The 115,343-nt window shown below is 31.4% G+C and carries 111 protein-coding genes (2 of these 111 running past the window's edge); 54 read left to right on the top strand and 57 right to left on the bottom strand.

Going from position 1 to position 115,343, the window contains the following annotated elements; genetic code table 11:
• The 10 genes from Q0820_RS03765 to Q0820_RS03720 form a co-directional block, all read right to left on the bottom strand.
• Positions 1-1,559, bottom strand: partial view of a hybrid sensor histidine kinase/response regulator transcription factor gene (locus Q0820_RS03765; RefSeq protein WP_298485230.1) — the 5' portion only. 2,371 nt of this gene lie to the left of the window's left edge; the window shows 1,559 of its 3,930 coding nt (coding positions 1-1,559); it begins with the start codon at positions 1,557-1,559; its stop codon lies beyond the left edge, outside the window.
• A gap of 71 nt (positions 1,560-1,630) precedes the next feature.
• A complete protein-coding gene (locus Q0820_RS03760; protein ID WP_298485229.1) occupies positions 1,631-2,788 on the bottom strand; it encodes a methionine aminotransferase in 1,158 nt (385 codons plus the stop codon).
• 29 nt (positions 2,789-2,817) lie between these two features.
• Positions 2,818-3,504, bottom strand: coding sequence for a lycopene cyclase domain-containing protein (locus tag Q0820_RS03755; RefSeq protein WP_298485228.1), 687 nt, complete (start codon positions 3,502-3,504; stop codon positions 2,818-2,820).
• Complete coding sequence (locus Q0820_RS03750) at positions 3,504-3,962, bottom strand: sterol desaturase family protein (protein WP_298485225.1); 459 nt, start codon at positions 3,960-3,962, stop codon at positions 3,504-3,506. Before Q0820_RS03750 ends, Q0820_RS03755 begins: the two co-directional genes overlap by 1 nt.
• Position 3,963: 1 nt before the next feature.
• A complete protein-coding gene (locus Q0820_RS03745; RefSeq protein ID WP_298485223.1) occupies positions 3,964-4,803 on the bottom strand; it encodes a phytoene/squalene synthase family protein in 840 nt (279 codons plus the stop codon).
• Positions 4,804-4,805: 2 nt separating this feature from the next.
• Positions 4,806-6,269: an NAD(P)/FAD-dependent oxidoreductase gene (crtI, locus tag Q0820_RS03740; protein WP_298485221.1), complete on the bottom strand. Its 1,464-nt coding sequence runs from the start codon at positions 6,267-6,269 to the stop codon at positions 4,806-4,808.
• Between the two features lie 49 nt (positions 6,270-6,318).
• The gene (locus Q0820_RS03735) at positions 6,319-7,206 is read right to left on the bottom strand and encodes a MerR family transcriptional regulator (protein ID WP_298485219.1); all 888 of its coding nucleotides are present in this window, start codon (positions 7,204-7,206) and stop codon (positions 6,319-6,321) included.
• A 112-nt stretch (positions 7,207-7,318) separates the two neighbouring features.
• Entirely contained in the window at positions 7,319-8,065 is a 747-nt protein-coding gene (locus tag Q0820_RS03730) for a succinate dehydrogenase/fumarate reductase iron-sulfur subunit (protein ID WP_298485217.1), read from the bottom strand.
• Positions 8,066-8,074: 9 nt separating this feature from the next.
• Entirely contained in the window at positions 8,075-10,090 is a 2,016-nt protein-coding gene (locus tag Q0820_RS03725) for a fumarate reductase/succinate dehydrogenase flavoprotein subunit (protein WP_298485216.1), read from the bottom strand.
• A 12-nt stretch (positions 10,091-10,102) separates the two neighbouring features.
• Positions 10,103-10,780, bottom strand: a complete 678-nt coding sequence (locus tag Q0820_RS03720; protein WP_298485214.1) for a succinate dehydrogenase cytochrome b subunit — start codon at positions 10,778-10,780, stop codon at positions 10,103-10,105.
• A gap of 252 nt (positions 10,781-11,032) precedes the next feature.
• On the opposite strand from Q0820_RS03720, the gene Q0820_RS03715 reads away from it, so the two are divergent.
• Complete coding sequence (locus Q0820_RS03715; protein ID WP_298485212.1) at positions 11,033-11,920, top strand: RimK family alpha-L-glutamate ligase; 888 nt, start codon at positions 11,033-11,035, stop codon at positions 11,918-11,920.
• Complete coding sequence (locus Q0820_RS03710) at positions 11,901-12,872, top strand: succinylglutamate desuccinylase/aspartoacylase family protein (RefSeq protein ID WP_298485210.1); 972 nt, start codon at positions 11,901-11,903, stop codon at positions 12,870-12,872. Before Q0820_RS03715 ends, Q0820_RS03710 begins: the two co-directional genes overlap by 20 nt.
• Positions 12,873-13,085: 213 nt before the next feature.
• Here Q0820_RS03710 and Q0820_RS03705 read toward each other — a convergent pair whose 3' ends face one another.
• The 3 genes from Q0820_RS03705 to Q0820_RS03695 are packed head-to-tail and all read right to left on the bottom strand — an operon-like array spanning position 13,086 to position 17,309.
• Positions 13,086-14,060 (bottom strand): ThuA domain-containing protein, encoded by a 975-nt coding sequence (locus tag Q0820_RS03705; protein WP_298485208.1) that lies wholly within the window; start codon positions 14,058-14,060, stop codon positions 13,086-13,088.
• A 40-nt stretch (positions 14,061-14,100) separates the two neighbouring features.
• Positions 14,101-14,439, bottom strand: coding sequence for a cupin domain-containing protein (locus Q0820_RS03700; protein WP_298485205.1), 339 nt, complete (start codon positions 14,437-14,439; stop codon positions 14,101-14,103).
• 20 nt (positions 14,440-14,459) lie between these two features.
• Positions 14,460-17,309, bottom strand: a complete 2,850-nt coding sequence (locus Q0820_RS03695; protein ID WP_298485203.1) for an exo-alpha-sialidase — start codon at positions 17,307-17,309, stop codon at positions 14,460-14,462.
• A gap of 173 nt (positions 17,310-17,482) precedes the next feature.
• Between Q0820_RS03695 and Q0820_RS03690 the strand changes: the two genes are divergently transcribed.
• The 3 genes from Q0820_RS03690 (at position 17,483) to Q0820_RS03680 (ending at position 19,892) form a co-directional block, all read left to right on the top strand.
• On the top strand, positions 17,483-17,806 hold the full coding sequence (locus Q0820_RS03690) for a hypothetical protein (RefSeq protein ID WP_298485201.1): 324 nt from the start codon (positions 17,483-17,485) through the stop codon (positions 17,804-17,806).
• 157 nt (positions 17,807-17,963) lie between these two features.
• Positions 17,964-19,256 (top strand): aminopeptidase P family protein, encoded by a 1,293-nt coding sequence (locus tag Q0820_RS03685; RefSeq protein WP_298485199.1) that lies wholly within the window; start codon positions 17,964-17,966, stop codon positions 19,254-19,256.
• Between the two features lie 54 nt (positions 19,257-19,310).
• Positions 19,311-19,892, top strand: a complete 582-nt coding sequence (locus tag Q0820_RS03680; protein ID WP_298485197.1) for a tRNA-(ms[2]io[6]A)-hydroxylase — start codon at positions 19,311-19,313, stop codon at positions 19,890-19,892.
• Between the two features lie 213 nt (positions 19,893-20,105).
• Here the strand turns inward: Q0820_RS03680 and brnQ are convergent, their stop codons facing one another.
• Positions 20,106-21,383, bottom strand: coding sequence for a branched-chain amino acid transport system II carrier protein (gene brnQ / locus Q0820_RS03675; protein ID WP_298485195.1), 1,278 nt, complete (start codon positions 21,381-21,383; stop codon positions 20,106-20,108).
• Between the two features lie 337 nt (positions 21,384-21,720).
• On the opposite strand from brnQ, the gene Q0820_RS03670 reads away from it, so the two are divergent.
• The gene (locus Q0820_RS03670) at positions 21,721-21,942 is read left to right on the top strand and encodes a hypothetical protein (protein WP_298485192.1); all 222 of its coding nucleotides are present in this window, start codon (positions 21,721-21,723) and stop codon (positions 21,940-21,942) included.
• A gap of 1 nt (position 21,943) precedes the next feature.
• Here the strand turns inward: Q0820_RS03670 and thiL are convergent, their stop codons facing one another.
• A complete protein-coding gene (gene thiL, locus Q0820_RS03665) occupies positions 21,944-22,993 on the bottom strand; it encodes a thiamine-phosphate kinase (protein WP_298485190.1) in 1,050 nt (349 codons plus the stop codon).
• A 168-nt stretch (positions 22,994-23,161) separates the two neighbouring features.
• On the opposite strand from thiL, the gene Q0820_RS03660 reads away from it, so the two are divergent.
• The 12 genes from Q0820_RS03660 to Q0820_RS03605 all read left to right on the top strand — a co-directional run bounded on the left by Q0820_RS03660 (position 23,162) and on the right by Q0820_RS03605 (position 32,793).
• A complete protein-coding gene (locus Q0820_RS03660; RefSeq protein ID WP_298485188.1) occupies positions 23,162-23,491 on the top strand; it encodes an iron-sulfur cluster assembly accessory protein in 330 nt (109 codons plus the stop codon).
• 84 nt (positions 23,492-23,575) lie between these two features.
• Positions 23,576-25,021, top strand: a complete 1,446-nt coding sequence (gene sufB / locus Q0820_RS03655) for a Fe-S cluster assembly protein SufB (protein WP_298485187.1) — start codon at positions 23,576-23,578, stop codon at positions 25,019-25,021.
• Between the two features lie 70 nt (positions 25,022-25,091).
• Complete coding sequence (gene sufC / locus Q0820_RS03650) at positions 25,092-25,844, top strand: Fe-S cluster assembly ATPase SufC (RefSeq protein ID WP_298485185.1); 753 nt, start codon at positions 25,092-25,094, stop codon at positions 25,842-25,844.
• Positions 25,845-25,903: 59 nt separating this feature from the next.
• Positions 25,904-27,220, top strand: coding sequence for a Fe-S cluster assembly protein SufD (gene sufD, locus Q0820_RS03645; RefSeq protein WP_298485184.1), 1,317 nt, complete (start codon positions 25,904-25,906; stop codon positions 27,218-27,220).
• Between the two features lie 9 nt (positions 27,221-27,229).
• Positions 27,230-28,441: a cysteine desulfurase gene (locus tag Q0820_RS03640; RefSeq protein WP_298485182.1), complete on the top strand. Its 1,212-nt coding sequence runs from the start codon at positions 27,230-27,232 to the stop codon at positions 28,439-28,441.
• A gap of 77 nt (positions 28,442-28,518) precedes the next feature.
• A complete protein-coding gene (locus Q0820_RS03635; protein WP_298485180.1) occupies positions 28,519-28,941 on the top strand; it encodes a SufE family protein in 423 nt (140 codons plus the stop codon).
• 6 nt (positions 28,942-28,947) lie between these two features.
• Positions 28,948-29,280: an iron-sulfur cluster assembly protein gene (locus Q0820_RS03630; protein WP_121064117.1), complete on the top strand. Its 333-nt coding sequence runs from the start codon at positions 28,948-28,950 to the stop codon at positions 29,278-29,280.
• Positions 29,281-29,554: 274 nt separating this feature from the next.
• Positions 29,555-30,058, top strand: coding sequence for a DUF2480 family protein (locus tag Q0820_RS03625; RefSeq protein ID WP_298485177.1), 504 nt, complete (start codon positions 29,555-29,557; stop codon positions 30,056-30,058).
• 70 nt (positions 30,059-30,128) lie between these two features.
• Positions 30,129-31,064 carry a DUF3078 domain-containing protein gene (locus Q0820_RS03620; protein ID WP_298485176.1) on the top strand — a complete coding sequence of 312 codons (936 nt, stop codon included), beginning with the start codon at positions 30,129-30,131 and terminating at the stop codon, positions 31,062-31,064.
• Positions 31,065-31,874: 810 nt separating this feature from the next.
• Complete coding sequence (locus Q0820_RS03615) at positions 31,875-32,033, top strand: hypothetical protein (protein WP_298485174.1); 159 nt, start codon at positions 31,875-31,877, stop codon at positions 32,031-32,033.
• Positions 31,975-32,475, top strand: a complete 501-nt coding sequence (locus tag Q0820_RS03610; protein WP_298485172.1) for a hypothetical protein — start codon at positions 31,975-31,977, stop codon at positions 32,473-32,475. The genes Q0820_RS03615 and Q0820_RS03610 overlap by 59 nt, the downstream gene beginning before the upstream one ends.
• A gap of 9 nt (positions 32,476-32,484) precedes the next feature.
• On the top strand, positions 32,485-32,793 hold the full coding sequence (locus Q0820_RS03605; protein ID WP_298485170.1) for a hypothetical protein: 309 nt from the start codon (positions 32,485-32,487) through the stop codon (positions 32,791-32,793).
• 3 nt (positions 32,794-32,796) lie between these two features.
• Here the strand turns inward: Q0820_RS03605 and Q0820_RS03600 are convergent, their stop codons facing one another.
• Entirely contained in the window at positions 32,797-33,225 is a 429-nt protein-coding gene (locus Q0820_RS03600; RefSeq protein ID WP_298485169.1) for a hypothetical protein, read from the bottom strand.
• 265 nt (positions 33,226-33,490) lie between these two features.
• On the opposite strand from Q0820_RS03600, the gene Q0820_RS03595 reads away from it, so the two are divergent.
• Positions 33,491-33,778 (top strand): hypothetical protein, encoded by a 288-nt coding sequence (locus tag Q0820_RS03595; protein ID WP_298485167.1) that lies wholly within the window; start codon positions 33,491-33,493, stop codon positions 33,776-33,778.
• Positions 33,779-34,194: 416 nt separating this feature from the next.
• Here Q0820_RS03595 and hflX read toward each other — a convergent pair whose 3' ends face one another.
• Positions 34,195-35,406, bottom strand: coding sequence for a GTPase HflX (gene hflX / locus Q0820_RS03590; RefSeq protein ID WP_298485165.1), 1,212 nt, complete (start codon positions 35,404-35,406; stop codon positions 34,195-34,197).
• Between the two features lie 93 nt (positions 35,407-35,499).
• Here hflX and Q0820_RS03585 point away from each other — a divergent pair, with 93 nt between their 5' ends.
• Together Q0820_RS03585 and Q0820_RS03580 are read left to right on the top strand one after the other, a co-directional pair.
• Positions 35,500-36,459, top strand: a complete 960-nt coding sequence (locus Q0820_RS03585) for an endonuclease (RefSeq protein ID WP_298485164.1) — start codon at positions 35,500-35,502, stop codon at positions 36,457-36,459.
• 141 nt (positions 36,460-36,600) lie between these two features.
• Positions 36,601-38,799, top strand: coding sequence for a S8 family serine peptidase (locus Q0820_RS03580; RefSeq protein ID WP_298485163.1), 2,199 nt, complete (start codon positions 36,601-36,603; stop codon positions 38,797-38,799).
• On the opposite strand, the gene Q0820_RS03575 is transcribed toward Q0820_RS03580, so the two are convergent.
• Both Q0820_RS03575 and Q0820_RS03570 read right to left on the bottom strand, forming a co-directional pair.
• Entirely contained in the window at positions 38,796-39,509 is a 714-nt protein-coding gene (locus Q0820_RS03575) for a 3'-5' exonuclease (protein WP_298485161.1), read from the bottom strand. The genes Q0820_RS03580 and Q0820_RS03575 overlap by 4 nt on opposite strands.
• A gap of 3 nt (positions 39,510-39,512) precedes the next feature.
• Positions 39,513-41,306: a DUF4153 domain-containing protein gene (locus Q0820_RS03570; RefSeq protein WP_298485159.1), complete on the bottom strand. Its 1,794-nt coding sequence runs from the start codon at positions 41,304-41,306 to the stop codon at positions 39,513-39,515.
• Positions 41,307-41,712: 406 nt separating this feature from the next.
• Between Q0820_RS03570 and Q0820_RS03565 the strand changes: the two genes are divergently transcribed.
• A complete protein-coding gene (locus Q0820_RS03565; protein WP_298485157.1) occupies positions 41,713-42,168 on the top strand; it encodes a hypothetical protein in 456 nt (151 codons plus the stop codon).
• A gap of 105 nt (positions 42,169-42,273) precedes the next feature.
• Here the strand turns inward: Q0820_RS03565 and Q0820_RS03560 are convergent, their stop codons facing one another.
• The 3 genes from Q0820_RS03560 to hemB form a co-directional block, all read right to left on the bottom strand.
• Positions 42,274-42,747, bottom strand: a complete 474-nt coding sequence (locus tag Q0820_RS03560) for a methylated-DNA--[protein]-cysteine S-methyltransferase (protein ID WP_298485156.1) — start codon at positions 42,745-42,747, stop codon at positions 42,274-42,276.
• Positions 42,748-42,749: 2 nt separating this feature from the next.
• Positions 42,750-43,871, bottom strand: coding sequence for a CNNM domain-containing protein (locus Q0820_RS03555; RefSeq protein WP_298485154.1), 1,122 nt, complete (start codon positions 43,869-43,871; stop codon positions 42,750-42,752).
• A gap of 268 nt (positions 43,872-44,139) precedes the next feature.
• Positions 44,140-45,129: a porphobilinogen synthase gene (gene hemB / locus Q0820_RS03550; protein WP_298485152.1), complete on the bottom strand. Its 990-nt coding sequence runs from the start codon at positions 45,127-45,129 to the stop codon at positions 44,140-44,142.
• A gap of 137 nt (positions 45,130-45,266) precedes the next feature.
• Here hemB and Q0820_RS03545 point away from each other — a divergent pair, with 137 nt between their 5' ends.
• On the top strand, positions 45,267-47,903 hold the full coding sequence (locus Q0820_RS03545; RefSeq protein WP_298485150.1) for a DEAD/DEAH box helicase family protein: 2,637 nt from the start codon (positions 45,267-45,269) through the stop codon (positions 47,901-47,903).
• 5 nt (positions 47,904-47,908) lie between these two features.
• Here the strand turns inward: Q0820_RS03545 and Q0820_RS03540 are convergent, their stop codons facing one another.
• A complete protein-coding gene (locus tag Q0820_RS03540) occupies positions 47,909-48,484 on the bottom strand; it encodes a hypothetical protein (RefSeq protein WP_298485148.1) in 576 nt (191 codons plus the stop codon).
• Between the two features lie 91 nt (positions 48,485-48,575).
• Between Q0820_RS03540 and dcm the strand changes: the two genes are divergently transcribed.
• Positions 48,576-49,904: a DNA (cytosine-5-)-methyltransferase gene (dcm, locus tag Q0820_RS03535; RefSeq protein WP_298485146.1), complete on the top strand. Its 1,329-nt coding sequence runs from the start codon at positions 48,576-48,578 to the stop codon at positions 49,902-49,904.
• Here the strand turns inward: dcm and Q0820_RS03530 are convergent.
• The 13 genes from Q0820_RS03530 to hemA all read right to left on the bottom strand — a co-directional run bounded on the left by Q0820_RS03530 (position 49,793) and on the right by hemA (position 60,119).
• Positions 49,793-50,527 carry a PmeII family type II restriction endonuclease gene (locus Q0820_RS03530; protein ID WP_298485145.1) on the bottom strand — a complete coding sequence of 245 codons (735 nt, stop codon included), beginning with the start codon at positions 50,525-50,527 and terminating at the stop codon, positions 49,793-49,795. The two genes, dcm and Q0820_RS03530, sit on opposite strands and share 112 nt — an antisense overlap.
• Before the next feature lie 24 nt (positions 50,528-50,551).
• A complete protein-coding gene (locus Q0820_RS03525; protein WP_298485143.1) occupies positions 50,552-50,962 on the bottom strand; it encodes a YchJ family metal-binding protein in 411 nt (136 codons plus the stop codon).
• The gene (locus Q0820_RS03520) at positions 50,962-51,120 is read right to left on the bottom strand and encodes a hypothetical protein (protein WP_298485140.1); all 159 of its coding nucleotides are present in this window, start codon (positions 51,118-51,120) and stop codon (positions 50,962-50,964) included. Before Q0820_RS03520 ends, Q0820_RS03525 begins: the two co-directional genes overlap by 1 nt.
• A gap of 9 nt (positions 51,121-51,129) precedes the next feature.
• Positions 51,130-52,032, bottom strand: a complete 903-nt coding sequence (gene hemF / locus Q0820_RS03515) for an oxygen-dependent coproporphyrinogen oxidase (protein WP_298485138.1) — start codon at positions 52,030-52,032, stop codon at positions 51,130-51,132.
• A complete protein-coding gene (locus Q0820_RS03510) occupies positions 52,029-52,664 on the bottom strand; it encodes a hypothetical protein (protein ID WP_298485137.1) in 636 nt (211 codons plus the stop codon). Before Q0820_RS03510 ends, hemF begins: the two co-directional genes overlap by 4 nt.
• Before the next feature lie 90 nt (positions 52,665-52,754).
• Positions 52,755-53,252, bottom strand: a complete 498-nt coding sequence (locus Q0820_RS03505; protein WP_298485135.1) for a DUF4411 family protein — start codon at positions 53,250-53,252, stop codon at positions 52,755-52,757.
• Positions 53,249-54,388 (bottom strand): ImmA/IrrE family metallo-endopeptidase, encoded by a 1,140-nt coding sequence (locus Q0820_RS03500; protein WP_298485134.1) that lies wholly within the window; start codon positions 54,386-54,388, stop codon positions 53,249-53,251. The genes Q0820_RS03505 and Q0820_RS03500 overlap by 4 nt, the downstream gene beginning before the upstream one ends.
• A gap of 41 nt (positions 54,389-54,429) precedes the next feature.
• Complete coding sequence (locus Q0820_RS03495; RefSeq protein WP_298485132.1) at positions 54,430-54,963, bottom strand: GNAT family protein; 534 nt, start codon at positions 54,961-54,963, stop codon at positions 54,430-54,432.
• Positions 54,964-54,968: 5 nt separating this feature from the next.
• The gene (locus tag Q0820_RS03490) at positions 54,969-55,712 is read right to left on the bottom strand and encodes an EI24 domain-containing protein (protein ID WP_298485131.1); all 744 of its coding nucleotides are present in this window, start codon (positions 55,710-55,712) and stop codon (positions 54,969-54,971) included.
• A 103-nt stretch (positions 55,713-55,815) separates the two neighbouring features.
• Positions 55,816-56,109, bottom strand: a complete 294-nt coding sequence (locus Q0820_RS03485) for a hypothetical protein (RefSeq protein WP_298485129.1) — start codon at positions 56,107-56,109, stop codon at positions 55,816-55,818.
• 57 nt (positions 56,110-56,166) lie between these two features.
• Positions 56,167-57,189, bottom strand: coding sequence for a uroporphyrinogen decarboxylase (gene hemE, locus Q0820_RS03480; protein ID WP_298485127.1), 1,023 nt, complete (start codon positions 57,187-57,189; stop codon positions 56,167-56,169).
• A 94-nt stretch (positions 57,190-57,283) separates the two neighbouring features.
• Positions 57,284-58,867: a hydroxymethylbilane synthase gene (gene hemC, locus Q0820_RS03475; RefSeq protein WP_298485124.1), complete on the bottom strand. Its 1,584-nt coding sequence runs from the start codon at positions 58,865-58,867 to the stop codon at positions 57,284-57,286.
• The gene (hemA, locus tag Q0820_RS03470; RefSeq protein WP_298485122.1) at positions 58,860-60,119 is read right to left on the bottom strand and encodes a glutamyl-tRNA reductase; all 1,260 of its coding nucleotides are present in this window, start codon (positions 60,117-60,119) and stop codon (positions 58,860-58,862) included. Before hemA ends, hemC begins: the two co-directional genes overlap by 8 nt.
• A 205-nt stretch (positions 60,120-60,324) precedes the next feature.
• Between hemA and Q0820_RS03465 the strand changes: the two genes are divergently transcribed.
• Together Q0820_RS03465 and Q0820_RS03460 are read left to right on the top strand one after the other, a co-directional pair.
• Complete coding sequence (locus Q0820_RS03465) at positions 60,325-61,212, top strand: AraC family transcriptional regulator (protein ID WP_298485120.1); 888 nt, start codon at positions 60,325-60,327, stop codon at positions 61,210-61,212.
• 119 nt (positions 61,213-61,331) lie between these two features.
• A complete protein-coding gene (locus tag Q0820_RS03460; protein WP_298485118.1) occupies positions 61,332-62,105 on the top strand; it encodes a ThuA domain-containing protein in 774 nt (257 codons plus the stop codon).
• Between the two features lie 184 nt (positions 62,106-62,289).
• Here Q0820_RS03460 and Q0820_RS03455 read toward each other — a convergent pair whose 3' ends face one another.
• Both Q0820_RS03455 and Q0820_RS03450 read right to left on the bottom strand, forming a co-directional pair.
• Complete coding sequence (locus tag Q0820_RS03455) at positions 62,290-63,129, bottom strand: N-acetylmuramoyl-L-alanine amidase-like domain-containing protein (protein ID WP_298485117.1); 840 nt, start codon at positions 63,127-63,129, stop codon at positions 62,290-62,292.
• A gap of 28 nt (positions 63,130-63,157) precedes the next feature.
• On the bottom strand, positions 63,158-66,673 hold the full coding sequence (locus Q0820_RS03450; protein ID WP_298485115.1) for a TraB/GumN family protein: 3,516 nt from the start codon (positions 66,671-66,673) through the stop codon (positions 63,158-63,160).
• 195 nt (positions 66,674-66,868) lie between these two features.
• Here Q0820_RS03450 and hemH point away from each other — a divergent pair, with 195 nt between their 5' ends.
• The 9 genes from hemH to Q0820_RS03405 all read left to right on the top strand — a co-directional run bounded on the left by hemH (position 66,869) and on the right by Q0820_RS03405 (position 76,784).
• Positions 66,869-67,900, top strand: a complete 1,032-nt coding sequence (gene hemH, locus Q0820_RS03445) for a ferrochelatase (RefSeq protein ID WP_298485113.1) — start codon at positions 66,869-66,871, stop codon at positions 67,898-67,900.
• The gene (locus Q0820_RS03440) at positions 67,900-69,285 is read left to right on the top strand and encodes an MATE family efflux transporter (protein ID WP_298485111.1); all 1,386 of its coding nucleotides are present in this window, start codon (positions 67,900-67,902) and stop codon (positions 69,283-69,285) included. Before hemH ends, Q0820_RS03440 begins: the two co-directional genes overlap by 1 nt.
• An 8-nt stretch (positions 69,286-69,293) precedes the next feature.
• On the top strand, positions 69,294-70,388 hold the full coding sequence (locus Q0820_RS03435) for a lactonase family protein (RefSeq protein WP_298485109.1): 1,095 nt from the start codon (positions 69,294-69,296) through the stop codon (positions 70,386-70,388).
• Between the two features lie 5 nt (positions 70,389-70,393).
• Positions 70,394-70,945: a CopD family protein gene (locus tag Q0820_RS03430; protein WP_298485108.1), complete on the top strand. Its 552-nt coding sequence runs from the start codon at positions 70,394-70,396 to the stop codon at positions 70,943-70,945.
• Between the two features lie 152 nt (positions 70,946-71,097).
• Positions 71,098-72,507 (top strand): ATP-binding protein, encoded by a 1,410-nt coding sequence (locus tag Q0820_RS03425; protein WP_298485443.1) that lies wholly within the window; start codon positions 71,098-71,100, stop codon positions 72,505-72,507.
• An 11-nt stretch (positions 72,508-72,518) separates the two neighbouring features.
• Complete coding sequence (locus tag Q0820_RS03420; protein WP_298485106.1) at positions 72,519-73,301, top strand: enoyl-CoA hydratase-related protein; 783 nt, start codon at positions 72,519-72,521, stop codon at positions 73,299-73,301.
• A gap of 23 nt (positions 73,302-73,324) precedes the next feature.
• A complete protein-coding gene (locus tag Q0820_RS03415) occupies positions 73,325-74,875 on the top strand; it encodes a hypothetical protein (RefSeq protein WP_298485105.1) in 1,551 nt (516 codons plus the stop codon).
• Between the two features lie 60 nt (positions 74,876-74,935).
• Entirely contained in the window at positions 74,936-76,006 is a 1,071-nt protein-coding gene (locus Q0820_RS03410; RefSeq protein WP_298485103.1) for a PA0069 family radical SAM protein, read from the top strand.
• 73 nt (positions 76,007-76,079) lie between these two features.
• The gene (locus Q0820_RS03405) at positions 76,080-76,784 is read left to right on the top strand and encodes a DsbA family oxidoreductase (protein WP_298485101.1); all 705 of its coding nucleotides are present in this window, start codon (positions 76,080-76,082) and stop codon (positions 76,782-76,784) included.
• Here the strand turns inward: Q0820_RS03405 and Q0820_RS03400 are convergent.
• The 3 genes from Q0820_RS03400 to Q0820_RS03390 form a co-directional block, all read right to left on the bottom strand.
• Positions 76,781-77,440: an HD domain-containing protein gene (locus Q0820_RS03400; RefSeq protein WP_298485099.1), complete on the bottom strand. Its 660-nt coding sequence runs from the start codon at positions 77,438-77,440 to the stop codon at positions 76,781-76,783. The genes Q0820_RS03405 and Q0820_RS03400 overlap by 4 nt on opposite strands.
• Before the next feature lie 11 nt (positions 77,441-77,451).
• A complete protein-coding gene (locus Q0820_RS03395; RefSeq protein ID WP_298485097.1) occupies positions 77,452-78,192 on the bottom strand; it encodes a 1-acyl-sn-glycerol-3-phosphate acyltransferase in 741 nt (246 codons plus the stop codon).
• Between the two features lie 66 nt (positions 78,193-78,258).
• Positions 78,259-78,669 (bottom strand): BrxA/BrxB family bacilliredoxin, encoded by a 411-nt coding sequence (locus Q0820_RS03390; protein ID WP_298485095.1) that lies wholly within the window; start codon positions 78,667-78,669, stop codon positions 78,259-78,261.
• A gap of 124 nt (positions 78,670-78,793) precedes the next feature.
• Here Q0820_RS03390 and Q0820_RS03385 point away from each other — a divergent pair, with 124 nt between their 5' ends.
• The 4 genes from Q0820_RS03385 (at position 78,794) to Q0820_RS03370 (ending at position 82,288) form a co-directional block, all read left to right on the top strand.
• Complete coding sequence (locus tag Q0820_RS03385; protein WP_298485093.1) at positions 78,794-79,531, top strand: TerB family tellurite resistance protein; 738 nt, start codon at positions 78,794-78,796, stop codon at positions 79,529-79,531.
• A gap of 9 nt (positions 79,532-79,540) precedes the next feature.
• Complete coding sequence (locus Q0820_RS03380) at positions 79,541-80,125, top strand: HupE/UreJ family protein (RefSeq protein ID WP_298485091.1); 585 nt, start codon at positions 79,541-79,543, stop codon at positions 80,123-80,125.
• A gap of 89 nt (positions 80,126-80,214) precedes the next feature.
• Positions 80,215-80,646 (top strand): dCMP deaminase family protein, encoded by a 432-nt coding sequence (locus tag Q0820_RS03375; RefSeq protein ID WP_298485089.1) that lies wholly within the window; start codon positions 80,215-80,217, stop codon positions 80,644-80,646.
• A 10-nt stretch (positions 80,647-80,656) separates the two neighbouring features.
• Complete coding sequence (locus Q0820_RS03370) at positions 80,657-82,288, top strand: S41 family peptidase (RefSeq protein WP_298485087.1); 1,632 nt, start codon at positions 80,657-80,659, stop codon at positions 82,286-82,288.
• Here Q0820_RS03370 and Q0820_RS03365 read toward each other — a convergent pair.
• Positions 82,285-82,488, bottom strand: coding sequence for a hypothetical protein (locus tag Q0820_RS03365; protein WP_121064018.1), 204 nt, complete (start codon positions 82,486-82,488; stop codon positions 82,285-82,287). The two genes, Q0820_RS03370 and Q0820_RS03365, sit on opposite strands and share 4 nt — an antisense overlap.
• An 11-nt stretch (positions 82,489-82,499) precedes the next feature.
• Entirely contained in the window at positions 82,500-83,078 is a 579-nt protein-coding gene (locus Q0820_RS03360; protein ID WP_298485084.1) for a MarC family protein, read from the bottom strand.
• A gap of 112 nt (positions 83,079-83,190) precedes the next feature.
• Between Q0820_RS03360 and Q0820_RS03355 the strand changes: the two genes are divergently transcribed.
• A complete protein-coding gene (locus Q0820_RS03355; protein ID WP_298485083.1) occupies positions 83,191-83,763 on the top strand; it encodes a DUF3109 family protein in 573 nt (190 codons plus the stop codon).
• On the opposite strand, the gene Q0820_RS03350 is transcribed toward Q0820_RS03355, so the two are convergent.
• Together Q0820_RS03350 and Q0820_RS03345 are read right to left on the bottom strand one after the other, a co-directional pair.
• Entirely contained in the window at positions 83,753-85,684 is a 1,932-nt protein-coding gene (locus tag Q0820_RS03350; protein WP_298485082.1) for a tetratricopeptide repeat protein, read from the bottom strand. The genes Q0820_RS03355 and Q0820_RS03350 overlap by 11 nt on opposite strands.
• A 20-nt stretch (positions 85,685-85,704) precedes the next feature.
• Positions 85,705-86,439 (bottom strand): LytTR family DNA-binding domain-containing protein, encoded by a 735-nt coding sequence (locus tag Q0820_RS03345; protein ID WP_298485080.1) that lies wholly within the window; start codon positions 86,437-86,439, stop codon positions 85,705-85,707.
• A 1,109-nt stretch (positions 86,440-87,548) separates the two neighbouring features.
• Between Q0820_RS03345 and Q0820_RS03340 the strand changes: the two genes are divergently transcribed.
• Entirely contained in the window at positions 87,549-88,535 is a 987-nt protein-coding gene (locus Q0820_RS03340; protein WP_298485078.1) for a ribonucleotide-diphosphate reductase subunit beta, read from the top strand.
• Between the two features lie 134 nt (positions 88,536-88,669).
• Entirely contained in the window at positions 88,670-91,162 is a 2,493-nt protein-coding gene (locus Q0820_RS03335; RefSeq protein ID WP_298485076.1) for a ribonucleoside-diphosphate reductase subunit alpha, read from the top strand.
• 546 nt (positions 91,163-91,708) lie between these two features.
• On the opposite strand, the gene Q0820_RS03330 is transcribed toward Q0820_RS03335, so the two are convergent.
• Together Q0820_RS03330 and Q0820_RS03325 are read right to left on the bottom strand one after the other, a co-directional pair.
• Positions 91,709-92,356, bottom strand: a complete 648-nt coding sequence (locus Q0820_RS03330) for a gluconate 2-dehydrogenase subunit 3 family protein (protein WP_298485074.1) — start codon at positions 92,354-92,356, stop codon at positions 91,709-91,711.
• Complete coding sequence (locus Q0820_RS03325; protein WP_298485072.1) at positions 92,356-94,071, bottom strand: GMC family oxidoreductase; 1,716 nt, start codon at positions 94,069-94,071, stop codon at positions 92,356-92,358. Before Q0820_RS03325 ends, Q0820_RS03330 begins: the two co-directional genes overlap by 1 nt.
• A 170-nt stretch (positions 94,072-94,241) precedes the next feature.
• Here Q0820_RS03325 and Q0820_RS03320 point away from each other — a divergent pair, with 170 nt between their 5' ends.
• From Q0820_RS03320 to Q0820_RS03305, 4 genes are read left to right on the top strand one after another with little or no spacing between them, the layout of a single operon-like run.
• A complete protein-coding gene (locus Q0820_RS03320) occupies positions 94,242-95,246 on the top strand; it encodes a sugar phosphate isomerase/epimerase (protein ID WP_298485071.1) in 1,005 nt (334 codons plus the stop codon).
• A gap of 12 nt (positions 95,247-95,258) precedes the next feature.
• Complete coding sequence (locus tag Q0820_RS03315) at positions 95,259-95,702, top strand: DinB family protein (RefSeq protein WP_298485069.1); 444 nt, start codon at positions 95,259-95,261, stop codon at positions 95,700-95,702.
• 45 nt (positions 95,703-95,747) lie between these two features.
• On the top strand, positions 95,748-96,980 hold the full coding sequence (locus Q0820_RS03310) for a sugar MFS transporter (protein ID WP_298485068.1): 1,233 nt from the start codon (positions 95,748-95,750) through the stop codon (positions 96,978-96,980).
• 39 nt (positions 96,981-97,019) lie between these two features.
• Positions 97,020-98,159, top strand: a complete 1,140-nt coding sequence (locus tag Q0820_RS03305) for a Gfo/Idh/MocA family oxidoreductase (RefSeq protein WP_298485067.1) — start codon at positions 97,020-97,022, stop codon at positions 98,157-98,159.
• 76 nt (positions 98,160-98,235) lie between these two features.
• On the opposite strand, the gene Q0820_RS03300 is transcribed toward Q0820_RS03305, so the two are convergent.
• Positions 98,236-98,694 carry an ASCH domain-containing protein gene (locus tag Q0820_RS03300; protein ID WP_298485065.1) on the bottom strand — a complete coding sequence of 153 codons (459 nt, stop codon included), beginning with the start codon at positions 98,692-98,694 and terminating at the stop codon, positions 98,236-98,238.
• A 57-nt stretch (positions 98,695-98,751) separates the two neighbouring features.
• On the bottom strand, positions 98,752-100,455 hold the full coding sequence (locus tag Q0820_RS03295) for a GMC family oxidoreductase (RefSeq protein WP_298485063.1): 1,704 nt from the start codon (positions 100,453-100,455) through the stop codon (positions 98,752-98,754).
• 181 nt (positions 100,456-100,636) lie between these two features.
• Between Q0820_RS03295 and Q0820_RS03290 the strand changes: the two genes are divergently transcribed.
• The 5 genes from Q0820_RS03290 (at position 100,637) to nadD (ending at position 104,690) form a co-directional block, all read left to right on the top strand.
• Positions 100,637-101,689, top strand: a complete 1,053-nt coding sequence (locus Q0820_RS03290; RefSeq protein ID WP_298485061.1) for a sugar phosphate isomerase/epimerase — start codon at positions 100,637-100,639, stop codon at positions 101,687-101,689.
• A 69-nt stretch (positions 101,690-101,758) separates the two neighbouring features.
• Positions 101,759-102,532 (top strand): DUF1080 domain-containing protein, encoded by a 774-nt coding sequence (locus Q0820_RS03285; protein ID WP_298485059.1) that lies wholly within the window; start codon positions 101,759-101,761, stop codon positions 102,530-102,532.
• 126 nt (positions 102,533-102,658) lie between these two features.
• Positions 102,659-103,516 (top strand): YicC/YloC family endoribonuclease, encoded by an 858-nt coding sequence (locus Q0820_RS03280; RefSeq protein WP_298485058.1) that lies wholly within the window; start codon positions 102,659-102,661, stop codon positions 103,514-103,516.
• Positions 103,516-104,094 (top strand): guanylate kinase, encoded by a 579-nt coding sequence (gmk, locus tag Q0820_RS03275; RefSeq protein ID WP_298485057.1) that lies wholly within the window; start codon positions 103,516-103,518, stop codon positions 104,092-104,094. Before Q0820_RS03280 ends, gmk begins: the two co-directional genes overlap by 1 nt.
• Before the next feature lie 11 nt (positions 104,095-104,105).
• On the top strand, positions 104,106-104,690 hold the full coding sequence (gene nadD / locus Q0820_RS03270; protein WP_298485056.1) for a nicotinate (nicotinamide) nucleotide adenylyltransferase: 585 nt from the start codon (positions 104,106-104,108) through the stop codon (positions 104,688-104,690).
• 87 nt (positions 104,691-104,777) lie between these two features.
• On the opposite strand, the gene yiaA is transcribed toward nadD, so the two are convergent.
• Complete coding sequence (gene yiaA, locus Q0820_RS03265; protein WP_121063975.1) at positions 104,778-105,245, bottom strand: inner membrane protein YiaA; 468 nt, start codon at positions 105,243-105,245, stop codon at positions 104,778-104,780.
• Between the two features lie 155 nt (positions 105,246-105,400).
• Here yiaA and Q0820_RS03260 point away from each other — a divergent pair, with 155 nt between their 5' ends.
• Entirely contained in the window at positions 105,401-106,867 is a 1,467-nt protein-coding gene (locus tag Q0820_RS03260; RefSeq protein ID WP_298485053.1) for a hypothetical protein, read from the top strand.
• 11 nt (positions 106,868-106,878) lie between these two features.
• On the opposite strand, the gene Q0820_RS03255 is transcribed toward Q0820_RS03260, so the two are convergent.
• Positions 106,879-109,179 carry an inorganic phosphate transporter gene (locus tag Q0820_RS03255; RefSeq protein WP_298485050.1) on the bottom strand — a complete coding sequence of 767 codons (2,301 nt, stop codon included), beginning with the start codon at positions 109,177-109,179 and terminating at the stop codon, positions 106,879-106,881.
• A gap of 242 nt (positions 109,180-109,421) precedes the next feature.
• Between Q0820_RS03255 and dgt the strand changes: the two genes are divergently transcribed.
• Positions 109,422-110,768: a dGTP triphosphohydrolase gene (dgt, locus tag Q0820_RS03250; protein ID WP_298485048.1), complete on the top strand. Its 1,347-nt coding sequence runs from the start codon at positions 109,422-109,424 to the stop codon at positions 110,766-110,768.
• On the opposite strand, the gene Q0820_RS03245 is transcribed toward dgt, so the two are convergent.
• On the bottom strand, positions 110,765-111,883 hold the full coding sequence (locus tag Q0820_RS03245) for a DUF3078 domain-containing protein (RefSeq protein WP_298485046.1): 1,119 nt from the start codon (positions 111,881-111,883) through the stop codon (positions 110,765-110,767). The genes dgt and Q0820_RS03245 overlap by 4 nt on opposite strands.
• Entirely contained in the window at positions 111,864-113,639 is a 1,776-nt protein-coding gene (locus Q0820_RS03240; RefSeq protein ID WP_298485044.1) for a 1-deoxy-D-xylulose-5-phosphate synthase, read from the bottom strand. The genes Q0820_RS03245 and Q0820_RS03240 overlap by 20 nt, the downstream gene beginning before the upstream one ends.
• Before the next feature lie 127 nt (positions 113,640-113,766).
• Here Q0820_RS03240 and Q0820_RS03235 point away from each other — a divergent pair, with 127 nt between their 5' ends.
• On the top strand, positions 113,767-114,210 hold the full coding sequence (locus tag Q0820_RS03235; RefSeq protein ID WP_298485042.1) for a nucleoside deaminase: 444 nt from the start codon (positions 113,767-113,769) through the stop codon (positions 114,208-114,210).
• Between the two features lie 17 nt (positions 114,211-114,227).
• Here Q0820_RS03235 and Q0820_RS03230 read toward each other — a convergent pair whose 3' ends face one another.
• The 4 genes from Q0820_RS03230 to Q0820_RS03215 all read right to left on the bottom strand — a co-directional run.
• Positions 114,228-114,419: a cold-shock protein gene (locus Q0820_RS03230; protein ID WP_298485041.1), complete on the bottom strand. Its 192-nt coding sequence runs from the start codon at positions 114,417-114,419 to the stop codon at positions 114,228-114,230.
• A gap of 84 nt (positions 114,420-114,503) precedes the next feature.
• Positions 114,504-114,755, bottom strand: coding sequence for a hypothetical protein (locus Q0820_RS03225; RefSeq protein ID WP_298485039.1), 252 nt, complete (start codon positions 114,753-114,755; stop codon positions 114,504-114,506).
• A 6-nt stretch (positions 114,756-114,761) separates the two neighbouring features.
• Positions 114,762-115,187: a DUF3995 domain-containing protein gene (locus Q0820_RS03220; RefSeq protein ID WP_298485037.1), complete on the bottom strand. Its 426-nt coding sequence runs from the start codon at positions 115,185-115,187 to the stop codon at positions 114,762-114,764.
• 5 nt (positions 115,188-115,192) lie between these two features.
• Positions 115,193-115,343: the end of a chloride channel protein gene (locus tag Q0820_RS03215; RefSeq protein WP_298485035.1), read on the bottom strand. It continues 1,634 nt past the right edge of the window; 151 of the gene's 1,785 nt are visible here — the last part of the coding sequence; the start codon falls outside the window, past its right edge; it ends in the stop codon at positions 115,193-115,195.

Below are 115,343 nucleotides of genomic sequence, written 5' to 3'. Positions count from 1 at the left end.
AAATTATTGTTAAGAGTGGTTTTGTCTCCAATTTTATGCCTGTAATGTGTAAATTTTTTAGTTTTAGGATTGTATTTTTTTAGCCCATCTCCTTCTGTACCAATCCAAATACAATTTTTACTATCTTCAAACAAAACATAAACTTTATGAAAGTATCCTATACCGTTAGGAAGGTTCCAGTCACATTTAAATTTTACATTTTTTTTAGTTTGTATATTATAATTAGATGCTCCTAAAACCTCACCAATCCATAATTGGTTATCCTTAGTCTGTAGAGCAGCAAATGGCCAAATATTTTCTTGTATTTGCTGTAATAAAATACCATTGGAGTTAAATTCGTAATAATATTCATTATCAGCTACCCAAATGGTGTTTTTACCTTGTGTTGCTATATAAGGTTTGCCAAAAAATGTTCTCTTTAATTTTTGATAATTTTTCGAATTTTCTTTGTCTATTATATAAATAGCATTGTCTTTAGATACCCAAAAATTAGTGTTGGTTTTGGAAATATCTCCTTTAAAATTTTCTTTAATAAAGGGAGTAAAAGGGGATGTTTTTTTTTCAATAAGAAAGAAAGCTCCAAACCTATCTAATAACCATGTAGAGTTGTTGTTTACATTATGATATATTCTTGTTAGTAAGTAATCTTTTTTAGTATTAAAGACATCTTGAAGGTTAATTTGTTGTTTTGTTTTTAAATCAAAATCTGTAATTATTATTTTATTACGGTTTAAAAACCAACAATTTTCATCATTTATTTTTTTTACTCCGTAGGCAGTTCCATTCGAAATAGATAAAAGGGAGAACTTATTCTCCGAATAAGTATAAAACTCTTTAGATGCAGTTAGTAATTTTCCATTATAATATGCTAACCTATGATGGTATTGGGTGCCTTTAAGTGGCGATTTAAATAGTTGCTTAAATTTTTGTGTTTTGGGGTTAAAAATATTAAGCCCAATCCATGTGCCAATGGCTAATTTACCATCAGCAATTTCTTCAATAGAAAGGATATTATTGTGGCTAACACTTGTAGAATCTTTAGTATTGTGCTTAAAAGATTTAAAAGAACCATCTTGTCGGTTCATAATGTTTAAGCCACCACCATCGGTGCCAATATAAAAAGTACTGTCTTTAGTTTCAAATATGGTTTTTATTTCGTTAAAACTTAAACTTTTTGGGTCTTTGTCTTTATGAATATATTGTTCAAAGCAATCGCAATTTCTATCGTATTTTAATAATCCCCCACCATAGGTGCCAACCCATAGTGTGTTTTTTTTATCTTCATAAAGACAAGAAATATGGTTATCTGTAATGCTGGTTTTGTCGTTTTCGTTTTTTATATAACTTTTAAAATTATTACCATCATACCTCCATAATCCATTAGTGGTTGCAATCCATAAAAACCCATAAGAGTCTTCTAATATATCATGAGCAGTAGTTTCTATAGGTAATTTAAAAGGCGTTATTTCATAATTATCTATAAATTTTTGATTATAAGCTTTGGTATAAAATAAAAGCAACACGTAAAATAGAATGAAAAAATATTTATGTGTTGTCATTATTAAAAAAATATAAAAGATTATTTTTTACAATTTACAAACTAATTTTTAAGCATGTTAGGATAAGCAAATTAGATGCTTTTCAAAATTTTAGTTGCTTTTTCAAGGGTTTCCTGGGTTTTAGCAAAACAAAAACGTAAGACTTTATCATCCCTGTTATTTTCATTAAAAACTGAAATAGGAATACTAGCTATTTTGTACTTTTTAATAAGGTTTTCTGCAAAAGAAATATCTTTTTCTTGCGTAATGTTAGAATAATCTAAAAGCTGAAAATAGGTGCCTTTACAGGGTAGAATTTTAAATTTAGAGCCTTGCAGCTCTTGAATAAAAAAGTCTCTTTTCTTTTGATAAAAGGAGCTAAGACTACTATAGTTATTAGGGTTTTTTAAATATTCAGCTAATGCAATTTGAGTGGGATGATTTATTGAAAAAACGTTGAACTGGTGTGTTTTTCTAAATTCGTTCATTAACTCTTTTGGACCTACACAGTATCCAATTTTCCAGCCAGTAATATGAAATGTTTTGCCAAAAGAAGAGCATATAATACTACGAGAAGCTAGTCCTTTATATTTTGCAACACTTTCATGAGATTGACCATCATAAACAAGGTGCTCATAAACTTCATCACTAAGTACTATTATATTAGTATCTAGAAGAATTTTTTCTAACATAAGCATGTCTTCTTTTGTTAGAACTGTTCCTGTTGGGTTGTGCGGGGTATTAATAATTACCATTTTAGTTTTTGTGGTAATTTTATTCTGGAATTTTCCCCAATCTATTCTGTAGGTTTTAGGAGATAAATTAACAGGTACTGGAATTCCGCCATTGGCTATTATAGACGGCTCATAAGAATCATAGGCTGGCTTTATAACAATTACTTCGTCTCCAGGGGAAACAAAGGCTGTAATAGTTGTAAAAATTGCTTGGGTTGCTCCTGCGGTAATTGTTATTTCAGATTCAGGATTGTAATATTTTTTGGAAATTGCATTTATTTTACTAGAAATAGTTTGTCTTAAATTCATATCTCCAGCCATTGGAGCATATTGGTTATAACCATTATGCATTGCTTTAGTAACCATATCTAATAATACAGAATCTGGATTAAAGTTAGGAAACCCTTGGGAAAGGTTTATAGCATTATACTTAGTTGCTAATTGCCCAATAGAGGTAAAAATTGTTGTTTTTACATTTGGTAATTTAGAGGAAATAGAAAGTTTTTGTGAAGACATTTTTAAAGATACTAGAAACTCTCTTAAAACTATTCTTTTTTGAATAAAGACTTAAATTCATCTATTAAAACAACATTTAAGAATAATAAATTAAATGCATATACGGTATCCTCAATAGGGATTGTAAAAAGCCTAATCCCTAAATTTTCATTGTTGTTATACCAAACTATAGGCTCTTCTATAAAGGAACCAGTTAGAATACCATTTACTATAAAAAAAGGAATTAAAATAATAAGAAAAGAAATGTAGAATTTTTGAAGCTGTTTTATTCTTAAAAAACCAATTATTAGTAGCGTAACTGCAATACTAAAGTTTATTGATGTATATACCTTTTCTATATTATTTAAGGCTGTTATTGATAAAATTATAATTAATAGTACGCTAATTATTTGAGATGTTTTTTTTGATAGTTTTATTTTTGGGTAATAATAAGCAAAAGCATAATGTATAAAAACCGAAGCATAAGGTATGCAAATAAAAAAAAGCCATTCTTCAAGCGGAAGTCCTAGTAATTTATATGGCAAATGATATTTAGTGTTAAAACCCCATACACCATCTAATGTAAAAATAGCGTCCCACAAAATAAATGCTAGCCCAACTATAATTATAGAACTAAAAATAGCTTTCCAATATTTTATAAAATTCATCTTCCTATGAAATGAATACGCAAATGGAATGGAAATAGATGCAAGATTTAGTATTAAATACAAATACATTATACCAATTGGTTTTTAAAATATTTATAAGGCACATATAGCATTCCAAAACATTCGCCATCTTCTTTCCCTAAATGTTTATGATGTATTTTATGTGCTTTTCTAAGACCAATTAAGTATTTATTTTTGGTTTTTTTAAACCATTTAAATCTTTGATGGATTAGAACGTCATGAATTAAAAAATAAGTTAATCCGTAGCATAAAATTCCAAACCCTATAAAAAATAAGTAATTAATATTCGGTATAACTCCATACCAAAACAATAAAATACTTGGTATAGCGAATATTACAAAGAACCAGTCGTTTTTTTCAAAAACGCCTTGGTATTTTGGTTGGTGGTGGTCTTCGTGCAAATACCATAAAAATCCATGCATTATATACTTATGCGTACACCAAGTTATAGCTTCCATACTTAAAAAAGTAAGGATAACAATTACGGGATATAGTATTATAAGCATATTACAAGATATTAAGTTTATATCTAATAAAGGATTTAGCTAGTAAATTAAATTTCATTAAATCGGATATACGTATTCTAGTATCCATAATTTGGCTAGAAGGTGTTCTTTCTAACTTTCGTAAAAGTTTTAAGTAATATCTGTACGCCGTATATACACCAAACCTAGATTCTAAAGGTAATTTTACAACTCCTTTATAGGCTTCTTTAAAGTCTTCTTTTATTTCCTCTATAATATTTAATTTATCTTCTGGACTTAATTGCTTTAAATTAACATTTGGAAAGTAGGAGCGGTTAAGTACTTCATAATCTTCTTTAATGTCTCTTAGAAAATTAACCTTTTGAAAAGCAGAACCTAAACGCATAGCAGGTGCTTTTAAAGCATTATACTTATCTATATCTCCATTTGTAAAAATTTTTAAGCACATGAGTCCTACTACATCGGCAGAGCCATATATGTACTCTTCATAATCTTTTTTGTTATGATAGGTTGTTTTATGCAAATCTGCACGCATACTTTTTAAAAAGGCTTGTATTAAATCATCTTCTATCTTATATTTTTTGACAGTTTTTTGAAAAGAATGTAAAATAGGATTTAGGCTTATATTGTTTTTATGCGCTTCATAATAGTTGTCTTCAAAATCTTTAAGTAAATTTTGTTGATTATGTTCATGAAAACTATCTACAATTTCATCTGCAAAACGAACAAAACCATAGACACTGTATATAGCACTTCTAATTTTGGGAGATAACATTCTAACAGCCGAAGAAAATGAGGTGCTGTATTTTTTAGTAACTAATTTGCTACAAGAAAAAGAAAGCTCTGTATATAATTTTTTCATAATTAGCTGTTTTTTAATATTAAATCTGCCGCTATTTTCCCTGATATTAATGCAGGTGGTACGCCAGGTCCTGGTACTGTAAGCTGCCCTGTAAAGAATAAATTCTTTACTTTTTTACTTCTTATTTTTGGCCTTAAAAATGCGGTTTGCATAAGAGTATTTGCAAGTCCGTAGGCATTTCCTTGGTAAGAGTTGTATTGCTCTTTAAAATCATTTACGCAAAAGGACTCTTTAAATATAATATTTTCTTTAATGGTTTGATTAGTTACTTTTTCTAATCTTGTTATTATTTTTTTAAAATATGCTTCTCTAATTTCATTAGTATCTTTTATACCTGGAGCAAGCGGAATTAAAAAAGTTGCAGCTTCTTTTCCTTCTGGAGCAGCGGAAGCATCTGTTTTGCTAGGAAAACTTACATAGAATAAAGGGTCTTCTGGCCATTTTGGAGTATCGTAAATAGATTCTGCATGTACTTCAAAATCACAATCAAAAAATAATGTATGGTGCGATACATTTTTTACAGGCTTACTTAAGCCAACATAAAACAATAGGGCAGAAGGAGCAAAAGTTTTGTTGCTCCAATATTTTTCTGAATACTGTCTATTTTCTTTAGGCAATAAAGTTTCTGTATGATGATAATCTGCACCGCTCAGTATACTATCAGATTTTTTAAATTCTCCGTTTACAATAAGCCCTTCTACTTTGTTGTTTTTGCTTACTTTTATCTGCTCAACATTAGCTTCTGTAATAAATTCTACACCTAGAGATTGTGCTAAGGTTACCATACCAGTAACAACAGTAAACATACCACCATTAGGATGCCAGGTTCCAAGTCCAAAATCTGCATAATTCATAAAATTATAAAAGGAAGGTGTATTACTAGGTTTTGCTCCAAGAAATAAAACAGGGAATTCTAAAATTTTAATTAGTTTTTCATTTTTAATTTTTTTTCGAATAGTTTTTCGAATAGTAGAAAAAAACTGGCCAGCTCTTTTTATAGTAACGGGTGTAATAAGTTCTGAGATAGATTCTCCAGGCTTGTAAACTAAATCTTTAATTGCTGTATTGTAATTGTTCTTTGCTGAGGTTAAGAATTCTCTAAGGTGTAAGGAACTACCTTTTTCTTCTGCTTCAAACATAGAATGTATTTCTTCTATATTACCAGAAACTAATTTTGAATCATCTTTTCCAAAATATACCTGATATGCAGGGTCTAATTTGTTAAGATGGTAATAATCTGATGGATGTTTATTAAAATCGGAGAAGAATTTTTCAAATACATCTGGCATCCAATACCATGTAGGGCCTATATCAAAGGTAAAACCTTCTTTTTTTAATTGTCTTGCTCTACCTCCTAGTGTATTGTTTTTTTCAAGCACAATTACTTTGTAGCCTGCCTTTGCTAAATAGCAAGAAGCAGATAAAGAAGAAAATCCTGAACCAATTATATATATTGTTTTTTTCATATTGTTTAACAAAAATAATAAAAAGTTAAACAATATTAAAGTATAACTTTTATAAACTTTCTAAAAGACTTACTGTAGAACTAAATGTTTTAATGTTATCATACGTAATTCCTAAGTTTTGGGTTCTATCTCCTACTGCCCAAAATGTATTATTAGTATTTTTGATTATAGTGTTAATTTCTTTAAAATACGGTACTAGTTTGCTTTCTTGAGGCTCAACAGTAAAATAGGATATAAAACATATATCATTAAACACGTTTTGTACATCTATAAGGTTATAAATAGGAACACTTTGTCCAAGGTATATTGTTTTAATGCCTCTTAAAGTTAGTTCATAATTTAGGTAAAGTAACCCAAGTTCATGTATTTCATTTTCAGGAAGATAAAGTACATAAACTCTTGTGTCATTATTTTGTTTAAATGGAATACGCTCTGTATTAATCTGTATTTTTTGGGATATTAAGTTAGATATGAAATGTTCGTGAGCAGGCGTTAAAGTCTTTGTTTGCCATAGAAGGCCTATAAAATTTAAAAGCGGAATAAAGGTTTCTTTAAATATTTCTGGAAAAGATTTTTGAACCAGAAGCTTAGCATATACTTGATTAAAAAGATTTTGATCAAAATTATACATTGCTATTTTTAATGAGTTTATGGCATCATCAGTAATATCTGTCTTTAAAGCTAATTCTCTTGAGTTAAGAATTATTTCGTTTTCAGACATAGCAGCTATTTTAGATATCTTGTAGTTGTTATTATTTAATAAAACTACATTTAATAGCTTTTGTAGGCTATCTTGATCATAATATCTAGAATTGCCAGAAGTTCTTTCTGGACTAAATAGATTGTATCTTTTTTCCCAAATACGTATTGTATGTGCTTTTATACCCGAAATATTTTCAAGGTCTTTAATACTAAATCTTGTTTTTATATTGTTCAATTAAAAATGCATTTAAGTTAGACAAACTTAATAAAAAAAATACACTTTCTTAAAAATAAAAAAACCTTAAGCAATTAAGCTTAAGGTTTTTCATAGGTAAGTTATTTATTGTTTAGCTTTTAAATGTAGCTTTTAATAATTCTCTATTCATTCTAGCAATGTTTTCTAGAGATATTCCTTTAGGGCATTCAATTTCACAAGCACCGGTATTACTACAGTTACCAAAACCTTCTAAATCCATTTGTGCAACCATGTTTTTAACACGATCTGTAGCTTCTACTTGTCCTTGTGGTAATAATGCGTATTGAGACACTTTTGCACCAACAAAAAGCATAGCAGAGGAGTTCTTACATGTTGCAACACATGCACCACAGCCAATACAGGTTGCAGCATCCATTGCTTCATCCGCATCATGTTTAGATATAGGGGTTGCATTTGCATCTTGCGTATTACCAGAGGTATTTACAGAGATATAACCACCAGCATGTTGTATACGATCAAAAGAACTACGATCTACAACTAAATCTTTTATTACAGGAAATGCTTTTGCTCTAAATGGCTCTATGGTAATAGTATCACCATCTTTAAACATACGCATGTGTAGCTGGCAAGTAGTAACTCCGCGATCAGGACCATGTGCCTCACCATTTATGTACATAGAGCACATACCACAAATACCTTCTCTACAATCATGATCAAAAGCAACTGGCTCTTCACCTGTATTAATTAATTGTTCATTAAGAACATCCATCATTTCTAAGAAAGACATATGTTCTGAGATATCGGTAACTTTATAGTCTACCATTTGACCCTTAGTTTTCGAGTCTTTTTGTCTCCAAATTTTAAGCGTTAAATTCATAGTCTTTCCTTATTTGTATGAACGTTGTTTAAGTTCAATATCGTTAAATTCTAACTCTTCTTTATGAAGAACTGCATCTGCAGGTTCTCCTTTATATTCCCAAGCAGAAACAAATGCAAAATCTTTATCATTACGTTTTGCTTCTCCTTTTTGTTCGCCGTCTAATTCTACAGATTCTTCTCTAAAATGTCCACCGCAAGATTCTTCACGTGTTAAGGCATCCTTAGCAAATAACTCGCCAAGTTCTATAAAATCTGCAACACGGCCTGCTTTTTCTAATTCTGGGTTCATTTCGTTAATGCCTCCAGGAACAGAAACATTTTTCCAGAAATCTTCACGTAAAGCTTTAATTTCTGCCATTGCTTCTTTAAGTCCTTTTTCATTACGAGACATTCCACATTTATCCCACATAATCTTACCTAGTTTTTTATGGTAATAATCAACAGAATGTTCTCCTTTGTTTGTTACAAAGAACTCTAAACGTTCTCTTACATCTTTTTCTGCTTCTATAAATTCTGGAGAATCCGTTGAAATTTTCCCTGTTCTAATATCATCAGATAAATAATCTCCAATAGTATACGGCAATACAAAATAACCATCTGCTAAACCTTGCATTAATGCAGAAGCTCCAAGCCTGTTAGCACCATGATCAGAGAAATTAGCTTCTCCAATACAGTACAACCCAGGAACAGTAGTCATTAAATTGTAATCTACCCAAACACCACCCATTGTATAGTGTACCGCTGGGTAAATCATCATTGGTGTTTCGTATGGATTCTCATCTACGATTTTCTCATACATTTGAAATAGGTTCCCGTATTTTGCTTCAACAATTGCTTGTCCTAATTCGTATATTTTAGCTTCAGAAGCATTTTTTATATTCTGAATTTTCGCTTGTTCTGTACCATAGCGTGTAATTGCCGATGCAAAATCTAAATATACCGCTTCTCCGGTAGCGTTTACACCGTAACCAGCATCACAACGTTCTTTTGCCGCTCTAGAGGCAACATCACGTGGTACTAGGTTTCCAAATGCTGGGTATCTACGTTCTAAGTAGTAATCTCTTTCGTCTTCAGACAAATCAGTAGGTTTCTTGCGACCTTCACGAATTGCCATAACATCTTCCATATTTTTAGGTACCCAAATACGACCATCATTACGTAAAGACTCAGACATTAAGGTTAATTTAGACTGATAATCTCCAGAACGAGGAATACATGTTGGGTGAATTTGCGTATAACAAGGATTGGCAAAGAAAGCACCTTTTTTATGTATTTTCCAACCAGCAGATACGTTAGATCCCATTGCATTGGTAGATAAGAAAAATACATTTCCATAACCACCAGAGGCAATAACTACAGCATGAGCAGAATGGCGTTCTATTTCTCCAGTAATAAGGTTACGTGCAATAATTCCTCTTGCTTTCCCATCAACTTTAACAACATCAAGCATTTCATGACGGTTGTGCATTTCAATCTTACCACGAGCAATTTGTCTGTTCATTGCAGAATATGCTCCTAATAATAATTGTTGTCCTGTTTGCCCTTTAGCATAAAAAGTTCTAGAAACCAATACACCACCAAAAGAGCGGTTATCTAATAACCCACCATAATCACGTGCAAAGGGAACTCCTTGAGCAACACATTGGTCAATAATATTGGCAGATACTTCTGCTAAACGGTAAACGTTTGCTTCACGGGAGCGATAATCACCACCCTTTACAGTATCATAAAATAATCTATAGGTAGAATCTCCATCTCCTTGATAGTTTTTAGCGGCATTAATACCACCTTGAGCAGCAATAGAGTGTGCTCTTCTTGGAGAATCTTGATAAGCAAATGCTTTTACATTATATCCTAATTCTGCTAATGTTGCACAAGCAGAACCTCCAGCTAATCCAGTACCAACAACAATAACATCTATGTTACGTTTGTTTGCAGGGTTAACTAAATCAATATGGTTTTTATAATCAGTCCACTTATTTTTAAGTGGTCCTTTTGGTACTTTAGAATCTAATACAGACATAGAATTGTATTATTAATGATTAAAATGATGAAAAAGAGCAATTAATATAAAACCTAAAGGAATTATAATGGCATAAGCTTTTCCAAATGCTTGAAGTTTTTCTTTTCTCATGGAACTAACTCCAGAAGATTGAAACGCAGAGCTAAATCCGTGCATTAAGTGTAAAGATAAAAACACAAATGCTAAAACATAAGCACCAACTCTTAGTGGATTAACAAACTTGTGTGTTAATTCTTCATAATAACGGTATCCTTCACCATCTGCTAGTAATCCAGACATATCGCCTTGAATATATTTTGTATTAATTTCTGGTATCCAAAAATCAATAAAGTGAAGAACTAAGAAACCTAAAATAGCTAATCCGCTATAAATCATGTTTCTACTCATCCAGCTAGAATTAGCCGAACCATTATTTTTTGCATACTTTACAACTCTTGCATTTCTATTCTTTATCTCTAGAATAAAGCCCATTATAAAATGGTACATTACTCCAAAAATTAAAATTGGCTGCATTACATACTGTATAACCCAAAAAGTTCCCATAAAATGAGAAGCTTCATTAAAAGCATTAGGGCTAAAAACAGAAAGTATGTTTATTGCAAAATGTTGTAAAAGAAAAAACATTAAAAATAAAGCAGAAAGTGCCATTGCATATTTTCTGCCTATTGAAGATGTGAAAAATTTACTCATTGGTTAATTAATTTTAGACAAATTTAACGTACAAACGGTTGATTAACAAACTTTGTTTTATTAGTCTCCGTATTTATACTTAGTAAAAATAAGAAGCTTGTATACCTGTAAATACGTAAATACAAGTTTTATAGTTAATTATAAAGAAAACGATTTCGTATAGCGTATAATTTTCGACCTTAAAAACTGATTTTTTTTCAATTTAATTTTGTTTTTTTACCTAATAAACTATGAAGAGTTTAAATAATTAGCATGGATATTGGATTATTATCTGTAAGTATAAATGTGTATTCTACAAAAAGAATAGTAGAAGAAGCTCAAAAATTAGGGCATTATATAGAACAAATTGATCATACAAAATGCGCTGTAAAGTTAGGCAAAGGCAAACCTCAAATTTTTTATCAAGGGCAAAACATAACCAATGTTTTTCAGGCCATAATACCAAGAATAGGAACTAAAGTAACTAAACATGGTGCTGCTATAGTAAAGCAGTTTCAAATGAATGGGGTGTATAGTGTGGCAGAAGCACAAAGTATTACTACCGCAAGAAATAAAGTACAAACCCTACAAATTATGGCCAGAAAGGGAATTGCCATTCCAGATACTCTTTTTTCTATTAGCCCAGATAATATTGAAGAACAGATAGATATTTTAGGAGGAATGCCAATAATAATTAAACTTCAAGAAGGGACACAAGGTTTAGGAGTAATTTTAGCAGAAACTAAAAAATCGGCTAAATCTATTATAGATACTTTTTATAAAATGAATACCAGTATTCTTATTCAAAAATATATAGAAGAGTCTAAAGGAGAAGATATTAGGTTATTTGTTATTGGTAAAAGGGTTGTTGCAAGCATGAAAAGAACAAGTGCTCCAGGAGATTTTAGATCTAACGTGCACCGTGGAGGAGCTACAGAAATAATAGAACCTACAAAAACTGAAAAGTTTATGGCTATTAACGCTACAAAACATGTGGGTTTAGATATTGCTGGGGTAGATTTACTACGTTCTAAAAATGGGCCGTTGTTAATTGAGGTAAATGCATCGCCGGGGTTACAAGGAATAGAAGCTGCAACAGGACTTAATATTGCAAGAGAAATTGTATTGTATGTTGAAAAAAATGGAGGACTTAAAAAGTAAAAATATTGTAATAGGAGGCGAAACTGTTTCACCAGGGCAGTATAAGTTACTAAGCATTAGTATTGGTAGGTTGCCTACAGGCACTTTAATAGATATTCCTGTGTATGTTTTTAATGCAAAAGAACCAGGCCCAACAATGTTGGTACAAGCTGGATTACATGGAGATGAAATTAATGGTGTGGAGATTGTACGACGTATGTTACATAAAAAAAAGTTTGCCATTAAAAAAGGAGCTGTAATTGCAGTGCCAATATTAAATATTTTTGGTTTTATACACTATTCCAGAGATGTTCCAGACGGTAAAGATGTAAACAGAAGTTTTCCAGGCTCTAAAACAGGTTCTTTAGCAAGTAGAATGGCATACCATTATGTTTCTGAAATATTACCGCAAATAGATTTTGGGATAGATTTGCATACTGGTGGAGCGCAACGTAGTAATTATCCGCAAATACGATATACTGTAGGGGATGTATTAAGTAAAGACTTGGCTACTGCTTTTAATGCGCCGTTTACTTTTTCTTCTAAACTTATAAAAGGCTCTTTTAGAAGTGTTTCTCATAAAATGGGTAAGCCTACTGTAGTTTTTGAGGCTGGTGAAAGTATGCGTTTTGATACACATTCCATCTCTGAAGGAATACAAGGTATATTAAATGTTTTACAACACTATGGTATGATAGACAAACAGGAGTCTTTAAGCATAGAAAAAAAGGATTCCATTATACTTATAGATAGAAAATGGTTAAGAGCGCCAACTGCAGGTATGTTTATTTCAGAAGTAGTAAACGGAGCACCTATTAAAAAGAATGCTATTTTAGGTATTATAACCGACACTTTTACTCTTAAAATTAAAACAATAAAAGCACCTTATGATGGTTTTATTTGCGCTATAAATAACCAAGCCGTAGTTAACCAAGGAGATGCTCTTTTTCATGTTGGGAAAAGAGAATTGTAGTCTATTTTAGTGTAGAAATTTTCTTTTTTTGAATGTTTTAGCTTGTTTTAAACAAACCAGGTAGTCTCTATATTAAATTTTATAGTGGTTATAAAACAGTGCTTTTGTAGTTTGTCGATAAAAAATATAGCAAAACCTATAATTTAAAAGCTTTTTAAGGGTATGTAAAAAGTAAAAACCAACTGGCTAGTTGGTTTTTACTTTTTGTTGTGATTATTCTACTTTATGAAAAGGTCTACTACTTGTTTCGTCTTTTTTAGGAAAATCTTTAGGAATTTTTTGGGTAACTTTTCCTGTAGCGGCCCATTCTGCCCCTCTTAAAAATGTGGTTATAAAACCAACGCATTGTACAGAATAATCTGCATGCCCCATAATACTATGAAAAATACGCCCCTTGCCGTATTCTAACGTCATTAAAGCTGGTTCATGACGTCCAGATCCTTTATTTTCTTTCTTGGAATAAGCAGTAGCTAAAACCGTCATATTTTCTGCAGGACCTCTTAAACTATTGTATAGCTCATCTTTTGTATGTAACCAAGTTTTTGGTAAACCTTTTGTAATTGGGTGTTTTTTATCTCTTATTTGAATTTGATATTCACTTTGCGGGCCATGAGCACCAGCACTTCCGACGGATGTATCTCTTATTAATTTGCCTTTTTCGTTATAATAGACATAAGGACCGTCTTTTTCGTTACGGTTTCCCCAACCACCTAAACCAATCATTTTGTTATATGCTAACCATTCTGGAAAAGAATTATCTGCCGCATGAAAAACTACTAAACCACCACCATTTTCTATAAATTCTTCAAAAGCTTTTTGGGTTTTTTCTGGCCAAGAGGCTGCTTTCCACCCAAAATTGCAAATAACTAAATCGTAATCAGAAAAGTTGGGTGCATAGTTAGGGTCTTTTTTGGGTTCTTTTAATGCCTCTGTATGTTTCTTATTTAAAGCATATTCTTGAATATATTTTTCTCCTTTCCAAGTATAAGCTGTTCTATCTAAATCTACAGAAAACAACTTTGTATCTACCATATATTTTTTTAACATATAGCTTATTTTAGGCCATTGTCCATGATTGTTCTGACCATCAATAATTAAAGTTTTTATTTTGGGTTGTTCTGTAGTTTGCCCAATAACTGTAGTTGAAACTAAAAGAAGTATGAAAAATATTTTTTTAAGAAAGTGCATTGGTATTTTTTTAGAAAGATAGTATAAAAATTGCAACTATTTAATCGGTAGCAATTCCAAAATAATTCCAATGAACATCTTCTTTAAAAGGATTGCTTTGTGCATGTAATTCTCCAGGTTCAATCGTAATACAGTCCCCTTTAGATAAAACTATAGTGTTGTTATTTACAATAAATTGCGCTTTACCACTTACAATCTGAAAAACTTCAAACATGGTATCGTGTTTATGCAATTCTACCTCTTGTCCGGGTTTAAAAGTAGCGGATCCAAACATCATTAATTGTGGTATCTCTCCTCGTTCTATAAAAACCTTTTTTTTAATTTCAGCATTATGAGAAACCCCTACTTCTGGTAGCTCTTTAGTTTTTACAAGTTTCATAATTAAGATATATTAGAGATTTATTCAATTGTAAAAGTAATTTCTTTTTTAACACTTTTGCTTTCTAATAGAACGGTGTAAATGCCTTTTGGAAGATATGTTTTTCCGTTTTTAGCAGTTTCTAATTTGTTGTTGTTATTTTTTTCGTAATTCAATTTTCCTTCCATAGAAAATGCAACATCAAAAGAAAGTACATTAAACCCTTTATTCGATTCTATTTCGGTTTGACTCACAATAGTTTTATCTTTAGAAATAATCTTTGCAGTATATAGATTTTTGCTATTGGTGTAAAAAACAATATCTATACCAGGTGTTTCTGGTTTGCTCCATGAACTCCATGCATTCCCCCAGTTTTTAGAATGCCTAATAGATTTAATTTTAAATATATTTAAATCTTTTTGTAGAATATCCTCTGTAGTTTCTTGTAAAGGTTTAATGTTTGCTTTATAAATACTTCTTCCATGCGTGCCAACTAACAAATGTTTAGCTTCTTCTTGTATCACTAAATCATGTACAGCAACATTAGGTAACCCGTTTTGCATAACTTCCCAAGAGTTTCCTCTGTTAAATGAGGTGTATAAACCATTGTCCGTCCCAACAAATAATAAATTCTCATTCTCAGGGTCTTCTATAAGTACATTTACAGGAGAATTAGGTATATTGTTCACAATGCTTTTCCAAGTATTTCCATAATCATTACTGCAATAGATATAAGATGTGAAATCGTCATTTCTATACCCATTTAGAGTAAGGTAAACTCTTTCTTTTTTATGCTTAGAAGCCAGAACTCTACTTACCCATAAGTTTTTTGGTAAACTGTCTGATAAGATTTTCCAGGTACTTCCTCCGTCTTTAGACATTTGAACAAGTCCATCATCACTGCCAGTGTATAATAAACCAAATTTAAAAGGAGATTCAGAAATTGTTGTAAGTGTGCCATAAGCTACATTACCTTTTTTGCTTCCTAGGGTTAGATCGTTAGAAATAGTTTCCCATGAAGCCCCTTGGTTTAAAGATCTATGTAATTTATTACTACCCAAGTAAAGTATGTCTTGGTTGTGTTTAGATAGTAAAATAGGAGTTTGCCAATTAAACCTATATGGTTTTTCTCCTAATTCATGTTTTGGTTGTATATAGGCTCTTTTACCAGAACTTTTATTTATTCTGTAGTAGTTTCCAAATTGATATCCGGTATAAACTATGTTGTGATTTCTACTGTCAATTTCTATTTGCATGCCATCGCCTCCCATTAAAGACTCCCAAGGGTACTTTCCTGTTTGGTGCCACTTGGTATTTAAAGGAGCATTATGTGGGCCATGCCAAACACCGTTATCCTGTAGCCCGCCATAAACATGATAGGGTTCTTGGTTGTCTACATTTATGGCGTAAAATTGCCCTACATTGTTGGTGTTTAATTTTGTCCAGCTTTTGCCATTATCATAAGACATATTTAAACCGCCATCATTGCCACTAATTATGTGCCCTTCTAGGTTTGGATTTATCCATAATGCTTGGTGGTCTGCATGCACATTTTTTCCTTGTATGTTAGAAAAAGTTTCTCCATTATTTTCAGAAAACAGTAAAGGAACACCAGTAATGTAAATTTTATCTTTATTGGTAGGGTTTACCCTAATTTCTCCAAAATAATATCCATAACTATAATATAAATCGTCAATAAAATCTTCATTTTTTTTAATCCATGTTTCTCCTCCATTTTCAGTAAAATATACTTCGGCACCAATTGCTGGAGTGTTAAAAAGTAAAGAATTTGCATTTTCTAAATAGGTTGTAATATCTGCAGGTTTTGTAAGACCGCTTCGTACCATTTGTTTTACGTTCTCTGCTCTATATTTTTCTTGAAACCCATTTGTTTTAAGAAAAGAGTTTAGTTTTTTATCCTCAAGACTTAAGAACTCTTCATTAGTCATGGTTTTAAAAACCTCTTTGTCTAATTTGTCTGTTTTTTTAATGGTATTACTTTCTGTTTTTCTTCTATATTGATTATCAAGAACAGCATAAACAATACTGTCATTAAAAGCTGCAAGTCCTATTCTACCAACACCGTCACCTGTTGGAAATCCGTTTTCTGTAGAAGTAATCTTTTTCCAAGTTTCTCCAGCGTTTATACTTTTGTAAATAGCAGAACCTTTACCACTACTAGTAAAATTCCAACCTTTTCTATCTTTTTGCCATGCAGAAGCATATACTACATTAAAATTATTTGGAGCGTAAGCCATATCAATAATTCCTGTATTGGTATTTATATGAAGTGTTTTTGTCCAAGTTTTTCCTCCGTCTACAGTTTTGTAAATACCCCTTTCTTCATTGGGAGTGTATAAATGACCAGCTGCTCCAACAAGTACTTCATTAGGGTTATTAGGATTAATTAGTATTCTACCAATATGGTGAGTATCATTTAAACCAGTATTTATCCATGTTTTTCCTTGATCTATGGATTTTAATATGCCAATACCTGCATAAGAAGACCTCGAAGAGTTATTCTCCCCAGTACCAACCCAAATAGTACCATTTTTCCAGTCTACAGCAATATCACCAATATTTTGTGTATTAGAATTATCCATTAATGGTGTAAAAGAGGTGCCATTATTATTGGTGTACCAAAGACCACCGGAGGCATATGCTACATAAAATTCTGTTGGCTTTTTTTCATTAACATCAATATCTACAACACGACCGCTCATTATAGAAGGACCTATATTTTTAAGAGGTATATTTTTCACTAATGAGACGTTTTTTAGCTCATTTTTCTTTAATAAGTCTTTACTAATTTTTTCTGATGCGCTATTTGTGTTTTGAGCAAAAGAATAAAAACAAAAACTAAAGATTAAAATGTGAAGGTATATTTTCATTTAAGTAGAAATAGCTATGGTTTAAAAAGGGAAGTTAGGAATATCTTTTGTAGTGGTAAAATTTAAAAATTCATCATATATTGTTGTAAATCAACATTTAATGCAACACTAAATTGTTAATTTGATAATTTTTTCGTTAATTTATTGTCGTATAACCAACAAACCACAATATTATGGAAGAGTATTTACCATTAATTATTCAACTAGTAACAGGCGCCATTGGAGGCAATGTCGCAGGAAAATTGTTTAAAAACTTATCTTTAGGTACAGCAGGAAATAGCATTGCTGGTATTTTAGGAGGAGGTTTAGGAGGACAATTATTAGGAATGCTGGGCTTAGGAGCTGGAGCCGCTTCTGGAGTAGATACATCTGCAGCAGTTGATGCTGCTGGAGGTATGGATTTATCGAGTATCTTAGGAAGTGTAGCTGGCGGAGGCGTTGGTGGAGGAGTAATTATGGCAATATTTGGAGTTATAAAAAATATGATGTCAAAATAATAAACACAACCAATATTTAAACTGGAAGGAGCTTATGTATGTAAGCTCCTTTTTTTGTTTAGTATACTTAGGTTACCAAATAGATTTGTTAATTTTACTCGATAATCGAGGTATAAATTATTCCGAGGCTTACCTCTAACTTTTGAAAGTTTAAAGTATGAAATACGAACAAATATCTAATAGTCTTTTTATAAAAAACCGCAAAAAATTTATGGCAAAAATGAAGCCTAAAAGTATTGCCGTTTTTAATTCTAATGACATTTATCCTATTAGCGCAGATAGCACATTGCCGTTTGAGCAGCATAGAGATATTTTTTATTTATCTGGAGCAGATCAAGAAGAGACTATATTAGTATTATTTCCAGATGCTTTACATAAAGACCAGAGAGAAGTATTATTTGTAAGAGAAACTAATGAGCATATTGCTATTTGGGAAGGAGAAAAACTAACCAAAGAAAAAGCAACAGAAGTTTCAGGAATACAAGCAGTTTATTGGCTTTCAGATTTTGATAAAGTATTTTTTGATTTAATGACTGAGGCAGATACTATTTATTTTAATACAAATGAACATTATCGGCAAGCAGTAGAAACACAAACTAGAGAAGATAGGTTTATAAAAAAATGTAAAGAGCAATTTCCGGCCCACCAATATGCTAAAAGCAACCCTATTTTACAAGAAATTAGAGGGGTAAAAGAACCAGAGGAAATTGCATTAATGCAAACAGCTTGTAATATTACAGAAAAAGGATTTCGTCGTTTACTAGGTTTTATTAAGCCTGGTGTTTGGGAATATGAGATAGAGGCAGAGCTACTTCATGAGTTTATTCGTAACCGTTCTAAAGGGTTTGCATATACACCAATAATAGCAGGTGGTAATAATGCAAATGTTTTACATTACATAGAAAACAATCAGCAATGTAAAGATGGCGATTTAATTCTAATGGATGTTGCTGCTGAGTATGCTAATTATTCTTCCGATTTAACACGTACAATTCCTATTAACGGAAAATTTACTCCAAGACAAAAAGCGGTATATGAAGCAGTTTTAAGAGTTAAAAATGAAGCCACAGCAATGTTGGTTCCTGGAACAATTTGGGCACAATACCATAAAGAATGTGGAAAAATAATGACCTCAGAATTACTAGGACTTGGCTTACTAGATAAAGCCGATGTACAGAATGAAGACAAAAATTGGCCGGCATATAAAAAGTACTTTATGCATGGTACTAGTCATCATATAGGTTTAAATACCCACGATTATGGAGCATTAAAAACTCCAATGAAAGCCAATATGGTTTTTACAGTAGAACCTGGTATTTATATTCCGGAAGAAAAAATGGGTATACGTATAGAGGATGATGTAGTTATTCAGGAAAAAGGAGCACCTTTTAATCTTATGGCAAATATTCCTATAGAGGTTGATGAGATAGAGACTTTAATGCATAGTTAATACATTAAGATAAACCTCTTTTAGATTTAAAAAAACAGTTTTAAAGTTATAATTATGCTTGGTTTAAAATTAGCAACAGACCCGCGTTGGGCAAATTTAGTGGAAAGTAATATTGAAGAAATATTAACAGACCATGCGTGGTGCGAGCAAAAAGCAGCAACCAATGCAATTACTATTATTTCTTTAAATTCGGAACACGAAGATTTGGTAACAGATTTATTAGCGTTGGCGCAAGAAGAATTGGAACACTTTCAGATGGTTCATGATATTATAAAAAAGCGTGGTTATAAATTAGGAAGAGAAAGGAAAGATAGTTACGTAAATGAGCTTTTTAAAGTGCAAATGAAAGGAGGAAGCAGGCAACAATCTCTTGTAAACAGACTATTATTTTCTGCTATGATAGAAGCACGCAGCTGTGAACGTTTTAAAGTTCTTTCTGATAATATTAAAGATAAAGAGTTATCTAAATTTTATCGTGAGTTAATGATTAGTGAAGCCGGACATTATAAAACATTTCTAGGCTTTGCCCGTAAATATGGAGAAGGTATTGATGTAGATAAACAATGGAAAAGCCTTTTAGAAAAAGAGGGCGAAATAATAAAAAACTATGGTAAATCAGAATCTATTCATGGGTAAACACTTTTGGTTATCTGCAATATTTATTTTCAAAAAATATTTTTAATAAAACCAAAGTCAAAAAAACTAAAATTTAATTCATCTATAAAACAAGTGCAGCGTATTCTTTTAAATCGCATTTGTTTTGAAATTTTGCCAAAAATCATCGGTAAAATTCAGATAAGATTTGAGTATACCGTGGCTAAATCAAAACCATTCTCAACTATTACTAGTTTATTCGTATTTATGTTTTTTAACCATATTTGAAACAATAAAAACAACTAAAGCTGGTAGCACCCAGCCCATGCTATATTTTTGTAAGGGTATCCAGGAAAAAATAGTTGCTTTGAGAGTAATAAGAGGAATACTATTTAGAAAATCTGGAATGCTAAAAAGAATAGTAGCTATAACCACACTTTTAAAAACTATTTTTGAAGCATATTTTTCAGGTAAATTGTTAAGTAAAATTAAAACAATAGTAATAGGATAAATAAGCATAAGAGCAGGTAAAGCAACAGCTATAATATACCCTACATTAAATTGCCCCATTACTATTCCTAAAAGACATCCTATAATTGCAGTAATATTATAAGCTAGCCTAGATTTATTGCATCTGGATTTTACAAAATCTGCTGTTCCAGTAACTATTCCTACTGCTGTGGTAAAGCAAGCCAGACTCACTAAAATGCTTAAAAATAAGTTTCCAATATTCCCTAAACTTAAGTTTGCTATTCCTGTTAAAAGAGCTGTCCTGCTTATTTCAGAATCAAAAGAATTATGCGCCAGTGCCCCAGAAACAGCTAATCCCGTATATATTAAAAATAGAGCTAGCCCAGCTAACCATCCAGCTTTTCTAATTAATGTTTTTTTAGTCTCATAACTATCTTCTTTATTTTTTATTTGGATAGATACTATAATTACACCTCCAACAACTACTGCGCCAATAGCATCAAACGTTTGGTAACCCTCTAAAATGCCATCCGTAAAAGGACTAGTAAAAAGTGTATTGCCAAAAGAGAAATCAAAAGAAAAAGTTAGTATTCCAATTATTAAAAGTAAAATAAGGATAATAGCAGGAGTTAAAATCTTACCTATTACATTTAAAATTTTTGATCTATTTATTACAAAGACAAATACCAAAGAAAAATAAACAATACTAGTAGTAAGATAAGAGGTGTTAAAGAAAGGAGCAATGGCCATTTCATGAGTTACCGATGCTGTTCTTGGAGAAGGTAAACTTATAGATATGGCATAAACAATAAAAGAGTATGCTAAGCTAAATGTAGGAGAAACTTTTTTGCCAAAATCAAAGATAGTGCCTTGCAGTTTTGCATGGGCTAGTATACCTAATATTGGTATAACTACTGCGGAAATACAAAAACCAATAGTAACTAAGCCCCAAAGATTACCAGATTTAAAACCTAATAAAGGGGGTAATATTAAATTTCCAGCACCAAAGAAAAGAGAAAATAGTGCAAAAGCTGTAACTAAAACATCTCTAGTCTTATTCATAAAATTGTTAATATGTGGTAATATAGTAAAATAGAAGGCAAAATTTTTAGAGTATTTTAGTAATGCAATTCTATTTCAAATGTTTTTTGTCTAAATGTTTGTTTTTTAATCGATTATACTTTATGTCGTTCATCGGCATAAAATAGCAGTTCATCGAATTTTGTGTTTTTAATCGAAAAAAACAGAATTTTATTTGTTTTTGCCAATAAAAAACAGACATATGCCGTTATCTCTTCATAATGTTTGAAAAAGCATTTTTTAACACCATAACCAAATTAAGAACTTTGTATTTATAGGTCCCCAAATCGCATAAATACGCCTAAAAACAACCTACATTATGAAGAAAGTCATATGCAATATTTTTGGACACCACTATTCTGTGTCTAAAAAAGTTACTTCACACATTAAGGAATACAAATGCATTCATTGTGGTAGAGAGGTTACAACAGATGTTAGCGGAAATTTATCTGCATTAACACCAGAATTACAAGATATAAATAATACCCTTGAGGATATTTATCAGAAAAGACACAGAGCTGCTGCACAGCAAGTAGCTTAACCTATGCTTTGGCGAGCGAATTCCAGCCCTGAGCGGTTATCGGAATTTTAGAATTATTCCTAGAGATTAAGAAAGCACCTTCATTCTCTTCTGTCGTATGCCCCACAACAGAAAAGTTAGGATTGCCCTTAATTTTTGGGAATTCTTTTTGGTCTATAGTGAACAACAATTCATAATCTTCACCGCCACTTAAGGCAACTGTAGTACCATCTAAATTAAATTCTTCACAAGTAGAAATTACGGTTGGATCTAACGGAATTTTATCTTCATATAAGTTGATCCCAACTTTGCTATTTTCACACAAATGTAAAATTTCAGAAGAGAGTCCGTCACTAATATCTATCATAGAAGTTGGGTGTACGTCCAATTCTTTAAGTAATTCCGGAATATCTTTACGGGCTTCAGGTTTTAATTGTCTTTCAACAATATAAGAGTAAGGCTCTAAATCTGGTTGGTTATTAGGGTTTACTTTAAAAACTTCCTTTTCTCTTTCTAAAACTTGTAATCCCATGTAAGCGCCACCTAAATCGCCGGTAACAACTAGTAAATCTTTTGGTTTAGCACCGTTTCTATATACAATATCTTCTTCATTAGCTTCCCCAATAGCAGTAATACTAATTAACATGCCTTTGGTAGAGGAAGTAGTATCCCCGCCAATTAAATCTACTTTGTATTTTTCGGCAGCAGTAGCTATTCCTGCATATAATTCTTCTAAGGCTTCTAAAGGAAACCTATTAGAAACAGCAATGGAAACAGTAATTTGAGTTGCTTTAGCATTCATGGCATAAATATCCGATAGATTTACCATTACAGCCTTATAACCCAAATGCTTAAGAGGCATGTAGCTAAGGTCAAAATGTACATTTTCTACCAATAAATCTGTAGAAATAACTACTTTTTTATCTTTAAAATCTAATACAGCAGCATCGTCGCCAATGCCTTTTATAGTTGAGCTTTTAGTTATTTTAAAGTTCTTTGTTAAATGGTTTATAAGTCCAAATTCTCCTAAACTTTCTAAAGATGTTCTTTCCTGATTCTTGTCTTCTAACATATTGCAAAAATAAGGATCCTAGAATTAAGAACCATAGTTTCTATTGGGTTAGATGTTGTTACATAAAGAAAACTTATAACTATATGAGTTATATTAATGTAAGTTTATAGCAAAAAATCCTACTTATAACATATATTTGTAAACTATTTAGATTTAATCCAGTTAACTATGATTCAAGTATCGGAAACAGCAAAAAAGAGAGTTGTGGGTTTAATGACCGAAGGAGGTTTTGATGCTACTAAGGACTATGTGCGCGTTGGTGTAAAAAGTGGCGGTTGTAGCGGTTTGTCTTATGAATTAGATTTTGACAATAAAATTAGTGAAACCGATAAGGTTTTTGAAGACAATGATGTACGTATTGTTGTAGATAAAAAGAGTTTTTTATACCTAGTAGGTACTACTCTAGAGTATTCGGGTGGTCTTAACGGTAAAGGTTTTGTTTTTAACAATCCCAATGCACAGAGAACATGTGGTTGTGGAGAAAGTTTTTCATTATAAAACAACGTATTAAGGCTTTCTAGTTTTAATAGGTAAATAATATTAATTAGTTCAATTCTCCCTTTGGGGAATTAAATAGGGCTTATGGCATATACAGAAGAGGAATTAAAAAAAGAGTTAGAAACCAAAGAATATGAGTACGGTTTCTATACAAATATAGAATCGGATACTTTTCCAAAAGGTCTTAATGAAGATATAGTACGTGCTATTTCTAAAAAGAAGAACGAACCACAATGGATGACAGATTGGCGTCTGGATGCTTTTCGTGTTTGGGAAAGCATGGAGGAGCCAGAGTGGGCAAACGTAAATTATGAGAAACCAGATTTTCAGGCGATAAGTTACTATTCTGCACCAAAAGCAGCAGACCCTAATAAAACGTTGGATGATGTGGATCCAGATTTATTAGAAATGTATAAAAAGTTGGGCATATCTGTAGATGAGCAAAAGAAATTGCAAAATGTTGCGGTAGATATTGTTGTAGATTCTGTTTCTGTAGCAACTACATTTAAAAAGACTCTTGCAGAAAAGGGTATTATTTTTATGCCAATTTCTGAAGCGATACAAGAACATCCAGAATTAGTTAAAAAATATATGGGAACTGTAGTTCCTAAAACAGATAATTTTTATGCGGCATTAAATTCTGCGGTATTTACAGATGGTTCTTTCTGTTATATTCCAAAAGGCGTAAAATGCCCAATGGAATTATCTACTTATTTTAGAATTAATGAAGGTGGTACAGGACAGTTCGAAAGAACTTTAGTAATTGCAGATGAAAGTAGTTATGTAAGTTATTTAGAAGGTTGCACAGCACCATCCAGAGACGAAAATCAATTACACGCAGCAGTGGTAGAGCTTATTGCTTTAGATGATGCAGAGATAAAATACTCAACGGTACAAAACTGGTTTCCTGGTAATGCTGAGGGTAAAGGAGGCGTTTATAATTTTGTTACTAAAAGAGCTATTTGCGAAAAGAATGCAAAAGTATCATGGACACAAGTAGAAACTGGATCTGCGGTAACATGGAAATATCCTTCTTGTATCTTAAAAGGAGATAATTCTATTGGAGAATTTTATTCTATAGCTGTTACTAATAATTATCAGCAAGCAGATACAGGTACAAAAATGATTCACCTTGGAAAAAATACCAAGAGTACTATTATATCTAAAGGTATTTCTGCAGGAAAATCTCAAAATAGTTATCGTGGTTTAGTACAAGTAGGTTCTAGAGCAGAAAATGCTAGAAACTTCTCGCAGTGCGATTCTTTACTAATGGGTAATGAATGTGGCGCACATACTTTTCCATATATAGAAGCAAAAAATAAATCGGCAATGATAGAGCATGAGGCTACTACAAGTAAAATTGGAGAAGATCAAATTTTCTATTGTAACCAAAGAGGTATAGATACAGAAAAAGCTATTGCACTTATTGTAAATGGCTTTAGTAAAGAAGTATTAAATAAATTACCAATGGAGTTTGCTGTAGAAGCTCAAAAATTATTAGAAATTAGTTTAGAAGGTTCTGTAGGGTAGTCAATAATATTATACACTGTATAAAAAAATAAAATTGCCAGAGGCACTAGAATATTTAAAGTAGAAGACAATGTTAAAAATTAATAATCTACACGCACAAGTAGAGGATAAGGAGATTTTAAAAGGAATTAATTTGGAGATGAAAGCAGGGGAGGTTCATGCAATAATGGGCCCTAATGGTTCTGGAAAAAGTACCTTAGCATCTGTAATCGCTGGAAAAGAGAATTTTGAAGTTACCGATGGTTCTGTAGAATTAGATGGTGAGGATTTAGATGAAGTTTCTCCAGAAGAAAGAGCTCATAAAGGGGTGTTTTTATCTTTTCAATATCCTGTAGAAATTCCTGGAGTTTCTGTAACTAACTTTATGAAAACGGCTATTAACGAGTCTAGAAAAGCAAAGGGATTAGAAGAAATGCCTGCGAAAGACATGCTAAAGTTAATTAGAGAAAAATCAGAACTTTTAGAAATAGACCGTAAATTCTTATCTCGTTCTTTAAATGAAGGTTTTTCGGGTGGAGAGAAAAAACGTAATGAAATTTTCCAGATGGCAATGTTAGAACCTAAACTAGCTATTTTAGATGAAACAGATTCTGGTTTAGATATAGATGCTTTACGTATTGTTGCTAACGGAGTTAATAAGCTTAAGAGTAAAGACAACGCGGTATTAGTAATTACACACTACCAACGTTTGTTAGATTATATAGTGCCAGATTTTGTACATGTTTTACATAATGGTAAAATAGTAAAATCTGGAGGAAAAGAACTAGCACTAGAGTTAGAAGAAAAAGGATATGATTGGCTTAAAAATGAAGCTACAGTTTAACAGGAGTACAAAGTAATAAGTCTCAGAGCTTAATACTAATTACTTAATACTAGAAAAAAATGGAATTAAAAGATAAGCTAGTTTCTTCCTTTATGGCATTTGAGAATAATGTAGATGTGGAGAATCCTGTTCACGATATTCGTACGGAAGCTATTAAAAATTTTGAAACCAAAGGTTTCCCAACAAAAAAGGAAGAAGCTTGGAAGTATACTTCTTTAAATAGTTTACGTAAAATAGATTTTAGTATTTTTCCTAAAACAGAGAATACTATAGAGTATAATGATGTAAAACAATATTTTTTACATGAGATAGATACTTATAAAATTGTTTTTGTAGATGGTATTTACAGCTCCTATTTATCTGAAACTACGCATGATGGTGTAGATATTTGTTTAATGAGTTCGGCTTTAACAAAAGATATGTATAAGCCAGTTATAGATGTTTATTTTAATAAAGTTGCATCTAAAGAGGAGTCTTTAACAACATTAAATACGGCATTTAGTAGAGAAGGAGCATATATTTATATTCCTAAAAATAAGATGCCTAAGAAGCCTATTGAGATTTTACATTTCGCAACAGGAAATGAAGCTTCTTTAATGCTACAACCAAGAAATTTAATTATTGTAGAGGAAAATGCTGAGGTTCAGATTATAGAAAGGCACCAAAGCTTAACAAGCAACAATGTACTTACAAATGCTGTAACAGAAATCTTTGCTGCAGACAATGCAATTGTAGATATTTACAAGCTTCAAAATGATACAGCTGGAGCATCTTTAATAGATAACACGTACATAGATCAAAAAAATAAAAGTGTTGTTAAGTTGCATACCTTTTCTTTTGGAGGTAAATTAACTCGTAATAACCTTAACTTTTATCAGAATGGAGAGTATATAGACTCTATTATGAAAGGGGTTACCATTTTAGGAGAAAAGCAGCATGTAGACCATCATACTTTAGTGCATCATATAGAGCCTAATTGTGAAAGTCATCAAGATTATAAAGGTATTTACGGAGAAAGCTCTACGGGGGTATTTAATGGTAAAATTATTGTAGATAAAATTGCCCAAAAGACGAATGCTTTTCAGCAAAACAACAATATTCTTATAAGCGATAAAGCTACCATAAATACAAAACCACAGTTAGAAATTTTTGCAGATGATGTTAAATGTTCTCACGGTTGTACCATTGGCCAGTTAGATGAAGATGCATTATTCTACTTACAATCTAGAGGTATTCCTTTAAAAGAAGCTAGAGCTTTGTTAATGTATGCCTTTGCGAACAATGTATTAGAAAGTGTACGTATTCCAGAGCTTAAATCAAGAATTAATAAGTTAATTGCTGAGAAGTTAGGAGTTAGTTTAGGTTTTGATTTGTAGTGTAATAATATGAATATAACCGCAATTCGCAAAGACTTTCCAATACTTCATAGAGAAGTAAATGGAAAACCATTGGTGTATTTTGATAATGCAGCAACATCCCAAACACCACAACAGGTTATAGATGTTATTGTAGATTATTACCAGAATTATAACGCCAATATTCATAGAGGTGTACATGCCTTATCGCAAGAAGCTACAGATAAGTATGAGCAAGCTCGCGTTACTATTCAAAAACACTTTAATATTGCTAAGTCGCACGAGGTAATTTTTACTTCAGGAACTACGCACAGTATTAATATGGTGGCAAATGGGTTTGGCGCTTTTTTATCTGTTGGAGATGAGATTGTTGTATCTGCTTTAGAACATCATTCTAATATTGTTCCATGGCAAATGCTTTGTGAACGCACAGGAGCAATTCTTAAAGTTATTCCAATGAATTTGGAGGGCGAGTTGGTAATGGAAACCTATAAGGAATTACTAACAAACAAAACAAAATTAGTTTTTTGTAACCATGTATCTAATGCATTAGGGACAGTAAACCCTGTTGAGACAATAATACAAGAAGCGCATAAAGTAGGCGCAGCTGTTTTAATAGATGGTGCACAAGCAGCACCACATATAAAAGCAGATATGCAGGCATTAGATGTTGATTTTTATACGGTTTCTGCGCATAAGGTTTGTGGACCAACAGGAGCAGGTATGCTTTATGGTAAAGAGGAGTGGTTAAAAAAATTACCACCATACCAAGGAGGAGGAGAAATGATTGCCGAAGTTACTTTTGAAAAAACTACCTATGCAGATTTACCACATAAGTTTGAGGCAGGTACGCCAAATATTTGTGGCGGTATTGCATTTGCAGCAGCATTAGACTATATGAATACTATAGGCTTTAATGATATTGCTACATACGAAGAAGAACTTCTGGAATATGCAACGGAGAAGCTTTTAACTATAGACGGACTAAAAATCTACGGAACAGCAACAAATAAAACGGCAGTAATTTCTTTTAATATAGAAGGTTTACATCCGTATGATATTGGTTCTATTCTAGATAAATTAGGAATAGCTGTACGTACAGGACATCATTGCGCGCAACCTATTATGGACTTTTATAAAATACCGGGAACAGTACGAGCAAGTTTTAGTTTTTATAATACCAGAGAAGAGATAAATTTACTAGTAGAAGGTGTAGAAAGAGCTCGTAATATGCTATTGTAAAAGAAGTAATAGTTATCATTTTCCTAAACTTTTGAATTCCAAGGATTCCTATCGTACTTTTGTAAAAAATAGTAGGTATGACAATAGATAAAATCCAAGAAGAAATTATAGACGAGTTTTCCATGTTTGAAGATTGGATGCAGCGCTATGAATATATGATAGACTTGGGAAAATCTTTACCTTTAATTGAAGAAGAATTTAAGACGCAAGATTATATTATTAAAGGTTGTCAAAGTAAAGTATGGGTACATGCTAAGTTACAAGAAGATAAATTGGTTTTCACTGCAGATAGTGATGCTATTATTACCAAAGGAATAATAGCAATATTAATACGTGCATTTAGCAATCAAAAACCACAAGATATTATAGATGCAAATACTAATTTTATTGATGAAATTGGGTTAAAAGAACATTTGTCTCCTACCAGAGCAAATGGATTGGTTAGTATGATTAAGCAGATAAAACTATATGCTGTAGCATACCAAACACAACTAAAATAGAATACTATGAGTGAAACAGCAGATAATATAGAAACAAAGGATTTAGGAGAAAAAATAGTTAATGTATTAAAAACTATTTATGATCCAGAAATTCCTGTAGACATTTATGAATTAGGGTTAATTTATGATGTATTTGTAAATGAAGATAATGAGGTAAAAATACTTATGACCTTAACATCTCCTAATTGCCCTGTGGCAGAATCTTTACCTGTAGAAATAGAAGAAAAAGTAAAATCTATAGACGAGGTTAAAGGAGCTATCGTAGAAATTACTTTTGACCCACCTTGGACTCAGGATTTAATGAGCGAAGAAGCAAAACTAGAAATAGGGCTTCTTTAACAAATCAGTTCTAAGAAATAAGTTAAAAGAACGAGTAAGGGTTTTGAACAAATTATTTCTTGGCAAAAAGCTAGGGTATTAAATAAAGAAGTTTATGCCATTACACAAAATCTCAGCTATACTTAGTTTTAGATATTTTATATATTTCAGAAGCTGAATTAAAAGTTATTTTTGGTATTTGTGATGAGATTTCTAAAACAATATTTGGATTAATTAAGCACTTGGAAAAAAATAATATCTGACTTCTTAAATAAGATAACTGATAACTGAAACGATGGATGAAATAGTAAATAGAGTTGCACAAAGTAAACTAATGACACTAGACCTAGAGGAGTATTATCCTGAAGGTAAAAGGGAAGAGTTAGATATAAGTATGTGGCTTTATGAAGGCTTAATCCTTAAAGAAAAAGAGTTTAGAGCAAGTTTAGACGCCTATAATTGGGAGCAATATAAAGATACTTATGTAGCTCTTACTTGTAGTACAGATGCAATAATACCAGGTTGGGCCCATATGTTAATTGCAACAAAATTAGAGCCATATGTTAAAATGGTTTTTAATGGGAGCTTAAGTGAGTTAGATACAGTTTTATATAAAACTATTATCTCTAATTTAGATGTGTCTAAGTATAAAGACGCGCCTGTTATTATAAAGGGGTGCAGTAATAAACCTGTGCCTACAAATGCTTATTTATGGGCAACTTTAAAACTACAAAAAGTTGCTAAAAATGTTATGTATGGAGAAGCATGTTCTTCGGTTCCTCTTTTTAAGAAGAAATAATTTATTATAAAATAAGTGACATTTATTACTTTTGCGTTTCTAAATTAAAAAAACACTAAACATTACAATTATGAAAAAACTAGTTTTTACTTTGGTAGCAGTATTTGCATTATCTGCAAGTTATGCCCAAACGATTGATGAGTTAAAGGCAGAACAAGCTTTAAAGAAAGATTCAGTTGCAGCTATCCAAGGTAGAGTAGATGCTTTACAAGGGAAAATAGACGCTTTTCCAGGATGGAAAAAAGGAGCTTTTGGAACTATAGGAGCTAATTTATCTGGATTTAGTAACTGGTATTCGCAAGCTTTACCAGATAACTCTTCTGGAAATATAGGAGTTACTGTTAATGGATTTGCAAACTTAGATCGTGAAAAATTCTTCTGGAGAAATAACGGAAATATCAACCTTGGATGGGTAAAGTTAGATGATCAAAATTTACCAGAAAATCAACAAGATGGCTTTAAAGAGGCAACAGATGTTTTTACAATTTCTTCTTTATATGGTCGTAAATTAAGCGATAAATTTGCAATTTCTGCTTTAGGAGAATATAGAACTACAATTTTAAATAATTTTAATGATCCTGGTTATTTAGATGTAGGTGTTGGTGCTACTTGGACACCAATAGAAAATATGGTAGTGGTTATACACCCATTAAACTATAACTTTGTGTTTGCAGATAACGATGCTGTTTTTGATTCTTCTTTAGGAGCTAAAATTGTAGTAGACTATACAAGACAATTAGGAGCAGTAAACTTTAAAACTAACTTTTCTACATTTCAAAGTTATAAGAGTGGTGACCTATCTAACTGGACATGGATTAACTCTTTTGGATATACTTTATGGAAAGGTATAGGTTTAGGGTTTGAGTTTGGTTTAAGAGGTAATAAACAAGAGGCTTTAAACAATGCTGTTAGTAAAGTTGCAGCTACGGATCCTCAACCAACTTTTGATTCTATTGATAATAAAACACAATCGTATTGGTTATTTGGTCTTAACTACGCTTTCTAAGACATACGGTATTATATAATATATAGAAAGCCCTCTTTTTAAGAGGGCTTTTTTTGTTAAGTAGGACTTTGCTTTATACACAGTCATTTAATAATATAACAGTGTTTATAGTAATAGGCTAAACTTAAGTATCAAAAAAGTAAAGCTGTTATTTAGGACGCTTCTTTATAAATACCCAAACAATCTAATAAGCATATTTATGCTTCAGAAAGTTTTGTTGTAAAACAATTATTTTTTGTTGTAAAAGCTGTTAAAGTATGGTTGTAAGGTTTAGTTTTTATAAATAAAAAAGCCCTTTTGGGAAAGGGCCAGTTTTTTAGTAAGTAGGTATTCTGTAAAATTTGGGTCCGATTTTACTCGATAATCGAGCATATTTACTTCGGTACTATTTTTTTAGGTTAGGTATCTAATTTTGGGGAAAAGACACGTTAACATTTTGGGTTAAGTTCTGGTGTTTATTTGGTCCCGACAACTATCGGGAAAATACTATTTCTTAATTACACTTCAAAGATACTATGAGAGATAAGATTTAGAACAATTTATGTTGTGAAGTAGCCCTATAATGTTGTGAAAAATACGAGTGGTATTCTTTCTTCGGTGAACTGCATTTCCTTAATATATAAGACTGTCATAATTTCTAGTTTTTTATCGTTTATAATGGAGAACTTATCTTTTTTTTATCTAATCAGGGCTTAAACAGGTAGACAGCATAAATGTGAGGGAAAATCCTACAAATTATAACCTGCTAATTTCTTAGTTTTGAAGGGGTTTTGTAATTTACATGCATAAATAATTTAAAAGCATGTTATTATGAAAACAAAAATTTTTTTAGCAGTAATCGCGGTAGTATTTTTAGTAGGTTTTGTAAGTTCTTGTACCAATACAGATACCGCAGAAACGGAAACATTGTATGAGCAGAGTATTGACAGGAGAACGATGGAAAGAGCTGGGGACCAAGGAGGTGACTAATAGAGTAATAGGGTCTTTATTTATTGCCTTATCTGGGTTACTTCTTTATCTAGATAAGGTTTTACTTTTTCTTGAAATTGAAGGTGATAATACATATGGTTTTTCTGATTATCATACCTTCATTTGGGTTTTTATGCAATCTTTAGTGCCTTTAATAATGATTATTGGCTTTCATTTAAAACCATATTCTTCTTCTTATCTTATACCGATTTATTGTTATACGATTCAAATTATTTGGGTTTTTAGACCTGATATGAAAATTGATAATGTTTTATTACATGTATTTGCTATTGGATCTTGTATTCTATTTATAGTATTAACAATGCTTATTAAGAATATATTTAAATGGCGTAAATGTCAGGTACAACTTAAAGAAGAGTTTCAGCATGAAACACAAGAGATTCTACATATATTAAAAGCCAAAACCATATCTGAAAATTAAAACCCTACTATGCAAGATTTAATTAACCAAATTAAAGAAGTACGCCAGCAACTTAGTACTGGCGATTTATCTGTGGAAGAAACCATTATTATACTTAGTACTATAATAGATAAATTTAATGCAAGAGATGAAGAAGGAGATAGCGAAAAGGACTACCTAAAAAGCTTATTTACCAATAAAAAAGTAAAAGAAATAAACGCTAAAAATGAAGCCGCAAAAAAGCGTGTTAAATATCTTAAGATATTAACCTTATTACATGATTTAGGTCTAGACCAACTAACAGAGAAAGATATTACTAAGGTTTTAGCTGGTATATAACTGCTATTTCATAGAGTTTTTAAGTAACAGTTGCTCTTGTAATAACTCTACCTTAGCCTGATTAATAAGAGAGTTTTTGTAAATTTTAAAAATTTCATTTTTTTCAAATTCTTCAATATGATTTACAATAAACGTAGTTATTTCTTCTATTGTAATTCTATTTTTCCCTTTTGTATCTAGATAAACCTGCCTGGATACATTTTTACGGTTATCAGTAACATATTTTTGATCACTATTACCAATTATAAACTCGTAATTTATTTCTGGCTTTAGTAAAGTAATGCTATGCGCTAGTTTAGAAGATATTTTTTTGGTGTAGCCTTTACTAATATTGCTTATAGTTGATTTATGCACATTTAAAATAGTGGCAAGCCCTGCTTTATCAGTCTGAAACTCTGAAAGTAAAAAGTGTATAATTTCGTTAGTTTTCATAAATAATTGTAGGACTTTATTTCAAAAAAATGTACTTTTATGTACTACTGTGAACTATTTTTTGTTACTTTTACTAATAAGAAACAAAAGATAAGTAAATTATTTTAAGCCACAATCTGTTATATAATCCATATCTTAATTTCACCGATATAAAAAGGTGATTTTTAAATAGGTAACATGCAAAATAAATTATTTATAATAGATATGGATTGGTTGTGCTTTTTAAAAATACTAAATAATAAGTATAATCCATAAACCACCGAGTATGAGTACAGAGTTTTTTGAGATTTATAATTTAAATGATTTAGATTTAAAATTATATTTAGACAAAAATTCCAATCTTTATTATAAGGCAAATTCTGCCAGTATTATGCCTATTGAAAAAATGCCATGGAGGCTACAAGCACCTTTTTATTTTACTTTTTTACAGGATAAAAAACTTGGAGATTTATTTCAGAATCACGATGTAATTGGTGGTATAGATTTATTCGTAAAATGGAAGTATTGTTTGAATGAAGAATTAAATATAGCTACTGCTTCTGTAGGTGTCTAAAATAAAAAAAGCCCTTTTGGGAAAGGGCCAATTTTTTAGTAAGTAGGTATTCTGTAAAATTTTGGTCCGATTTTACTCGATAATCGAGCTTATATACTTCGGTACTATTTTTTTAGGTTAGGTATCTAATTTTGGGGAAAAGACACGTTAACATTTTGGGTTAAGTTCTGGTGTTTATTTGGTCCCGAAAACTATCGGGAAAACACTATATCTTAGTTACACTTCAAAGATACTACGAGAGGTAAGATTTAGAACAATTTATGTTGTGAAGTAGCACTATAATGTTGTGAAAAATATGAGTGGTATTCTTTCTTCGATGAACTACACTTTTTATCTTTTACAGGCAAAAAAAAGATGTAATATATTACTATTACATCTTGTTGTTCTATTCTAAAAGATAACACTATCCTTTATCTTTAATACTCATCTAAATGCTCTGGGTATAAAAAGTTGTTGTATGGGAAACGGGTAACATGAATGTCTCTAACTTCATCATACACACGTTTTCTAAACTCGTCTAAGTTTTCTTTATTTAGGGCAGATATAAAAAGCGCTCTATCCCCAACTTTTTGCATCCAAGTTTGTTTCCACTCTTTAATGGTAAAGTGTTTAGATGTCTTTTCTGTAATTAAATCATCATCATCAATTGTTTGGTGTTCATATTGGTCTATTTTATTAAAGACCATTATGGTTTTTTTATCGGCACTTTTAATTTCAGATAAAATTTGATGTACAGAATCTATATGCTCTTCAAAGTTAGGATGGCTTATATCTACTACATGTAATAGTAAGTCGGCCTCACGGACTTCATCTAAGGTGCTTTTAAAGCTTTCTACTAGTTGTGTTGGTAGTTTACGAATAAAACCAACAGTATCACTTAAAAGAAAAGGTAAATTGCCTATAACTACTTTACGAACGGTGGTATCTAAAGTGGCAAAGAGTTTGTTTTCCGCAAAAACATCGCTCTTACTAATAACATTCATTAAGGTAGATTTTCCAACATTGGTATACCCTACTAAAGCTACCCGTACTAAAGCACCACGGTTACCACGTTGAGTTCCCATCTGCTTATCAATTTTTAACAGTTTCTTTTTAAGAAGGGTTATACGATCGCGAACAATACGCCTATCTGTTTCTATCTCTGTTTCTCCAGGACCACGCATACCAATACCACCTTTTTGTCTTTCTAGGTGCGTCCAAAGGCCAGTTAATCGTGGTAATAAATATTCATATTGCGCTAATTCTACTTGTGTTCTAGCATAACTAGTTTGGGCGCGCTGTGCAAAAATGTCTAATATTAAGCTGGTACGATCTAGAATTTTGCAACGTAATTGTTTTTCAATATTTCTTTGTTGCCCAGGAGTAAGTTCATCATCAAAAATTACGGAACCTATTTTATTAGTTTCTACATAATTTTCTATCTCTTCCATTTTACCACTACCTATTAGTGTTTTAGGATTTGGTACATCTATCTTTTGCACAAAACGTTTTAATACTTCGCCACCAGCAGTATACGTAAGAAACTCTAGTTCATCTAGATATTCCTTTACTTTTTCTTCGTTCTGTTCTCTATTAATTACGCCTATTAGAACAGCCTTTTCATAGGCAATAGTCTTCTTTTCTATCATAAATTCTATAAAGTGTAAAATTACATAAATCTAATGTAGCTATTTTGTAAATTTATCGTCCTTATTTAAAATCATTACATTTTTCTTTAATATATGAAAGATAAAGAACAAGACCTATATACAATTGCATTTTATAATTTAGAAAATTTGTTTGATACGGTAGATGGAGAGCATACTTTAGATGATGATTTTACACCAGAAGGGTTTAAGAAATGGACTCCAAAAAGATATGCTAAAAAGTTATCACGTTTAGCAACGGTAATTTCTAAAATTGGGTACGATACTATTAAAAAACCACCAGTATTAATTGGTATTGCAGAAGTAGAAAATGAAAAGGTAGTTAAAGAATTAATTGAAACAGAACCATTAAAGGATATTGGGTATGATTATGTGCATTATGATTCTCCAGATGAGCGCGGTATAGATACAGGGCTATTGTTCTTAAAAGATAAGTTTGAAGTGTTATACTCTGAAGCAATTCCTTTGCTTATAAATAGTTTAAAAGGGGTTAGAGATACGACTAGAGATATTTTATATGTAAAAGGAAAATTAAATGGAGAACTAGTACATATTTTTGTAAATCATTGGCCATCTAGAAGAGATGGAAGTAAGGAAACAGATTATAAACGTATAGAAGCAGCACAAACAGTGCGTAAATATATGAGTACAATAGAAGAGGAAGAAATAGACCCAAACTATATTATAATGGGCGATTTTAATGACAACCCAACCTCTGATAGTATACAAACTTTGGTAGAAGATTCTACACTTTACAACCCCATGGAGAAATTACATTCCCCAAACCATAGAGGTAGCACTAGTTACAGGAAAAACTGGAGTTTATTTGATCAAATTATAATCTCTCATAATTTCTTTAATTATAAAAAGAATACCCATAGTTTTTCTGATGCAGATATTTTTGATGATACTTTTTTAACAGAATATAAAGGTAAGTTTAAAGGGAGTCCTTATAGAACTTTTGCTGGTAAAAAATATATAGGAGGGTACAGCGATCACTTTCCAGTGTATATACAATTAAAATTTAATTCGTAATATTATTCTTACACATCGTTTTTTTGCACTTTCACAACATAAGCTTTAAAACATATAGGTAGTTCATCGAAAACCGATTTCTTTTTAGCTTCTTTTTTTGTTTATAAAATATATTTGTAGTCCAAATCTTACAATATACTTATGAGCAATAAACAACCTACTTGTCTATGGCTTTTTAAATTAGCTATGTGTTTTTCTTTTATTCTTTGTACGGTTGCTTTATCGGCCCAGAATAAAACGCAAAAAAATAAGATTGCTAAGGCTAATAATAGTACCCAATTAAGAAAAACTGTCTCAAAGTTAGAAAACCAATATGCTAAGAAGCAACAAAGAATAAAGACCTTAGCAAAACAGAATGGTTGGAAACTAAAAGAAGAATTACAAGATGGCACTTTTACCGAATTGTTAGATGTAGCTGAAGATGGTTCCCCAATATATTATACCACTTTTGCCGATCATGTAAGTGTTACTTCTAGGGCAAACTCTCTTTATGAAGATGGTTTATTACATTTAGGAATTACGGGAAAAGGAATGCAAGTAGGGGTTTGGGATGCTGGAATAGCACGTGATACCCATACCGAATTTGATTCTAGAGTAACCATAGCAGATAATACCACAATAATTGGAACACACCCAACCATGGTAATGGGAACCTTGTTAGCATCTGGCAAAAAATCTAATGCAAAAGGAGTTGCTTTTGAGGCTACAGGAATAACTAGCGATTGGAGTAGGGATAAAATAGAAGCAACGGAAGCTGCCGCAAACGGACTTTTATTATCTAACCATTCTTATGGTATAAAAACAGACCGTGTACCAGATTGGTATTTTGGTTCTTACCTAAGAGTAACTAAAGATTGGGATAATATAATGTATAACGCTCCTTATTATTTAATGGTTACTGCAGCAGGAAATGCTCAAAAGTCTGGTAATAATAGCCAGCCAATAGCAGAAGCAGTTGGTAAAGGATATGATATGCTTTTAGGGTTTGCAACCTGTAAAAATGGAATTACAGTTGCTGCTGCAGATGCCAAAATTAATAGTAATGGCGATCTAACAAAAGCATCAGTAGCATCGTATAGTAGTTTTGGTCCTGTAGATGATGGTAGAATAAAACCAGATATTGCAGGTAGCGGAACCAATGTTTTTGCAGCTTATTCTAATAGTGATACTAGTTATAATTCTTCTACGGGCACTTCTATGGCAACGCCTGGAATAACAGGTTCTATGCTTTTATTACAACAGTACCATGAAAAATTATATGGTACTTTTATGAAAGCAGCAACCTTAAAAGGATTGGTGTTACATACTGCAGATGATGTAAATGAGGCCGGACCAGATTACCAAATGGGATGGGGAGTAATGAATACAAAGAGAGCAGCTGAGGTATTATCAAATAAAGAGTATAAAAGTTATATTATAGAAGAAAGTTTATCGCAAGGAGAAACCTATTCCATAACAGTTACAATACCAGAAGGAGAGCAATTATTTGCATCTATTTCATGGACAGACCCAGCATCGAGCTTTATTAATAGAGATGTGGTAAATAATACACAAGCAGCATTAGTAAACGATTTAGATATTAGAATTTCTCAAAACTCTGGCATTTATTACCCTTGGAAACTTAGTGCTGCAAATGCAACACAAGCAGCAAAAAAAGGAGATAATAAAGTAGATACTTTTGAACGTATAGATATTAATAACGCTAGTGGAGAATATACTATTACAATTTCCCATAAAGGAGAACTTACCAATGGTTTACAAAACTTTTCTTTAATAGTTTCTGGTGTTGCAGTTACAGAATGTAGTGTTACAGCTCCTGCTAATTTAAAAGTAGAGGGAAATGAAGATAAAGCATCTTTACATTGGGATGCAATTCCAGATGGGTTATATGAAATACAATATAAAGAGGTTAAAGAATCTAGTTGGATTACGAAATATACCAATGAGAATATTTTTGAAATGCCTGATTTAGAGATAGGTGTATCTTATGAAATGCGTTTACGTACTTTTTGTAATGAAAATGTAGCATCGGAATATAGTTTAGTTTATTCCTTTACTTTTAATGGAGAAACTACGGTTTTAGATGAAATTTTGGAAGCACATAGTGTTCATGATTTAAGTATTTCTATTTACCCAAACCCTTCTACAGATATTATTAAAATAAATGGAAAGAAAGAAGAGGATAGTCATTTTCAGATAATATCTACAGCAGGTTTAGAGGTAGAACATGGTAACGTGCCAGAGGAGGGGATACCAGTATCTAATTTATCTTCTGGGATGTATATTTTAGTTATTGATTCTTCTAAAGGAATGTCTACCACTAAATTTTATAAAGATTAAATACGCTTAATTTCAGAATCTACAAGAAGCTCATCATTGCGTAAACGTAGAAAAACTTGGGCTGTAGTAATAACATCTAACTCGCAATAGGTACAAATACGGTCAATATCCTTGTCTTTATAAAACACTTCGCGAACCATACTGCCATCAATATCTTCTTTAGGCGAAGGAATTCCTAAAACATTTGCCATAAGTTTAAGCGATGTAAAATGTTTATAATCGCCAAATTTCCATAGTTCCATGGTATCTAAATGCGGAATTTCCCAGGGTTTCTTGCCAAACATATTTAGTTTATAAGGTAAGTCTATACCATGTATAATCATTCTACGAGCTATATAAGGAAAATCAAATTCCTTACCATTGTGCCCACATAACATATGTTTTGGGCCACTAAAATGAGAAACTACTAAATTTTTAAATTCTTTTAAAAGAACAGCTTCTTCTCCATGAAAAGTAGTAACTCTAAAAGTTCTTATATCTCCTTTAAAATTAAAATACCCAACAGATATACAAACAATTTTACCAAACTCTGCCCAAATACCTGCACGCTCGTAAAATTCCTCCGCAGTATATTCATCTTTTCGTTGGTATCTAGATTTTTGTTCCCAAAGTTCCTTTTTATCGTCCTCTAAATTGCCAAAATGCTCTTGTTCTGGAACAGTTTCAATATCTAAGAAAAGTATATAGTCTAAGTTTAATTTTTGTAGCATAAATTAATTTTCTTTTAGGAATAGAAAAGCTTTAAAACTATCAAACAATAAATCTTTATCATTTGAAACTCTAAAACTTAGTTCTGATAAATACATTTTAATTTGCATACTATTGTTACTAACCTCTATTGTAAAATTTGTTGCATCTAAATTATTTAGATTTGGCCCTTGTCCAATAAACGTACTAAGTTTATTCTTAATAGGAATTTCTATAGTATTAAGGCTATCTTTTTTTGATGTAACATGCATCTTTAAAGTGTTCATATTTAGAATTATGTCATATTCTCCAGCATCCACTGTTTTATTGGTGTTGTAATAGTTTAAATACGTAAAATAATCATAGTCTTCTATTGGTGCAGAAAACTTATTATTACTGTAATGATTTCTATAATAGTATATATTTTTTGATTCTATTTTATCTACAGTATTAGTATCTACTTTAATGGCAAGTTTTTCCCAGATTTTGTGTTTGTTTAAATAGCCAAACATATTATCTTCCTCCCTTTCTTCTCTAAAGTCTTCTATATTTAATTGGGTAACAGCGTTTAAGTTTGTTACTTTTTTTCGTTCTTCTAAAAAGGTTAAAATAGATTTTAGTTGGTATAATTCTGATTGACTTGCAACATTATTATTTTCTTTTACTTTATTAAATATTTCTTCGAATTGCCTTGTTTGGCTTGCGTTTGCAACACTATGCGCTCCCCAAAAACCAAAGGAAGAAAAAATTGCAATTGCAAATAAAGAAATAGGGATTGTTCTTAGTGCTTTTTTCTTGCTAAGTAATACATATGCTATCATGGCAACATTCCAAATAGCAATTGCTAGTACAAAATACCTATTTTCTGTAATTCCATAATCATTAATCCTCCTAAAAATAGCAACAAAAAGTAGTATGTTTAAAGGAATTAATAAGAAGTAAAACCAAGGAAAAAATCTATTAATTGTCCATGATTTTATATTTTTTTGAATGGGGTTTATTATGATTTGAATTACATATCCTAAAACAGATAGTGCAATTACTAAATAGGAAACCCAACCTTTAGGTAATTCCCATTCTATAACAATTTTGGCACTATATGCATATAATATTAATAGGTAAAGAATAACTAACGGTATTAATATATATTTAACCAATACTTCAATTGCTTTGTTAAATTGTATGCTAGTATTCTGTATTACATTTTTAGGAAAATCTGCTAAATAAATCCATGTATTTACAATACCAATGCAAAATATAAAGAGCTGCCCGTATCTTTCTCCTTTAATTGTAATATCAAAAAGAGCGTCAATAGCAACTAAAGCTAAAACTAAGCCTAAGAAAAGAATACCTGAAAAAAACAGACTTCTAGTTATAGCTACTCCAGTTAGGTTTAAGTAATTCCAATAGGCATTTTTATCCCATTTAACTAGAAATGGAGCAAAAAGCACAAATAAATGCCCTGCAATAAGGTAAAGGAAAAATCTAGTTAGGTATATAGGGTTTTGTGTATAATGGTATACACTAGGGTAGTACCAGTAAAAAAAGCCCAATAAGGCAAGGACAACTACTTTTAACCAGAGCCATTTTTTCTTGTTCTTAAATTGTTCTACAAAAAATTGAATACCAATTAGCCAGCTTATACCCAAGCTTAGCGTGAGTAATACATTTGATTTGTCATCAAATAAATCTAACGAAGAATCTCCTACAATACTCATACAATATAAAGAGCCTAGAATAGACCACACTAATGTAATAGGAAAACGTTTAAAAGCACTTTCTGCTTTAGTGGTAATTTCTGTTAAAGATGGTATTTTCATTATATTAAAAATAATGGTTTCAGTAACAAATTTACGGTTACTGTTAGGTTTAAAACACCCTGTTTACAGTTGTTTTTATGGTACGCTTTTAAATACGTTTGTTTATATGTAAATAAACTAGGTAGTCGGTTTTTAGTTTTAAAAAACCTATTGCTAATTACTAAAACTTCTTTTTTTGATGTTTTAGTATCGATGAAAAGTAAAAACTCCATTCTGTTTGTAGCTATAAGGGTTTAAAACCAACTAATTGGTTTGTAATAATTAAAAAATATTGCTTTCTTTTCTGCTTGTTTTCTATAAAATGTAAGATAAATCTCTTTAATCAAATAAGAAAAAAATATAATTTATACAATAATATGGTTGTAAGGCGTTTTATAGAACTCAATAATAAACCAAAATTATAACCATGAACTATTTTTTTAAATTACCATTAACTTTTTTATTACTTATTCTTTTTACTGCTTGTTCAGAAGAGGATGCAAATGTTGAAGATAAACTTGCAGATGTAGATCTTTTAATTGGCGAATGGAACTTTGTTTCTGAACATTCATATTATTGTGATACGGATGAAATTGAAACTTCAAGACCTGGAGATGTTGGTGTTATTAATACCTATACTTTTAAAGCAGATGGCACTTATATTGAAATAGTAGATGGGGAGTTTTATGAAAGCGGTGAGTGGAAAAAAAATGAGGATGGCACGTATAAAATTACACCTTTAGAAGATGCTTATGAAGATGATTTAGAAGCTTATGATATTAAGTCTGAATTTGATGGAAAGGATGTTTTAAAATGGGGAATATACGGTTGCGAGGATAATGATTCGGATACCTATGAATATGCTAAATACGAAAGAAAATAGGCGTATTTCAGAATGTAAACTTCTATACGTTTTATATATAAAGAGTTTAGTTTCTTTTTCTATTTTAATTAGAAAAGTCACTAAACTCTTTTTTATTTATTACTGTTAAAACAACGATTGTTGCTTCGATGGACTTTCTAATTCTAATAGCCATTTTTTTCTATGCAGACCGCCAGCATAACCTGTAAGTGAGCCATCACTACCAATTACTCTATGACATGGCACTACAATCCAAAGCGGATTTTTGCCATTTGCAGCTGCCACAGCACGTATTGCTTTTGGGTCTCCTAAGGTTTTAGATAAATCCATGTAGGAAATTGTTTTTCCATAGGGTATATCTTTTAAAGCTTTCCAAACCTTTTTTTGAAAACTAGTTCCTTCAGGATTTAAGGTTAAATTAAAGACTTTGCGTTCTTCTTTAAAATATTCGTGAAGTTGGTACACAGCATCTTCTAAAACTTCTGGTATAATAGTGGTAAGAGGAACATCAGAATTTAGAACAATAATAGAGGCAATACCATTTTCATTGCCTGTTATTTTAGCAATACCTAATGGAGTTTTAATAAATGCCTCTTCCATTTTTACTCTAACTTTGTATTTTCTTCAATAATACCAATTTCTTTAGCTCTAGTTTCCCATTTTTTTCTGGCTAAGAGCTGTAGGTCTGCAACATTATCACTCTCATCCATAATTTCTAAGCCCAAAAGCGTTTCAATTAAATCCTCTAATGTTACTAAACCACTAACAGAACCATATTCATCTACTACCAAAGCTATATGTTCTCTTTTCGCTATAATAATATCAAAAAGTTGTGGTATAGGAGTATCTCTTTTGGCAATTAAAATATCTCTTTTTATCTCAGATAACGGAATATCATCATTATCATTTATGATCTCTTCAAGTATTGTGTCTTTAAGCACAAAACCTGTAATATTATCTACTTTTTCACTAAATACAGGAATACGAGAAAATCGTAATTTAGGGTTTTCATCAAAAAAAGACCGAATGGTTTTTTGTTCTGATGCAATTTTCATAACAGCTCTAGGCGTCATTATATCTTTTACAAGAACTTCATCAAAACGTAATAAGTTTTTTATAATAGTAGATTCCGATTTTTGAAAAACCCCTTCTTCATGCGCAATATCTGTCATTGCAGTAAAATCTTCTCTACTTAAAACGCTACCATGATGCCCTTTGCCACCAACTAATTTTGTAAATAACTGTAAAATCCATAATAGACCTGTCCATTTTAGAAATAAGACCATTATTTTAAGAGACTTTGCAGAAAAATTAGCAAGTTGTCTCCAATAGGTTGCGCCAATAGTTTTAGGAATAATCTCTGAAGCAATTAAAATAAGTAAGGTCATTATGGTAGAAACTACACCAACCATAAGTTCTTCCGAGAATTGTATTCCAAAGAAAGATTTTTTTACAGAGCCATACATTTCTTGGTAAGCAACTTTTGCTTGTACACCAACTAATATTGCACCAACAGTATGGGCAATTGTATTAATGGTAAGTATTGCAATAAGTGGTTTGTCTACATCTTTTTTAAGCTCCTCTAGAGTAGAAGCAAATGCTTTTCCTTCTTTTTTCTTTACGGTAATAAAAGTTGGTGTAATACTTAATAATACTGCTTCTAGAATAGAACACAGAAAAGAAAAGAATATAGATATTAAAGCATAAAATATAAGAAGTGCCATGAATAGTGTTTAAGGTATAAAAATACGGATAAATATAATAGCGTTTATTTTTTTTGGTAGTAGTTAATTCATTGTAATTGCTTTTATAAACCATCATAAAAAGACAATTTTACAATTATGTGAGCAAAATAAATCGTATATGATTAACTTTAAAGTATTGATTAAATGTATTTTATGATTATTATTGAATGCTTTGGTAATGGTTTTATTCTTAGTATTTATTATATACCAAAAAGTATTAAATGCTAAACTTTTATATTTAATTTTTTTAGCCTAATAGTTTTACTGCATCTTTAGCAAAATAGCTAGCAATAATATTTGCTCCTGCTCTTTTAATTGCTATTAGTTGTTCCATCATAACAGCATCATGGTCTAGCCACCCTTTTTCTGCTGCAGCTTTAAGCATAGCATATTCACCAGAAACTTGGTAAACTGCAACAGGTACCTCTACTTCGTTCTTAATTTCACGAACAATGTCTAAGTAACATAAACCTGGTTTTACCATTACAATATCTGCACCTTCATCAATATCCATTTGGGTTTCTCTAATAGCTTCAAATCTATTAGCGTAATCCATTTGGTAGGTTTTTTTGTCTTTTGGAATATTTTTATTGTCTACTGGAGCAGAATCTAATGCATCTCTAAAAGGACCATAAAAGGCACTAGCATATTTTGCACTGTAGCTCATTATTCCAGTATTGGTATACCCTTCATCTTCTAAGGCTTCTCTAATGGTTAGTATTCTACCATCCATCATATCACTTGGTGCAACAAAATCTGCTCCAGCTTCTGCATGAGAAACACTCATTTCTGCAAGAACTTCGGAAGATGCATCATTTACTATTTCACCGTTTTCAACAATACCATCATGACCGTAGACAGAAAATGGGTCTAAAGCAACATCGGTCATTACCAGCATCTCTGGACAAGCATCTTTTACAGCTTTTACAGCACGTTGCATTAGTCCGTCTGGATTTAAGGCTTCCGTTCCTTTATTGTCTTTTAGGTTATCTGGAACTTTTGCAAAAAGTAACACCGCGCAAAGTCCCATATTCCATAGTTCTTTTACTTCTTTTTGTAAATTTTCTAAGCTTAAGTGATATTGCCCAGGCATGGACGGAATTTCTTTTTTTATACCTTTTCCTTCCACAACAAATAGTGGCACTAGAAAATCATCCGGAGTTATTATGGTTTCACGAACTAATCTGCGAACAGCTGCATTACTACGTAATCTTCTATTTCTTATAAGTGGGTACATAATTTCTTAAATAGTATTTTATATTACAAAGAAAAGAAAAACGGCAATAGAATTGTGGCTAACGCCAATATTATTGGATTGTAAAACGTTGTTTGTTTACATTTATACTAATATTTGTCTTTAAAATCCTTTTGTAGTTGATTCCTAGCTTTACGTCTTTATCTTTTAAATTTCCTTGGCGAAGGTATCAAGCAGCGTTTTTAGCGCATTTTGAATCGCATATTACAGATAATCATCTACATGTTATTGCACCTCCAGGTTCTGGAAAAACACTCTTAGGATTAGAAATAGTTAGGCAATTAAGCCAAAAGACATTGGTTTTAGCACCAACCCTAACTATTCGTAACCAGTGGGAAAACAGATTGCAAGAGTTTTTTGTTGGTCAAGAACCTTTCACGGCGTTCTCTTTTGCTATCTCTAAGCCTTTAGACGTTACTTTTAGTACATACCAAGGATTACATGCGTTTTTTAAAAAGCAGCAATCACAAGAGGCTTTTATTCAATTTTTTAAAAAACAGGGGATACAAACATTGGTTTTAGATGAAGCACATCACTTAAAAAATGAATGGTGGAAATGTTTGTATGCTATAAAACAAGAGTTAAACCTAACTATAGTTGCCTTAACAGCAACACCACCTTATGATAGTGGTAGTGCAGAGGTAGAACGTTATTTTGATTTATGTGGCCCAATTGATGATGAAATTGCGGTACCAGATTTAGTTAAAGAGGGCGATTTATGTGCACACCAAGATTTTGTACATTTTTCTTTACCAGAGGATAGTACCATAAACTACATTTATGAGTTTCGACAAAAAGTAGCACAATTATTAGAAGATTTACAGGCGGATATTGATTTTAGAAAGCTAATAAAGAACCATCGTTTTTTACACCAGACTGAAACGTATTTAGAAGATATTTACCAAAACCCTACTTATTTCTCGGCTTTACTTATCTATTTGCAAAGTGTACATATACCAATTGCAACAGATAAATTAGAGGTTTTGGGTTTTGATAAAGAAGAGTTGGTAGATTTTCCTGCCCTTAATACACATTGGTTGCGTATACTTCTTAATCACTTATTTTTTCAGGATAGAGAAAACTTACAGGAATATGAAGTTCTCTTAAAACAGTGGGAGAAGAAATTGCGAAAACTAGGGGTTTTAAAAACCAAAAGAATTGATTTAATAGGTTCCGAACTCTTTTATCAAACCCTTTCTACAAGTGCTAGTAAGTTAAATAGTATCGTGGCAATTGCAGAATCTGCGCAGAAAGATTTAGGAGCAGAATTGCGTACGGTTGTATTAACAGACTATATTCGAAAAGAATATTTAAATACGAAAGAAAATGAAGTTTCCAAGATTAACAAATTAGGGGTTATGCCCATATTTCATAGGCTTAAAACATCTAATGTTAACAAAAAAACAATTGGTATATTAACTGGAAGCTTAGTTATTATTAGCACAAATGCTAAAACAGAATTGTTGGTAAGGTATCCACAAATGAAATTCAATTTTTCTGTATTGGAGTCTGATGCTGATTTTGTAATTCTACAAAGTGCCACTTCTGGAAATACTACTGTTGTAGAGATACTAACAAAATTATTCCAAGATGGGATTATTAATATACTAATTGGTACAAAGTCTCTTTTAGGCGAAGGTTGGGACGCTCCAGCCATAAACACATTAATCTTAGCATCTTTTGTAGGTTCTTTTGTTTCTTCTAACCAAATGCGAGGAAGAGCCATTCGTTCCCAACAAGGAAACCCAAATAAAACTGCTGTTATTTGGCATTTAGCCTGTATAGACCCAACCGATGAAAATAAAGGAAAGGATTATGAAACCTTAACTAGGCGTTTTGATGCTTTTATGGGAATTTCTAAGGAAAATCCTGTATATATAGAAAGTGGGCTAGATAGGTTGTCTGTTTCCAATATGGGTACCGAGGAAGAAATTTCTAAAGCAAATAAAGAGGCTTTAGTTGCAGCCGCTAACAGAGCAAAGATTAAAAGCAAATGGAAAGAAGCGGTTTTAAATGGTACTGGTTTACAAAGAGAATTAAAAAAATACCATAGCAGTAAAACACCTTTTATAGAACAAAAGAAACTACTTTATAAAGATATGGTTGCTTATAGTTTTGTAGAAATAGTTGCAATGCTTACTTTTTTCTTGCCAGAGTTTTTGCTTAAGAATATGACCGTTCTTTTAACAAGAGGTTGGTTACAATTTATTTATGCCTTACTATCTGCCTTTGTGTTTGGTTTTGGCATAAAAACCTATAAAGCCATAAAGCTTTATATAACTTATGGAAAAATACATAAACACGTAGCCAAAATGGGTTGGGCAATAGTAGATACCATGCAAGATTTAGGGTATATAAGTACTTCAAATGCAAAACTGGAAGTAGAAACTAATTTAGATACTTATGGTACAATCTCTTGTATGCTATTAGGAGCTACAAATTATGAAAGCTCTATTTTTATAACCGCTTTAGAAGAGGTTTTAGCACCTATAGAAAACCCTAGGTATTTATTACTAAGAAAACATTGGTTTAAAAAGCAACTAGGTATAGAAAGCTTTTATGTAGTACCTACTATTTTTGGGGATAAAAAAGAAAGAGCGCTACTCTTTTTAAAGCATTGGGAGAAAAATATGGACAGTGCCCAATTAATTTATACCAGACAAAAAACTGGTAGAGCCATATTACTTAGAGCACGAATTTTGCATATTACCAATACCGAAGATAAACCAACTAAAAAAGCAGTAATCTGGAAGTAGTAATGTTAGTTGTTTTTAAGCATTTCTTGCTTACAACGAATTTGCTTTTCTAGTGCGCTATCTAAAAAATGTTTTTCCCAAAGCTTTATATCTTTTCTAATTTTTATTGGGTTTTGGTCTTTATCAATATACTTTTTTATGGATTTTATTATAGGGTCACTATCGCCAGATATTTTTAGAATAGATTTTTTGCCAGGGATAGTATAATCTCCTTCATAATCATAACAAGAAACTAAAACAGCATCTCCAACTTTTAAGTCTAAACCATTAAAGCAGTCTGTTTTAAAATAATTTTGATTGGTATATTTATTGGCACCTATATCTTTAATTTTATATACTTGTTCTAATTTTATAATTCCGTCTTGGGAAGTGTATAAGGGGCCAGCTTCATCTGTTGGTTCTTTTAATTGGGTAACTACACCTCTAAAAACTAAGGAAAGTTCTGTACTACATTCTCCAATAAAAGGACCAGATTCTGGCCACCAATACGTATAACCAGCGGTTAGTGTGTCTGGAGTAAAGAGTACCTCAATATCACTCTTTCCTTTTTTTCTGGAGTTGCATGAAAATGAAAAAAGCATAACAAAAAATAAATGGAAAAGAACAAAGAACTTAATTTTATTATTCAAATTTTTCCTATAAATTTGTAACCAATGTGTAAGGTTGTGTAACATGGGTATAAAGGATTATTATTCACTTTCTGAGGCTTCAGAAATTATTGGTAAAAGTAAAGAAACTTTACGAAGATGGGATAAAGAAGGAAAACTTAGTGCAGTTAGGGAACCTATTAGCAACTACCGGGTTTATAAAAAGGAACAATTAAATACTTTTCTTGAATTATTTTCTGATAAAATAGATGAGAAAACTGATAATTCAATAGCTCCATTAAAAGAATACAAGGTTTTGGAACTTTTTGCAGGAGCAGGAGGTTTAGCAATTGGTTTAGAAAAAGCAGGAATTAAATGTGTAGCTCTAAATGAAATTGATAAATGGGCGTGCCAAACATTACGTAAAAATAGACCAAAATGGAATGTTTTAGAAGGCGATATAAAATCTTTCTCTTTTCATAAATATAAAGAAGAAGTTGATATAGTTACTGGTGGTTTTCCTTGTCAGGCTTTTAGTTATGCTGGTAAGAAATTAGGTTTAGAAGATGCTCGTGGTACGTTGTTTTACGAATTTGCAAGAGTTATAAAAGAAGTTAACCCGCCAATTTGTATTGGTGAAAATGTAAAGGGTCTTTTATCCCATGAAAAAGGAGAAACTCTCAAAGGAATGATTTCAATTTTAGATGAAATAGGCTATAATGTTGTTCCCGTTGAAGTTTTAAAAGCGATAAACTATAAAGTTCCACAAAAAAGAGAGAGGTTAATACTTGTTGGTATAAGAAAAGATATTGATATAGCTTACGAATATCCAAAGAAGCATAGAAAAGTTTATAATTTAATTGATGCTTTAAAAAAGGGAGAATTATATAGTTCTGATGTTCCTAAGTCTCCTGGATCAAAGTATCCTAAACATAAAGAAGAAATATTACAATTGGTGCCTCCAAAAGGATATTGGAGAGATTTACCTATTGCTATTCAAAAATCTTACATGGGTAAGAGCTTTTATTTGGGAGGAGGAAAAACAGGAATGGCAAGAAGAATTGGTTGGGATGAACCTAGTTTAACGCTTACATGTAGTCCTGCTCAAAAACAAACCGAAAGATGCCACCCAGATGAAACAAGACCATTTACAGTAAGAGAGTATGCTAGAATACAAACTTTTCCAGATAGTTGGGAGTTTAGTGGTTCTGTATCACAACAATATAAGCAAATTGGAAATGCAGTACCTTGTAACTTAGGTCAAGAATTAGGATATTCTATTATTAAATTTTTGAATAATTATTATTCAAAATTAAATAATTCTGAGTCATTTATTTCTGATGCTAATAGCTCTAATCCTTCATTAAAAAAATCTTCTGTGTCTAAAGAAGAAATAGTAGTATCTAATTCTTGAACTAGTTTGTCATAAAAGTTAGGTAAACCAGTTATTCTATGCCAAAAATCTTTTCCTATTACAACAGGGAATTGTTGGTTAATTTTGTTGTAATGTTGACTTAATTGGCTCTCTTCGCCATATAAGACACCTAATATTAAATCTGAATTATTCATCGCTAGAGAATTTGTTCTAGCTAAATTGGTAACTGTTGTAAATTTTTTTAATAAAGGAGAAACATCTTCCGAGTTTATTGTATTTGGACCAGACTTTAATTGACACCATTTTTTTCTACCATCAATTTTATCAATAAACTCAATATCCATTCCTTTAATTAAAGAGCCTTCAGCTAATTTTAAAGCTACAAACATATTCTGTATTCGTGTCCCAAAAGAGGTGTTTATAGACGTTCCAAGAACGCGGGGGTAATAAAGTGCCTTTGCAATACCAATTGGTGTAAAATCTTTTTCTAGTATTTTGGATAAATATTTTACTACAATAGGATTTATTTTATAAGATTTTAATTTGGAGTGTGTTTTAATAGAGCTCGATTTATGATTTTCAAAAATATTAGACTTAAAATACTCTGTTACAATTTTTAATAACTCTACTTCTTCCATGTTTTCAAAGATATGTTTTTTCAAAAATTTTTTTCCTTTGTAGTACGTTTAAATATTTGATGAGCTTTTGTCTGCTAAACCCAAATATACCCAATGCTTATTTTCTTTTACAAAGGCTGATTTTTCATTTAAAACATTAACCTTTCCATTTTCGTAATAATACGCATTAAAAGTTACAGTCCCTTCAGTATCTTTTTCAGCTCCTTTGGTTGTTTCTAAAACTTCTAACTTAATCCAATTAACAGCCTTTGTCCAGGCAATAATTGCTTCTTTATCTTTAGTTGGCCTGGTCGTAGAATGGTGACTTTGCATTAAATAGTCTCCGTTTGCCATAACAAATGCAGAATACCTAGAACGCATTAATTGCTCTGCTGTTTTTGCTTTTAATATATTGTTATGTAGTATATTACAACACATCGTATATGATTTTTTGCTACCGCAGAAACAATTTTTTTCCATTAATTATCTTTTGCTTTTTCTTGACTTAGCTTTACAATAGCTTTTAGTCGTTCTTTTCTAGTCTCCTGTTCTTTTTTAAGCTTATTCTTTTTACGGTTCATTAACTTAGTATGCTTTGCTTTGCTTACCGTATTTTTTTCTTTTCCTTTTTTCGGCATAATCTAGTTTTAAACCCAATCTTTTGGAGTTGCTAAAACTTGGAGTAATTTTTCTTCTGCGCTTCCTTTTTCTGGATGGTGATTATAATGCCATTGTACATGTGGAGGTAAGCTCATTAATATACTTTCTATACGGCCATTGGTGCGTAACCCAAATAAAGTTCCTTTATCATGTACTAAGTTAAATTCTACATAACGGCCACGCCTAACCTCTTGCCAGTCTCTTTGTTCTTTACTATATGGTAAGTCTTTTCTTTTTGTAACAATTGGTATATATGCTTCTAAAAAGCTATTGCCAACTTCGGTTACAAAATTATACCAGCCTTGCATAGACATATCATCGGTTGCTTTACAATAATCAAAAAATAAGCCTCCTAAGCCTCTTGCTTCATTACGGTGTGCGTTCCAAAAATAAGTATCACATCGTTCTTTATATTTTTTATGAAAAGATGGATTGTGTTTATCACAGGAAATTTTGCATATATTATGAAAATGAATAGCGTCTTCCTCAAATAAATAATAGGGTGTAAGGTCTTGACCACCACCAAACCATTGATCTACAATGTTACCTTGTTTGTCATACATTTCAAAATAACGCCAATTAGCATGTACTGTGGGAACCATTGGGTTTTTAGGGTGCAATACTAAACTTAGTCCGCAAGCAAAAAAATCGGCATCTTTTACTCCAAAATAGTTTTGCATACTTTCTGGTAAAGCACCATGCACTGCAGAAATGTTTACCCCACCTTTTTCGAATACAGCTCCATTTTCTATAACACGTGTTCTACCACCACCGCCTTCTGGTCTTTTCCAAAGGTCTTCTTTAAATGTAGCAACACCATCTACTTCTTCTAATTTAGTAGTTATAGTGTCTTGTAGTTGTTGAATATAGGCGTAGAAAGTATCTTTCATAAATCAGGAATATTTATAGGCGGGTTTTTATTTTGTGGCTTATAAAGTAATAATACTTCAATTAGTACTAAAAAACAATAATAGATTAGTCCAAAAAAAATGGCAATATGTGGCGTGTCTATAAACACACCACCGGATGTTTTTGCGGCATTATAACCAGAAATTTCTAAGTACTCTTCATGTAACCCAAGTTCCGGAATGGAATTCATAGTAAACATAATTACAAAAATCAATATAAAATATATAATTGCAGCCAAAACAGAAGTTAATATTGCTCTATTTTTTAAAGCCGGACTTACATCTGAAAATGCAAAACGCATACGATTAAATATAACTACTAAGTAAGCTATTAATATAATATTATTCTCTGTTGCAGCATTAAAAGCAAGTGCAAAAAGACCATACACTGGAAATAATACGTATAAAGATATTTTTCTAGGCATTACAGCCATAAATACACCAGAGTGGACCATAATAAACTCAAAAGCCATTAGTGCTGCCAATGCGGAAACAGTAGAAGCATCATTTATAGTTGGATTACTCCAAATTTTATAAAATTGGTAGGCTATTAAAAGATTAATTAGGATACCTAAATACTCAAACTGGCGATCATATTTTTCAATTATCTGCATTAGTTTATTGAATTGTAATATCTTTTGTATAGCGCGTTTGTATTCCGTAGAGTACAGATATACTATACAAATTGTTGTAGATAGTATGTTTTAAAAGTTTTCATTCAATTCCCTTAACATTTCAATAGTATTTATATACCTCACGTTAAATTGATTGCAAACTTCAGGGATTTTAATTCGATTCCTTCTATTTGGCTCGCTTTTTTCATAAGTAACTATTGTCCATCCATTACTCATGGCAAAAGCGACTAACCAAGGGTCGGCTAAATCTGTTGCAAGAAATTCTTGTTGAGCACGTTCAGTAAAATGACTAGAATTTACCCAATTCACAATAGATATATAATTGTTTAATACAGAGTCAGTATTTATAAAAAAATCATTTGGAAGATTATCTCCGCACCAAATCTTTAATTCATCTTGATGAGAAGCATTATCAAAAATTTCTTTTTTAACCTTATCAATACTTACTATGGTACCATTCATTGCAAGGTCATTAATTTTCACCCAAAAACTTTGAACTACATCTAGTGGGTAAATAGAGCGGTGTGCTTGAATAAAAAAGTTGGAATCTACAATGAATTTACTCATGCTTGATATAAGTATTCATTGATAAATTTCTCATAGGTGTTTCCTTTCAAGCTTGTCAATCTATATGCATCTCGATAAAGAAGGCTATTCTCTTTTACAGCACTATTAACATAGCTTGCAAATCTTAAGCTTATTCGTTTTTTTGCAGTTGCATAAAAATTCCCTCCAGAACTTTGAGTATCCTTTTTATTTTGAAATTCAGAGATATAATCGTTGTAGAATTGAAAAAAAGATGTCCTAGACATCAATTTTAAGTCAAGAGCTCTTCTAGCTATAACAATAGGACTAACCTTAAAAACTCTACTCAGATATTTAATGTTTTGAGTGCTATTCCATTTTTCTTTGAAAAATATTTCGGGTACTAGGAATTCAGCAGCTACTTTATCACAAAATTTCTCAATGGGATCATCAGCCGGTAACATTTGTTTATTGTCAAAACCTGCACTTTCTCCTAACCATATATGTGCAAGCTCGTGAATCAATGTAAACATTTGGGCAGCTTTTGCATCAGCAGAATTAATAAAAAGAAATGGACTTTTATTATTTACTATTACAAACCCTCTACATTCGTCAACTGGGATTTTTCTTCTAGTATTATTACCAACTATTCCATTAAAATTTACAATTATACCAATTTCTTCAATTTGTAATGTTAAATGGTCTAGTGCTTGTTCCCAAGTACCAAGTTTACTTGCCCAGTTTACTGTCAGATTTAAAGTATTACGAATATCATTTACAACTTCTTTATAATCGGAGTTTACATTATACTTTCCTACAAATTCTAAGTCTGGATATTCACTTTCTTGAAGATAGTTAGTTAACCAATTCTGTCTTTCTTTTATGATTTGAATTGTATGGTATACGTTTAAAGAAACCATTTCTCTTTGAGAATTTCCCGTCCTAAAGAAAGGGATTGGAATTTCTTCTTGAGGCGGTTGATTGAGAAACATATAACCAAAAGGAACATGTACCTTATGTGTAAAATCTTCTAATTGTTTTATTGTCGGTTTCTTCGTTCCTGCAACCCACTCAGCAACAGCAGGGTTGTTAAAATAGAATTCATCCAATTCATTTCCTGCCCGGGTAATAGCCCAGTTAATTAAATCAGCGTTTATATTTTCTATCCTAGTAGACATTAAGCAAATATAATTTTTTTATTTAAACTCAAGACTAACCATTACTTACAACGTTCGTATAACTCCATATCTAACGAATCTTCATTAGGAGGAGTATGTTCTTTAGGCAACGTTTTTTGCCATGTAAAGTTACATTTTAAAGCAACTCTTATACTTGCGGTATTTGTTTTATGTACTATTATTTGCAGCGTTTGTAAAGCTTTTTGACTAAAAGCCCATTTTGTTAAAACCGTAATGGCTTTACTTGTAATACCTTGCCCTTCATAATTATACCCTATACAATAGGCTAGTTCTCCTTGTTTAGTTTGCCAGTTTAGTTCTTTTAAATAAATTATACCGATTATGTTTTTTTCTAAATTGCTTCGGAGAATAAATAGGTACTCTTGGTTGTTTAGAAACTCTTTTGCTTTTTTATTTGTAAAAATAGCAGCTAGTTCTGGAGTTACATTTGCTGCTAATGTTACAGGGAAATAGCGTTTTAATCTATCCGAATTAGAGGTGACAAAATCGCATAAACCCCAAGCGTGTTTTTCTTGTATTGGTTCTAGGTAATAAGAATCAAAATTCAAGTCCACTAGATTTAATGTTTTTGATTTTCTAAAATAGCCACAGTTTGTTTAGAAGCTGCTGTTACGGATAGAGGTAAGACTAAAATAATTCCGATAACAGGAATTAAAAGAAATAACATAAACACCATACCATTACCAATAGCAAACCCTTTATTCTTTTTTACAAATTGAATACTTTCTTTATACTTAAAATGACGTTCTAAGGTATAATCCATATTACCAAAACCTGCATAATATGCTTGAACCAAAAATATTAAAATGGTAGATGCAATACCAATTACTGGAATAAAGCCTAAGATTATAAGTGGAATAGTAAATAAAATCTCTTTCCAAAGATTTCTTAAGTTTATTCTAACACCTCTCCAAAGTTGGTCATTAAAAGAAGTTTTTCTATGCTCGTGGTTTGTATTTTTTGTAAAATGCGCTTCAATTTTTTCGGATACAGGACTCATAAAGGGAGCAGATAATGCCATTACAATATGCTTATAAAGTACAAGTCCAAGGAGAATTACCGTTGCACCACCAACAAAATTACTTATAGAGGTAAAAGTTTCTTTTCCCCAATCCCATCTCCAAATTTTGGAGATAAAAGCGCCAATATCGTCCGCAAGTGTATAGCTAGTAAAGCCAATAAAAACAGCAGTTACAATACTAATACCAATGGGTATAAAAAAATATTTCCACAATTTTAGTTGTGCAATAAGTTTAAAAGAATTGGCGTAAGAAGTAATGCCTTTTAAAATATTTTTTATCATAACAGTTTAGCTGTGTCCAAAGTTGAGGCAAGGTTACATTTTAAATTTCTTCTGCGTAATCCTTTGCGTCTTCTTTAATTATGATTAGATAATTTCAAATTTATTATTGCTTCGCTTTTTTTGCATAGTCAAAACAATCTTGCATTCTCGATTGCTCATTCTCAAGTATCTTTTCAGTACTAATAGTTGAATTTTTATATTTTTCTCCTATATTTTCAATAGCACATTTGCAATACTTTTCAGCAATGTTTTTATCAATATTGGGATTAGTCGCCATGAATTTATTAGTACAGTTTTCTATATCCGTAGATAATGAATCATTTTTGACTTTAAAGTAATCGTAGATATTATAACCAATTACTAAAATGACAATTACAAGTCCAATATTTTTTTTCATAATAGATTTTTCCTACCTAGATATAATAATACAAAAAATAGGCAAAAGAAAAGAGTACTATTCTTTATACTCTTTTACGGCATCTATAAATGCTTTTGCGTTTTCTAATGGTATGTTAGGTAAAATTCCGTGCCCTAGATTTACAATGTATTTGTCTTTACCAAACTCAGTAATCATTTGGTGTACCATCTTTTTTATTTCTGCTGGTGGGGATAATAAACGAGAAGGATCAAAGTTCCCTTGTAGTGTAATATTTCCTCCGGTTAAGTAGCGAGCATTACGTGCAGAGCATGTCCAATCTACCCCTAATGCAGAGGCGCCAGATTTTGCCATATCATTTAAGGCAAACCAACACCCTTTACCAAAAGCAATTACAGGAGCTTCTTCTTTAAGAGCATCTATAATTTGCTGTATGTATTGCCAAGAAAATTCTTGATAATCTGTTGGCGAAAGCATTCCTCCCCAAGAATCAAACACTTGTACCGCATTAACTCCTGCTTTTACCTTTTCTTTAAGGTAAGCAATAGTAGTATCGGTTATTTTTTGCAATAGAGAATGTGCTACCACAGGTTGTGTAAAGCAAAGCTCTTTAGCTTTATCAAAGTTTTTACTTCCCTGTCCTTGTACACAATAGCATAAAATAGTCCATGGAGAACCAGCAAAACCAATTAAAGGAATTTCATCATTTAATTTTTCTTTGGTCATTTTTATAGCATCCATAACATAGCCAAGGGTGTCTTGAATATCTGGAACAATAACACTGTCTAAATCTTTTTGCGAACGAATAGGGTTTGGTAAATATGGGCCAAAATTTGGTTTCATTTCTACCTCAATATTCATTGCCTGCGGTATTACTAAAATGTCAGAAAACAAAATAGCAGCATCCATACCATATCTTCGTATAGGTTGTACTGTAATTTCGGAAGCTAATTCTGGAGTTTGGCAACGGGTAAAAAAGTCATATTTTGCTTTAATTTCCATAAACTCAGGAAGGTAACGCCCTGCTTGTCTCATCATCCAAACTGGTGGCCTTTCTACAGTTTCTCCTTTTAATGCTTTTAGAAATAAGTCGTTCTTCATATTATATACTGCTATTGGTTTCTTGCTATTGGCTAATGGCCTTTAGCTTTTTGCTTTTAGCTATTTTTAATTATAGTAATTGGACTATCATTATTTACTTGGTAATAAAATCAGAATTTGCCAACGTAATAACACTTTCTACGGTACGCATTTTAGCTACTTTAACTTCTGTAAAATGTTTTCTAGCTTCAGAAGCTGTGGTTTCTCCAATGCAATATGCAATTTTAGTATTGTTGTTAATCTTAATATAACTTTGTACCCCAGAAGGACTAAAAAATAAGATGCCTTTAGTGTCTTCTTCTACAGTTCTTGGTGCAAGTCTTGTTTGGTATGCTTCAATCTCTGTAACGGTAATATTACTCTCCGTCAATAAATTTGGTAAAGTATCTAAACGAATATCACCACAAAAATAAGTAACCTCTTTATTTTCTAGATTTTCTGCTAAATATTCTGCGAGTTTTTCGGCATTTGGAGCACAATAGGTTACTTCGCCAATTCGTCTTTCAATTAAACGTTTGGTTTTACGACCTACGCAATAAATATTCTCAAATTGTAATTCGCTAGCAGTAACGTTTTGTATTAGCGCTTCAATTCCGTTTTTACTTGTAAAAATTACATTCTTATGCGGCGTTTTTAAAACGGGTCTTGGAATTCTGGTAAGCTTTATTTTTATAAAATCTTCAGAATCTACACTTACTGTTGGGTCAAACATTTGCGTTTGTTCTGGAGTAAGCTTTTTAGTAGCATATAAAGTAGCAGCAGTTGGCCCATCATTAAGTTGTCCCATAAGGCGCTTACCACCTTTTTCTAATACTTTATGTGCTAAATCTTCTCCAAGAGTTTGGTGTTTTCCTAGTTTAACAGATTTTGCTACCTCTATTTTTTGTTTTCCGTCTTTAGATAGTAAAACCCCTTTAAAAACAACTTCTTCTTCCTTGTTTATGTAGGCAAAAGCACCTATGGGAGCAGTACAACCACCTTCTAAAGTTCTTAAAAATTCACGTTCAATACCAACGCAGGTATCTGTAGCTTCATGATTTAATTCGGATAGGATTTCTCTTAATTCCTCATTTTCTTCTTTGGCAACTACCATTATTGCTCCTTGTGCAGGGGCAGGAATCATCCAGGTAAGTCCAATAGTATTTTCTGGTTGTAAATTTATACGGTCTAAGCCTGCAGCTGCAAAAATAGCACCGTTCCAATTATTATCTTCTAGTTTTTGAAGTCTACTATTTACATTTCCTCTTAAATCTACTACAGTATGCGTAGGGTAGCGGTTAAGCCATTGTGCTTTTCTTCTAAGACTTCCGGTTGCAATAATACCTTCTGGAGACCCTAAAAATTCTTCATTGTCTTTAAAGGCAAGAATGTCCATGTAATTTGCCCGTTTTAAAACAGCAGCTTTTACAATACCTTTAGGTAATGCTGTTGGAACATCTTTCATAGAATGCACAGCAATATCTATATCTCCATTAAGCATTGCTATATCTAGGGTTTTGGTAAAAATACCAGTTATTCCTAGCTCATATAGCGGTTTGTCTAATATGATGTCTCCTGTAGATTTTACGGCAACAATTTTGGTGTTGTGGCCTAGAGCGTCTAATTGTCTTTTAACGTAATTTGCTTGCCATAGTGCTAGTTCACTATCACGAGTACCTATTCTAATGGTATTACTCATTTGTGCTTACTTGTAGTTGAAATACCTTTTGAATTAATTCTAGGCTTTCGTCTGCATCATTGCCAGTTTCTTTTAAATGATTGGCAAATTGCTTGGTTATTTTTTGAATTATGCGGTTAGAAATTGCATCTGCATGTTTGGAATTAAAATCAGTCAGTTTTTTAGAATGATAATCTAATTCTTCTTCCTTCATTGTTTTAAGCTTTTTGTTTAAAGCTTTAATTACAGGAGCAAACTTTCTGCTTTCTAACCATTGAATAAAGTCTTCTTTTACTTCTTCAATAATTTCTTCTGCTTGCGGAATAAACTGCTTTCTACGTTCTAAAGTCTCATCGGTCATTTGTGATAAATGATCTAAATGAATAACGGTTACATTTTCTAGCTCTGCTGTAGAATTATCTACATTTTTAGGGATAGATAAATCTAGAATTAGTAACGGTTTTTTAGTATGTATTAAATCTTTAGAAATAGTTGGTTGGTTAGCACCAGTAGCAACAACAAGAACATCTGTGGTTCTAATTTCTGTTTGTAAATCACCATAATCCTTCACCATTAAATTAAATTTACCAGCCACTTTTTCGGCTTTATCTTTGGTTCTATTAATTAAGGTTATATTAGGGTTTTTGGTGTGTTTTATAAGGTTTTCACAAGTGTTTCTTCCAATTTTACCTGTTCCAAAAAGTAAAATCTTTTTTTGCGAAATATCTGGAATAGTTTTTAAAATATATTGTACTGATGCAAAAGAAACAGATGTTGCTCCAGAAGATATTTGTGTTTCGTTTTTTATGCGCTTACTTGCTTGAATAACGGAGTTACATAAACGCTCTACAAACGGATTTGCAATTCCTTGCTTTTTAGAACGGTTAAAACTTTGTCTTAACTGACTAATTATTTCAAAATCTCCAAGAATTTGACTGTCTAAACCTGTGCCAACTTTAAAAAGGTGCGAAATAGCATCGTTGTTTTTATACACATACGCTACTTGTTGAAATTCTTCTACGGTACCTTGTGTATTATCACAAAGCATTTTTATTAATTGAAAAGGATGTTGCGCAAACCCATGTAATTCTGTTCTATTACAAGTTGATGTTGCAAGCAAGCCATCTATTCCCTCCACTTTTGCTTCCGTTAGTATTTTTTGCATTGCATTTTCATCTAGACTAAATTTTCCACGCATTTCTGCATCAGCCTTTTTATAATTAAGACCAATGGTGTAGAAAGAGTTGTGTTTAGAAATGTTATAATCCTTCATCTAAAATTGTGAATGCACGCAAATGTAAATTCATTGTTTGGATAAAAATAACGCTAGAGGAACTATAAATATCGATTCAAGGGTTTTGAGCCTTTAAACGATAGATTTTAGATAAAAACCTGTATTTTAGCAGTAAATATTAAGGTTTTTTACTATTTTATTTAGAAAGATTCTAAATAAAAAACAATTATAAATTCCAAAAAATATGGAAGAAAATGTCGCTTCAGGTTCCTTTAACGAGGTGTTGTTAGAACAAGGGTTTTATGTGCTAAAAATACAAAATGATTCTTCTGATATTCAGAAGGTTACAAGAGACATAAATAGTTCTTATATTCAATTTCATTTTTGTTTAAAAGGAAGAGCAAAATTTGTTTTTAATGATGGGAGGTACGCTTTAGATGTTTCTGAAGAGAATTCCTTGTTACTTTACAATACACAGATAGATTTGCCTATGAATTTAGAATTGCAACCAAGCTCTTGGTTAGTGTCTATTGTAATGACTATTAGAAAGTTTCATTCTTTATTTTCTACAGAGGCTAGTTATATTCCTTTTTTAAGTCAAGAATTTAAAGAAAAAAAATATTACTCTCAGGACCCAGTGTCTCCTGCTATTGCTGTAGTACTAAGCCAGATAATGAGTTACAATTTACATCCATCTATAAAAGGATTGTACACAAAAGGGAAGGTTTACGAGCTTATATCTTTATATTTTAATAAAAGCACCGATGCAGATATAGAACAATGTCCTTTTTTGGTAGATGAGGACAACGTAAAGCGCATAAGAAAAGCTAAAGAAATAATGATAAACCATATGGCAGAACCACCAAGTTTACCAGATTTAGCAAAACAAGTAGGTATAAGCCTTAAGCGTTTAAAAGAAGGCTTTAAGCAAATTTATGGCGATTCTGTTTATAGTTTTTTGTTTGATTATAAGATGGAGCATGCACGTCGCCTTTTAGAATCTGGAGAACATAATGTTAATGAAATTGGGTTGCGTATAGGGTACAGTACGTCAAGCCACTTTATAGCAGCTTTTAAGAAGAAATATGGTACTACCCCTAAAAAATATGTAATGTCACTTTCTAATTCTTAAGTTAATTGGACTATAATGATATTTAAAACTTTTTAATGAAGCAATACAAAATTTTATATACACTTATTTAGTAAATAGATTACTTTTAAAAATATATAATCTTATAAACCTAATAGAAAATGAAATTTATTATTAAAACTGCGCTCCCCTTTTTATGTGTATTGTTTTTGACAAATTGTGGAGAATCTAAAAAATTAGTTTCTACTAAGAATAATAAAAGCATAGAACCATCTATAGATAAAATATTAGTTTTTACTAAAACCAATGGATACCGCCATAAATCTATAGAAAAAGGAGTGCAAACTCTTAAAGAATTAGGTGCTAGTAATGCGTTTGTAGTTACGCAAACAGAGGATTCTCTAGACTTTAATACTGCTAATTTAAAAAACTATAAGACCGTTGTTTTTCTTAATACCACAATGGATGTTTTAGGAACTGAACAAGAAAACAGTTTTAAAAAATATATTAATGACGGAGGTAGTTTTATGGGAATACATGCTGCTTGTGATACAGAATATGAATGGCAATGGTATGGAAAATTAGTAGGAGCCTATTTTAATGGGCATCCTAATAACCCAAATGTAAGAGAAGCATTAATTAATGTTGTAAATAAAAAACATGCTGCTACTAAGCATTTAAATGATACTTGGAAAAGGGCAGATGAATGGTATAACTACAAAGAGATAAACCCAGATGTTAAGGTTATTATGAAGTTAAATGAAAACTCCTATGAAGGTGGTACAAATGGAGAGAACCACCCAATAGCCTGGTATCACGAATTTGATGGTGGTAGAGCTTTTTATACCGGTGGGGGCCATACAAAAGAGTCTTTTGATGAACCAGATTTTAGAAAACATCTTATTGGAGGTTTGTTTTATTGTCTTGGCAGATAAGAAGGTGTAGAAAAACAAAACCAACTATGCAGTTGGTTTTAAAAATTATAAATTAAAAGTCTTTTCGTACTGGTTAAGACTTTTTTTAGTTTTTTTCCGATGAAATGCAAATATTAATGTAATTGTATGGGGCTATTACTCCTATACAAACTAAGTGGTTTGCAAATTAGGTAAGGTTTAACTTTTATAAAGCCCTACAAACCATAATCCCTGTATTGTTTTTTATCTTTTTAAGGTAATCTACTAGTGGTTCTTTAGATATTTTAACTTCGCCAGAAGAAGAGGCATGTAATAGGTGAATTCTACCATCTTTTTCTCGTATTGCAATTCCGGTGTGTGTAATATCTAATCCTTTTATAGCCGTGGTAAGTGCTATTATATCTCCAGATTTAATTAAATGTTCATTTGCTTTAATTTGGTCTTGTTCTAAGATGCAAATAGCCTCATTATTTAAAAATTCTTCGGAGATTTTTATTTTATCAAAGTTTGTATCATTATCCTTTAGAAAAGGATACAACTCTCTATGCGTGCTCATAAAATTAATGGTCTTATTTATTTCTATGCCGCCAATTTCAGAAGTTATATTTTTAATTAAACCTTTCTCCTCGTTATTTGCAATCCATTCTGAAAAGTAGTGCAACCTAGAGGCATAGCCATTACGTTTACCATCTTTATATCTTATATTTTCTAAAGTTTTGGTAAAAGAAGTAAAATCTGTTTTTTCATTTTTTAATAAAAGACTAAATGCCAAAACGTTTTCTACATAGGTAGTGCAATCTAAACCTTGAAAATTAATAACTAAGGGCTCGTTTTCATCAATTTCTAAGGTTTTGGCAACGTAAGGTGTTCCTAAAAAAGTTTTACCTACAGCAGTTATTGTTTTACCAAATTCTTTTTCTAGAAAACCATCAACAGCTATTATTTTTGTCTCAAAGGTTTCTTTGTCTTGTATAGAGCAAACAAGTTCTTGTGAGAAAGTAGTAGCGGTAAAAAGAATAAAGAATAGAAAATTTGCAATTTTCATAACTGTTTAGAATTTTAGCCAAGGTATGTTAAAATCCGTGATAACCATAACCACCATATCCATTTGGTCTATATATAACCGCTCTTTTATGCTTTTCTAATAAGAATTCTTCAGTTACATACCTAATAGTATCATCATCTGTATCTGTGTCTTCTATTCGCATGCCACGGTTTTTATACACTAGATTAGTTTGTATGCCTTTTCCTTTTTCAAAAACAAACATATGCAGACTATAATTTTTATCATAATCTTGGTTATTTCTTTTCTTGAAAAAATAAGCAGAAACCTGTTTTCCTTCATAATCTAAAGTTTCATTACACAAGTATTGTAGTTGTATTTTATCTTTTTCATATAGTATATTTTGAAAAAGTAATGCTTCTGCTATATGTTTTTGTGTTTTATAGGTAGTGGGAAATAGTTGTAATTTATTTACATTTTTTAATTTGTTGTATAATAGTACTCTAGATTGTACATCAATAGCAAGTTCATTTAAAAGATTGTTTGGTATAGCTTCATTATTATTTGCAAGTAAAGTTACGTAGGTGGTTTTTATATCTGCATCTTTTACCATTAGTAGTTGTGTATAAAATTGTGTCACAGATTTTTCTTTTCTAAAAGGGAAAAGAAGTGTAACATAATCTTCTAAAATACTACTAGTTTTATTTTGAAGTGTTGCATATCTATTTTGATTATACGTAGCATTATCTGCTCCTAATTGTCTTTTAAGAAGTATTTTGGCGTCATTTAAAATTTGCTTTTTATACTTTTTATATAGGTTAGGTTTAACAAACCTATTTGTTTTAAGTTTGGCTAAAAGTGAAAAAATAGGCAGTTTGTATTCTTCTATTGCACTGTATTCTAGAATTTCTGGAAATAATTTTTTTGCTAGGTTTAGGCTATCATTATACGGTCTAAAAATAGAATTAATTTGATACTGGTTAGAAATTAATGGAAGGTCTGTGGACATTAAACTTAACATTAAATCAGTTGCGTCTTCCTCTTCTTTATTTGCTAATGCTTTAAGAATTTTGGCTTGTGCATTAGAGTTACTATAAGATTGGGTGTAAAACTCTGTGTAAAACTCTTTAAGATTGGTGTTTTTAATTTTAGATAACTCTCTAATTAAATAGGGCTGTACTTCTTTTTGGCTATCTGTAAATGCATGCCTAGAAATATAATGTTTTAATTCGCTAAGATGTTTCTTGTTAAATTTTACAAATTTGTAACCTTCTGTAGCTAGGCTGTCATTATTTTTTAGAGCATTAAAAAAATCTGGTGTTTTGTCTTGTAAAATGTCTTTTCCAATAATTGTATCTAGTGGTGTAAAGTTGGAATAAAAGTTAGCTACAAAGCTGGTGGTTTTTACTAAAGTGTCTATTGGGGTTTTTAATTCCCAAAGTAATCCGCCTTTTATTACATTTTTAATTAAAATACCCCTAGTACTTGCAGTATCTGTTAGGGTTAATTGTAATTCATAAGTGTTTTTATCTAAAATTTTTTGTGTAGCATTTTTAATGGCAAATGTGTTTTTGGCATATAAACGCTTACGAAGTGCCCAAACGGAGTCAATGTTTTGGAACATTAGTAAATCATGGGACTTATTTACTTCTACCCAAATTGCTTCCTGGTTTTTATTGCTGTAGACTGTTTTTTTATTAAAGGCATCATACTCTTTAGTTTTTTTATCATTATAATAATCTTTACTACTTTCTACAAACTTTGGAGGCGTGACATTAGTTTTTGTACTAAAATAAAGAGCAGTATCTACTACAGTAGTAAATGGTTTTTTATATTTTGTTTCTTGTAGTTTTAAAGAATTAAAATAGTTTAAAGCCTCTTCGTTATCCTTAGTTAAAACACCTAGTAAGTAATAATTGTTATTAGCAAGCACTGATTTAATATAAAGTGTTTTATTGCTTTTAAAAAATGGAGCACTAGAACTTAATGTTCTATCTTTTACAGGATTATATTGCGGGGTTAGTTTTAAATCTTGATAAAATCTTTTTTGTATTTGTTTAAGCTCAAAAGAATCTTGCTCAATAAAATTAAAATCGTTTAAACTTGCTTTTTTAAGAAAGTAGTAAGAATCTTTTATACTATCATAGCCTTCAATAAACCTATTGCCACCTCTAGATGCATTTGTAAAATTATATAAAGAGGGCATTTTTATTTTAAAATCATTAAAACCAGAGGTAACAGTCACCATTTTAGGGTTCCTATTTTTAAAAGCAATACTGTTAAAAATAGTGTCCGAGAATTGAGAAACAAAATTACCTTCTCCCCCCATTTTAAAAATTATGATTTCTAACGGAGTTTTATAAATTTGATAGCGTTGCACATCTCCATTTTTAAGCTTGTTTTTAATATCTAGACCCTTATACCCGTTTCGGTATATTTTTGTTTTTTCAAAAATTTTCCCTGGAATATTTTCAAAAAGTAAATGATCTATATCTTCTAAAGAATAGGTGTGCTCTTGCTTTAGAAAAGAGTGTAATGGTATTCTGTTAATTACTACAAAGCTTCCGTTTGCTAAATCTGGTGAAACATAGGTTGTTTTATTTACAGAGCTAATAGGATAAATTTTATTAGGTAAAAGAAGGCTAAAAAAATGGTCTTCTACTTCATGAGTGTTATAAGAGTTAATCTTTATTTTATCTTCAATTTTTTCTTTTAATACCTTCCCTTTATTACCTGCTCTAGAAGTTAGCGGTTTTACAGTATAGCCTTTCTTTTGTAGCAGGTCTATAACACCATTTTCTCCAGGTAAATGTGCAGCGCCTATGCCTGCAAAGACCTTGCCTAATTGCATAACAGAGTCTAAACTCTTTGCCATATTATGGTTTCTTATATGAAGCATATTCTCTATATAATAAGGTGTATACATGGCTCTGTCTATAGAATCTAAAAGACTAATATTTCTTTCTCTATAAGCGTCTTGCAACATAAACATAGGATCTTGTTGTTGCATTCTTTTTAATAACCACTCGTCTGGCTTTTGTTTTATTGGATTTTTACTTGCCCTAGCAACTAGGGTGGCAGACTCTTCCATATCCTCTAGAGCAACTATTTTTTTATCAAACTTTTTCCCTGCTTGATAAATAAACATATCTAAATAAGTCTCTTCTTCAAAATTCTGAGAAAAAGAACTAGTTCTGTATAAAATATTATTAATAATACGGTCTTCTGCAGCTAGGTAAGATGCAATATTTTCTTTTCTAGGATTATTTATTAAAAAAGGATACGTGTAAAAACCTTTGGTCATAAGTCCGCTTCCAACACCATGCATAGAACCTCCATTAATATCATCATTATCTAGCCAAGTATTAGGATCAGACTCTAGCGCAATGATCTCACTTTTATCTAAAGCATCGTAAAAAACATCATCTAAACGAAAAGCAATTTTTTTACTCACATGCATGGTTCCATAGAGGTAAGAGCTTTTTTGTAAGCCGTTTCCCGAAATTTCCCATAAAAGACTGTTTTTTTCTTGAGCTTTTATACTAAGACATATAAAAAGGGTAAACAGGGTAATTTTTAAGTGCATAAAAGGTAAATATTTGGCAAAGTATTTAAAAATACCATGCTATAGTACAACAAAAGGTAAATTAACTTTTTGTTATAATTAGTTGTTTATGGAACTATTTTATTGGTAAACCTTATAATACTATTAATAAAGTCTTTGATTATCCTAACGTATATTCATTACAAGTAGTATTTTTGTTTTTAATAAAAAGAACAGATGAAAGGAATATTACTAGTTAACCTTGGGTCCCCAGATAGTCCAACCCCAAAAGATGTTAAGCCTTATTTAGATGAGTTTTTAATGGATGAAAGGGTAATAGATGTTTCTAAATGGTTGCGTAATATTATTGTTCGGGGTATTATTTTGCAAACAAGACCTAAAAAATCTGCCGAAGCATATAGTAAAATTTGGTGGGAAGAAGGGTCTCCATTAGTAGTAATATCAGAAAGGTTTACGGAAAAAGTAAAACAATTTGTAGACATGCCTGTAGCCTTAGGAATGCGTTATGGAAGCATGACCATTAAGAATGCACTACAAGAATTAAAGGACAAGGGTGTAGATGATGTTTTACTTGTTCCTTTATACCCGCAGTATGCTATGTCTTCTTATGAAACTGTTGTTGTAAAGACAATGGAAGATAAAGATGCTTTTTTTCCAGAAATGAAGTTAACTACTTTGCCAGCTTTTTATAAGAATAAAGAGTATATAAAAGTCCTTTCGGAAAGTATAGCAGACGGACTTAAAGATTTTGATTACGATCATATTTTATTCTCCTACCATGGAATTCCAGAAAGACATATAAAAAAGAGTGACCCAACTAAGTTTCATTGTAAAATAGATGGTAGTTGTTGTTCTACAAATTCGGTAGCGCACCATACTTGTTACCGTCATCAATGTTTTGATGTTACAGAAAAAGTAAAAGCATATTTAGGATTACCAGAAGATAAAGTAAGCTTATCTTTTCAATCTAGACTACCAAATGATCCTTGGTTAAAACCGTATACCGATTTTGAGTTTGAACGTTTTCCTAAAGAAGGAAAGAAAAAATTGGCAGTTATAACCCCAGCTTTTGTTTCCGACTGTTTAGAAACTCTAGAAGAGATTGCAATGGAAGGTAAGCATCAATTTCAAGAAGCAGGTGGGGAAGATTATAAACACATTCCTTGTTTAAATGATAGGGATGATTGGGTACAAGTTATGGTAAAATGGCTTAAAGACTGGCAAGAGAACGAACTACTCCCAGCATAATGGAAAAAGTATCATCAGAACAACTAGGTTCTGAGCCTATAGGGAAACTGTTGGTTAAGCAAGCTGTACCAGCAGCCATAGGGATACTAGTAATGTCTTTAAATGTTTTAGTAGATTCTATTTTTGTTGGTAATTGGATTGGTTCTATTGCCATTGCTGCCATAAATGTAGTACTCCCAGTTTCTTTTTTTATAGCCGCTTTAGGAATGGCAATTGGTATTGGAGGTTCCAGTATAATATCTCGTGCTTTAGGCAGTAATAATTTAGAAAAGGCACTCAAAACTTTTGGCAATCAAATTACACTTACTTTTTCCATTACCCTAGTATTTATAGCGTTTGGATTATTCTTTGTAGAGGATTTAATTCCTGCTTTTGGAGGAAAAGGAGACATCTTTGATCCTGCAAAAATTTACTATGTAATTGTATTATATGGCGTTCCTCTTTTAGGTTTTTCTATGATGGGTAGCTCTGTTATTAGAGCAGAAGGAAAGCCTAAATTTGCAATGGTAGCACTTATAATACCATCTATAGGAAATCTATTTATGGATTATATTTTTATCTACGTTTTAGATTGGGGAATGCATGGAGCAGCATGGGCAACCAATATAGCATACCTTTTAAGCTGTAGTTATGTGGCTTATTTTTTTGTTTCAAAAAATTCAGAATTAAAATTAAAGTGGAAATATCTTAAGTTAGATGTAGAGGTATTAAAACAAATTGCCTCTTTGGGTTTTGTTACACTTTCTAGACAGGCAGTAGTTAGTATTATATATCTTTTAATGAATAATATCCTCTTTAATTTAGGAGGAGAAGCAATGGTTGCGGTTTACGCAATTATAGGCAGAATGTTAATGTTTGCGTTATTTCCAGTATTTGGAGTAACACAGGGTTTTTTGCCTATTGCAGGGTTTAATTATGGAGCGCATAAGTTAGATAGGGTTAGAGAATCTATTAATACTGCTATTAAATACGCAGCAGTTTTGGCTACTGTGGTTTTTTTAGGTTTAATGATTTTTCCTACCGAGATTACTTCATTATTTTTAAGTAACAACCATAACCTTACGGCAAAAGAGCTAGCAACAAATGCATTTGTTTTAGAACATACACCATCTGCAATGCGTTGGGTATTTGCTGCAACACCAATAATTGCAATACAATTAATTGGAGCAGCCTATTTTCAAGCAATAGGAAAAGCAATACCAGCTTTATTACTAACATTAACAAGACAAGGATTCTTTTTTATACCTTTAATTTTAATACTCCCAAGCTATTTAGGAGAATTTGGAGTTTGGATTTCCTTCCCAATTTCTGATGTTTTAGCTACACTAGTAACAGGGTATTATTTAAGAAAAGAAGTAAAGAAAAATTTAATAGTAAAAACGTAATTATTTGTATGAAACAAGGAAACTTATTACTGATTCTATGTAGCTTATTTATATTCATTTCTTGTAAAGAAGAAAGTAGTAAACTTTTTGTTGGAACCTTTACACAAGCCGGAAGCGAAGGCTTATACAGTTATTCTTTTAACCCAAAAACAGGAGAGCTAAACAATAAAAAATTAGAAGCAGAGATAAAAGATCCATCTTTTTTAACAATATCTAATAATAAAAAGTACTTGTATGTTATTAAAAGAACAGAAGAGTTTAAGGATTCTAAGGGAGCTATAATTGCATATAAAATAAAAGAAGATGGGATAGAAGAAATTAATACTATTGGTACTGGTGGCGGCTACCCTTGTCATGTAGGAGTTTCTAAAAAAGGAGATTTTTTAGCAGCTTCTTGTTACTCAGATGGTAGTTTGTCTATTTATAAATTAGCAGAAAATGGTTCTTTAAGGTCTAACCCACAGTATATTAATCATAAAATACTAGACAGTATAAAAAAAGCAAAGGCTCATGCCTCTATCTTTACACCAGACGGATTATTTACCGCAGACTTGGGCTTAGATGCGGTTAAAAGATACCAGTATGATGGCGAAAAATTTGTTCCAGGAAAGCAGCCATCTTTAAAATTTACAGATGGGGCAGGACCAAGACATTTTAAATTTAGTGCGGATAAAAAATTTCTATATGTAATAAACGAGTTAAATTCTACCATAACCCTTTTAAGTAAAAATGAAGACGGAGAATATATAACTAAAGAAACAAAACTAACTTTAGATAAAGATTATAAAGGAAAAAATTCTTGTGCAGACATTCACCTATCTAAAGATGGTAAATTTTTATACGGTTCTAATCGTGGAGAAAATACTATTGTAATTTTTAAGATAGATAAAGAAACAGGTAAATTAACATTGGTGGGGAGAGAAAGTGTTCATGGAGATTGGCCAAGAAACTTTGCTATAGACCCTAGTGATAAATTTGTATTAGTTGGAAATAGAAAAACAAATAATATTACTGTTTTTAAAAGAGATATAGAAAAAGGGACTCTAAACTTTTTGCATGACGTAAAAATACCAAGTCCTGTTTGCCTAGAATTTTTAGAATAAAGAGTATGCAAGAATATTATAATTACATAAAATCTTTACATCTCATATTTGTGATTACGTGGTTTGCTGGTTTGTTCTACATTCCAAGACTATTTATATACCATATAGAAGCATGGCAAAAGCCATCTCCAGAAAAGGAGATATTAACAAAGCAATTAAAATTAATGACTAAAAGGTTATGGTATATTATTACTTGGCCTTCTGCTGTTTTGTGTGTTTTATTTGCAATTTGGTTGTTACTATTAATGCCAAGTTGGTTACAACAACCTTGGATGCATATTAAGTTAGGATTTGTAGTATTACTAATTCTTTATCATTTAAAAAACCATCAAATCTTTAAGCAACTGCAAAGAGATGAGGTAAATTATACTTCAAGATATATGCGTATTTGGAATGAAGGTGCCACATTAATTTTATTTGCAATAGTATTTTTAGTTATTTTAAAAAGTACTTTTAATTGGGTTTTTGGAGTGGTAGGTATTATTTTTTTAGGAGTTTTATTAATGTTGGGCATTAAACTATATAAAAATATACGTAATAAAAATCCTAATGCTTAAAATAGGGTGTTGGCTTAACTTTTGATGTATCTTACATATAGCAAAAGGTAAATAAAATCTAATTTTAGGCCTTGTCTATATTCCTTATCTTTAACATTAAATAAGTTACATTGCTTAAAAAATTCTCTCTTAGGTCTCGTATTTTTGTTTCTATGATATTGCTGGTGCTCATAGCATCTGTACTAATTGCAGGAATTACTATTTACCAGTATAGAGAACAGTCTAAAGATTACCATGAGGTACGTTTAGAACGTAAAGAACAACAGCTAAAACAGAGTGTTAATTACACCCTACAACGTACAACTTATCCTATTACAACAGAAAATTTAGCTAATATTTTTAAAGAAGAAATTTATCAGATTGCAGATGTGCAAAATGTAAATTTTAATATTTATGATTTAGAAGGCGGACTTATTAAAAGTTCTAGACCAAAGTTTGAACAAGATTCTATTTCTAATTGTTTAGATGCACATATCCTTAATAAATTGGACATATCTATAGATAAAAGGTTTGTAGAAGAAAATTCTGCCGCAGGAGATAAATACCAAGCGTCTTATACCTATATAACAGATTATCAATTTAAACCAATTGGTATATTAAATTTGCCATATTTTGAGGATAATACTCTTAATGATATGGAGCTTAGAGAGTTTTTAATGCGTTTAGGAGGGGTTTATTTGGTAATGCTCCTAATGGCAATTGGGTTAGCTTATTTTATTTCTAAATACATAACTAGATCGTTAGAAACAATTTCTAACATGATGAGTAAAACAGATTTGACAAAGCGTAATGAAAAGATTTTTATAGAAAGTCCAGGAGAAGAAATGGATAATGTAATTGCTTCTTATAACGCTATGATTGATGAGTTAGAGATAAGTGCAGTAAAATTAGCAAAAAGTGAAAGAGAACAAGCCTGGAGAGAAATGGCAAAACAGGTTGCACATGAAATAAAAAACCCACTAACACCAATGCGCTTAACCGTGCAAAGTTTTGAGCGAAAGTTTAACCCAGACGATCCAAAGATAAAACTTAAATTAGAAGAGTATTCTAAAACTTTAATACAACAGATAGATACTATGAGTAGTATTGCATCGGCCTTTTCTAATTTTGCCGAAATGCCTGCACAGCAAAATGAAACCTTAAATGTGGTTAAGATTGTAAAATTAGCTCTAGATATTTTTAATAAAGATTATATTCATTTTATATCCGAAGAAAAAGAAATTATTGCAAAATTAGACCGTACACAGTTAATAAGAGTAATTACTAATTTGGTTAAAAACGCAATACAAGCTGTTCCAGAAGTTGCATCTCCTAGAATTTTAGTATCCATGGCTTCCGAAGAGACTTATGTTAAAATTATGGTAGCAGACAATGGTATAGGAATATTAGATGAAAATAAAGATAAAATATTTGAACCTAAGTTTACTACAAAAACTAGCGGAATGGGGCTAGGCTTAGGAATGGTAAAAAATATTGTAGAGTCTTATAAAGGGACTATAGATTACACATCCCAGCCAGGAAAAGGAAGCGTTTTTACAGTAAAATTCCCAAAAGAAATTTAAAAAACTAAACTATGTCATACAACACAATTTTAGTAGAACAAGAACAATTTATTGCAGAAATTACAATTAATAGACCAAGTAAATTAAATGCACTAAATAAGGAAACTATAAAAGAGTTATCTACAGCTTTAAAAGCCCTAGATAAAGATAAAAGTATAAAAGGAATTATCTTAACAGGCAGTGGCGATAAAGCATTTGTTGCTGGGGCAGATATTTCTGAATTTGCAAATTTTTCAAAAAAAAAGGGAGCTGCTTTAGCTAAAGAAGGACAAGAAACTCTTTTTAGTTTTATTGAAGAAATGAAAACGCCAGTTATAGCAGCGGTTAATGGTTTTGCTTTAGGTGGCGGATTAGAACTTGCAATGGCGTGCCATTTTAGAGTAGCTAGTGATAATGCTAAAATGGGATTACCAGAAGTTTCTTTAGGGGTTATTCCTGGGTATGGTGGTACACAAAGGTTGCCACAACTTATAGGTAAAGGTAGAGCGTTAGAATTAATAATGACAGCTGCTATGATAGATGCCACCAAAGCATTGCAATATGGTTTAGTTAATTATGTGGTTACACAAGAAGAGTTACTACCATTATGTAATAAAATTGCAAATAAAATTGCAAATAATTCTCCAGTAGCTATTGGGCATGCAATAAAAGCAGTAAATGCTGGTTTTAATACTACTTTAGATGGGTATAAAACTGAAATTAAAGCCTTTGGCGAATGTTTTGGTACAGCCGATTTTAAAGAAGGGACTACCGCTTTCTTAGAAAAAAGAAAAGCCGATTTTCCTGGTAAATAAAACACTCTAAAATCCGTTTTCTTATGTATAAAAAAATCATTTTTGTACTATTAATACATTGTAGCTTTAGTTTGGTTAAGGCACAAGAAATACCTGTAAATTACAGTCTTGGAGAAAATTATAACGATAGGTATAAATATTCTACTGTGTTGTCTTTTGATAATGATGCCAAGGATCAGAGTATTATTGTAAGAAAATATTATGGTGGTGTTTTGTTAAGAGCAAAAGGGCATTTTATAGAAGTTTATGATGCCAACTTAAATCTAGTACAGGACTATAATTATAAATACTCTGCCATGCATATGGTAGATGGTTTTGTGCGTAACGGACAATTATATTTATTAGAATTAAAATATGATTATAGGAAAGAAGCCTATGATTATATTATTCACCAAAGCCCTTTGGACGATTTTAATTTTACGGAAAGAGTTTTATTATCTATCCCATCAAAAGAAGTTTCTAATCCACTTGCGGTAAATAAATATAATAGAAACTTTAGTAACGGTTTTTCTACGGCAGTTCATTTTAATGATAAAAAAACAGCTTTTGCAATTACGGTACAGCATAGAGATGGTAAAAAAGTAATTTATGATATGCACCTTTTTGGAACCGATTTAAAAAAGCATATTACGTATGATTTTACTGCTGCTACAGAAGAGAAAAATTATGCTTTTGAAAATATAGAAATAGCACCAGACTATAAAACCGTATATTTTTCTGGAAAAGCATATTTTAAGAAAAGAAGGTTTGATGTTAAGGAGCGTAGATTTCAATATGAAGTAGTGCGTGTTACTAATGAGGCACATAAAATACAAGAATTTATTGATGCTGGTAAATATCCAGAATCTTTGAAGCCTATACGAATAGGAGAAAATATAGTAGTAGTAGGTTTTTATGCAGATCGTAAGGATAATAGATATAATGGTTTATGTTATTATAAGTTACATGGTTTGTCCTTAGATATACAATCCAAAAAATACAATGCTTTCTCAGAACAATTTATGGTAGATAAATTTGGTAGAGAGGTAGATGCCGAAATAAAAAACTTAATATTTAAAAGTATTCATATTACACCGCAGAACGATTTACTTTTTAGTGCAGAAGAATATTTTGTTACCAAAGGTATGGATGCAACCTCTACAGGAACACGTTTAGAGGTAGAACGTTTTCATTATAATGACATTGTTTGTGCAAAGTTAAATGCAGAGGGTACAATGGTTTGGGCTCGTAATATAAACAAGGCAGAAGTAACCCAAGGAGATGCTGCATATGCTTCTTACACAGCGTATGGTAAAGAGAATACGATGTTCTTTTTTATTAATTCTGGTGAGAACCCTCAAAAAATGAGCAATAATAGAATTTTGTTTAAGCAAGGGTTTAGTAGAAACCCAAATTTATTTGTTATTCAAGTAAGTCCTAAAGGAGATTTATCGTATAAAAAATTAGTGGACGATAAAGACGTTCGTTTACCAATTATGGTTTCTAGACCATTAATTAATAGTGCAGATAATGAACTATTATTTTATGCTAAAAGAGGAAATAGAAAGCAATTGGTTAAAGTAACGGTAGAATAATAGATTTTTTTATTTTATTATTGGAATTTTTACATAATTTTGGAATAAATCCAAAATTTAATGTCCAAAAATTATCTTAAAGGGAGAGGTGCGCAGCAGAATAAAACCAATAAATTTTCGGAATTTATTTATGAAACCAGAAATGATTTTCTAGAATTTTGCAGAATAGAAGGGGAGCAAGCCAATAAAAATAAGACCCAATACATTCCTATTTTTCCTAAAACAATAATAAATAAAGTAACAAGCCCAGATATTGGGATGGCTTTTTCTATGAACCCATATCAGGGTTGCGAGCATGGTTGTATTTATTGTTATGCAAGAAATACGCATGAGTATTGGGGATATAGCCCGGGTTTAGATTTTGAAAGAAAAATTTTAATAAAAGAGGATGCTCCAAAACTTTTAGAAGCAAAATTAAAAAGTAAACGTTGGGAGGCTAAAACTATAGTCTTATCTGGCAATACGGACTGTTACCAACCAGCAGAGAAAGAATATAAAATTACAAGAGCTTGCTTAAGGGTATTTTTAAAATATAAACACCCTGTTGGTATTATTACTAAAAATGCTTTAATACTCCGGGATTTAGATGTTCTAAAAGAACTTGCAAAAGATAATTTAATAGGCGTAAATATGTCCGTTACTTCTTTGTCTGAAGAAACAAGAAGAGTGTTGGAGCCAAGAACTACTACTATTAAAAAACGTTTGGAAGTAATTAGAATATTGTCAGAAAATAATATTCCAGTAAATGCAATGTTGGCTCCAATAATTCCTGGAATTAATAGTCATGAGATTTTAAATCTTGCTAAAGCGGTTTCACAAAATGGTGCTGTTTCTTTTGCGTTTACAGTAGTTAGATTAAATGGTGCAATAGGAGAAATATTTTCAGATTGGATTCATAAAACAATGCCCAATAAAGCTCAGAAAGTATTAAATCAAATTAAAGAATGTCATGGAGGCACTTTAAATGATAGTAGGTATGGAATAAGGTCTAAAGGAGAAGGAAAAATAGCAACCCAAATACATGATATGGTTCGTATTGCAAGGCAAACATATTTTAAGGATAAAAGTTTTCCAAAGCTAAATAGTAAATTGCATAAACAGTATAAAGATGGGCAAATGAGTTTGTTTTAATTAGTACTAAAAGTTGGTTGAAAGGTTAGTGTTCTATTTTCGACTATTTGCTAGAAAATATATTTTATTAAAAATGAAAGTAAGTATTTGGTCAGATATTAGATGCCCATTTTGTTATATAGGAAAAAGAAAATTTGAAGCCGCATTAGAAAAATTTCCTCATAAAGAAGAGATAACTGTAGAGTGGAAAAGTTTTGAGTTAGATCCTTATATAGAAACGAAGCTAAATGTAGATTATATAGAGCGTTTTATGGAAGCAAAAAACATAGACAAAGATACTGCTTTGGGTATGTTTGATCGTGTAACAGCCATGGCAAGTGAGGTGGGTCTTAATTTTAATATAGAGAAAGCAATAACAGCAAATTCATTAAATGCACACCGTTTATTACATTTTGCAAAAACAGAAAATAAAGCAGATGCTACAAAAGAGGCACTTTTAAAAGCACATTTAGAAGATGCCAAAAATATTGACGCTATAGATGTATTATTACAAATAGCAAATGAGGTTGGTTTAGATTCTGATAAGGTTAAAACGATGTTGTTATCTGATGCTTTAACGTATGAAGTAAGACAAGATGAATTGGAAGCAAGAAATTTAGGCATTAGCGGTGTTCCTTTCTTTGTACTAGACGGTAAATATGGACTCTCAGGAGCCCAACCAGAGGAAGTTTTTACGGAAGCTTTAGAAAATGCTTGGAAAAAACATGAGCAAGAACAACTAACCATATTAAATACGGGAGAAGGAAATGCTTGCGATTTAGATGGTAATTGTGATTAAGATTCTCCTTGCCATTCGGCATTAAATTGAGATAAAAATTGAAGCATAAATGAATGCCTTTGTTCAGCAATTTTTTTGCCAGAGGAGGTATTCATTTTGTCTTTTAATAAAAGTAGTTTCTCGTAGAAATGATTAATTGTTGGGGCATTAGATTTTTTATATTCCTCTTTGGTCATATTTAGATTAGGAGGAATATCTGGATTATAAAGAGCTCTATTTTTAAAACCACCATAATTAAATGTCCTTGCAATACCAATAGCCCCAATGGCATCTAAACGGTCCGCATCTTGCACTACTTGTAATTCTAAAGAGTTAAATCTCTCTTTATTTGTTTCTAAAGAAGATTTAAAAGAAATGTTCTCTATAATTTTAACCACATGGTGTATTACTTCTGGAGTAACCTTTTTAGAATGTAAAAAATCGCTGGCTATTTTAGGGCCAATACTTTCATCGCCATTATAAAATTTAGCATCTGCAATATCATGTAACAAAGCACCAAGAGAAACAATAAGCATATCTACCCTTTCTTCTTTTGCTATTAGTAGGCTGTTTTTGTAAACACGTTCTATATGAAACCAATCATGTCCGCCTTCGGCACCATCTAAAGTTTTTTTTACAAAGGCAATGGTTTCTTGTATTATGTTTTCATCTTTCAAAATAGGATACTTTATGCTTTAAAAGAATGTACGCCTTGTGCAATAGTCTTTTCTATTGTAGCAATTAAATCATCAATATTACCTTCTATTTCTAACGGTTTGTGTACATCTATAGTAATGTGGCTACCTAGACCATTAGGAAACTTACCATACCGTAACATTTTCCATGAATCGTTTACACTAATAGGTACTATTAATGCGGAGGGTGCTTTTTTAATTAATATTTTGAGTCCCATAGTTTGGAACTTTTTTGGGTGCCCAGTTCTACTACGAGTACCTTCGGGGAATATTACAGCACTTCGGTTATGCTCTTCTATATAAGAGCCTAGTTTTGCAATTTCTTTAATAGCTTGTTTCCCATCGTTACGATCTATAAGAACAGAACCACCATGTTTTAAATTGTAAGAAACACTAGGAATACCTTTTCCTAATTCTTTTTTGCTAACAAACTTTGGATGATGTTTACGCATCCACCAGCTTATAGGAGAAATCTCATACATGCTTTGGTGGTTAGATACTATTATTAAAGGTCTGTTTGTTGGTATGTTGTAAGGATTGTTAAACGTATATGTTGTGCCTATAATATGGGTGCATCTTATTAAACATAAATTAAAGTAGTTTACACTAATACTATGAGCTTTATAACCAAATACATTGAAACAAATCCATTGAATTGGTTGAAAAACCAATAAAATAAGCATAAAAAAGAATGCAAATATTGGAGTTAGTATGTAGGCAAAAAATTTTCCCATAGTGTAAAAATAAAAAAACCGCTCTTTACAAAAGAGCGGTTTTAAAAATAATGTTTTTATTATTTTTTAGCAAAACTCATTATAAGCTTGCGCAAGGTTTTCAGCAATCATTTGTGCTGGTCTTCCTTCAATATGATGGCGCTCTATCATATGAACCAATTCTCCGTCTTTAAAAAGTGCCATAGATGGCGAAGATGGAGGAAAAGGAATCATTAAATTTCTAGCAGCATCAACAGCTTCTGTGTCTACCCCAGCAAATACAGTTACTGTATGGTCTGGTTTTTTGTCATTTTGTAAACTCATTTTTGCAGCAGGCCTAGCATTTGCAGCAGCACATCCACATACTGAATTTACAACCACTAAAGTGGTGCCTTTTTTTGCTATTGCACCCTCTACTTCTTGGGCCGTATATAATTCTTGAAAACCAGCAGATGCTAAGTCTTCTCTCATTGGTTTAACTAATTCCGCAGGATACATAATATCTTAATTTTATTTATTAATACAAAGATAACCAATTTGTCGTACTTGGTTAATTTTCATTACGGTTCGTTTATTTAAATTTTTTATGCTAATACCATATCTTTGAAAAAAATAATAGATTATGATTAAGTGGTTTGCTGCCATTCTAGGATATTTCTTCTTAAGATACCCAGGAGCAATTTTAGGGTTTTTTGTTGGTAGCTTCATAGATAATGTAAGTTCTAATAAAGGAGGGGGTAATACTGTTTTTAGTGACTTAACAAGACAAAAAGTGTCTCCAGCAGATTTTGAACTTAATTTACTCTCTTTATGTTCTATTGTAATTAAGGCCGATGGTAAAATCTCGCAAACAGAAATGGATTATGTGAGACAATACTTTGTAAGTACTTACGGTAAAGAAAAAGCAAATGCAATTTTTAGAACTTTTAATGATGTTAATAAGAAACACGAAATATCTGCACAACGTATTTGTAGTTTTTTAAACCAAAGAACTAGATATGAAGTTCGCTTGCAATTAATACATTTCTTATTTGGTATTGCAAAGGCCGATGGGAATGTTAGTAATCCTGAGGTTGCTAAAATAAAAGAAATTGCAGGATATTTAAGAATAAGTGCTACAGATTTTGAGAGCATTAAAGCAATGTTTTTCTCTTCTTCGGATAACGCCTATAAAATTTTAGAAATTTCTAAATCTGCTAGTGATGATGCTGTAAAAAAAGCATACCGTGCTATGGCAAAAAAATACCATCCAGATAAAGTAATCACAGAAAATGAGGCCATTAAAAAGGGTGCCGAAGAGAAATTTAAAAGGGTTCAAAAAGCCTATGAAGATATTCAAAAAGAAAGAGGAATTAACTAAAGAAAACTTATGCAAGAATTTTTGTTTTACACAAAGTTGGGTTTAGAGCATGTGTTAGATTTTTCTGCGTATGATCATATTCTTTTTTTAGCTGCTTTAGCACTTCCTTTTACCTTTAAAAATTGGAAAAATGTTTTGTTATTAGCTACTATTTTTACCGTTGCGCATTGTACATCATTAGTTCTTTCTGTATATGAAATTGTTGTTTTTGATGTCAGTTTTATAGAGTTTCTAATACCTGTTACTATTTTTATAACAGCAGTTTTTAATATATTCTACACCAATACTATTAAAAAGGAACAGAGCATATTATTGCACTTAATTGCAACTGCTTTTTTTGGTTTAATACACGGTTTTGGTTTCTCTAACTATTTTAAAATGTTATTATCTGGAGAAGAAGAAAAAGTATCTCCTTTATTAGGTTTTGCATTAGGAATAGAGCTTTCGCAGTTAATTATAGTAATAACAGTTTTGTTAATAGCTTTAATTATACAGGACAAACTAAAAGTAAAACAACAAAATTTTGTAGTTGTAGGTTCTATCATAATATTATTAATTACAGTACCAATGTTAATAAACACTTTTCCTTGGTAAGGTTTGTTAAATTTAACTATAATAGGCTGTTGTTGTTTTATAAAGCAGGTATCTTAGTGTTTTACCTAGATAAGAATAAGAAGTTTTAAATGATTAAGACAAAACAAGAGAAATATGATAAGGCCTATTTGCGTATGGCAAAAGAATGGGGTTTATTATCTAATTGCGAGCGTAAAAAAGTAGGAGCAATTATTGTTAAGGATAGAATGATAATTTCTGACGGTTATAACGGAACACCAACAGGGTTTGACAATGTTTGCGAAGATGAAGAAGGCTATACCAAATGGTATGTTTTACATGCAGAAGCAAATGCAATATCTAAAGTAGCCTCTTCTACACAATCTTGCAATGGAGCTACATTATATATAACGCTATCTCCTTGTAGAGAATGTAGTAAATTAATCCATCAATCTGGGATAAAACGTGTTGTATACCAAAATGCATATAAAGATGATTCTGGTCTTAAATTTTTAGAAAAAGCAGGGGTAGAATTAGTGCATATGCCAGAAATTTCTAACTAAGAAAAAAATAATGAAACGTATAAATACCTATTTATGGCCAACTATTATTGCAGCTGCCTTAGCAATAGGAATTTTTCTTGGTGGTAAACTTAATTTTAACGACTCTCCAGAACGTCTTTTTACCACAAATTCTAAAAAAGACAAATTAAATAGGTTAATAGACTATATAGATTATGAATATGTAGATGATATTAACACAGATAGTATCGTAGATATTACCGTAAATAATATTTTAGAAAAGTTAGACCCACATTCTGTATACATTCCTAAAAAAGAAATGAGTCGTGTTGCAGATAACATGAAAGGAGATTTTGTTGGTATTGGCATTAACTTTTATGCCTATAAAGACACAATTTCTGTAATACGAACTATAGATAATGGCCCTAGCTTTAAAAAAGGAATAAAAGCGGGAGATAGAATATTAATGGCAGATTTGGATACACTTTATGGAAAAAACCTAGGAAGTGGCACCATTGTAGAAAAACTGAAAGGGAAAAAAGGAACTATTGTAAATTTAAAAGTTTACAGAAAAGAAGAAAATAAAGTTTTTGATGTTAAAATTAAAAGAGATTTAGTCCCTATTAAAAGTGTAGAGGCGTATTATATGCTTACAGATGATATGGGCTATATAAAAGTTAATCGTTTTGCAGAAACTACATATAAAGAATTTGAAGCTGCTTTAAAGGATTTAACAAAACAAGGGGCTAAAAAGCTTACGTTAGATTTAAGAGATAACCCAGGGGGTTATTTAGGTGTTGCCGAAGAAATGGCAGATGAATTTTTAAAAGACGGCAAGCTTATTTTATTTACAAAAAATAAGAAAGGAAAAATAGATAAGATTTTTGCTTCTGAAAAAGGAGAGTTTGAAGATAAACCGGTGTATGTATTAATTAATGAACGCTCCGCATCTGCAAGTGAAATTATTGCAGGCGCATTACAAGATAATGATATTGGAACTATAGTAGGAAGAAGGTCTTTTGGAAAGGGATTAGTACAAAGAGAAATGGAATTAGGAGATGGTTCTGCTGTTAGGCTAACCGTTTCTAGATACTACACACCCACTGGTAGAAGTATTCAAAAAACGTATAAAAACGGAAATAAAGATTATTATAAAAAGTTTACAGAACGTTATAGTAATGGGGAATTAATGTCTGCAGATAGTATAAAAGTAGCCGATTCTCTAAAATTTAAGACCCCTAAAGGGAAAATAGTTTATGGAGGTGGCGGTATAATTCCAGATATTTTTGTGCCAATAGGAACTAATGAGGAGGAAGCTTTAAAAAGTATGGATAGTTACGGCATACTATCCTATTTTGTTTTTGAGCATTTAGATGAGGATCGTAAAAGGTATGAAGACTATACCCAACAGGAATTTATTAGGGACTACAAAGTAGATGATATACTTTTTGAAAATTTTGTAGAGTACGCTATGGCTAGAAATCTAAAAATGAATTTTTATGATTTTGAGGATAGTGTAAAATTGTATTTAAAGGCTGCGTTAGCAGAACAATTATACAATGCTAATATTTACGCTAAAATTAAAAGCACGAAAGATGCTATGTTGCTTAAAGTATTAGATTTAGACAGTCCTGCCTTATTACAAGAAACAGAGGTTGAGGTAAATGATAAGGAGGGTAATTAACCTTCGTTTATCTTCTTTTGTATTTTTTTACTAGTGTTAAAAACTAAAATTAATAGTATGGCAATTAGAGCGGCCATAATACCTATTAGTGCAATAATACTATTTCCTTCAAACACATTATTAAAATCTATTAAAGTTACATTATATGCAATAAGTGCAATTGCTAAAACAATTAAAACTATAGATAAGGTCTTGTTCATTTTTACTTTTTTTAAAATAACTGGTTAATATTAGCTGCAAATAACTTAACCGCAATAGCCAGTAAAATTACACCAAATACTTTTCTAATTACATTAATACCATTACTGCCTAAAATATGTTCTATACGTTTAGACGATTTTAAAACAATGTATACAAATATAATATTTATGAAAATGGCTATAATAATATTTTCTACATGAAACTCTGCTCGTAAAGAAAGTAAAGATGTCATAGTACCAGCACCAGCAATTAACGGGAATGCAATAGGAACAATAGAAGCACTTTCTGGCGCATCATCTTTATAAAGACTTATACCTAGTATCATTTCTATGGCTAAGAAAAATAATATAAAAGACCCAGCTACAGCAAAGGAGTTTACATCTATACCAATTAAGTTTAATATTTCTTCTCCAATAAAAAGAAAAGCAATCATAATTAAAGTGGCAACAATAGACGCTTTTTCGGATTGTATATGCCCAACCTTATTACGTAATCCAATTATAATAGGAATACTCCCAATGATATCTATTACTGCAAAAAGAATCATGCCAGAAGTAACAATTTCTCTAAAATCAAAATTAAAAGTCATATCATAAAAATATTTGGTCAAATGTACGTTTATTATCAAATTCTAGATGTTAAGTCTTAAATAAACTAAAAGAATTTATAAGAAAACGTATCTTGGCACTTTATTAAATTGTATGTTTCAAATAGGTAAAACCATAGTATCTGAAGAGATAATAGAGAACGATTTTGTTTGCAATCTTAATGCCTGCAAAGGACAATGTTGTATTGATGGTGAGGCAGGAGCTCCCATTGCAGATAATGAGACCGAAATAATGGTGGATATTTATAGCAAAGTAAAACCTTATTTACGCTCTGAAGGTGTTATAGAAATAGAAAAACAAGGGGCTTTTATAAAAGGGGAAGATGGCGAATGGGAAACCCCTCTAGTAAATGGAAGTGAATGCGCATACGTAATTTTTGACGATAAAAAGATTGCTAAATGTGGTATTGAAGAGGCGTATAATGATGGTGTTATAGATTGGAAAAAACCGGTATCCTGTCATTTATATCCAGTTAGAGTAAAAGAGTATACAGAACTAACAGCTGTAAACTATCATAAATGGGAAATTTGTGACCCTGCTTGCGCTTTTGGAGACGAATTAAAAGTGCCAATTTATAAATTTGTAAAAGAGTCTTTAGTACGTAAATTTGGAGAAGCATGGTATGCAGAGCTAGAAGAGGTAGCAAAAGAACATACTAGAAAGTAGGTATGTGTAATATTACTTGAGTTCCAGAAGAATTTTTATTTTCATCATATAAATCTATAATGTCAAGACTAAATGAGTTTTGATATTCTCTAGAGAAATTTGTTAATCTTTCTTTGGTTATATCTATCCCAATAGATTTTCTTTTAAGAACCTTATTCTTTTTAATTTTTTCGGCAACTGCTCTTCCAACTCCATTGTCTGTAATTTCTATGTGTATAAAACCTTCATTACATTTACGAACATTTAACTGTATTTTTTTTTCTCCTTCCTTAGAAGAAAGTCCGTGCCAAAGTGCATTTTCTAAGAAAGGTTGTAATATTAACGACGGTATTTTTATGGTATGTGTATCAATATCCTCAGCAATAGAAATGTTAAAATTAATCTCATTAGAAAACCTAATATTTTCAATATTCATATATAAGTCTACTGTTTCTAACTCTTCTGCTAAAGGAATTTCTTTTAATGAAGATGCTTCTAATATTTTACGAACCAGTTTAGAAAACTTGTTTAAATAGTGTACCGCATTCTTTTTCTCATTATTTATAATATATAGTTTAATAGAATTTAAGGAGTTAAAAAGAAAATGAGGGTTCATTTGGCTTCTTAACATAGTTTGTTCTAGGGTAAGAAGTTTTTTCTCATTTTTTAATTGGTATTGCCTATAAAGTATAAAGAAAATGCCAGCAAGTAGCGTTAGTGCAAAAGCACTAATTAGTAAGGTGGTTTTGTTTTTTCTTAATTTTAGTTTTACAATTTCATTTTCCTTGGCTAGTACTTCAATTTGGCTGCTTTTCTTTTCGGTATCATACCTAATAATCATATCATTTACATAGCGTAAATTTCTATCGTTTGTTATTTCTTCATCAAAAGCCTGTGCTACTTTATAATATTCTAAAGCCTTTTTATGCTTTCCTTGTTTGTTATATAAATCTGACAAGTTCAAGTTTGCCTTAATTACACCGCTAGGCAGGTTATGTTTCTTTGCCAATTGCAAACCTGTTAGCATATTCTTTTCTGCATCTTTATAATTTTTAATATGCATTAATGCGGTTCCTAAATTTATATGAACAGCAGAGGTTACATATTGATCTCCTAAGGATTTAGAATCAATTAAGGTAGGTTCTAAAATAGCAATAGCTTCTTTTATTTTTTCTTGTTTTATATTTATTTGAGCTATGCTATTCTTGCAAATAATTAAGCCCATTGCGTTATTTATTTTTTTGTTATAATAAAGCGATGTTTTAAAGTTTTCTAAGGCCGCATTTAAATTTAATTGCGACTCTTGGCATTCTCCAATGTTTTGATGGTTTATTGCAATACCTAGCTCATTACCCAATTCTTTTTCTAAAAGCATAGATTTTTCAAATTGTTTAATGGCTAAATCATACTGCTCTAGTGTTTGGTAAATATTACCTATTCCATTTAAAGAAACATTAATACTCCTTTTTAAACCATCTGATGGGTTTTTTACTGTTTCGGCTAATTCTAGGGCTTCTTGGCTATAGTCTAAGGCTGTTTTAATAGCATCTGTTCTCCGGTATACAACACTAAGCATATTTAGACTAAATACTTTAAATTCTAAATTTTCATCTTTATTTGCAGCTTCTAATGCGCTATTGTGTAACGCAATTGCATTAGAAAATTGAGAATATGCCCTATACCTTCTTCCTAACTGATTTAGAGCATATGATTGTCCTATAAAATACCCTTTACTTTCTGCAGTATTTGCAAAATAACGCATGTGTACAGTGTCTTTTCTTTTAGGTCTTAATATTTTATCTATCTCTTTATAGGTTTTTGGCGCTGCTTTTATAAGACTATCACTTAAAGAAATAAATTCTGAAGATACTTCTTGTGTATAACTGCTAATAGTATAAAACAGAAGGAAGAAAAATATAAAAATTTGTTTAGACTGTAGCAAGGGTTATTGGTTTTGTAGGTTTATAACAAATCTAGAAAATCAGATTTTTTTTGTCTAGATACAGGTATTTTATGATTAGAATTTAAGATTACATACCCATCGGTTTTTAAAAATTCTTTGATTTTATTTAGGTTAATAATGTAGGAGTTATGAATTCTAAAAAATGTATCTGGGGGTAGTAACTCATTAACTTCTTTTAATTTTTTTGTAAGTACTATTTTTTGACCGTCTGTTAAAAAAATGGTGCTGTAATTCCCGTCAGATTCTGCATATAAAATTTCATTACTTTCTAAGAAAAGTAGTTTGCCATCTGTATTAAAAGTAATTTTTTTAGTATTTGTAGAGGAATTAAAATTTAGAAGAATTTTTTCTAATTTATCTACCGTTAAGTTTTTGGCATTAAATTTTTTTATTTTAACAATTGTTTCTTCTAAATCATCAGTATCTATAGGTTTTAGTAAATAATCCAAAGCCTCATTTTTTAAAGCTTTTATTGCATATTGATTATACGCGGTAGTAATTACAACAGGGAAGTTTTTATTTTGTAATTTTTGAATAAATTGAAAACCATCCATGGTTGGCATTTCTATATCTAAAAATAAACAGTCAGGAGTGTTTGTTTCTAAATAACTTAATGCTTTAAATGGATCGGTAAAAGAAGCCACTACATTAATTTCTTTACTAAAGTTTGTTAGCTCCCAAGATAAGCTTTGTAAGGCTTTAATTTCATCGTCTACAATTACAGCTTTTAGCATAGTTAAATATTGCGTTTATGTAAGGTAACCAAAAATATAATTATTGTTTAATTTATTATATAAATATGTATTAATGGTTTGTAATTAAGTGTAAATGGTAAAGAAGAATTTCTTATACTTAAAACGGACACGTTGGTCAGTAATAAACTACAAAAGTTAAATATCTTTTTTTTATTATTCCCATATATACAAAATTAATTACCATTCATACATTTCAAGAGTTGTATAATACCTATTAAAATATATTTGATAAACTTTTTAAGTTCTCCGAGTAAGTAATTGTAATTATATTTTAAAATGAAAAGGTGTCTTTTAATGTTTGTTTTTCTGCTTTCATTGTTGCTTTTTGCAGCTTTAGTTGATGATGATGACAAGAAATTACCTTTACAAAATAATGTATTAGGGGTAATTGAATTCAAAAAGTAAGTAAATAGTTGTAATCCTTCAGGATAAAATGCAGTTTTTGCATAATCTAAAATGGTTTCATTATATAGATATTAAACAAATTAGAACAGAAATTCTTTAAAATAGAAGGAAAAACCGTCTAAAAAGATAATTTAAATGTTATAATTTTGTAAATATTATTAATTAAAAATAATAATATTATTTAACTATATATTACCAATTTAAAAGTTACGGTTCTTAAGCATTTTTTAAAATTTTGCTGTACAGTGTATTATTATAATTAAAACCAAAACCAACCAGTTGGAAATTGGAATATTGTTGAGAATAGGTTTCGGGGGAACTACCTAAATCAGCTAAATTGTAATATTTATCTTTCATTAGTTGCATTGGGGAACCGTATTTTGGTAATAACTGGTTGTTAGGTCTTTACGTTAATAAGGAGTCCAATTTTAATAAACCAAAAAGTATAAAAATTTATACTTTTTGGTTTATTTTTTTAAGTCTATTTTTATTTCAAAAATCAATTCTTTGTAAAGGCTAATAAACATTACTAGTCAACATACATTTCAACATTGTGTGTTAAAAACTTTGTAACCATATTACTTAAATAGCCCTTAAAATATGGTGTTAATTTTACATCTTTGTTAGTCCGTAGCGGAAGGTTTTTTTCCTAGTTGTATAAAATATAAAAAGCACAAATTATTATGTCTGTATCCATTGAGCCCATTTTAGCCGAAAACAAAGATCGGTTTGTAATATTTCCAATTCAACATAATGATTTATGGGATTGGTATAAAAAGCAAGAGGCATGTATATGGACGGCAGAAGAAATAGATTTGCATGAAGACTTAACGGATTGGAATAATAAGTTAAGCAATGATGAGCGTTATTTTATAAAACATATTCTTGCATTTTTTGCTGCATCAGACGGTATAGTAAATGAAAATTTAGCAGAAAACTTTGTGAATGAAGTACAATATTCGGAAGCAAAATTTTTCTATGGTTTCCAAATAATGATGGAAAACATACATTCAGAAACATATTCTCTATTAATAGATACGTATGTTAAGGATGATAAGGAAAAAACAAAACTTTTTCAAGCAATAGAAAATTTTCCTGCAATTAAGAAAAAAGCCGATTGGGCTCTTAAGTGGATAGAGTCTCCAAGTTTTGCAGAGCGTTTAATTGCATTTGCAGCAGTAGAAGGTATTTTCTTTTCAGGTTCTTTCTGTTCTATATATTGGTTAAAAAAGAGAGGCCTTATGCCTGGTTTAACCTTCTCTAATGAATTAATTTCTAGAGATGAAGGTATGCACTGTGATTTTGCTGTTCATTTACACAACCATCATATTGTAAATAAAGTCCCAAAAGAAAGAATAAAAGAGATTTTAGTAGATGCTCTTACTATAGAAAGAGAGTTTATAACAGAATCTCTTCCTGTTAGTTTAATAGGAATGAATGCTAAGTTAATGACCCAGTATCTTGAATTTGTTACGGATCGTTTATTAGTAGAATTAGGATGCGATAAAGTATACAATTCTACCAATCCGTTTGATTTTATGGATATGATTTCCTTACAAGGAAAAACTAATTTCTTTGAAAAACGCGTTTCAGAATACCAAAAAGCTGGCGTGTTAAATACAGAGGATGATGAAGACTCTCAGAAAATTAGTTTCGACGCTGATTTCTGATGCATAAAACAACATTAATTTGTTGTTTTACACCCCATTATTTAATTATAAAACCTACAGTAAAAACTAATTAGGTTGGTTTAATGACCAATTGACCCTAATATTTAACGAACCATTTAAACCCTTGTAGCAATATGTATGTAGTAAAAAGAGACGGAAGAAAAGAACTAATAATGTTCGACAAAATTACAGCAAGAGTTCGTAAGCTTTGTTATGGACTAAATGCTTTAGTAGATCCACTTAAGGTGGCAATGCGAGTAATTGAAGGTTTGTATGATGGAGTAACAACTTCTGAACTAGATAATTTAGCAGCAGAAATTGCTGCAACAATGACTACAACGCATCCAGATTACGCAAAGTTAGCTGCGCGTATATCCGTATCTAATTTACATAAAAACACAAAAAAATCTTTCTCAGAGACAATGAAAGATTTATACTTGTATGTAAACCCTAGAACAGGTAAAGAAGCTCCGTTGTTATCTGATGAGGTTTTTAATGTTATATCTAAAAACGCTGAAAAATTAGATTCAACTATAATATATAACCGAGATTTTGGCTACGACTATTTTGGTTTTAAAACATTAGAGCGTTCGTATTTATTAAAAATAAATGGTCAAATTGCTGAGCGCCCGCAACACATGCTTATGCGTGTTTCTATTGGTATTCATTTAAACGATTTAGATGCAGCTATAGAGACGTATGAGTTAATGTCTAAAAAATATTTTACACACGCTACACCAACGCTTTTTAACTCTGGTACTCCAAAACCACAAATGTCTTCTTGTTTTCTTTTAGCAATGAAAGACGATAGTATAGATGGTATTTACGATACTTTAAAGCAAACAGCTAAAATATCTCAGTCTGCTGGTGGTATAGGGTTATCTATACACAATGTAAGAGCTACAGGGTCCTATATTGCAGGAACTAATGGTACATCTAATGGTATAGTGCCAATGTTACAAGTTTTTAATGATACTGCAAGGTATGTAGATCAAGGAGGAGGGAAACGTAAAGGTAGTTTTGCTATTTATATGGAGCCATGGCATGCCGATATTTTTGAGTTCTTAGACTTAAAAAAGAACCACGGTAAGGAAGAAATGCGTGCTCGTGATTTGTTTTATGCTATGTGGATTTCTGATTTATTCATGAAAAGAGTAGAAGGAAATGAGGATTGGACTTTAATGTGTCCTAACGAATGTCCTGGTTTATTTACAAAGCATAGTGAAGAGTTTGAAACCTTATACCTGAAATACGAAGCAGAAGGTAAAGGAAGAAAAACAGTTAAGGCTCGTGAACTATGGGAGAAGATATTAGAATCTCAAATAGAAACAGGAACACCTTATATGTTGTATAAGGATGCAGCTAACCGTAAGAGTAACCAAAAGAATTTAGGTACAATCCGTTCTTCTAATTTATGTACAGAAATAATGGAGTATACTTCTCCAGATGAGGTAGCTGTATGTAATTTAGCTTCTATTGCGTTGCCAATGTTTGTTAAAAACGGAGCGTTTGACCATAAAGAATTATTTAAAGTAACAAAAAGGGTTACAAAGAATTTAAATAAAGTAATAGACAGAAACTATTACCCAGTAAAAGAGGCAGAAAATTCTAATATGCGCCATAGGCCTATTGGTTTAGGAGTGCAAGGTCTTGCAGATGCGTTTATTATGTTGCGCATGCCTTTTACAAGTGATGATGCAAAAAAATTAAACCAAGAGATTTTTGAAACGCTTTATTTTGCAGCGGTAACTGCTTCAATGGAAATGGCAAAAGTAGAAGGAGCATATTCTACTTATGAAGGCTCTCCAATGTCACAGGGAGAATTCCAATACAATCTTTGGGGAATTAAAGATGAGGAACTTTCTGGAAGATGGAATTGGGAAAAATTAAGAAAAGATGTATTAAAGAATGGTGTTCGTAATTCTTTATTAGTTGCCCCTATGCCAACAGCATCTACTTCTCAAATATTAGGTAATAATGAGTGTTTTGAGCCGTATACTTCTAATATTTATACAAGAAGAGTACTATCAGGAGAGTTTATTGTAGTAAATAAACATTTATTAGAGGACTTGGTAGATTTGGGTATGTGGAATGAAAACATGAAGCAAGAACTAATGCGTGCAAACGGATCTATACAACATATAGAAACTATTCCTCAAGATATTAGAGATTTATACAAAACTGTATGGGAGTTAAGTATGAAGGATATTATAGACATGAGTCGTCATAGAGGTTACTTTATTGATCAAAGCCAGTCTCTAAACTTATTCATGGAGAATGCTAATTATTCTAAATTAACATCTATGCACTTTTATGCATGGAAGAGTGGTTTAAAAACAGGAATGTATTATTTGCGTACTAAAGCAGCAGTAGATGCAATTAAGTTTACGTTAGACAATACAAAGAAAAAAGAAGTACCTGTAAGTGTAGCTGCAGAAGCAGAGGTAACAGCTGCTACGCCAGCGCCAACAGCTGCAGAAGCAGTATCTATGGAGGTAAAAGCAGCAACTACGGTGGTGCAACCAGAGTTAGATGTGCAGCCATTAACTCCTGAAGAAATGAAAGAAATGATTGCGAGAGCTAAAGAAGGACAAGCTGATGATGATTGCTTAATGTGTGGTTCTTAACTACTATATATACTACAAGAAAAGCCCTAGTAAATTATTTACTAGGGCTTTTTTTATATAATTTATTTTAATAGTATAATATATACTAAATGCTACTATTTTTATTTTTTGAAGTATGGCTTAAATGCTAAAGAGAATATATATGCCATCACGTACAAAGCCAGTATGATAATATAGTTGTCCATGATTATAAATTTTTAATGTATATTTATTAGAACGGTATTGTTATTAAAAAATTACAAATTACACTATTAAAAATTTGTTAATGTACTAATTTTTAATAGTATATAGTGAAATTACTTTATTATTAATAATAAACGCTCAATATTAAATATAAGAAAAATCCTACAATTTTAAAATATTATTTACTACTTTATAATAAATGAGATTTTCACTGAATAATTAAAATATTCCTAAGCTTGCTTTAAATTTTATGAGCTGTTTTCTTATGAAGACTTCGTGGGTTTGCCTAGTACTTATTTACGGGCATAAATTAAAAAAGTGGCTTAGATAAGCCACTTTTAATTTCAAAATTTATGTTATAATTTATAAAGACCAGGCTTTGTTTTGTGTTAGCTCTTCTACATTACCACAAGCTATATATTCTCCAGGTATAGGTAGGTAGGCTAAAACCTTTTCTCCAACATATTCAGAGGTCTTATACCCCCAAATGGTCAATCCTCTTAGCTTACTAGCAAAAGCATAACAAGCAACATCATCAGAAAGTGTACCAGAGCCATTATTGGCAATAGATCGGTTATATTCTGCTATGGCTTTGTCATTTACTTTTTGTTGCCCTTTACTTATTTTTAATGCTTTAGATAAAGACATCTCTAGATTAGCTGTGGTTATGTCTCCTAGAGACTCTTTTCCAGAATCTTTTAATGCTGTTTTAGTAAATGCATTAAATGTAGTTTTAAAAACATCTTGCTGTTCTTTAGGCATTACTTCTTTAGAAAATTTATCTATAAATAAATGCACTTGTAATTCAGAAGCAGAAGGAGTATCTGTTGCTGGTAGAATTAAATCTACTAAAGAGATTAAAATTTCTCCTTGTTCTTTAGTAAAAAAATCAGGTGTCCATTCTAATACCTTTTCGGTTTTACAACTTTGAACAATGCTTAGTAGGGTAGGTGTGGCTACTACGTAGCCAAGAGATAACCCCATATTTTTTAGCGCTTTTCTTCTATCCATTATAGTAATCCTTTTTTTAATTGTTCAGCAGCGTGGTTAGCAGCTCTGGCAGTAAATGCCATATAAGTTAATGATGGGTTTACACAACTAGACGATGTCATAAAAGACCCATCAGTTACATAAACATTTTTTACATCATGTAGTTGATTGTTTCCGTTTAATACAGATGTCTTACGGTTTCTTCCCATACGAGCTGTACCCATTTCATGAATTCCTAAACCTAATGCGGCAGATGTATCATCATAACCTTCTACATCTTTAAAACCAGCCTTGGTAAGCATTTCTATGGCAGATGCTTGCATATCTTTACGCATATTTCGCTCATTTTCTTTTAATTCGGCATCAAATGTAACCGTAGGTAGCCCCCATTGGTCTTTTTTATTATAATCTAAGGTAAATCTATTGTCTTCATAAGGAAGAACTTCTCCAAAACCTCCAATTCCAACTGTCCATCCTCCAGGCTTTAAAATAGACTCTTTTAAATTTTTACCATACGATAATTCGGCAACAGCATCTTCCCAATTACCTCTAGAAGCACCACCTTGATAGCCAAAACCTCTTTTGTATTCTTTTGTGTTACTCTCTCCTCCTAAATTTCTAAATCTTGGAATATATATTCCGTTTGGTTTTCTTCCTTTATAATATTTATCTGTAAAACCATCAACTTTTGCTCGCGCACCAACTTTTAAATGGTGGTCCATAATATTACGTCCTAATTGATCAGATGCGTTACCCATACCATTAGGAAAACTTTCTGACTTAGATTGCATTAAAATAGAGGTAGATGCAATAGCAGAAGCACACAAGAAAATTACTTTTGCTTTAAATTCAAACTTTTCTTTAGTTATTCTATCTATTACTTTAACGCCTGTAGCTTTTTTTGTCTTTGGGTCATATATAACTTCATGAACAATAGAATCTGGTCTTAATGTCATGTTTCCTGTACGCTCTGCAGCAGGTAATGTAGAAGATAAACTACTAAAGTAAGCTCCAAAAGGACACCCTCTTATACATCTATTTCTAAATTGGCATTTTGTTCTGCCATCAAATTCTTTAGTTCCTGTTATATGAGCAGTACGTCCAGCAGTTACTACACGGTCATTAAAATTTTCAGCAACTTTTTCTTTTAAGTGATCTTCTACGCAATTAAGATCCATTTTTGGAAGAAATTTACCATCAGGTAGTTGTTCTAAACCTAAATTCTCTCCACTAACACCTATGTATTCTTCTACCTTATCATACCAAGGAGCAATATCTTTATAACGTACAGGCCAATCTACAGCAATGCCTTCTCTTTTATTTGCAGTAAAATCTATATCACTTAAACGATAACTTTGTCTTCCCCATTGTAAAGAACGCCCACCAACATGATAACCACGCATCCAATCAAAACGTTTCGTTTCGTTGTATGGGTGCTCTAAATCATTAACAAACCACATAGAACTAGCAGATTTAGTAGTGTAACCTGTTCTACTTTGCTTGGGTTGTTTTGCAAGTTCTTCTTGTGTAGGTTCTCCTCCATTTGGAAAATCCCATGGGTCTTTATGAGCAGTTTCGTAGTCTTTTATATGGGTAACCATTCTACCTCTTTCTAAAACTAAGGTTTTTAAACCGTTTTCACACAGTTCTTTAGCAGCCCATCCACCACTTATTCCAGTCCCAACAACAATTGCATCGTAAAAATCTTGTTCTTCGTTATAATAAAATTTGCTCATGTATTAATTGTTTAATCCCTAAATTTATTAAATATAAAATTAATTTTCTACATTTATTTCCCTTAATAATTAGGAATGATTTACTATAACGTTGTAGTATTTTACAATTGTGCAATACGATAAATACCACTATTTTTGACATATAACCAAAAAATGGAACCCAAAAAGATATGATAAAGAACAGTATTGTAAACACTAGAATTAAATTATTGGTATTTATTTTAATTACTACTATATATTCTTGTAAAGAAGTGAAAAAAGAAACTTCAGAAAAAGAAACTACTAAAGAAGAAGTAGTAGTTAGTACGAACCCTTTTTTTAAATTATCATTAGCGCAGTGGTCTATACATACCATGATAAAAGAAGAAGGGGTGGATCCTTATACATTTGCAGAAAAAGCAAAAAAGTGGGGATTTAGCGGTTTAGAATATGTAAGTCAGTTATACAATCCTGAATTATCTAAAGCAAATTACTCTAAAGAAGCAATGGCTTCTTTTGTAGAAAAATGTAATGCAGAAGCTAAAAAGCACGGGATGCAAAATTTGATTATTATGATAGATGGTCAAGGAAAATTAGCGGTATCCGATGCTAAAGAAAGAAAAATTGCAGTAGAAAAACATTACAAATGGGTAGATGCTGCAGCTGCAATGGGTTGCCATTCTATACGAGTTAATTTAGCGGGTAGTGATATTCCTGAAGAATGGAAAAAAAATGCTGTTGATGGTTTAACACAATTAGCAACCTATGCTAAAACAAAGAGTATAAATATAATAGTAGAAAATCATGGAGGTCTTTCCTCTAATGGAGCTTTAGTAGCAGAAGTTATGGAGCTTGTAAATATGGACAACTGCGGAACATTACCAGATTTTGGTAATTTTTGCATCAAAAGAAATGATAAAAAAGATAGATCTAAGGGGTGTGCAAATGAATATGACAAATACCAAGGGGTAAAAGAATTAATGCCTAGAGCCAAAGCAGTTAGTGCTAAAACACATGATTTTGATGTTCATGGAAATGAAACAGAAATAGACTATGTAAAAATGCTTCAAATTGTTAAAGATGCAGGGTATACTGGTTTTATAGGGGTAGAATATGAAGGTAAAATACTAGGAGAAGAAGAAGGTATATTAGCAACAAAAAAATTGCTAGTAAATGCTTCTAAAAAAGTTAAATAATTAATAGGTATTATGAAGGGTTTTTTTAATCAGATGTTTGATTATAATTTTTATTGCAATAAAAAAATAATAGAACAGTGTAATGCAATGGAAACGGTTCCTGATGATACAATTAAATTATTTAGCCATATTTTAAATGCCCACCATATATGGAATGGTAGAATACTAAAGATTCCTTCTAAATATTCTATATGGCAATTACATGATGTTAAAGAGTGGGAAGATATTCATTATGAAAATCAAAGAAATTCTTTTGAAATAACAAGTAATGCAGATGATTTTGAAGATAGAATAGATTATGAAAGTTCTGAAGGCCGGCTTTTTACAAATACACTTCAAGATATGTTATTTCATATTATAAATCACTCTACACAACATAGAGGACAAATAGCAAAAGGCTTTAGAAAAAAGGGGCTAGACCCTCTAATTCTAGATTATGTTATTTACAAAAGATAGTTTTAGAACTTAACAACAACACCAACTAATTAAATATATAAGGAAATGAAAGAAGTAAATAAAAACCAAATATTTTTAGCAGCCTGTATTTCTCTAATTGTAACATCTATGACGTTTGCAATAAGAGCAGGTATTTTAAATCAATTAGGAGTAGATTTTGAAATTTCTAATAAAGAATTAGGTTGGATAAATAGTATGGCTTTTTTAGGATTTCCTCTTGCAATGATTCTTGGAGGGTTGCTATATAATACTGTTGGAGCTAAAAAATTAATGATTGTTGCCTTCATATGTCATATGTTAGGTTTATTATTAACCATTTTTGCAGGTGGTTTCTGGACGTTAATCATATCCACCTTTTTTATTGGCTTTGCAAATGGTTCTGTAGAAGCAGCATGTAATCCAATGATAGCAGAAATGTATACTAACAACAGAACAGCAATGCTTAATAAATTTCATGTTTGGTTTCCTGGCGGTCTCGTTATAGGGGCATTAGTAACTAAATTTTTAACAGATGCTGGTATGGGATGGCAAACTTTAATAGCAACAATGCTAATTCCTACCTTAATTTATGGGTATTTAATATTTACCCAAAAATTTCCTGAAAGTAAGAATATGGAATCTAATACATCTAATAATATAAAAGCATTAGCTAGTCCATTATTTATTTTTATGGCACTTTGTATGACATTAACGGCAGTTTCTGAGTTTATACCACAACAATGGATAGAAACTATTTTAGGTAGCTCTGGTGCTAGTCCTATGTTAGTATTGGCTTTAGTAACTGGTATTATGGCCTTAGGTAGATTTTTTGCAGGGCCAATTGTACATAAATTAAATCCGGCAGGAGTTCTCTGGATGTCTGCAATAATTACTAGTGTAGCTATTTATCTTATGAGTATAGTAGATGGTTCTATGATATATGTTGCAGCAGCATTATTTGCATTGGGAGTTTGTTACTTTTGGCCAACTATGATTGGTTTTGTTTCAGAATACTTGCCAAAAACAGGAGCATTAGGAATGTCTCTAGTTGGTGGGGCAGGAATGTTTGCAACATCAATGTGGAATCCAGTAATTGGTTCTTGGTTAGATGAAGAAAAAAACAATGCTTTAGCATCTGGTTTATCCGGAGCTTTAGCAGAAATTGCGGCAGGTAAAGCCGTTTTGGGAATAGTAGTGTTTTTTCCAATAGCGCTAGTTGTATTGTTTGGGATTTTATTCTTTATGCGTAATAAGATTGAAAAAAATAGAATTGGACACGGAGAAGATGTTATTGCATAAATTATATTAAAAAATAGTATAGAAATTAAATATAAGTTGATGAGTAAAAAAATTAGGTTAGGAATTCTTGGCGGAGGCGGAGATTCTCTTATTGGAGTATTACATAGAGTTGCATCACATATAAATGATAATTATCAAATTACAGGAGCTGTTTTTAATCCAGATTTTGATGCAAATATGGCTTTTGCTAAAGAAATAGATGTTCCTACAAATAGAATATATAAAGATTTTGACACTTTTGTAGAGGAAGAAATGAAACTTCCTAAAGAAGAAAGAATAGAAGTTTGTTCTATTCTTACGCCTAATTTTTTACATTTTCCAATGGCAAAAAAGTTGTTAGATAATGGTTTTCATGTTATTTGTGAAAAACCAATGACAACAAGTTTAGAAGAAGCAAAAATATTACAGGAAGCACATAAAAAATCAGGAGCAGTTTTTGCTTTAACGCATACGTATACTGGATATCCAATGGTACGTCAAATGCGAGAAATGATTAAGTCTGGTGCTTTAGGAAAAATACATAAAGTAGATGCTTCTTATTATCAAGGATGGATAAATACAATAATACATGATCAAGAAAAACGTTCTTCTGTTTGGAGATTAGACCCTAAAAAGGCAGGTATTAGTTCTTGTATAGGAGATATAGGAGTACACGCTTTTAATCTAATTGAGTATACTACAGGATTACGAATAGATACTATTTTGTCCGATTTTAATTATTTATATGAAGACAACCAGATGGATGTAGATGGTACTGTTTTAGTGCGTATGGGTGATCATGTAAAAGGATTAATACGTTCTAGTCAAGTTGCTACAGGAGAAGAAAATGGGTTAACTATTGCAATATATGGGGAAAAAGCTGCCTTTAAGTGGGAACAGGAAAATCCTAATTTTTTATATAAGTTGAGTGATACGGAACCAATGCAAGTGTATAAGCCTGGGCATGCCTATAATTCCGATTTATCTTTAGGAGGTACAAAATTACCTCCAGGACACCCAGAAGGTATTTTTGATTCTATGGCAAATATTTATTTAGGAGCTGCCAAAGCAATTAGAGGAGAAAAGTATAATGACGGAGAGTTTCCTACGATGTTAGATGGCGTTCGTGGAATGAATTTTATTGAAGCTACAGTAGAATCTCATAAAGCAGGTAATACTTGGGTTACATTAGAATCTTAATCTAAGAAATAATAATTTATAAAAAATGCAGCCCTAAATAAGGGCTGCATTTTTTTATATCTTATATATTAAATAGTTATCGTTTAAAAACAACATTAAATTCATGGCAAACCACAATCATACTCTCGCTAGGTTTGCGATTAAAAGTACCTAATTCTCTAGTGTAGTAATCCCAATGTACTTTTTTCCAATGCGCTAAAGATTTTTCCCCTTCTTTGTTGGCATAAGAGTCATCAATACTAAAATATGGTTTTAGAGTAACTTTAGTAGTTTCTACAATACATTGTGCTTCCCCTTCCCAGTTGGTAATAACTGTAAAGTCTCCTATTTTAGGAAGTCTCTCTTTTCTGTTTTGAATGCCAATAAGAGAATCTGTAGTAGCTTTTTTTATGCCAGATTTTACAAGATTAGCATATTCATTAGCATCCTTCTCATTATCACAAAATTGGATTGTTTTTGGAGCCTCATGAAAAGCATCTTCTAAATGCTTATCTAAATAATCTCCCCACATATTCCTTGCTGATGAATTTTCCATTATTATTAAACGCGTTTATAGTTTTTAATATTGCTAGTGTTACGCAATATAGTAATTTTAAGAAAACGTACCTGCTTTAAATTCCCTTGCAGCATGGTTTGCAGCTCTTGCTGTAAAAGCCATATAAGTTAATGATGGGTTTACACAACTAGAAGAACTCATAAAAGCACCATCTGTTACATAAACATTTGGTACACTATGTATTTGGTTGTATTTATTTACGATAGATGTTTTAGCAGAATGTCCCATTCTTGCACCACCCATTTCATGTATTCCAAGTCCTGGTCCTGTTTCATTATCGTAGGTATAAACATCTTTAAAACCTGCTGCTTTAAATGTTTCTTCAATAGTTTTTAAAATATCTTTTCTCATGTTTAGTTCATTTTCTTTAAACTCTACATCAAAAGCAAGTTGTGGTAACCCCCATTTGTCTTTTTTAGTTTTACTTAGCATAACCCTGTTATCGTCATAGGGTAACATTTCTCCAAAACCAGTGGCGCCAATTTGCCATTGTCCGGGTTTTAAAATGTGTTCCTTTAATTCTGCACCGTAACCCATTTCGGCTATTACTTCGGACCAATTACCTCTACTTGCTCCACCTTGGAAACCAAAGCCTCTAAGATATTCTTTTCGATTAGTTTTTTTATCTAGGTTTACAAACCTTGGAATATAAAATCCATTGGGTCTTCGTCCTTTATAATATTTGTCTAAAAAACCATCTACTTTTGCAGATGCCCCTAATTGGTAATGGTGGTCCATAATTCCTCTTCCTAATGCGTCAGAATCATTTCCAAGTCCATTAGGAAAACGTTTAGACTTAGATTGTAAAAGTATCCCAACAGAAGCCACTGCAGATGCGCACAAGAATATTACTTTGGCTTTGTATTCTATTTTTTCATTAGTAAGTGCATCCATAATTTTTACACCAGTAGCTTTTTTTGTTTTAGCATCATAAACCACTTCGTATACAATAGAATTGGGTCTTAATGTCATATTGCCGGTGCGTTCTGCTGCAGGTAGTGTAGAGGAGTTACTACTAAAATAACCACCAAAAGGACAGCCTCGACTACATCTATTTCTATATTGACAAGGATTTCTTCCTTCAAACTTCGCGTTTTTATCCGTAAGGTGTGCCGCCCTACCAATAGTTAAAAGCCTACCATCGTCAAAAGAAGCTGCCATAGATTCTTTTAAGGCTTCTTCTACACAGTTTAAATCCATAGGAGGTTGAAATTTACCATCAGGAAGCTGTTTTAACCCTAAATTTTGTCCACTTACACCAATATATTCTTCCACCTTATCATACCAAGGAGAAATATCTTTATAGCGCACAGGCCAGTCTACACCATATCCATCTTTTTTGTTTGCTTTAAAATCAATATCACTCCATCTATAACTTTGTTTTCCCCAAGTTAAAGACCGTCCACCTACATGATAACCACGTATCCAATCAAAACGTTTAATTTCTTCATAGGGGTGTTCCAAATCATTTACAAAAAAATGTTTGTTGTCTTCTTTTGGTGCCCAACCAACTCTACTTTGTATATGTTGTTTCTTTTTGTCTTCTTTAGAAAGTTCGCCTTTAAGAGGATAATCCCAAGGATCATCATTCATGGTTTTGTAATCTTCTATATGTTTAACCATAGGGCCACGTTCAAGCACTAAAGTTTTTAAACCATTTTCACATAATTCTTTAGCTGCCCAACCTCCAGTTATTCCAGTTCCTACTACTATGGCATCGTAAATTTCTTCGTTATTCATTGCACTTTTTTAAAAATAATAATGATGTTATGCCTATATTTATAACGTATCTGGCGAGATATTGATAATATGGCAGAATAACACTAAATATACTTCATATTCATAAAAATTTCTTGCAGGAAAGCAAAATAATTCACAGAAAAACGCGAAATATTACGAAAAATATACTAAAATCATTAAAATGAAAACAATAAAAGGCCCTGCTGTTTTTTTAGCACAATTTGTAGATAGTAAAGCTCCATTTAATGCCTTAGACGGTATGTGTAAATGGGCAGCAGATTTAGGATATAAGGGAATACAAATACCTACATGGGAATCTTTTTTAATAGATTTAGATAAAGCTGCTGAAAGTCAAACCTATTGTGATGAATTAAAAGGAAAGGTTAATTCTTACGGATTAGAAATAACAGAACTTTCTACACATTTGCAGGGACAGTTAGTTGCAGTTAACCCAGCTTATGATACTATGTTTGATGGTTTTGCTCCTGACGCTGTTAAAAACAATCCCAAAGCAAGAACAGAATGGGCAATAGAAACTGTTAAAAAAGCAGGTACTGCTAGTAGCCGTTTAGGGTTAAAGTCCCATGCAACTTTTTCTGGAGCTTTACTTTGGCATACTATGTATCCATGGCCGCAAAGACCTCCAGGATTAGTAGAATTAGGTTTTGAGGAACTTGCAAATAGATGGATGCCTATTCTTAATCATTTTGATGATAAAGGGGTAGATGTTTGTTATGAAATTCACCCAGGAGAAGATTTACATGATGGTGTTTCTTTTGAGCGTTTTTTAGCAGCAACAAATAATCATAAACGTGTAAATATGTTATATGACCCAAGTCATTTTGTGTTGCAAAACTTAGATTATTTAACATATATAGATCATTACCATTCTTTTATAAAGGCTTTTCATGTAAAAGATGCTGAATTTAACCCAACGGGTAAGCAAGGTGTTTATGGCGGGTATTCGGATTGGATAGATAGAGCAGGTAGATTTAGATCTCCAGGAGATGGTCAAGTAGATTTTAGCGGAATATTTTCTAAACTTACACAATATGGTTGCGATGTTTGGGCAGTTATGGAATGGGAATGTTGTATGAAGAGTCCTGAGCAAGGTGCTCGTGAAGGAGCTCCTTTTATTCAGAAACATATTATAGAAGCAACCCAGAAAACATTTGATGATTTTGCTGGTAGAGATACAGATAAAGATGCCTTAAAAGGAATTTTGGGGATTTAAAACAGACTTTTTTATACCGTTTATAAAATGGTGTTTTACCAAAAAAATTAAAATTAAAGAATTATAAAGATGAAGAAATTACGTCTAGCTTTTGTGCTTGTTGCATTTGTAGTGAATAGTTGCTATAGTCAAAAAGAAATAGTCACAGAAAATAAAGGAAAAGAGCCAACAAAACCAGAGGAAACCGAATTTTATGAGCCGGTAGTTCCTGTTGTAAAAAAGAATGCTAATGGAGTTCCTAGTGATGCTATTGTATTATTTGATGGGAAAAATTTAAACAACTGGGAGCATACTAAAACTAAAGAAAAAGCTTCTTGGCTTATTAACGAAGATGGAAGTGTAACGGTTAAAAATAAATCCGGGGACATACAAACAAAGCAAAAATTTGGTGATATACAATTGCATATAGAATGGCAATCGCCAGCAGATATTAAAGGGAAAGGACAAAATAGGGGAAATAGTGGTGTTTTTATACAAGGCAGGTATGAAGTGCAAATTTTGGATAATAATGATAATGATACCTATGTTAATGGTCAAGTTGGTTCCGTTTATAAACAGCATACTCCTTTAGCAATGGCATCTGTTCCTAGTGGAGAGTGGAATGTTTATGATATTGTGTATCATGCTCCTGAGTTTAATGAGGCAGGGGTAAAAGTAAAATCAGGCACATTAACAGTATTCCATAATGGTATACTTATTCAAGATCATGTAGAAATTAAAGGAACAACACCATATATAGGATGGCCCAAAAATCCTCCACATGGCAAAGGTCCTATAAAATTACAAGACCATGGAGATAATAGTAGAGTAAGTTATAGGAATATTTGGGTAAGGGAGTTGTAGATAAATAATTTAGATATAAAAAAGCTGTTTAATTAAACAGCTTTTTTTATAGGCTAACTTTTAAAAATAAGGCATATGCTTTTAAATAGTATGCTTTAATTATCTTTGCAGGCAAATAATCTATATATGATTCAATCCATGACAGGGTTTGGGAAACATGTAATACAACTTCCCTCAAAAAAAATTACAGTAGAGTTAAAGTCCCTAAATAGCAAAAACTTAGATTTAAACGCAAGAATGCCTTCGGCATACAGAGAAAAGGAATTAGAATTGCGAAAGGTAATTGCAAGTTCTTTAGTTCGTGGTAAGGTAGATTTTGGATTGTATATTGAGAATACAGGGGATAGTACTTCTGCTCAAGTAAATGAAGTTGCAGTAAAACAATACATGAAGCAATTACAGTCTATTGCAGATGGAGATTCTATACAGCTCTTAGAAATGGCATTGCGTATGCCTGATGCTATGAAAACAGAGAAAGAAGATATAGATGAAGAAGAGTACGCTTCTATAAAAGAATCTTTAGTTGTGGCTTTGCAGGAAATTAATAAATTTAGATCCGAAGAAGGAAATGTATTAGAATCCGATTTTAACTTAAGATTAAGTAAGTTAACTTCCTTACTGGAAGAGGTTAAGACTATAGATCCAGAAAGGCAAGCAACTATAAGAGAAAAGTTAGAAAAAGCTGTTGCGGATTTAACTGTAGATGTAGATGCTAATAGGTTTGAGCAAGAACTTATTTATTACCTAGAAAAATATGATATTACTGAAGAAAAAGTACGTTTAAAGAACCATTTAGAATATTTTACAAAAACGTTAAGCTCATCTGACAGTAATGGAAAAAAGCTTGGATTTATATGCCAAGAAATAGGGAGAGAAATTAATACTATAGGTTCTAAAGCTAATTATGCTCCTATGCAACAAATAGTAGTGCAAATGAAAGATGAGTTAGAAAAAATTAAAGAACAAATGTTGAATGTTTTATAATGGCAGGAGGTAAATTAATAATTTTTTCGGCACCATCAGGAAGTGGTAAAACTACTATAGTTAGGCACTTATTAGAGCAACCAGATTTAAATTTAGCATTTTCTGTTTCTGCAGCATCTAGACCTAGACGAGGAAAAGAAAAAAATGGAGAGCATTATTATTTTATGACTGTTTCAGAGTTTAAGAAGCACATTAAGAATGATGATTTTTTAGAGTGGGAAGAAGTATATAGAGATAATTTCTATGGTACTTTAAAAACAGAAGTAGAACGTCTTTGGGCAGAAGGGAAAAATGTAATTTTTGATATAGATGTTGTGGGCGGATTACGTATTAAAAAGAAATTCCCAAAAGAGACATTAGCTGTTTTTGTAAAACCCCCAAGTATAGATGAACTAAAGATTAGACTTAAAAAAAGAAGCACAGAAAGTGATGACAAAATAAATATGCGAATTGCAAAAGCTGGAGTAGAACTTGCTACAGCACCACAGTTTGATAAAATTATTAAAAATTACGATCTAGATATTGCTTTAAAAGAGGCACATGACCTTGTAGATAGTTTTGTGAATCCAAAAGAATAGTAAGGTAATAAATGAAAAAAGTAGGTCTTTATTTTGGCACTTTTAACCCTATACATTTAGGCCATTTAGTAATTGCTAACCACATGGTAGAGTTCTCAGATTTAGATGAGGTTTGGTTTGTGGTAACCCCGCAAAGCCCTTTTAAAACAAAAAAAACCTTATTAGACAACAACCATAGATACCAAATGGTATATGACGCTGTAGAGGAGTATCCTGCATTAAAGCCAAGTAGAATTGAGTTTAATTTACCACAACCAAATTATACCATAAATACTTTAGCAGTACTTTCTGAAAAGTATCCAAATAAATATAATTTTTCTTTAATAATGGGAGAGGATAACCTTAAAGGTTTGCATAAGTGGAAAAATTATGAAATTATCTTAGAAGATTATGCTGTGTATGTATATCCTAGAGTTTCTAGTGGTGTTGTAGAGCATCAATTTAAAAATCATCCTAAAATACATAGGGTAGATGCTCCTATAATGGAAATTTCATCCACATTTATTCGGAAAAACCATAAATTAGGAAAAAACATTAAACCTTTATTGCCAGAAGTAGTTTGGAAATACATAGATGAGATGAATTTTTATAGATAAAAAAAGACCGCCTTTTTTTAAAGCGGCCTTTCTATAAACATCAAAACGCAACTATTAGAATTACGTTTTAATGCTTTTTTAAAATACTTATTCTAGTTCTTCTAAAAATTTAAGATCACGAGTGTTTTTTTGCACTGCAATTGCAGAAAATAAACTTAAGGTAAAAGACATACCGTAAAAGCCTTTTTCACTCAATAGTAAATCTGCATTCCAAAGACCAATAACTAATAATACAATAGAGGTTATAGTTGTAAACCAACTAATTCCATAATAAGCTTCGGTAACAGGGAGTCCTTCTTTTTTGTCGCGTACACTCTTTTGTACAGATACTACGGAGAATAACCCAAATAAAAGAACGGTAAAATAGTACCCTTTTTCATTCAGTAGCATATCTGCATTCCATAGACCAATACAGAAAGAGACCATTCCTAAAAGCAAGGCACTCCATGATGCAGATATAAAAGCTGGTGTAGGTTTTAAATCATAATCTTGCTCTTTTTTTTCTTTTTCTAATCGTGTATTCTTTTTTGTTTCTGTAAACATTTGATTTTCCATACTATTTTATTTTGATGTTTAGTATGGAACAAAGGTGCAACGGCCAAAGTGTTTTTTATACTCAAAAAATAAAAATAACTTACGATTTAATATTATCTTTTATATATATTTATTACTATTTATAAATAATAATTAAATATTTTACTTACGATTAAATGAATAAAATTTTATTAATAATTAACTCTTTATCTACAGAAAATAGGCAAAATTTTATCTTATGGTTAAAAAATAAGAACCGTAGAGGAGATGTTAAAAATGTTATTCTATTTAATTATTTATTAAAAGGAGAGACAAATGCTTTAGATGTTAAGCTTTATGGTAAACCAAATAAGAATGCTTTTCATGCTTTATGCAAAAGACTCCAGGATAGTTTGCTAGATTTTATAGCTACTAAAAGTTTTGAAGGCGAAACCTCTGAAGAGTTAGAGGTTTTAAAATTACTGGTGGTAAGCCGTTTGTTCTTAGAACAAAAAGAATACAAGCTTGGTTATAACACTCTAGCCAGAGCAGAAAAGTTAGCCAGTTTTATAGATCATTACTCTTTACTAAATGAAATTTACCATACCAAAATACAATATGCACATTGTAATCCTTTAGTGGATCTGAATACTACATTTAAACTGGCAGATAGTAATATGGAGGCTTTTCAAAAAGATTTTAAATTAAATATGGCTTATGCAGAGATTAAAGAAAAGATTTTAATAACTAAATCTTTAGAAAAAATAGACACTATTGTAGAAACTGCATTTACAAAATATAAGGTATCTATAAATGCCTCTTTGTCCTATAAATCTTTGTATCAATTAATGAATATAACTTCTGTTACTGCAAAACTGCAGCGTAATTATTATAGGATTACGCCATTTATAGAAGAAGCATATGCTATTGTAAATAGTAAAGAAACATTAGCCCATAAACATTTATATTACCACATAGGTATTTTACAAGTTATGGCAATGGTACATTTTAGGAATAAGAGTTTTAAAAAATCCATGGCATTTGTAGCAAAGATGGAAAAAGAAATGCTAAAAAATAAGAAAGCGTACTATAAGCGATTTTTAGCAGATGTAACAGTGTTAAAAGTTTTGAATTACAACTATACTGGAAATTTTAACAAGGCTTTGCAAATATTATCTAAAAACAAAACTGAGGCTTTGGACATACAGTTAATACATACTATGTGTTTTTTTCAACAGAATAGATTTAGAGATGCTTATAGTATTATAAAAAAATTATACCATAGTGATATTTGGTATGAGAAAAAAGCGGGTTGGTTATGGGTTTTAAAAAAGAGCATACTAGAAATTTTATTATTAATAGAGTTAGATGAACTGGATTTAGTTTTATTGCGAGTAAAGAGTTTTAGAATTAAATTTAAAGAAAGGCTAATTGCAATAAAAGAAGAAAGAGTTTTAACTTTTATACAGTTAGCGCTTACATTTTATGAATCTCCTAAAAATGTGAATACACCATCTTTTAAAGAAAGAGTAGAACGTTCTTTTGATTGGAAAGATAACCGCGAAGAAGATATTTATGTGATGAGTTTTTACGCTTGGCTAAAAGCAAAAATGGAAAACAGAGAATTATACACTACTACTTTAGAGCTAGTTTCTTCACAATAAAATCTTATTAATTAAGAATCTTTATTGTCAATGGTTGCAGGCTTTACAGAGCTATCATGTTCTTTATAATAAGACTCTAATAAGTTCATTGTTGCAGTTATTAAATCTTTAGTTTCTAATAGTAGTGTAAAATATAAAGTAGTGTTTTTAGGACTAGATTCTTCTGTTCTAGTTCTTGCTACTTGTTTTTCTATTTTATCTGAAACTAAATTAAAAAGATTGTTTTTGTGTTTAACAATACTTTCAATTTCTTCAAAAGACCTATTTTCAAAAACTAACTGTGTATCTGTAAGTAATTTTTTTAATTCAATATCTATTTCCTTTAGCTCTTTAATTTGGTTATACTTTAATTTTTTGTGATTGTTGCTAATATGTTTGTGTGTAATTTTAGCAATATATTCTAAAGACTGTGTCATGGCTTGTAAATAGCCTAAGATATTTATATAAAAATTACTAGCACCCACACTTGCTTCATCTAAATTTTTTATAAAATAAAATATATGGTCTCTTAAATCGTCTATTTCTTCAGAAAGTCGTACAACCCCTTTTTTATTCTTTTTAAGAGTTTCTAAATCTTGTTTTGCAAGGCTATTAAAGCTTGTTGTAAATATTTTATTAGCCCTTTTAACTACTCTTGCAACGTTGTGTGCGCTTTCTTCTATAACGCCTTGTATAGAGCTACTTTCTGCCTTACTTAAGCTATCTTCTTCTTTAAGAATTTTGCTTTTCCTGTTATAGGAAATGTAACTTCTTAGCAATAAGAAAAATACTCCAAAAAGTAAGATGCTAATAGCTATACCTTTTCCAAAATAAATTATGGTTAAAATACCACCAGATGCTATAAAGGCAATTAAAGCAGTACCAAACCACCCACCAATAACATTTAAAACTCCAGCTACCCTATATACAGCACTTTCCGCTCCCCATGCTCTATCTGCTAAAGAGGTTCCCATACCTACCATAAATGTAACGTATGTAGTGGATAAGGGTAGCTTAAAAGAAGTTGCTATAGAAATTAAGATACCTGCAACCATTAAGTTTACAGCAGCACGTACCATATCAAAAGCTGGTAAATCTTGCGGTTTGTCTTTAGATATAATTGGGGCTGTTTTTGTAAATTGAACTTCTATTTTGTTTTGCATATTCTTGGGCAAAATACTTGTAAAAATTTCAGAAGTATTTACTGCAAACCTAACTAAAGAACGAGAAATAAAATTAGGTTGAAAACGTTCTTTTATTCTTTCTTGGCTAGATAAATCTATAGATGTTTTAACAACAGCCTTAGCTTTACTTGAAAACCAAAGCGTAACAACCATAATAATGCCAGCAATAAAAAGTAATATGTTTGGTGTAGGAACTTTTTGGGACAGTATTTCCATGCTAAACTTAGTTGCTAAAATCCCAGAGGCTTCCCAAGCTTCATAAGATTGCCAAGCAGCAATAGGAACACCTATGAAATTCATTAAATCGTTACCTGCAAAAGCAAGCGCTAATGCAAAAGTACCAACTGTAATTATTAGCTTATAAATATTGATTTTAGTAAAAGATGTTACTAAGAACGATAAAGCAATAAGAATAGAGAATGTAAAAAAAATAATTAAAAAAGGTTTTTGCTCTATAAACGATTCAAGAGTAATATTTCCTATTATTTTAAAATTATGTTGTACTAGTGTAGTTCCTTTAATACCCTCAATTAGGATAAAATAAGAAATTGCAGTTAAAGCTATACCTCCAAAAACCGCACCTATCCATTTAGGTTTTTTATTAAAATCAAAAGAAATTAATAGCCTAGTTAGCCATTGAACAAGAGCTCCTATTGTAAAAGCAATTAATATAGACACTATAATTCCAGCTATAATTATAACAGCTTTTTCAGTATTTATATATTGTGCTACTTCAGAAAAAGAGCCATTACTATTTGCAATTTTAATTAATGCCATTGCAACTGCAGCACCTAGTAATTCAAAAACTATAGAAACAGTTGTGGAGGTAGGCATTCCTAAGGTGTTAAAGAAATCTAACAACAGAATGTCCGTAATCATGACAGCCATGAAAATGAACATAATTTCGTTAAAATAAAACTCACCAGGATTAAAGATGTCTTTACGAGCAACCTCCATCATACCACTAGAAAAAATGGCGCCACATGCAATACCAATGCTAGCTACAATCATTATGGTTTTAAATGAAATAGCTTTAGAACCAATAGCAGAATTTAAAAAATTTACAGCATCATTACTAACTCCGACCACTAAATCAGCAATTGCTAAAAAAGCAAGTGCCACAATCATTATTAAGTAAAAATTATCCATAAATTTAGTAAAGAAATAAATCGGCAAATATCTAAAAGAAGTTAGATTTCAGTGTTATCTAAAGGTTATATTTTCCGATAAATTTGATAGATATATTTATATAAAGGTATTGTTTTTTAGAAAAAAAAGAACTTCGTTTTTTATAAAAAAATGAGTTGTTAGTCTTGCCATTTAGGTTATTGCCGTTTTTAATTAGCATTACTATTTTGTAAAATGTAACTTGCGTATTATAAAATTGAACAATGCGCTGGGAACAACTATTATCATTAAAAAGACAAGGAGATACTTTTAAAAGATTACGAAAAGAACAAGATGAAACTAGACTTGGTTTTGAGGTGGATTATGACCGCATAATATTTTCTAAGGCCTTTAGGAGTTTACAAGATAAAACACAAGTTATTCCTTTGTCTAAAACCGATTTTGTGCATACAAGACTTACTCATAGTTTAGAAGTTTCAGTTGTTGGAAGAAGTTTAGGGAGAATAGCAGGGAAAAAAATACTAGAAAAGCATCCTTATTTAAGTGAAATACATGGTTATAAGTTTAATGATTTTGGAGCTATAGTAGCTGCTGCAGCTTTATCTCATGATATTGGGAACCCTCCTTTTGGACATAGTGGAGAAAAATCTATTGGAGAATATTTTAAAACAGGAGCTGGGGTTAAATACCAATCGGTTTTATCAGAAAAAGAGTATCAAGATATTATAGATTTTGAAGGTAATGCTAATGGTTTTAAACTTTTAACAGAGTCAAAGGAAGGGGTTTCTGGAGGGTTGCGACTTAGTTATGCTACTTTGGGAGCCTTTATGAAGTACCCAAAAGAATCACTTCCTAAAAAACCTACAAAACAAATTGCAGATAAAAAATTTGGTTTTTTTCAGAGCGAAAAAGAAGCATTTATTAATGTTGCAAACGAGTTAGGTTTAAAACAAACAAGAGATGGTGATACTGTTTCTTATGCAAGACACCCATTAACTTTCTTAGTAGAGGCAGCAGATGATATTTGTTATACTATTATAGATTTTGAAGATGGTATTAATCTTGGATTAATATCAGAAGATTATGCTTTAGAGTACTTAATTAAGCTTGTAAAAGATAGTATTAATACTAAAAAGTATAATTCTTTAGTATATAAAGAGGATCGTTTAAGTTATTTACGCGCACTAGCAATAAATACATTAATTACAGATGCAATAGATATATTTGTTGCAAATGAAGACGCAATTCTTAAAGGGGATTTTCATATGTCTTTATTGAATAAAAGTGCTTATGCTGCGCAAATTAAAGACATAATTACCCTAAGCGTAAATAAAGTTTATAAGGCACAAGATGTCATAGAAAAAGAGATAGCTGGCTATAAGATAATCTCAGATATATTAGATGTGTATTCTTCTGCTCTCATAAATGAAAAAGAAAACAAAGGATCTAATTACGACAGGTTAATGATAAGTACTTTACCTAAATTTTACCAGCGTACAGAAGTTTCTGTTTATAATATTTTGCTAAACACGTGTTGTTATGTTGCCAGCCTTTCTGATAGTGCTGCGGTACATATTCATAATAAAATAATGGGGAAAGAACTAAACTAAAAATCGTAGGAGACTCCTACACCTAATAATTGCTTAAACTGTATTCTAGGAATACCAGCATCTACTACAATACCATTTTCTTTGACTTCATCAAAAAGAATATCATCATCATAAATAATATGTGTTCCAATATTAGCTTTAATGTATTTATTTACTTTTAAGTCAAAATTTAATTCCCAATCTACATCTACATTCCCAAAACTAGTTAGGTAATCTGTATAAAGAGATAGTCTATGCCTCATTTTTACATTTTTAGCAATGTTGGTTAGCCAAGTATTGGTTAATAAAAAACCAAGTTCTACAAAAACGGTTTCTCCAGGTGTTATTATATTTCCATTAGTATCTAAAGTAGCTTTTTTAACCCCAAAAGCACCTTTGTCCGCTAGCCTTTGGTCTAAAACATATGTAGACTTTAATGTTAGTGGAGATATATATAAATTAAATTTTTGATCTGGAGTTATATAAGATGTTCCGGCACCAAAAAAGAAATAACCTGGAGCCATAAACCTAGAAATAGGAGTAGTTCTATCAGGGTATTTATACCCATTAGAAAACTGTGTTCTTAGGTTTGCTTTTACAGAATAATACCAATTACTTATTGTATCTCTCCTATACCCAAACGTAGAACTCATTCTTATGTTATCATCTGTTTTTCTTAATTTCTGGTCTTCTTGTGCGTTTAGGCCGTATCTTAACTCTAACTCATTATCCCATTGTACATATCTAAATTTGTAGTTTCTTTCAAATTTAAGGCTACCAAGACCACTAATAGAGTTGTTACCACCTGCATTCCAGTTTACAAAAGCAACTTCACTTACTCGTATTCCTAATTCATTATTCTTTATCCAAAAAGAAGGAACTCTAAATCGCTTAAATTTTTTGGCTAAAGGTTTAGTTTTTTTAAAAGAAACATAGGGGTTGGTTAAATGAGCCCCCCTTGGTATATGCTTAATTTTTTCCTGATTTTTTCTAATAACAATAGTATTAATTATTGTAGTATCTATTTCTGAAGTTGTGGCAAGGGAATCTTGAGAAAAAGACGGTAGAGCAAATGTTATTAAAAATAAAGCTAGAACTATTTTTTGGACTAGTTTTTTAAGATAAGCGTAATTCATTGATGCTCTTTTTAATGGTTTGATAGTCAATTTTAGCTATTTTATGTAATTCTTCAAGGCTCCCGTGCTCAATAAAAACATCAGGAACACCTAGTATTTTAATAGTGTTTTTATACTTATTGTCTAATATAAATTCTGAAATGGCACTACCAAATCCGCCACTAATACAACCGTCTTCAATAGTAATAATAGCCTCGTAATTAACACAAATAGTTTTAAGTGTGTTCGTGTCTAAAGGTTTTATAAATGGCATATTATAGTGACCAATTTCTGTATTAGAATCTAAATCATTTATAACTTTGGAAACTAAATTTCCAATTGTTCCAGTGGAAATTATAGCAATTTTTGTGCCTTTTTTTAATTCTTGAGAGCTTACTATGTTAATTTTTTTAAATTTCTTTTTCCAATCTACATTTTCACCTCTTCCTCTAGGGTATCTAATTGCTATTGGTTGTTTTAGCCCTAATTGAGCGGTGTACATTATATTTCTTAGTTCTATTTCATTTAAAGGAGCAAAAATAATAAGATTTGGAATGCATCTTAAAAATGCTATATCGTAAATTCCATGATGCGTTGCACCATCTTGGCCAACCAAACCAGCACGGTCTAAACAAAAAATTACAGGTAACTTTTGTAAAGCAACATCATGTATAACTTGGTCATAGGCTCTTTGTAAAAAAGTAGAATAAATATTACAAAAAGGGATAAGACCTTCTTTTACCATACCCGCAGCTAAGGTTACAGCATGTTGTTCTGCAATACCAACATCAAAAGCACGGTCAGGAATTTTTTCCATCATATATTTTAAAGAACTACCTGTTGGCATTGCTGGTGTAATGCCTACAATATTTTTATTATTATGTGCTAGTTCTACAATTGTATGCCCAAAAACATCTTGGTATTTTGGAGCTTGTACTGTATTTTTTTTAGGGATTAAATCTCCAGTAGTTTTGTTGAATTTCCCGGGAGCATGGTAGGTAACTTGGTTTTCTTCAGCTTGTTTTAATCCTTTGCCTTTAGTGGTAATAACATGTAATAATTTGGGGCCTTTTATATTTTGTAAGCGCTTTAATTCTTTGATTAAATCATTTATATTATGACCATCTATAGGACCCGTATAATTAAAGTTTAAGCATTCAAAAATATTTTCATCCTTTGCGGTTCCTTTTTTAACATTAGTGAGATACTTTTTTAGAGCGCCAACACTAGGGTCAATACCAATAGCATTATCATTTAAAATAATTAATACATTGGCATTAGTAACTCCAGCGTGGTTAAGGCCTTCAAATGCCATTCCGCTAGCAATAGACGCATCGCCAATAACTGCAATATGATTCTTTTGGATGTCTCCTTTTATTTGTGCAGCAATTGCCATACCCAATATGGCCGAAATAGAGGTAGAGCTATGTCCTGTTCCAAAAGCATCGTAAATACTTTCGTCAATTTTAGGAAAACCACTTATACCATTTAGTTGCCTGTTGGTTTCAAAAACATCTTTTCTGCCAGTAAGTATTTTATGCCCGTATGCTTGATGTCCTACATCCCAAATGAGATTATCTATAGGGGTGTTAAAAACATAATGTAATGCAATAGTAAGCTCTACAACCCCTAAACTTGCTCCTAAATGCCCTTCTTTTGTAGCAACAATAGTAATAATAAAATCACGTACTTCTTGTGCTAATTGCACTAGTTGTTCTTGCGATAAATGTTTAAGATCGCTCGGAGAATTTATTGTTGATAGCAAATTTTTAGGCATGCCCATTTTAGTTATAAAAACAAAATTACGGTTTTTATGACTGTAATATTATATATAGATTGTAGGTTGTCTTGTTCTTTATTTAATAAAGCATACTTTTTTAATATTCTTGCGCTAAATTTACAATATGATACAACCTTTTGATGATACCTATTACATGAAAAAGGCTTTGCAAGAAGCGGAGACTGCTTATGATAAAGGAGAAGTTCCTGTAGGTGCAATTATTGTTGTTAAAGATAAAATTATAGCTAGAGCGCATAATCTTACCGAACAACTGAATGATGTTACTGCACATGCAGAAATGCAAGCCATTACCTCTGCAGCTAATTTTTTAGGAGGTAAATATTTAAAAGAATGTACTTTGTATGTTACTTTAGAGCCATGCCAAATGTGTGCAGGAGCATTATATTGGAGCCAAATTTCTAGAATTGTATTTGCTACAACAGACTTGGAAAGGGGTTGTAGAGCTTTAGGCACTAAATTACACCCTAAAACAAAAATAGAAGGAGGATTATTGGCAGAAGAAGCTTCTGTACTATTAAAACGTTTTTTTAGTAAAAAGAGAAATTAAAATTATATGCAAAAGCATTAAATAACTTGGACTTGTCCTGCAACAATTCCTTTTCTGCCTTCCTCTTCTTCATACGTTACTTTATCTCCTTCATTTAATTGTACTCCGTTTAATGCAGTAGCATGAACAAAAATGTCTTTTCCTGTATCATCATTGGTTATGAACCCATATCCTTTAGATCCATTAAAAAATTTTACTGTACCAGTCATTAGAATAAAAATTAAAAATTAATACACTAATTTATAATTTTTTGGGCAAAAAAAGTTTAGAATAGAAATAAAATGTACTGGAGATTACTGGTTTTCAGTCTTTTTGGGCGGCTTTCCTTGCATTTTTCTTACATTTTCTTCGGTAAGCATATAATCATTCATTTTTTTTCCTTTACTCTCTTTATAAAGAAAAAGTGGCATGGCAACTAAAAATAAAGCAGCAGTACCTGCTCCAATATATTTATGAGAAAGTTGTGTTTCACTTTCTTCTAATGTAAATCCGTAAGCAATAGAACCAAATGCGGCTATTGTAATTATTGTTATAATGTATTTCAAAATAATTTAATTTAAAGCAATAATAAACCCAAGAGTAGCTATAATTGCACACAAAGGAATGAAGTATTTTGTATCGTTAATTCCAAAAGTTGTTTTTTTTATTTTTTTAAATAAGCCAACATATTTAAAATCTCCGAGAACTCTTAAAAGAAAAACACTAGGAACAATCCATATTCCATACTTTATAACCCAAGTTGGAAATATATTTACATGGATACTAAATATAAGTAGTAAATAAATATATGCAATTAAAAGCAATGCAATTGCAACTAGTATAGTAGCTAATGGGTTTGGCTTAATAGCTTTTTCTATAGTAGTTTTTGTAGGTATTACATATTCTAACCCCCATTTTCCTCCAAAGGCCCAATACCAATGTAAACATGAAAGATTAAAAAAAATTATTACTAATATTCCTTTTGCAGTGACTAGCATAGTTTTTATTCGGTAAAATTAATTAGTTTACGTCTATACGCAGTTAATAATTTAGATTTAGAAACAAAACCCATATACTTTCCTTTTTTAATAACCGGTAAATTCCAAGCGCCACTGTTTTGAAATTTTTGCATTACTTTTTGCATGCTGTCCTCG

This window comes from uncultured Maribacter sp. (genome assembly GCF_947495965.1).
Classification (GTDB): domain Bacteria; phylum Bacteroidota; class Bacteroidia; order Flavobacteriales; family Flavobacteriaceae; genus Maribacter_B.
The sequence above is the reverse complement of the archived record's forward strand: the minus strand, read 5'-3'. Positions and strand labels throughout refer to the sequence as shown.

Excerpts from the sequence above, each read along its gene's own strand:
- Q0820_RS03585 (WP_298485164.1), top strand. The coding sequence starts at position 35,500 with ATGAAAGATAAAGAACAAGACCTATATACAATTGCATTTTATAATTTA.
- Q0820_RS03750 (WP_298485225.1), bottom strand. The coding sequence starts at position 3,962 with ATGCTTATAATACTATATCCCGTAATTGTTATCCTTACTTTTTTAAGT.
- Q0820_RS03670 (WP_298485192.1), top strand. The coding sequence starts at position 21,721 with ATGAAGAAAGTCATATGCAATATTTTTGGACACCACTATTCTGTGTCT.
- Q0820_RS03360 (WP_298485084.1), bottom strand. The coding sequence starts at position 83,078 with ATGACTTTTAATTTTGATTTTAGAGAAATTGTTACTTCTGGCATGATT.
- sufC (WP_298485185.1), top strand. The coding sequence starts at position 25,092 with ATGTTAAAAATTAATAATCTACACGCACAAGTAGAGGATAAGGAGATT.
- Q0820_RS03305 (WP_298485067.1), top strand. The coding sequence starts at position 97,020 with ATGAGTAAAAAAATTAGGTTAGGAATTCTTGGCGGAGGCGGAGATTCT.
- Q0820_RS03510 (WP_298485137.1), bottom strand. The coding sequence starts at position 52,664 with ATGCAGATAATTGAAAAATATGATCGCCAGTTTGAGTATTTAGGTATC.
- Q0820_RS03560 (WP_298485156.1), bottom strand. The coding sequence starts at position 42,747 with ATGGAAGAGGCATTTATTAAAACTCCATTAGGTATTGCTAAAATAACA.
- Q0820_RS03610 (WP_298485172.1), top strand. The coding sequence starts at position 31,975 with ATGAGCAGAGTATTGACAGGAGAACGATGGAAAGAGCTGGGGACCAAG.
- dcm (WP_298485146.1), top strand. The coding sequence starts at position 48,576 with ATGGGTATAAAGGATTATTATTCACTTTCTGAGGCTTCAGAAATTATT.
- Q0820_RS03720 (WP_298485214.1), bottom strand. The coding sequence starts at position 10,780 with ATGAGTAAATTTTTCACATCTTCAATAGGCAGAAAATATGCAATGGCA.
- thiL (WP_298485190.1), bottom strand. The coding sequence starts at position 22,993 with ATGTTAGAAGACAAGAATCAGGAAAGAACATCTTTAGAAAGTTTAGGA.
- Q0820_RS03260 (WP_298485053.1), top strand. The coding sequence starts at position 105,401 with ATGAATAAAATTTTATTAATAATTAACTCTTTATCTACAGAAAATAGG.
- Q0820_RS03525 (WP_298485143.1), bottom strand. The coding sequence starts at position 50,962 with ATGGAAAAAAATTGTTTCTGCGGTAGCAAAAAATCATATACGATGTGT.
- Q0820_RS03340 (WP_298485078.1), top strand. The coding sequence starts at position 87,549 with ATGTCTGTATCCATTGAGCCCATTTTAGCCGAAAACAAAGATCGGTTT.
- Q0820_RS03245 (WP_298485046.1), bottom strand. The coding sequence starts at position 111,883 with ATGAATTACGCTTATCTTAAAAAACTAGTCCAAAAAATAGTTCTAGCT.
- Q0820_RS03290 (WP_298485061.1), top strand. The coding sequence starts at position 100,637 with ATGAAAACAATAAAAGGCCCTGCTGTTTTTTTAGCACAATTTGTAGAT.
- Q0820_RS03375 (WP_298485089.1), top strand. The coding sequence starts at position 80,215 with ATGATTAAGACAAAACAAGAGAAATATGATAAGGCCTATTTGCGTATG.
- hemB (WP_298485152.1), bottom strand. The coding sequence starts at position 45,129 with ATGTACCCACTTATAAGAAATAGAAGATTACGTAGTAATGCAGCTGTT.
- Q0820_RS03635 (WP_298485180.1), top strand. The coding sequence starts at position 28,519 with ATGACAATAGATAAAATCCAAGAAGAAATTATAGACGAGTTTTCCATG.
- brnQ (WP_298485195.1), bottom strand. The coding sequence starts at position 21,383 with ATGAATAAGACTAGAGATGTTTTAGTTACAGCTTTTGCACTATTTTCT.
- Q0820_RS03435 (WP_298485109.1), top strand. The coding sequence starts at position 69,294 with ATGAAACAAGGAAACTTATTACTGATTCTATGTAGCTTATTTATATTC.
- Q0820_RS03555 (WP_298485154.1), bottom strand. The coding sequence starts at position 43,871 with ATGGCACTTCTTATATTTTATGCTTTAATATCTATATTCTTTTCTTTT.
- Q0820_RS03450 (WP_298485115.1), bottom strand. The coding sequence starts at position 66,673 with ATGCACTTAAAAATTACCCTGTTTACCCTTTTTATATGTCTTAGTATA.
- Q0820_RS03465 (WP_298485120.1), top strand. The coding sequence starts at position 60,325 with ATGGAAGAAAATGTCGCTTCAGGTTCCTTTAACGAGGTGTTGTTAGAA.
- hemC (WP_298485124.1), bottom strand. The coding sequence starts at position 58,867 with ATGAGTAATACCATTAGAATAGGTACTCGTGATAGTGAACTAGCACTA.
- Q0820_RS03395 (WP_298485097.1), bottom strand. The coding sequence starts at position 78,192 with ATGGGAAAATTTTTTGCCTACATACTAACTCCAATATTTGCATTCTTT.
- Q0820_RS03415 (WP_298485105.1), top strand. The coding sequence starts at position 73,325 with ATGTATAAAAAAATCATTTTTGTACTATTAATACATTGTAGCTTTAGT.
- Q0820_RS03600 (WP_298485169.1), bottom strand. The coding sequence starts at position 33,225 with ATGAAAACTAACGAAATTATACACTTTTTACTTTCAGAGTTTCAGACT.
- Q0820_RS03660 (WP_298485188.1), top strand. The coding sequence starts at position 23,162 with ATGATTCAAGTATCGGAAACAGCAAAAAAGAGAGTTGTGGGTTTAATG.
- sufD (WP_298485184.1), top strand. The coding sequence starts at position 25,904 with ATGGAATTAAAAGATAAGCTAGTTTCTTCCTTTATGGCATTTGAGAAT.
- Q0820_RS03455 (WP_298485117.1), bottom strand. The coding sequence starts at position 63,129 with ATGAAAATTGCAAATTTTCTATTCTTTATTCTTTTTACCGCTACTACT.
- Q0820_RS03580 (WP_298485163.1), top strand. The coding sequence starts at position 36,601 with ATGAGCAATAAACAACCTACTTGTCTATGGCTTTTTAAATTAGCTATG.
- Q0820_RS03620 (WP_298485176.1), top strand. The coding sequence starts at position 30,129 with ATGAAAAAACTAGTTTTTACTTTGGTAGCAGTATTTGCATTATCTGCA.
- Q0820_RS03355 (WP_298485083.1), top strand. The coding sequence starts at position 83,191 with ATGTTTCAAATAGGTAAAACCATAGTATCTGAAGAGATAATAGAGAAC.
- Q0820_RS03425 (WP_298485443.1), top strand. The coding sequence starts at position 71,098 with ATGATATTGCTGGTGCTCATAGCATCTGTACTAATTGCAGGAATTACT.
- Q0820_RS03685 (WP_298485199.1), top strand. The coding sequence starts at position 17,964 with ATGAAATACGAACAAATATCTAATAGTCTTTTTATAAAAAACCGCAAA.
- Q0820_RS03390 (WP_298485095.1), bottom strand. The coding sequence starts at position 78,669 with ATGTATCCTGCGGAATTAGTTAAACCAATGAGAGAAGACTTAGCATCT.
- Q0820_RS03690 (WP_298485201.1), top strand. The coding sequence starts at position 17,483 with ATGGAAGAGTATTTACCATTAATTATTCAACTAGTAACAGGCGCCATT.
- Q0820_RS03640 (WP_298485182.1), top strand. The coding sequence starts at position 27,230 with ATGAATATAACCGCAATTCGCAAAGACTTTCCAATACTTCATAGAGAA.
- Q0820_RS03320 (WP_298485071.1), top strand. The coding sequence starts at position 94,242 with ATGATAAAGAACAGTATTGTAAACACTAGAATTAAATTATTGGTATTT.
- Q0820_RS03255 (WP_298485050.1), bottom strand. The coding sequence starts at position 109,179 with ATGGATAATTTTTACTTAATAATGATTGTGGCACTTGCTTTTTTAGCA.
- Q0820_RS03365 (WP_121064018.1), bottom strand. The coding sequence starts at position 82,488 with ATGAACAAGACCTTATCTATAGTTTTAATTGTTTTAGCAATTGCACTT.
- Q0820_RS03520 (WP_298485140.1), bottom strand. The coding sequence starts at position 51,120 with ATGCCGAAAAAAGGAAAAGAAAAAAATACGGTAAGCAAAGCAAAGCAT.
- Q0820_RS03420 (WP_298485106.1), top strand. The coding sequence starts at position 72,519 with ATGTCATACAACACAATTTTAGTAGAACAAGAACAATTTATTGCAGAA.
- Q0820_RS03485 (WP_298485129.1), bottom strand. The coding sequence starts at position 56,109 with ATGAAAAAAAATATTGGACTTGTAATTGTCATTTTAGTAATTGGTTAT.
- Q0820_RS03695 (WP_298485203.1), bottom strand. The coding sequence starts at position 17,309 with ATGAAAATATACCTTCACATTTTAATCTTTAGTTTTTGTTTTTATTCT.
- Q0820_RS03410 (WP_298485103.1), top strand. The coding sequence starts at position 74,936 with ATGTCCAAAAATTATCTTAAAGGGAGAGGTGCGCAGCAGAATAAAACC.
- hemA (WP_298485122.1), bottom strand. The coding sequence starts at position 60,119 with ATGAAGGATTATAACATTTCTAAACACAACTCTTTCTACACCATTGGT.
- nadD (WP_298485056.1), top strand. The coding sequence starts at position 104,106 with ATGAAAAAAGTAGGTCTTTATTTTGGCACTTTTAACCCTATACATTTA.
- Q0820_RS03240 (WP_298485044.1), bottom strand. The coding sequence starts at position 113,639 with ATGCCTAAAAATTTGCTATCAACAATAAATTCTCCGAGCGATCTTAAA.
- Q0820_RS03230 (WP_298485041.1), bottom strand. The coding sequence starts at position 114,419 with ATGACTGGTACAGTAAAATTTTTTAATGGATCTAAAGGATATGGGTTC.
- Q0820_RS03760 (WP_298485229.1), bottom strand. The coding sequence starts at position 2,788 with ATGTCTTCACAAAAACTTTCTATTTCCTCTAAATTACCAAATGTAAAA.
- Q0820_RS03680 (WP_298485197.1), top strand. The coding sequence starts at position 19,311 with ATGCTTGGTTTAAAATTAGCAACAGACCCGCGTTGGGCAAATTTAGTG.
- Q0820_RS03335 (WP_298485076.1), top strand. The coding sequence starts at position 88,670 with ATGTATGTAGTAAAAAGAGACGGAAGAAAAGAACTAATAATGTTCGAC.
- Q0820_RS03490 (WP_298485131.1), bottom strand. The coding sequence starts at position 55,712 with ATGATAAAAAATATTTTAAAAGGCATTACTTCTTACGCCAATTCTTTT.
- Q0820_RS03630 (WP_121064117.1), top strand. The coding sequence starts at position 28,948 with ATGAGTGAAACAGCAGATAATATAGAAACAAAGGATTTAGGAGAAAAA.
- Q0820_RS03575 (WP_298485161.1), bottom strand. The coding sequence starts at position 39,509 with ATGCTACAAAAATTAAACTTAGACTATATACTTTTCTTAGATATTGAA.
- Q0820_RS03280 (WP_298485058.1), top strand. The coding sequence starts at position 102,659 with ATGATTCAATCCATGACAGGGTTTGGGAAACATGTAATACAACTTCCC.
- Q0820_RS03285 (WP_298485059.1), top strand. The coding sequence starts at position 101,759 with ATGAAGAAATTACGTCTAGCTTTTGTGCTTGTTGCATTTGTAGTGAAT.
- crtI (WP_298485221.1), bottom strand. The coding sequence starts at position 6,269 with ATGAAAAAAACAATATATATAATTGGTTCAGGATTTTCTTCTTTATCT.
- Q0820_RS03220 (WP_298485037.1), bottom strand. The coding sequence starts at position 115,187 with ATGCTAGTCACTGCAAAAGGAATATTAGTAATAATTTTTTTTAATCTT.
- hemE (WP_298485127.1), bottom strand. The coding sequence starts at position 57,189 with ATGAAGAACGACTTATTTCTAAAAGCATTAAAAGGAGAAACTGTAGAA.
- Q0820_RS03295 (WP_298485063.1), bottom strand. The coding sequence starts at position 100,455 with ATGAATAACGAAGAAATTTACGATGCCATAGTAGTAGGAACTGGAATA.
- Q0820_RS03330 (WP_298485074.1), bottom strand. The coding sequence starts at position 92,356 with ATGGATAGAAGAAAAGCGCTAAAAAATATGGGGTTATCTCTTGGCTAC.
- Q0820_RS03615 (WP_298485174.1), top strand. The coding sequence starts at position 31,875 with ATGAAAACAAAAATTTTTTTAGCAGTAATCGCGGTAGTATTTTTAGTA.
- Q0820_RS03385 (WP_298485093.1), top strand. The coding sequence starts at position 78,794 with ATGATTAAGTGGTTTGCTGCCATTCTAGGATATTTCTTCTTAAGATAC.
- Q0820_RS03710 (WP_298485210.1), top strand. The coding sequence starts at position 11,901 with ATGGAGGACTTAAAAAGTAAAAATATTGTAATAGGAGGCGAAACTGTT.
- Q0820_RS03505 (WP_298485135.1), bottom strand. The coding sequence starts at position 53,252 with ATGAGTAAATTCATTGTAGATTCCAACTTTTTTATTCAAGCACACCGC.
- hemH (WP_298485113.1), top strand. The coding sequence starts at position 66,869 with ATGAAAGGAATATTACTAGTTAACCTTGGGTCCCCAGATAGTCCAACC.
- Q0820_RS03345 (WP_298485080.1), bottom strand. The coding sequence starts at position 86,439 with ATGCTAAAAGCTGTAATTGTAGACGATGAAATTAAAGCCTTACAAAGC.
- Q0820_RS03405 (WP_298485101.1), top strand. The coding sequence starts at position 76,080 with ATGAAAGTAAGTATTTGGTCAGATATTAGATGCCCATTTTGTTATATA.
- hemF (WP_298485138.1), bottom strand. The coding sequence starts at position 52,032 with ATGAAAGATACTTTCTACGCCTATATTCAACAACTACAAGACACTATA.
- Q0820_RS03570 (WP_298485159.1), bottom strand. The coding sequence starts at position 41,306 with ATGAAAATACCATCTTTAACAGAAATTACCACTAAAGCAGAAAGTGCT.
- Q0820_RS03605 (WP_298485170.1), top strand. The coding sequence starts at position 32,485 with ATGCAAGATTTAATTAACCAAATTAAAGAAGTACGCCAGCAACTTAGT.
- Q0820_RS03380 (WP_298485091.1), top strand. The coding sequence starts at position 79,541 with ATGCAAGAATTTTTGTTTTACACAAAGTTGGGTTTAGAGCATGTGTTA.
- Q0820_RS03370 (WP_298485087.1), top strand. The coding sequence starts at position 80,657 with ATGAAACGTATAAATACCTATTTATGGCCAACTATTATTGCAGCTGCC.
- Q0820_RS03440 (WP_298485111.1), top strand. The coding sequence starts at position 67,900 with ATGGAAAAAGTATCATCAGAACAACTAGGTTCTGAGCCTATAGGGAAA.
- Q0820_RS03595 (WP_298485167.1), top strand. The coding sequence starts at position 33,491 with ATGAGTACAGAGTTTTTTGAGATTTATAATTTAAATGATTTAGATTTA.
- Q0820_RS03725 (WP_298485216.1), bottom strand. The coding sequence starts at position 10,090 with ATGTCTGTATTAGATTCTAAAGTACCAAAAGGACCACTTAAAAATAAG.
- yiaA (WP_121063975.1), bottom strand. The coding sequence starts at position 105,245 with ATGGAAAATCAAATGTTTACAGAAACAAAAAAGAATACACGATTAGAA.
- Q0820_RS03730 (WP_298485217.1), bottom strand. The coding sequence starts at position 8,065 with ATGAATTTAACGCTTAAAATTTGGAGACAAAAAGACTCGAAAACTAAG.
- sufB (WP_298485187.1), top strand. The coding sequence starts at position 23,576 with ATGGCATATACAGAAGAGGAATTAAAAAAAGAGTTAGAAACCAAAGAA.
- Q0820_RS03700 (WP_298485205.1), bottom strand. The coding sequence starts at position 14,439 with ATGAAACTTGTAAAAACTAAAGAGCTACCAGAAGTAGGGGTTTCTCAT.
- Q0820_RS03540 (WP_298485148.1), bottom strand. The coding sequence starts at position 48,484 with ATGCTTTTTTCATTTTCATGCAACTCCAGAAAAAAAGGAAAGAGTGAT.
- Q0820_RS03500 (WP_298485134.1), bottom strand. The coding sequence starts at position 54,388 with ATGTCTACTAGGATAGAAAATATAAACGCTGATTTAATTAACTGGGCT.
- Q0820_RS03755 (WP_298485228.1), bottom strand. The coding sequence starts at position 3,504 with ATGTATTTGTATTTAATACTAAATCTTGCATCTATTTCCATTCCATTT.
- hflX (WP_298485165.1), bottom strand. The coding sequence starts at position 35,406 with ATGATAGAAAAGAAGACTATTGCCTATGAAAAGGCTGTTCTAATAGGC.
- Q0820_RS03310 (WP_298485068.1), top strand. The coding sequence starts at position 95,748 with ATGAAAGAAGTAAATAAAAACCAAATATTTTTAGCAGCCTGTATTTCT.
- Q0820_RS03315 (WP_298485069.1), top strand. The coding sequence starts at position 95,259 with ATGAAGGGTTTTTTTAATCAGATGTTTGATTATAATTTTTATTGCAAT.
- gmk (WP_298485057.1), top strand. The coding sequence starts at position 103,516 with ATGGCAGGAGGTAAATTAATAATTTTTTCGGCACCATCAGGAAGTGGT.
- Q0820_RS03705 (WP_298485208.1), bottom strand. The coding sequence starts at position 14,060 with ATGCACTTTCTTAAAAAAATATTTTTCATACTTCTTTTAGTTTCAACT.
- Q0820_RS03430 (WP_298485108.1), top strand. The coding sequence starts at position 70,394 with ATGCAAGAATATTATAATTACATAAAATCTTTACATCTCATATTTGTG.
- dgt (WP_298485048.1), top strand. The coding sequence starts at position 109,422 with ATGCGCTGGGAACAACTATTATCATTAAAAAGACAAGGAGATACTTTT.
- Q0820_RS03625 (WP_298485177.1), top strand. The coding sequence starts at position 29,555 with ATGGATGAAATAGTAAATAGAGTTGCACAAAGTAAACTAATGACACTA.
- Q0820_RS03745 (WP_298485223.1), bottom strand. The coding sequence starts at position 4,803 with ATGAAAAAATTATATACAGAGCTTTCTTTTTCTTGTAGCAAATTAGTT.
- Q0820_RS03565 (WP_298485157.1), top strand. The coding sequence starts at position 41,713 with ATGAACTATTTTTTTAAATTACCATTAACTTTTTTATTACTTATTCTT.
- Q0820_RS03325 (WP_298485072.1), bottom strand. The coding sequence starts at position 94,071 with ATGAGCAAATTTTATTATAACGAAGAACAAGATTTTTACGATGCAATT.
- Q0820_RS03235 (WP_298485042.1), top strand. The coding sequence starts at position 113,767 with ATGATACAACCTTTTGATGATACCTATTACATGAAAAAGGCTTTGCAA.
- Q0820_RS03715 (WP_298485212.1), top strand. The coding sequence starts at position 11,033 with ATGGATATTGGATTATTATCTGTAAGTATAAATGTGTATTCTACAAAA.
- Q0820_RS03300 (WP_298485065.1), bottom strand. The coding sequence starts at position 98,694 with ATGGAAAATTCATCAGCAAGGAATATGTGGGGAGATTATTTAGATAAG.
- Q0820_RS03460 (WP_298485118.1), top strand. The coding sequence starts at position 61,332 with ATGAAATTTATTATTAAAACTGCGCTCCCCTTTTTATGTGTATTGTTT.